Source organism: Streptomyces sp. NPDC101393 (assembly GCF_044767385.1).
Taxonomy (GTDB): domain Bacteria; phylum Actinomycetota; class Actinomycetes; order Streptomycetales; family Streptomycetaceae; genus Streptomyces.
Genome location: NZ_JBIWNU010000003.1, coordinates 580,932 through 696,274, shown reverse-complemented (window position 1 = coordinate 696,274; position 115,343 = coordinate 580,932). Strand labels below are relative to the sequence as shown.

At 72.5% G+C, this 115,343-nt stretch carries 91 protein-coding genes, 1 tRNA gene and 5 pseudogenes (2 of these 97 cut by a window edge); 49 read left to right on the top strand and 48 right to left on the bottom strand.

What is annotated here, in order from left to right; translation table 11 throughout:
- Positions 1–285, top strand: partial view of an MFS transporter gene (locus ACIRQ7_RS12890; RefSeq protein WP_404262135.1) — the end only. Its footprint begins 2,289 nt before the window's first position; only the last 285 of its 2,574 coding nucleotides appear in the window; the start codon falls outside the window, past its left edge; it ends in the stop codon at positions 283–285.
- A 106-nt stretch (positions 286–391) separates the two neighbouring features.
- Here ACIRQ7_RS12890 and ACIRQ7_RS12885 read toward each other — a convergent pair whose 3' ends face one another.
- The 4 genes and pseudogenes from ACIRQ7_RS12885 to ACIRQ7_RS12870 form a co-directional block, all read right to left on the bottom strand.
- On the bottom strand, positions 392–1,687 hold the full coding sequence (locus ACIRQ7_RS12885; RefSeq protein ID WP_404262134.1) for a phosphoribosyltransferase family protein: 1,296 nt from the start codon (positions 1,685–1,687) through the stop codon (positions 392–394).
- A 133-nt stretch (positions 1,688–1,820) separates the two neighbouring features.
- On the bottom strand, positions 1,821–2,522 hold the full coding sequence (locus ACIRQ7_RS12880; RefSeq protein ID WP_404262133.1) for a histone deacetylase: 702 nt from the start codon (positions 2,520–2,522) through the stop codon (positions 1,821–1,823).
- A 25-nt stretch (positions 2,523–2,547) separates the two neighbouring features.
- The gene (locus ACIRQ7_RS12875) at positions 2,548–2,667 is read right to left on the bottom strand and encodes a BBE domain-containing protein (protein ID WP_404262323.1); all 120 of its coding nucleotides are present in this window, start codon (positions 2,665–2,667) and stop codon (positions 2,548–2,550) included.
- Positions 2,668–2,680: 13 nt separating this feature from the next.
- A pseudogene (locus ACIRQ7_RS12870) lies at positions 2,681–2,953 on the bottom strand (FAD-binding protein); the annotation flags it as partial.
- A 484-nt stretch (positions 2,954–3,437) separates the two neighbouring features.
- Between ACIRQ7_RS12870 and ACIRQ7_RS12865 the strand changes: the two are divergent.
- From ACIRQ7_RS12865 to ACIRQ7_RS12850, 4 genes are all read left to right on the top strand, one after another.
- Positions 3,438–4,271: a M55 family metallopeptidase gene (locus tag ACIRQ7_RS12865; protein ID WP_404262132.1), complete on the top strand. Its 834-nt coding sequence runs from the start codon at positions 3,438–3,440 to the stop codon at positions 4,269–4,271.
- Positions 4,264–5,634 (top strand): M20/M25/M40 family metallo-hydrolase, encoded by a 1,371-nt coding sequence (locus ACIRQ7_RS12860; RefSeq protein WP_401467272.1) that lies wholly within the window; start codon positions 4,264–4,266, stop codon positions 5,632–5,634. Before ACIRQ7_RS12865 ends, ACIRQ7_RS12860 begins: the two co-directional genes overlap by 8 nt.
- 46 nt (positions 5,635–5,680) lie before the next feature.
- Complete coding sequence (locus ACIRQ7_RS12855) at positions 5,681–7,708, top strand: S9 family peptidase (RefSeq protein ID WP_404262130.1); 2,028 nt, start codon at positions 5,681–5,683, stop codon at positions 7,706–7,708.
- A 1,476-nt stretch (positions 7,709–9,184) separates the two neighbouring features.
- Positions 9,185–11,062, top strand: a complete 1,878-nt coding sequence (locus tag ACIRQ7_RS12850) for an alpha/beta fold hydrolase (RefSeq protein ID WP_404262128.1) — start codon at positions 9,185–9,187, stop codon at positions 11,060–11,062.
- Between the two features lie 107 nt (positions 11,063–11,169).
- Here ACIRQ7_RS12850 and ACIRQ7_RS12845 read toward each other — a convergent pair whose 3' ends face one another.
- Together ACIRQ7_RS12845 and ACIRQ7_RS12840 are read right to left on the bottom strand one after the other, a co-directional pair.
- Positions 11,170–11,364, bottom strand: coding sequence for a ferredoxin (locus ACIRQ7_RS12845; RefSeq protein WP_404262126.1), 195 nt, complete (start codon positions 11,362–11,364; stop codon positions 11,170–11,172).
- Between the two features lie 47 nt (positions 11,365–11,411).
- The gene (locus tag ACIRQ7_RS12840; RefSeq protein WP_404262124.1) at positions 11,412–12,599 is read right to left on the bottom strand and encodes a cytochrome P450; all 1,188 of its coding nucleotides are present in this window, start codon (positions 12,597–12,599) and stop codon (positions 11,412–11,414) included.
- A 269-nt stretch (positions 12,600–12,868) separates the two neighbouring features.
- On the opposite strand from ACIRQ7_RS12840, the gene ACIRQ7_RS12835 reads away from it, so the two are divergent.
- The 4 genes from ACIRQ7_RS12835 (at position 12,869) to ACIRQ7_RS12820 (ending at position 17,628) form a co-directional block, all read left to right on the top strand.
- Positions 12,869–14,296 (top strand): CoA transferase, encoded by a 1,428-nt coding sequence (locus tag ACIRQ7_RS12835; protein ID WP_404262122.1) that lies wholly within the window; start codon positions 12,869–12,871, stop codon positions 14,294–14,296.
- 99 nt (positions 14,297–14,395) lie between these two features.
- Entirely contained in the window at positions 14,396–14,950 is a 555-nt protein-coding gene (locus ACIRQ7_RS12830) for a GNAT family N-acetyltransferase (RefSeq protein ID WP_404262121.1), read from the top strand.
- 38 nt (positions 14,951–14,988) lie between these two features.
- Complete coding sequence (locus tag ACIRQ7_RS12825; protein ID WP_404262119.1) at positions 14,989–15,396, top strand: glyoxalase superfamily protein; 408 nt, start codon at positions 14,989–14,991, stop codon at positions 15,394–15,396.
- Between the two features lie 192 nt (positions 15,397–15,588).
- Positions 15,589–17,628: a DUF5107 domain-containing protein gene (locus ACIRQ7_RS12820; RefSeq protein ID WP_404262118.1), complete on the top strand. Its 2,040-nt coding sequence runs from the start codon at positions 15,589–15,591 to the stop codon at positions 17,626–17,628.
- 18 nt (positions 17,629–17,646) lie between these two features.
- Here ACIRQ7_RS12820 and ACIRQ7_RS12815 read toward each other — a convergent pair whose 3' ends face one another.
- Complete coding sequence (locus tag ACIRQ7_RS12815) at positions 17,647–18,975, bottom strand: aldehyde dehydrogenase family protein (RefSeq protein WP_404262116.1); 1,329 nt, start codon at positions 18,973–18,975, stop codon at positions 17,647–17,649.
- 63 nt (positions 18,976–19,038) lie between these two features.
- On the opposite strand from ACIRQ7_RS12815, the gene ACIRQ7_RS12810 reads away from it, so the two are divergent.
- Together ACIRQ7_RS12810 and ACIRQ7_RS12805 are read left to right on the top strand one after the other, a co-directional pair.
- Positions 19,039–19,707, top strand: a complete 669-nt coding sequence (locus tag ACIRQ7_RS12810) for a TetR/AcrR family transcriptional regulator (RefSeq protein WP_404262115.1) — start codon at positions 19,039–19,041, stop codon at positions 19,705–19,707.
- 99 nt (positions 19,708–19,806) lie between these two features.
- On the top strand, positions 19,807–20,730 hold the full coding sequence (locus ACIRQ7_RS12805; RefSeq protein WP_404262113.1) for an NADP-dependent oxidoreductase: 924 nt from the start codon (positions 19,807–19,809) through the stop codon (positions 20,728–20,730).
- Between the two features lie 49 nt (positions 20,731–20,779).
- Here the strand turns inward: ACIRQ7_RS12805 and ACIRQ7_RS12800 are convergent, their stop codons facing one another.
- The 5 genes from ACIRQ7_RS12800 to ACIRQ7_RS12780 form a co-directional block, all read right to left on the bottom strand.
- Complete coding sequence (locus ACIRQ7_RS12800; RefSeq protein ID WP_404262111.1) at positions 20,780–21,400, bottom strand: TIGR03086 family metal-binding protein; 621 nt, start codon at positions 21,398–21,400, stop codon at positions 20,780–20,782.
- On the bottom strand, positions 21,397–21,750 hold the full coding sequence (locus tag ACIRQ7_RS12795) for a VOC family protein (protein WP_401467236.1): 354 nt from the start codon (positions 21,748–21,750) through the stop codon (positions 21,397–21,399). Before ACIRQ7_RS12795 ends, ACIRQ7_RS12800 begins: the two co-directional genes overlap by 4 nt.
- An 84-nt stretch (positions 21,751–21,834) precedes the next feature.
- Positions 21,835–23,007, bottom strand: coding sequence for a CapA family protein (locus ACIRQ7_RS12790; RefSeq protein ID WP_404262110.1), 1,173 nt, complete (start codon positions 23,005–23,007; stop codon positions 21,835–21,837).
- A gap of 86 nt (positions 23,008–23,093) precedes the next feature.
- The gene (locus tag ACIRQ7_RS12785; protein ID WP_404262108.1) at positions 23,094–23,909 is read right to left on the bottom strand and encodes a class I SAM-dependent methyltransferase; all 816 of its coding nucleotides are present in this window, start codon (positions 23,907–23,909) and stop codon (positions 23,094–23,096) included.
- Between the two features lie 153 nt (positions 23,910–24,062).
- Positions 24,063–25,547 carry a bifunctional phosphatase PAP2/diacylglycerol kinase family protein gene (locus tag ACIRQ7_RS12780; protein ID WP_404262106.1) on the bottom strand — a complete coding sequence of 495 codons (1,485 nt, stop codon included), beginning with the start codon at positions 25,545–25,547 and terminating at the stop codon, positions 24,063–24,065.
- Between the two features lie 107 nt (positions 25,548–25,654).
- On the opposite strand from ACIRQ7_RS12780, the gene ACIRQ7_RS12775 reads away from it, so the two are divergent.
- Entirely contained in the window at positions 25,655–26,128 is a 474-nt protein-coding gene (locus ACIRQ7_RS12775; protein WP_404262104.1) for a GNAT family N-acetyltransferase, read from the top strand.
- 32 nt (positions 26,129–26,160) lie between these two features.
- Here ACIRQ7_RS12775 and ACIRQ7_RS12770 read toward each other — a convergent pair whose 3' ends face one another.
- Both ACIRQ7_RS12770 and ACIRQ7_RS12765 read right to left on the bottom strand, forming a co-directional pair.
- Positions 26,161–27,900: a DUF6297 family protein gene (locus ACIRQ7_RS12770; protein WP_404262102.1), complete on the bottom strand. Its 1,740-nt coding sequence runs from the start codon at positions 27,898–27,900 to the stop codon at positions 26,161–26,163.
- A complete protein-coding gene (locus tag ACIRQ7_RS12765) occupies positions 27,897–28,616 on the bottom strand; it encodes an ABC transporter ATP-binding protein (RefSeq protein WP_401467219.1) in 720 nt (239 codons plus the stop codon). The genes ACIRQ7_RS12770 and ACIRQ7_RS12765 overlap by 4 nt, the downstream gene beginning before the upstream one ends.
- 329 nt (positions 28,617–28,945) lie before the next feature.
- Here ACIRQ7_RS12765 and ACIRQ7_RS12760 point away from each other — a divergent pair, with 329 nt between their 5' ends.
- Complete coding sequence (locus tag ACIRQ7_RS12760; protein ID WP_404262100.1) at positions 28,946–30,160, top strand: aminotransferase class I/II-fold pyridoxal phosphate-dependent enzyme; 1,215 nt, start codon at positions 28,946–28,948, stop codon at positions 30,158–30,160.
- A gap of 472 nt (positions 30,161–30,632) precedes the next feature.
- On the top strand, positions 30,633–31,658 hold the full coding sequence (locus ACIRQ7_RS12755; protein WP_404262322.1) for an MBL fold metallo-hydrolase: 1,026 nt from the start codon (positions 30,633–30,635) through the stop codon (positions 31,656–31,658).
- Positions 31,659–31,782: 124 nt separating this feature from the next.
- Here the strand turns inward: ACIRQ7_RS12755 and ACIRQ7_RS12750 are convergent, their stop codons facing one another.
- On the bottom strand, positions 31,783–32,421 hold the full coding sequence (locus tag ACIRQ7_RS12750; RefSeq protein ID WP_404262098.1) for a DedA family protein: 639 nt from the start codon (positions 32,419–32,421) through the stop codon (positions 31,783–31,785).
- Positions 32,418–33,200 (bottom strand): MBL fold metallo-hydrolase, encoded by a 783-nt coding sequence (locus ACIRQ7_RS12745; RefSeq protein ID WP_404262097.1) that lies wholly within the window; start codon positions 33,198–33,200, stop codon positions 32,418–32,420. The genes ACIRQ7_RS12750 and ACIRQ7_RS12745 overlap by 4 nt, the downstream gene beginning before the upstream one ends.
- A gap of 262 nt (positions 33,201–33,462) precedes the next feature.
- On the opposite strand from ACIRQ7_RS12745, the gene ACIRQ7_RS12740 reads away from it, so the two are divergent.
- Both ACIRQ7_RS12740 and ACIRQ7_RS12735 read left to right on the top strand, forming a co-directional pair.
- Positions 33,463–35,574 (top strand): phage holin family protein, encoded by a 2,112-nt coding sequence (locus tag ACIRQ7_RS12740; RefSeq protein ID WP_404262096.1) that lies wholly within the window; start codon positions 33,463–33,465, stop codon positions 35,572–35,574.
- 86 nt (positions 35,575–35,660) lie between these two features.
- On the top strand, positions 35,661–37,154 hold the full coding sequence (locus ACIRQ7_RS12735) for an amino acid permease (protein ID WP_404262094.1): 1,494 nt from the start codon (positions 35,661–35,663) through the stop codon (positions 37,152–37,154).
- 150 nt (positions 37,155–37,304) lie between these two features.
- Here the strand turns inward: ACIRQ7_RS12735 and ACIRQ7_RS12730 are convergent, their stop codons facing one another.
- The 3 genes from ACIRQ7_RS12730 to ACIRQ7_RS12720 all read right to left on the bottom strand — a co-directional run bounded on the left by ACIRQ7_RS12730 (position 37,305) and on the right by ACIRQ7_RS12720 (position 40,425).
- Positions 37,305–38,399 (bottom strand): fatty acid desaturase family protein, encoded by a 1,095-nt coding sequence (locus ACIRQ7_RS12730; protein WP_404262092.1) that lies wholly within the window; start codon positions 38,397–38,399, stop codon positions 37,305–37,307.
- A gap of 195 nt (positions 38,400–38,594) precedes the next feature.
- A complete protein-coding gene (locus tag ACIRQ7_RS12725) occupies positions 38,595–39,443 on the bottom strand; it encodes a helix-turn-helix domain-containing protein (RefSeq protein ID WP_404262090.1) in 849 nt (282 codons plus the stop codon).
- A 52-nt stretch (positions 39,444–39,495) separates the two neighbouring features.
- Positions 39,496–40,425, bottom strand: coding sequence for a YihY/virulence factor BrkB family protein (locus tag ACIRQ7_RS12720; RefSeq protein ID WP_404262089.1), 930 nt, complete (start codon positions 40,423–40,425; stop codon positions 39,496–39,498).
- 597 nt (positions 40,426–41,022) lie between these two features.
- Here ACIRQ7_RS12720 and ACIRQ7_RS12715 point away from each other — a divergent pair.
- From ACIRQ7_RS12715 to ACIRQ7_RS12695, 5 genes are read left to right on the top strand one after another with little or no spacing between them, the layout of a single operon-like run.
- Positions 41,023–42,348 (top strand): NAD(P)/FAD-dependent oxidoreductase, encoded by a 1,326-nt coding sequence (locus ACIRQ7_RS12715; RefSeq protein WP_404262087.1) that lies wholly within the window; start codon positions 41,023–41,025, stop codon positions 42,346–42,348.
- Positions 42,345–43,106, top strand: coding sequence for a DUF1365 domain-containing protein (locus ACIRQ7_RS12710; protein ID WP_404262086.1), 762 nt, complete (start codon positions 42,345–42,347; stop codon positions 43,104–43,106). Before ACIRQ7_RS12715 ends, ACIRQ7_RS12710 begins: the two co-directional genes overlap by 4 nt.
- Complete coding sequence (locus ACIRQ7_RS12705) at positions 43,103–44,371, top strand: class I SAM-dependent methyltransferase (protein ID WP_404262084.1); 1,269 nt, start codon at positions 43,103–43,105, stop codon at positions 44,369–44,371. Before ACIRQ7_RS12710 ends, ACIRQ7_RS12705 begins: the two co-directional genes overlap by 4 nt.
- Positions 44,368–45,729: a class I SAM-dependent methyltransferase gene (locus tag ACIRQ7_RS12700; RefSeq protein WP_404262083.1), complete on the top strand. Its 1,362-nt coding sequence runs from the start codon at positions 44,368–44,370 to the stop codon at positions 45,727–45,729. Before ACIRQ7_RS12705 ends, ACIRQ7_RS12700 begins: the two co-directional genes overlap by 4 nt.
- Positions 45,726–46,547, top strand: coding sequence for a DUF1295 domain-containing protein (locus ACIRQ7_RS12695; protein WP_404262081.1), 822 nt, complete (start codon positions 45,726–45,728; stop codon positions 46,545–46,547). Before ACIRQ7_RS12700 ends, ACIRQ7_RS12695 begins: the two co-directional genes overlap by 4 nt.
- A 21-nt stretch (positions 46,548–46,568) precedes the next feature.
- On the opposite strand, the gene ACIRQ7_RS12690 is transcribed toward ACIRQ7_RS12695, so the two are convergent.
- From ACIRQ7_RS12690 to ACIRQ7_RS12675, 4 genes are all read right to left on the bottom strand, one after another.
- Complete coding sequence (locus ACIRQ7_RS12690) at positions 46,569–47,948, bottom strand: cryptochrome/photolyase family protein (protein ID WP_404262079.1); 1,380 nt, start codon at positions 47,946–47,948, stop codon at positions 46,569–46,571.
- Between the two features lie 78 nt (positions 47,949–48,026).
- The gene (locus ACIRQ7_RS12685) at positions 48,027–48,785 is read right to left on the bottom strand and encodes an anti-sigma factor domain-containing protein (protein WP_404262077.1); all 759 of its coding nucleotides are present in this window, start codon (positions 48,783–48,785) and stop codon (positions 48,027–48,029) included.
- Positions 48,782–49,366 carry a sigma-70 family RNA polymerase sigma factor gene (locus tag ACIRQ7_RS12680; protein ID WP_401467174.1) on the bottom strand — a complete coding sequence of 195 codons (585 nt, stop codon included), beginning with the start codon at positions 49,364–49,366 and terminating at the stop codon, positions 48,782–48,784. The genes ACIRQ7_RS12685 and ACIRQ7_RS12680 overlap by 4 nt, the downstream gene beginning before the upstream one ends.
- Before the next feature lie 162 nt (positions 49,367–49,528).
- The gene (locus ACIRQ7_RS12675; protein ID WP_404262074.1) at positions 49,529–50,611 is read right to left on the bottom strand and encodes a DUF1266 domain-containing protein; all 1,083 of its coding nucleotides are present in this window, start codon (positions 50,609–50,611) and stop codon (positions 49,529–49,531) included.
- Between the two features lie 104 nt (positions 50,612–50,715).
- On the opposite strand from ACIRQ7_RS12675, the gene ACIRQ7_RS12670 reads away from it, so the two are divergent.
- Positions 50,716–51,783: a methyltransferase gene (locus ACIRQ7_RS12670; protein ID WP_404262072.1), complete on the top strand. Its 1,068-nt coding sequence runs from the start codon at positions 50,716–50,718 to the stop codon at positions 51,781–51,783.
- A gap of 92 nt (positions 51,784–51,875) precedes the next feature.
- Here ACIRQ7_RS12670 and ACIRQ7_RS12665 read toward each other — a convergent pair whose 3' ends face one another.
- The 3 genes from ACIRQ7_RS12665 to ACIRQ7_RS12655 all read right to left on the bottom strand — a co-directional run bounded on the left by ACIRQ7_RS12665 (position 51,876) and on the right by ACIRQ7_RS12655 (position 55,870).
- Positions 51,876–52,715 (bottom strand): aldo/keto reductase, encoded by an 840-nt coding sequence (locus ACIRQ7_RS12665; RefSeq protein ID WP_404262071.1) that lies wholly within the window; start codon positions 52,713–52,715, stop codon positions 51,876–51,878.
- 212 nt (positions 52,716–52,927) lie between these two features.
- Entirely contained in the window at positions 52,928–54,754 is a 1,827-nt protein-coding gene (locus ACIRQ7_RS12660; protein WP_401467163.1) for an AMP-dependent synthetase/ligase, read from the bottom strand.
- A 252-nt stretch (positions 54,755–55,006) separates the two neighbouring features.
- Positions 55,007–55,870: a LysR substrate-binding domain-containing protein gene (locus ACIRQ7_RS12655; RefSeq protein WP_401467668.1), complete on the bottom strand. Its 864-nt coding sequence runs from the start codon at positions 55,868–55,870 to the stop codon at positions 55,007–55,009.
- A 207-nt stretch (positions 55,871–56,077) separates the two neighbouring features.
- On the opposite strand from ACIRQ7_RS12655, the gene ACIRQ7_RS12650 reads away from it, so the two are divergent.
- Positions 56,078–57,157, top strand: coding sequence for a bile acid:sodium symporter family protein (locus ACIRQ7_RS12650; protein WP_404262069.1), 1,080 nt, complete (start codon positions 56,078–56,080; stop codon positions 57,155–57,157).
- 304 nt (positions 57,158–57,461) lie between these two features.
- Here the strand turns inward: ACIRQ7_RS12650 and ACIRQ7_RS12645 are convergent, their stop codons facing one another.
- Together ACIRQ7_RS12645 and ACIRQ7_RS12640 are read right to left on the bottom strand one after the other, a co-directional pair.
- Positions 57,462–59,438: an exo-alpha-sialidase gene (locus ACIRQ7_RS12645; RefSeq protein WP_404262067.1), complete on the bottom strand. Its 1,977-nt coding sequence runs from the start codon at positions 59,436–59,438 to the stop codon at positions 57,462–57,464.
- A gap of 279 nt (positions 59,439–59,717) precedes the next feature.
- On the bottom strand, positions 59,718–60,659 hold the full coding sequence (locus tag ACIRQ7_RS12640; protein ID WP_404262065.1) for a zinc-binding alcohol dehydrogenase family protein: 942 nt from the start codon (positions 60,657–60,659) through the stop codon (positions 59,718–59,720).
- A gap of 115 nt (positions 60,660–60,774) precedes the next feature.
- On the opposite strand from ACIRQ7_RS12640, the gene ACIRQ7_RS12635 reads away from it, so the two are divergent.
- A complete protein-coding gene (locus tag ACIRQ7_RS12635; protein ID WP_403672660.1) occupies positions 60,775–61,221 on the top strand; it encodes a MarR family winged helix-turn-helix transcriptional regulator in 447 nt (148 codons plus the stop codon).
- A 116-nt stretch (positions 61,222–61,337) separates the two neighbouring features.
- Here ACIRQ7_RS12635 and fdhD read toward each other — a convergent pair whose 3' ends face one another.
- From fdhD to ACIRQ7_RS12610, 5 genes and pseudogenes are all read right to left on the bottom strand, one after another.
- The gene (gene fdhD / locus ACIRQ7_RS12630; protein WP_404262063.1) at positions 61,338–62,228 is read right to left on the bottom strand and encodes a formate dehydrogenase accessory sulfurtransferase FdhD; all 891 of its coding nucleotides are present in this window, start codon (positions 62,226–62,228) and stop codon (positions 61,338–61,340) included.
- Positions 62,229–62,259: 31 nt separating this feature from the next.
- Positions 62,260–62,940, bottom strand: a pseudogene (locus ACIRQ7_RS12625) (Fe-S-binding domain-containing protein); the annotation flags it as partial.
- Positions 62,935–63,186 (bottom strand): annotated as a pseudogene (locus ACIRQ7_RS12620) (molybdopterin-dependent oxidoreductase); the annotation flags it as partial. The pseudogenes ACIRQ7_RS12620 and ACIRQ7_RS12625, both read right to left, overlap by 6 nt.
- Positions 63,183–64,074 (bottom strand): annotated as a pseudogene (locus ACIRQ7_RS12615) (2-dehydropantoate 2-reductase). The pseudogenes ACIRQ7_RS12615 and ACIRQ7_RS12620, both read right to left, overlap by 4 nt.
- A gap of 153 nt (positions 64,075–64,227) precedes the next feature.
- The gene (locus ACIRQ7_RS12610; protein ID WP_404262061.1) at positions 64,228–65,517 is read right to left on the bottom strand and encodes an FAD-dependent monooxygenase; all 1,290 of its coding nucleotides are present in this window, start codon (positions 65,515–65,517) and stop codon (positions 64,228–64,230) included.
- A gap of 243 nt (positions 65,518–65,760) precedes the next feature.
- On the opposite strand from ACIRQ7_RS12610, the gene ACIRQ7_RS12605 reads away from it, so the two are divergent.
- From ACIRQ7_RS12605 to ACIRQ7_RS12520, 18 genes are all read left to right on the top strand, one after another.
- A complete protein-coding gene (locus ACIRQ7_RS12605) occupies positions 65,761–66,438 on the top strand; it encodes a GntR family transcriptional regulator (RefSeq protein WP_404262059.1) in 678 nt (225 codons plus the stop codon).
- Positions 66,439–66,688: 250 nt separating this feature from the next.
- A complete protein-coding gene (locus ACIRQ7_RS12600) occupies positions 66,689–67,870 on the top strand; it encodes an ROK family protein (protein ID WP_404262058.1) in 1,182 nt (393 codons plus the stop codon).
- Positions 67,871–68,164: 294 nt separating this feature from the next.
- Positions 68,165–69,757, top strand: a complete 1,593-nt coding sequence (locus ACIRQ7_RS12595) for a sugar ABC transporter ATP-binding protein (protein WP_404262057.1) — start codon at positions 68,165–68,167, stop codon at positions 69,755–69,757.
- A 70-nt stretch (positions 69,758–69,827) separates the two neighbouring features.
- Complete coding sequence (locus tag ACIRQ7_RS12590; protein ID WP_404262319.1) at positions 69,828–70,859, top strand: ABC transporter permease; 1,032 nt, start codon at positions 69,828–69,830, stop codon at positions 70,857–70,859.
- Positions 70,860–70,957: 98 nt separating this feature from the next.
- A complete protein-coding gene (locus ACIRQ7_RS12585; RefSeq protein WP_404262317.1) occupies positions 70,958–71,980 on the top strand; it encodes a substrate-binding domain-containing protein in 1,023 nt (340 codons plus the stop codon).
- Positions 71,981–72,066: 86 nt separating this feature from the next.
- The gene (locus ACIRQ7_RS12580; protein ID WP_404262055.1) at positions 72,067–73,242 is read left to right on the top strand and encodes a Gfo/Idh/MocA family protein; all 1,176 of its coding nucleotides are present in this window, start codon (positions 72,067–72,069) and stop codon (positions 73,240–73,242) included.
- A 61-nt stretch (positions 73,243–73,303) separates the two neighbouring features.
- Positions 73,304–74,317 carry a sugar phosphate isomerase/epimerase family protein gene (locus ACIRQ7_RS12575; protein WP_404262053.1) on the top strand — a complete coding sequence of 338 codons (1,014 nt, stop codon included), beginning with the start codon at positions 73,304–73,306 and terminating at the stop codon, positions 74,315–74,317.
- Positions 74,318–74,572: 255 nt separating this feature from the next.
- Positions 74,573–77,167: a PQQ-dependent sugar dehydrogenase gene (locus ACIRQ7_RS12570; protein WP_404262051.1), complete on the top strand. Its 2,595-nt coding sequence runs from the start codon at positions 74,573–74,575 to the stop codon at positions 77,165–77,167.
- 72 nt (positions 77,168–77,239) lie between these two features.
- A complete protein-coding gene (locus ACIRQ7_RS12565) occupies positions 77,240–78,604 on the top strand; it encodes a ThuA domain-containing protein (RefSeq protein ID WP_404262049.1) in 1,365 nt (454 codons plus the stop codon).
- A complete protein-coding gene (locus ACIRQ7_RS12560) occupies positions 78,601–79,827 on the top strand; it encodes an inositol-3-phosphate synthase (RefSeq protein WP_404262047.1) in 1,227 nt (408 codons plus the stop codon). The genes ACIRQ7_RS12565 and ACIRQ7_RS12560 overlap by 4 nt, the downstream gene beginning before the upstream one ends.
- Positions 79,828–80,258: 431 nt before the next feature.
- Entirely contained in the window at positions 80,259–81,278 is a 1,020-nt protein-coding gene (locus ACIRQ7_RS12555; RefSeq protein ID WP_404262315.1) for an SCO3242 family prenyltransferase, read from the top strand.
- Positions 81,275–82,186, top strand: a complete 912-nt coding sequence (locus tag ACIRQ7_RS12550) for a sugar phosphate isomerase/epimerase family protein (protein ID WP_404262046.1) — start codon at positions 81,275–81,277, stop codon at positions 82,184–82,186. The genes ACIRQ7_RS12555 and ACIRQ7_RS12550 overlap by 4 nt, the downstream gene beginning before the upstream one ends.
- Entirely contained in the window at positions 82,180–82,863 is a 684-nt protein-coding gene (locus tag ACIRQ7_RS12545; RefSeq protein WP_404262045.1) for an EboA domain-containing protein, read from the top strand. The genes ACIRQ7_RS12550 and ACIRQ7_RS12545 overlap by 7 nt, the downstream gene beginning before the upstream one ends.
- A 95-nt stretch (positions 82,864–82,958) precedes the next feature.
- Positions 82,959–83,810, top strand: a complete 852-nt coding sequence (locus ACIRQ7_RS12540; RefSeq protein ID WP_404262044.1) for a TatD family hydrolase — start codon at positions 82,959–82,961, stop codon at positions 83,808–83,810.
- Between the two features lie 15 nt (positions 83,811–83,825).
- Positions 83,826–85,049 carry a metabolite traffic protein EboE gene (gene eboE / locus ACIRQ7_RS12535; RefSeq protein ID WP_404262043.1) on the top strand — a complete coding sequence of 408 codons (1,224 nt, stop codon included), beginning with the start codon at positions 83,826–83,828 and terminating at the stop codon, positions 85,047–85,049.
- A 20-nt stretch (positions 85,050–85,069) separates the two neighbouring features.
- Complete coding sequence (locus ACIRQ7_RS12530; RefSeq protein ID WP_404262314.1) at positions 85,070–86,488, top strand: nucleotide pyrophosphatase/phosphodiesterase family protein; 1,419 nt, start codon at positions 85,070–85,072, stop codon at positions 86,486–86,488.
- Positions 86,489–86,528: 40 nt separating this feature from the next.
- On the top strand, positions 86,529–87,596 hold the full coding sequence (locus ACIRQ7_RS12525) for a sugar phosphate isomerase/epimerase family protein (RefSeq protein WP_404262312.1): 1,068 nt from the start codon (positions 86,529–86,531) through the stop codon (positions 87,594–87,596).
- Positions 87,597–87,808: 212 nt separating this feature from the next.
- Positions 87,809–88,177, top strand: coding sequence for a chorismate mutase (locus ACIRQ7_RS12520; RefSeq protein ID WP_401467097.1), 369 nt, complete (start codon positions 87,809–87,811; stop codon positions 88,175–88,177).
- 75 nt (positions 88,178–88,252) lie between these two features.
- On the opposite strand, the gene ACIRQ7_RS12515 is transcribed toward ACIRQ7_RS12520, so the two are convergent.
- The 4 genes from ACIRQ7_RS12515 to ACIRQ7_RS12500 form a co-directional block, all read right to left on the bottom strand.
- Positions 88,253–89,650 (bottom strand): OFA family MFS transporter, encoded by a 1,398-nt coding sequence (locus ACIRQ7_RS12515; RefSeq protein WP_404262041.1) that lies wholly within the window; start codon positions 89,648–89,650, stop codon positions 88,253–88,255.
- A gap of 73 nt (positions 89,651–89,723) precedes the next feature.
- Positions 89,724–91,856, bottom strand: coding sequence for an acetate--CoA ligase family protein (locus ACIRQ7_RS12510; protein ID WP_404262039.1), 2,133 nt, complete (start codon positions 91,854–91,856; stop codon positions 89,724–89,726).
- Entirely contained in the window at positions 91,856–93,103 is a 1,248-nt protein-coding gene (gene frc / locus ACIRQ7_RS12505) for a formyl-CoA transferase (RefSeq protein WP_404262037.1), read from the bottom strand. The genes ACIRQ7_RS12510 and frc overlap by 1 nt, the downstream gene beginning before the upstream one ends.
- Positions 93,104–93,120: 17 nt before the next feature.
- On the bottom strand, positions 93,121–94,803 hold the full coding sequence (locus ACIRQ7_RS12500; protein WP_404262035.1) for a thiamine pyrophosphate-binding protein: 1,683 nt from the start codon (positions 94,801–94,803) through the stop codon (positions 93,121–93,123).
- Between the two features lie 299 nt (positions 94,804–95,102).
- On the opposite strand from ACIRQ7_RS12500, the pseudogene ACIRQ7_RS12495 reads away from it, so the two are divergent.
- Together ACIRQ7_RS12495 and ACIRQ7_RS12490 are read left to right on the top strand one after the other, a co-directional pair.
- Positions 95,103–95,381 (top strand): annotated as a pseudogene (locus ACIRQ7_RS12495) (hypothetical protein); the annotation flags it as partial.
- A gap of 197 nt (positions 95,382–95,578) precedes the next feature.
- On the top strand, positions 95,579–97,165 hold the full coding sequence (locus tag ACIRQ7_RS12490) for an aldehyde dehydrogenase family protein (protein ID WP_404262033.1): 1,587 nt from the start codon (positions 95,579–95,581) through the stop codon (positions 97,163–97,165).
- A gap of 37 nt (positions 97,166–97,202) precedes the next feature.
- Here ACIRQ7_RS12490 and ACIRQ7_RS12485 read toward each other — a convergent pair whose 3' ends face one another.
- Entirely contained in the window at positions 97,203–98,537 is a 1,335-nt protein-coding gene (locus ACIRQ7_RS12485) for a DUF2254 domain-containing protein (RefSeq protein ID WP_404262031.1), read from the bottom strand.
- 105 nt (positions 98,538–98,642) lie between these two features.
- Here ACIRQ7_RS12485 and ACIRQ7_RS12480 point away from each other — a divergent pair.
- Positions 98,643–98,730: transfer RNA gene (locus tag ACIRQ7_RS12480), tRNA-Leu, on the top strand.
- A 50-nt stretch (positions 98,731–98,780) separates the two neighbouring features.
- Here the strand turns inward: ACIRQ7_RS12480 and ACIRQ7_RS12475 are convergent.
- Genes ACIRQ7_RS12475 through ACIRQ7_RS12465 form a run of 3 tightly spaced genes read right to left on the bottom strand, consistent with a single transcriptional unit; the run spans position 98,781 to position 103,435 of the window.
- Positions 98,781–100,367 (bottom strand): GMC family oxidoreductase, encoded by a 1,587-nt coding sequence (locus ACIRQ7_RS12475; protein WP_404262030.1) that lies wholly within the window; start codon positions 100,365–100,367, stop codon positions 98,781–98,783.
- Positions 100,368–100,382: 15 nt separating this feature from the next.
- Entirely contained in the window at positions 100,383–101,969 is a 1,587-nt protein-coding gene (locus ACIRQ7_RS12470; RefSeq protein WP_404262028.1) for an APC family permease, read from the bottom strand.
- Positions 101,966–103,435, bottom strand: coding sequence for an aldehyde dehydrogenase family protein (locus tag ACIRQ7_RS12465; protein ID WP_401467068.1), 1,470 nt, complete (start codon positions 103,433–103,435; stop codon positions 101,966–101,968). The genes ACIRQ7_RS12470 and ACIRQ7_RS12465 overlap by 4 nt, the downstream gene beginning before the upstream one ends.
- Positions 103,436–103,677: 242 nt before the next feature.
- Here ACIRQ7_RS12465 and ACIRQ7_RS12460 point away from each other — a divergent pair, with 242 nt between their 5' ends.
- Entirely contained in the window at positions 103,678–104,172 is a 495-nt protein-coding gene (locus ACIRQ7_RS12460) for a DUF6314 family protein (protein ID WP_404262026.1), read from the top strand.
- A 48-nt stretch (positions 104,173–104,220) separates the two neighbouring features.
- Here the strand turns inward: ACIRQ7_RS12460 and ACIRQ7_RS12455 are convergent, their stop codons facing one another.
- Positions 104,221–105,087, bottom strand: coding sequence for a class I SAM-dependent methyltransferase (locus tag ACIRQ7_RS12455; RefSeq protein WP_404262024.1), 867 nt, complete (start codon positions 105,085–105,087; stop codon positions 104,221–104,223).
- 130 nt (positions 105,088–105,217) lie between these two features.
- Positions 105,218–105,868, bottom strand: a complete 651-nt coding sequence (locus tag ACIRQ7_RS12450) for a TetR/AcrR family transcriptional regulator (protein ID WP_404262022.1) — start codon at positions 105,866–105,868, stop codon at positions 105,218–105,220.
- 70 nt (positions 105,869–105,938) lie between these two features.
- Between ACIRQ7_RS12450 and ACIRQ7_RS12445 the strand changes: the two genes are divergently transcribed.
- Positions 105,939–106,400 carry an SCP2 sterol-binding domain-containing protein gene (locus ACIRQ7_RS12445; RefSeq protein WP_404262021.1) on the top strand — a complete coding sequence of 154 codons (462 nt, stop codon included), beginning with the start codon at positions 105,939–105,941 and terminating at the stop codon, positions 106,398–106,400.
- 94 nt (positions 106,401–106,494) lie between these two features.
- Here ACIRQ7_RS12445 and ACIRQ7_RS12440 read toward each other — a convergent pair whose 3' ends face one another.
- The 4 genes from ACIRQ7_RS12440 to ACIRQ7_RS12425 all read right to left on the bottom strand — a co-directional run bounded on the left by ACIRQ7_RS12440 (position 106,495) and on the right by ACIRQ7_RS12425 (position 112,579).
- A complete protein-coding gene (locus tag ACIRQ7_RS12440) occupies positions 106,495–106,713 on the bottom strand; it encodes a hypothetical protein (protein WP_403672731.1) in 219 nt (72 codons plus the stop codon).
- Between the two features lie 279 nt (positions 106,714–106,992).
- Positions 106,993–107,676, bottom strand: coding sequence for an ABC transporter ATP-binding protein (locus ACIRQ7_RS12435; protein ID WP_404262020.1), 684 nt, complete (start codon positions 107,674–107,676; stop codon positions 106,993–106,995).
- Positions 107,677–107,864: 188 nt separating this feature from the next.
- Positions 107,865–110,072, bottom strand: coding sequence for an OmpL47-type beta-barrel domain-containing protein (locus tag ACIRQ7_RS12430; protein WP_404262019.1), 2,208 nt, complete (start codon positions 110,070–110,072; stop codon positions 107,865–107,867).
- Positions 110,069–112,579, bottom strand: coding sequence for a ThuA domain-containing protein (locus tag ACIRQ7_RS12425; protein ID WP_404262017.1), 2,511 nt, complete (start codon positions 112,577–112,579; stop codon positions 110,069–110,071). Before ACIRQ7_RS12425 ends, ACIRQ7_RS12430 begins: the two co-directional genes overlap by 4 nt.
- A gap of 239 nt (positions 112,580–112,818) precedes the next feature.
- Here ACIRQ7_RS12425 and ACIRQ7_RS12420 point away from each other — a divergent pair, with 239 nt between their 5' ends.
- Entirely contained in the window at positions 112,819–113,901 is a 1,083-nt protein-coding gene (locus ACIRQ7_RS12420; RefSeq protein ID WP_404262016.1) for a multicopper oxidase domain-containing protein, read from the top strand.
- Between the two features lie 204 nt (positions 113,902–114,105).
- Complete coding sequence (locus ACIRQ7_RS12415; RefSeq protein WP_404262015.1) at positions 114,106–114,921, top strand: SAM-dependent methyltransferase; 816 nt, start codon at positions 114,106–114,108, stop codon at positions 114,919–114,921.
- 77 nt (positions 114,922–114,998) lie between these two features.
- Here ACIRQ7_RS12415 and ACIRQ7_RS12410 read toward each other — a convergent pair whose 3' ends face one another.
- A protein-coding gene (locus ACIRQ7_RS12410; RefSeq protein WP_401467036.1) for a helix-turn-helix domain-containing protein crosses the window boundary here: on the bottom strand, positions 114,999–115,343 show its end. Its footprint extends 567 nt past the window's final position; the window shows 345 of its 912 coding nt (coding positions 568–912); its start codon lies beyond the right edge, outside the window — the gene reads right to left on this strand; the stop codon is at positions 114,999–115,001.

The window sequence follows — 115,343 nt, the reverse complement described above, 5'->3', positions numbered from 1 at the left end:
CGGCAGGACATCGAACTCGCGGGCGGCGCGGTACTGCGCGGCACCGTACGGGCCGGGGGCGGCCGCCCCGTCGAGGACGCGAGGGTCACCCTCCTGGACGCGGCGGGCAACGTCGTCGACACCGCGACGACCGGGCCCGACGGGCTGTTCCGCTTCGTGGATCTCTCGGCGGGGGAGTACACCGTGATCGCCGCCGGGTATCCGCCGGTGGCCACCGTCCTCCAGGTGGCCGGCGGCGGACGCACCGAACGCGACCTCCAACTGGGCCACGAGGACCGGGCGTAGCACCGGGGAGCAACCACCCACGGAGCGTGGACCGCCGGGTGACGGCAGCACGGACTTCCGTGGTGCGGGCAACCGGAGTGGCGCGAAGGCGGTGGCCCGCGCCGCGTCACCGGGCCGTCAGATGCCGGGTGAACCAGTCCCTGGCGAGGTCGGCGACCTCGTCCAGGGCGCCCGGCTCCTCGAAGAGATGGGTGGCCCCCTCGACGACCTCCAGCCGGCTCTCGCAGCGCAGTTGCGCCCGCGCCTGCCGGTTGAGGCCGAGCACCAGCGTGTCGTTGCCGCCCACGATCAACAGCGTCGGTGCCCGGACGTCCGCGAGCCCCGGCCCCGCCAGGTCGGGCCGGCCGCCGCGGGACACCACGGCGCCGACCTCGATGTCCGGGGAGGCGGCGGCCCGCAGCGCCGCGGCGGCGCCGGTGCTCGCGCCGAAGTAGCCGACCGTTGCGGACTCGCGGGTCCGCAGCCAGCGGGTGGCGTCCGCGAGCCGGCCGGCCAGCGTGGCGATGTCGAAGACGTTCGCCCGGTCGGCCTCCTCGGCGGGCGTCAGCAGATCGAACAGCAGGGTGCCCAGGCCCGCCCGGTTGAGCGCGGCAGCCACCGCCCGGTTGCGCGGGCTGTGCCGGCTGCTGCCCGATCCGTGGGCGAACATCACGACGGCGTCCGCGCCCTGGGGAACCGTGAGGTCCCCGGCCAGCCGGACCCCGCCCGCTGCCACCTCCACGGCCTCCTCGGCGGCGGGCGCCGGACCGGACCGGCGGGGCGTGGGACCGGCCGCCGCGCGTGCCAGGAGGGCGACCACGTCCGCGTCAGGTGTCTGTGAGAAATCGCGGTACCACTCGCCCACGGCAGAGAACGCGAGCGGCGTCGACAGGCACACCACGTCGTCCGCCACGCCGCGCAGCCGCTCCGCCGCGCTCGGCGGCGCCACCGGGACGGCCAGCACCACCCGGGCCGCGCCCAGTGCCCGTACCACCTCGCAGGCGGCGGCCGCCGTGGCGCCGGTCGCGATCCCGTCGTCCACCAGGACCGCCGTACGGCCTTCCAGGGACAGCCGCGGCCGGTCGGCGCGGAACCGGCGGGCCTGGCGGTCGAGCTCCGCTGTCTCGGCGCGCTCGACGGAGGCGATGTCGTCCTCGCCGACCCGGCCGCGGCGCACCACATCGTCGCTGATCACCCGCACGCCGCCCTCCCCGATGGCGCCGAACGCCAGCTCCGGTTGGTAGGGGACGCCGAGTTTGCGGACCACGATCACATCGAGGGGCGCGTCGAGGGCCTGCGCCACCTGGAAGGCCACCGGGACGCCGCCGCGGGGCAGGCCGAGGATGACGGGATCTTCGCGCGCGAGAGGGCGCAGCGCGTCAGCCAGCCGGGTGCCGGCATCGGCGCGGTCGGTGAACAGCACAGCGGTTCACACCCTCCCGGGGGAGACGGCAGCCACGTCCACAGCTACTTCGAAACAAACCCATCCAGGGGTGTTACGCAAGTCGGGAGGCGTCTGCGCCACGGCCGGGCAGGGCTGCCGGGAGGGCGCGCGGTCATCCGGACGGATCCTCGGTGAGCAGGGCCGCGATCGCGGCGGGCGGCCACTGCCCGGCGGCTCCCGGGCAGCTCGCCAGATACGTGGCCGCCTCCAGGGGGCTCCAGCCGTGGGCGGAGACGAGCCCCGCGACCAGGTGGCGCAGATAGGCGGGGGAGGGGGCGTTCACGGCCGCGTCGGCGAGGCCTCCGGGGGCGGTGAAGGTCACCACGGGGCAGCCGTCCAGCAGCCCCGCGTACACCAGGGTTTCGTACCTGCCCGGACCCAGCCGCTCCCGGCCGTGGCGGAGCAGCTGGGTCAGGTCGAGGTCCCGGCCCGGTTCCCGGTGTACTTCCTGGGCCGCGATGTCGGAGAACTGCGCGGCAGTCACCAGGTGGGCGAGGGCCGGGAGTTCGCCGTCGGCATCGGGGTCGAAGAAGGCGCTGCCGCCCGTCCACACCGGCGATTCGGCCGCGAAGTAGAGCCGGCCCGGCAGCAGCACCGGCGACGACCGCACGGGGGGCCGGGGGTCCCGGCAGCCGGGGTAGGTCCGCAGCGCGCCGGGCGGCCGGCCCCCTTCGAGGTAGTAGGCCAGCCGGTCGAGATGCATGTTGGAGCCGTATGCCGCGTACCAGAGGGGGCGGGCCGGGTCGCCCTGGTCTGCCGGCGGTTCGAGGGACTCCAGGGGCACAAGGGGGTGGAGGCGGCGGGGCGGGATCATGCCCCCATGGTGCAGCGCTCGTTCGTCACGGCGCGAGGTAGGAGTGGAAGACGTGGTGCGGGTCCCAGCGGGCCTTCAGCTCCTGGAGGCGGTCCCGGCCGGCGGGACGGTACGAGCGGCGGGCCCGTTCGGCGGCGGCTTCCAGGTCTGGAGTTCCAGCCGAGCCCGCCGCTGAGCAGGAAACCGCCCATCGCGACGGAGGGGCAGTGGCCCACCGGGAAGGCCAGATCGTGCGGGGCGAGGGCGGCGAGAAGGTCCCGCCCTGTGGTGGCGGGCCCCACCGTCGCCCTCGCCGTCGCGGGGTCGACGTCGCACCGCGCCATCCGGGAGAGGCCGATCAGCAGACCGCCGTCCGGCAGGGGCGCACCGGACCAGTTGTGGCCGCCGGAGCGGATCGCGCCGCGCAGCCCGTGCGCACGGGCGTACGTCATCGTGGGAGGTCAGGCCGAAGAGGATGCCGAGCAGCGGACGGCGGGGCGTCACGGCGGGGCGGCGCCCTGTGCGCGGCGGTGTCCCGCGTCCCGCGTTCCGGGAGCGCCATTTACCGGGCGCGGATCGACGCCGTGTATTTCCGCTGCGATGCTGCGATCTGAAAGACACTCGGCGTATCGGATTCAGTGAATCCTGTGAATCCCGTGAATCCACTGGATGCGAGGAATTCGGGAGGCCTATTTCGTCGCTGGTTCGCGCGCTGCCCTGCCGGTGCCGCTGTGACCGGGGCTGATCCGGTCAGGTGAGAGGCCGCGCCGGCGCGGCGGCCGACCGCCGGTGGACTGGACCTCCGGAGTTATCCACAGGCCTGGTCCGCGTGTTCGCCGACGCGTAACGTGACGAGGCATGAAGATCCTCGACCCGGCCGGGCGAGGGTGATGACCGTGTACGCCGCCCTCCCACCTGCGATAGGACTGGTGCCTGGTGAAGATCCTCATCTCCGCTGACATGGAGGGCGCCACAGGCGTCACCTGGCCCGCCGACGTACTGCCGGGGACGCCGCAGTGGGAGCGCTGCCGCCACATGTTCACCTCCGATGTCAATGCGGCGATCGCCGGGTTCTTCGACGGCGGAGCCGATGAGGTGCTCGTCAATGAAGCGCATTGGACGATGCGCAATCTGCTGCTGGAACAGCTCGACGAGCGCGCGGAGATGCTCACCGGCCGGCACAAATCCCTGAGCATGGTCGAGGGCGTCCAGCACGGCGACGTCGACGGAATTGCTTTCGTCGGCTATCACACCGGCGCCGGCACCAAAGGCGTCCTCGCCCACACCTATCTCGCCAACTCTCTCACCGGCGTCTGGGTCGACGGCGTCCGGGCGAGCGAGGGCTATCTCAACTCCCTTGTCGTCGCCGAATACGGCGTTCCGGTGGTGCTGGTCACCGGCGACGACCTCACCTGCGAGGACGCCCTGGGATACGCCCCCGAGGCCCCCAAGGCAGCGGTCAAGGACTACGTCTCGCGCTACGCCGCCATCTGCCGCCCCCCGGCCCGTACGGCGGCCGACATCCGGTCCGCCGCGCGCGCCGGAGTGCCCCTCGCGGTGCGCCACGAACCGGTCCGGGGCGGCCCCTTCCGCTTCGAGATGGAGTTCGACGCGGAGCATCTGGTGGGCGCGGCGACCTGCGTTCCCGGCGTGGAGCGCAGCGGAGAGCGCCGCGTCGCGTATACCGGTCAGGACATGTACGAAGCCATTCGGTGCTTCAAGGCGGTCACGACCGTCGTCTCGTCCGCCGTGGAGGAACAATATGGCTGACCCCGTATCCGCCGCCGCGTCCGATGCCCCCGCCGAGTCCGCCGGGCCGGTCGACGACCGGGCCCTGGACGAGGTGGTGCGGTTCACGTCCGACCTCATCCGCATCGACACCACCAACGCCGGTGACGGCGAGTGCCGCGAGCGCCCGGCGGCCGAGTACGTCGCCGAGCGGCTCGCCGAGGCCGGGCTCGAACCGACCCTGCTGGAGCGCAGCGAGGGGCGGACGAACGTGGTCGCCCGCATCGCGGGCACCGACCCCGGAGCCGACGCCCTGCTGGTGCACGGCCATCTGGACGTGGTGCCGGCCGAGCCCGCCGACTGGAGCGTGCACCCCTTCTCCGGTGAGGTCCGCGACGGCGTGGTCTGGGGCCGGGGCGCCATCGACATGAAGAACATGGACGCCATGGTGCTCGCCACCGTCCGGCGATGGGCGCGCAGCGGAGTGCGGCCGCGGCGCGACATCGTGCTGGCCTTCACCGCCGACGAAGAGGCCAGCGCCGACGACGGCTCCGGATTCCTCGCCGACCACCACCCGGAGCTTTTCGAGGGCTGCACCGAAGGCATCAGCGAATCCGGTGCGTTCACCTTCCACGCGGGCGGGGGGATGCCGCTGTATCCGATCGCTGCCGGCGAGCGCGGCACGGCCTGGCTGAAACTGACCGCCCACGGCCGGGCCGGGCACGGCTCGAAGGTCAACCACGACAACGCCGTCAGCCGCCTGGCCGCCGCGGTGGCCCGGATCGGCGCCCATGAATGGCCGGTCCGGCTCACCCCCACGGTGATCGCCGCCCTGCGCGAACTCGCCGCCCTGCACGGCATCGACGCGGACGTGGACGCCGCCGACTTCGACGTCGACGCGCTGCTCAGCAAGCTCGGCCCGTCCGCCAAGCTGGTCGAGCCGACCGTCCGCAACAGCGCCAACCCGACGATCCTGGAGGCCGGTTACAAGGTCAATGTGATCCCGGGGACGGCCGTCGCCTATGTCGACGGGCGAGTGGTGCCGGGCGGCGAGGCCGAGTTCCGTACGACGATGGACGCCCTCACCGGAACCGATGTGACCTGGGACTTCCACCACGGCGAGGTCGCCCTGCAGGCCCCGGTCGACTCCCCGACCTACGCCGTGATGCGGGCCGCGATCCAGCGTTTCGACCCGCACGGCCATGTCATCCCGTATTGCATGTCCGGCGGCACGGACGCCAAGCAGTTCTCCCGGCTGGGCATCGCCGGCTACGGCTTCTCACCGCTCAAACTCCCCGTGGGCTTCGACTATCAGGCGCTCTTCCACGGCGTCGACGAACGCGTGCCCGTCGAGGCACTGCACTTCGGTGTCCGCGTACTCGATCATTTCCTGCGACAGGCATGAGCAGGGCAGGCTCCTCGGGGCTGTCCAGCGAAGGAGGAACCCCAGCATGGTGACCACGGCGCCTTACGGAGCCTGGCCGTCCCCGATAGCCGCCAAGGACGTCGCCGCCCACGACGGACGTCCGGCATTCGTCGGCGTCGTCGGTGACGAGGTCTGGTGGACGGAGCCGCGGCCCGCCGAGGGCGGCCGAAGGGCCCTGATCCGCAGGCTGCCGGACGGCACCGAGCAGCCGTTGCTGCCCGCGCCCTGGAACGTCCGCAGCCGGGTGCTGGAATACGGCGGCCAGCCCTGGGCCGGCACGCTCACCGACCGCGGACCGCTGGTCGTCTTCAGCGACTTCGCCGACCAGCGGTTGTACGCATTCGAGCCGGACAGCGGCGAGGACCCACGCCCCCTCACCCCGCTGTCGCAGGCCGGCGGCGGACTGCGCTGGGTGGACCCGGTGCTGCGCCCCGAGCGGGGCGAGGTGTGGTGCGTCCTGGAGGAGTTCACCGGCGACCGGCCCACCGACGTCCGCCGGGTCGTCGCCGCCGTCCCGCTGGACGGATCGGGAGCCGAAAACCGTGCCGCGGTAAGGGAGTTGAGCGACGACCGGCATCGCTTCGTGACCGGTCCACGGCTCTCCCCGGACGGACGGCGCGCGGCCTGGATCGCCTGGGATCATCCGCGGATGCCGTGGGACGGCACCCTGGTGATGCTCGCCGACATCACCCCCGAGGGGGAGTTCGCGCACATCCGGCCGCTCGTTGGCGACCTCGGCCCCACCTCCCCGGACGGCGGCGCGACCGGGGAGTCCGTCGCGCAGATCGAATGGGCCGCGGACGGCGCGCTGCTCTTCGTCTCCGACCTCAGCGGCTGGTGGGAGGTGCAGCGCATCGATCCCGGAGCGGCGGCCGACGGCGTGGTGGCGAGCCGCGGTCTGTGCCCCGCCCGCCAGGAGGAGTTCGGCGGCCCGTTGTGGAACGTCGGGCAGCGCTGGTTCCTGCCGCTGGACAACGGCACCCTCGCGGTCATCCACGGCCGCGGCGTCAACACCCTGGGCATCCTCGACCCGGTCTCCGGCGAGCTGGTCGACTCGGCCGGACCGTGGACCGAGTGGGCGCCCACCCTGGCCGTGCAGGGCAGCCGCGTCATCGGCATCGCCGCCGGACCGCACAGCTCGTACGAGATCGTCGAACTGGACACCTGCACCGGACGCTCCCGGGTGATCGCCTCGCGGCACGTCGACGTGGTGGACCCGGCGTATCACCCGCAGCCGCAGATCCGGACGTTCAGCGGCCCCGGCGGGCGGGACGTCCATGCCCACATCTACCCGCCGCGCCACCCCGACCACATCGCCCCCGAGGGCGAGCTGCCGCCCTTCGTGGTCTGGGCCCACGGCGGCCCGACCAGCCACGCGCCGCTCGTCCTCGACCTGGAGATCGCCTACTTCACCTCCCGCGGCATCGGCGTCGCCGAGGTCAACTACGGCGGCTCGACGGGCTACGGCCGGGAGTACCGCGAACGGCTGCGCGGCCAGTGGGGCGTCGTGGACGTCGAGGACTGCGCGGCGGTCGCGCGCGCACTGGCCGACGAGGGCAGCGCCGACCTCTCCCGGCTGGCCATCCGAGGCGGCAGCGCCGGCGGCTGGACCACCGCCGCCTCGCTGACCTCCACGGATCTCTACGCCTGCGGCACGATCAGCTACCCGATCCTCGACCTGGTGGGCTGGGCGACCGATGAGACCCACGACTTCGAATCGCAGTATCTGGAGTCACTGGTCGGCCCGTTCGCCGAGGTGCCCGACCGCTACCGCGAGCGCTCGCCGCTGCACCGCGCGGACCGGATCACCGCACCGTTCCTGCTGCTGCAGGGCCTGGACGATGTCATCTGCCCGCCCGCGCAGTGCGACCGCTTCCTCGCCGAGGTCGCCGGCCGCGGCATACCGCACGCCTATCTGCCGTTCCCCGGCGAGGGCCACGGCTTCCGCCGCGCCGACACCATCATCCGCGCCGTAGAGGCCGAACTCTCCCTCTACGCCCAGACCTTCGGCATCACCCGCAACGACGTCCCGACCCTGGAACTGCGCCCCTGAGCACGGCCGTGGCCCTGGCCTAGCCCCGGCCCTAGACCTGGCTCTGGCTCTGGCTCTGGCTCTGGCCACGGTCCCCGCCTTGCGCCGACCGGTGTGGCTGCGGCTCGCCGGCCGGGTGGCCGGGTGGCCGGGTGGCGGTCGACGGCGTGACCGGCCGCGCCGGACCGGCTCGACCGCTGTCCGGACACGCCGCGCACCGGGGACTCTGACCTTGTCCTCACGCCCACGGCCGCGCGCACAGCTACGCCCGCGGCGGCCGCGCCACCTCGGGGCGGGGCGTGCCGGGGTGGGCTGCCCGCACCTTTGCGCCGGGTCCGGCAACGCCGCGCGCCGGGGAGTCTGACCTGGTCCTCACGGCACGGCCACGCGCACGGTCGCGCCCGTGGCGGCCGTGCCACCTCGGGCCGGGGCGCGCTGCCCGCACCCTGGCGCCGTCGCCCGTCGCCCGTCGCCCGTCGCCCGTCGCCCGTCGCCCGTCGCCCACCAGCGGTGCCGGGCGGGCCCAGGGGCGTCTTTTGGACCGGCATCTGGGGTGACTGCCGGGCCGTGCCGTCGACCGAGGTGCGCTTCACCGAGGCCAGCACCCCCGTACCCACCGAGGCCAACGCCTCCCGTACCCACCGAGGCCAACGCCTCCGGTGCCCACCGAGGCCAGCGCACCCCGTGCCCACCGCGGCCAGCACCCCCTGCCCACCGCCGTCAGTGCCCCGCACGCTCACGGAGGGGTGCCCCATGCCCCCGTGCCCTGCCGGAGTCCCCGTGCGCCCCGCCGCGGTTTCGCCATGCCCGGACTCTGCTCGGTACCGCGCTGCGGCGGCCCTGACGAAGCTCCAGCGACTCCAGCGACTCCAGCGACTCCGGCGGCTCCGGCGGCTCCCGCGACTCCAGCGACCCCCGGTGCCCTCCAGCCTCCGTAGCCTCGGTCGGCATCGCCGGTGTCCCGGTGTCGTCCTCGGGCTCCGGAGTGCGCCGCGGCCCGTACGAGCGGGCGCGCGAGGGGCCGGTGGGCCGTGGTGCGGGGTCGGCATGCCGGTGGTGCGGACCTCGTTTCGGCCACGGTGGGGCCGGAGTGCGCCGCGGCCCGTACGACCGGCGCGCGAGGGGCGGGTGGACCGCGGTACGGGGTCGGCCTGGACGGTGGTCACGGGCTTCGGTTTCGGCCACGCCGACAGCGCGCCGCCCGTCCCGCTCTCGCCGTCCCGCTATCGCCTCTCGTCGTCCCGCTGTCGCCGTCCCCGCGTCGCCGGCCGCCGCGTTCGGCCCGCTGACGAACCCAGCCCCCGGCGCGGAACGGAATCGCTGGAGCCCACTGGATCCCCGAAGTCACCGGATTGTATGACGATTCGTCAGGATCGTTGCGTGCCTGTGTGGTTGGCCTGTTCGGGTACTCCGAGGCGCCGGTGGGGTGCACTGGACTGACGTCCTAACAGCAACTCGCGTCAGGAGCGTTGACACGCCAGTTACTCGTGTCACAACATGAGCGCGCGTTACCGACTGGTCGGTACGACATGTCTTTGTGGAGGTCTTGTGCCCAGCGTGCCCCGAGCCGCGTCCCGCCCCGTGCTCCGCGCTTCCCTGGCCCTGTTGACAGGCACCGCGCTCGCGGCGCCCCTCACCCTGACGGCCCCCGCGGCCGCTGCCGCCGCCGATCCCTACACCGTCACCGCGCTGAAGATGACCGTACGGGCCGGCGACCGTGATTGCACCGTGGACGCGGACCTCTACCGCCCCGCCGGTGCCGACGCCGCACACCCGGCGCCCGCCGTGATGACCACCAACGGCTTCGGCGGCAGCAAGGCGGACGGCTCGACCGACACCACCGCCAAGGCCTTGGCGGCTCGCGGCTATGTCGCCCTGGCCTATTCCGGGCTGGGGTTCGGGAAGTCGGGCTGCGCGATCTCCCTCGACGACCCGAAGATCGACGGCCAGGCAGCGAGCCGGCTGGTCGACTTCCTCGCCGGAACGCGCAACGCGGACAACGGCACCCACGTCGACTACGTCACCAAGGACGGTGCGAACGACCCGCGTGTGGGCATGATCGGCGGCTCCTACGGCGGTGCGATCCAGATGGCGACCGCCGCCGTCGACCACCGGGTGGACGCGCTCGTCCCGCTCATCACCTGGAACGACCTCGCCTACTCCCTCGACCCGAACAACGCCGACCAGGAGCAGGGCGTCTCCGGGCCGGTTCCCGGGGCGTACAAGTACCAGTGGACGAACGGGTTCTTTCTGCTCGGTGAGGCGCAGGGGCTGCTCCACCCGAACATCGCCCGGCCCCGGGCCGGCGGCCCCGGCTGTCTGCACTTCGTCGCGCCGGCCTGTGACACCAAGCGGCTGCTGGATTCCGGCTCGTACCCGGCGGACAGCACCGCGAGGATGCAGGCCTACGCCCGCAGTGTCTCCCCGGTTTCGTATCTGAAGTCCGTCAAGGCGCCGACCCTGCTCGTCCAGGGGCAGGCCGACAGCCTCTTCAACCTCAACGAGGCCACCGCCACCTACCGGACGCTCGCCGCGCAGGGCACCGAAACCAAGATGATCTGGCAGTCCTGGGGCCACAGCGGCGGCATGAAGAACCCGGCCAAGGGCGAACTCGACCTCGCCAAGGGGAACTTGGATTCCAGCTACGTCGGGGAGCGGATCCTGGCGTGGTTCGACCGCTATCTGCACCGCGACACCGGCACCGACACCGGCCCCGCCTTCGCCTACTACCGGGACTGGGTGACCGAGGGGCCGACCTACGCCACCTCGCAGACGTTCCCCGCCGCCGGCAGCCAGCACCTCTACCTTTCGGGCGACGGGAATCTCGTCGACAACCGGGCGAAGGTGGCGCGCGGCAGCCGGGAGTACCGCAACGCGCTGGTGCCCACCAGCCATTCGGAGAGCTCGCTCGCCGGGCTGCTCGGCCTGAAGGACCCCGCGCCGTACGACATCAAGGGCACCTACCTCGACTGGACGTCCTCGCCGGTGGCGGGCGGGCCGGTGGATGTGGTGGGCGCGCCCAAGGTGACGCTGAAGGTGGCCTCGCCGAAGGCGGAGAAGGTGCAGAACTCCTCGGACGCCGCCGACAAGCTGTTGCTCTTCGCGAAGCTGTACGACGTCGCGCCGGACGGCAGCAAGACGCTGGTGCACCGGTTGGTGGCCCCGGCCCGGGTGCCTGATGTCTCCAAGAAGTTCACCGTGGAACTCCCGGGCATCGTGCACCGCTATGAGCCGGGGCACCGGTTGCGTTTCGTCATCGCCGCGAGCGACACCGCTTATGCGGGCAATCGCGGTATCAAGCCGGTGACGGTCACCAGCGCGCCCGAGGACACCGGTGTCCTCGAACTTCCCGTCACCCAGGGACGCATGCAGTAGCGGAATCAGTAGCGGAATAGGTAGCGGAATAGGTAGTGGTGGCAGGGGCAATGGGTGTAGCGGATGGGTGGATGTCGTAGGGGAAGGGCCAGGTCAGAGGGTCGGGGTCAGCTCTCGGTCACCTCGATGGCGCTTACGGGGCAGGCGCGGGCGGCCTCCCGCAGCAGCGGGTCGCCCGCGCCGTCCTCCCGGCCGGGAAGCAGCGCGCTGAAACCGTCGTCGTCCTGGGTGAAGACGCGCGGCGCGGTCAGTGCGCACTGGCCGGCGCCGATGCAGAGGTCCTTCTCGATCGTGATCCGCATGCCGGATCCCTTCCGTTCGTCGTGTCCTGTATCGCGCTCCCGCGGTGTCACCAGGCCAGCGGCAGCTCGATCATGCCCTGGAGCGTGTCACCCGGCTTGAACGGGATCTCGGCGGCCGGGACGGCGAGCCGCAGACCGGGAATCCTGGCGAAGAGCGAACGCAGCGCGATCTCCATCTCCGCACGGGCGAGGTTCTGCCCCAGGCACTGGTGAATGCCGAATCCGAACGCCACATGGTGGCGGGCGGAGCGGTCCAGATCCAGCTCGTCCGGCGCCGGATACGCCGTACCGTCCCGGTTGATGAGGGAGGTGGAGAACACCACGCCGTCGTCGGCCCGGATGGTCCGGCCGCCGATCTCGATGTCCTCCTTCGCGACCCGGAGCATGCCTTCGGCGATGGACAGGAACCGCAGCAGCTCCTCGACGGCGGCCGGCATCAGGCTTTCCTCGGCCCTCAACTGCGCCAGCTGGTCGGGGTGTTCGAGCAGTGCGAAGGTGCCGAGCGAGATCATGTTGGCGGTGGTCTCGTGCCCGGCGACCAGGAGGATCATGGCCATCCGGACCAGTTCCTCGCGCTCCAGGGAGCCGGCCCGCAGCTGGTCCGCGATCAGGTCGTCCAGCAGTCCGTCGCCACGGTCCTTCTCCTTGCGGGCGATCAGTTCCCCGAGATAGTCCTCCAGGTCGATGCGCGCCGTCTCCACCTCATCGGGGGTACGGGCGCGCAGGATGCGGCGGGAGCGCTCCTCGAAGAACTCGTGGTCGGCATACGGCACGCCGAGCAGCGCGCAGATCACCATCGAGGGGACCGGCAGCGCGAAGGCCGAGACCAGTTCGGTGGGCGGGCCCTGCGCCAGCATCCGGTCGAGGAGATCGTCGACGATCCGCTGGATCTGCGGCCGCATCGCGCCGATCCGTTTGACGCTGAAACTGGGGATCAGCATCCGGCGCTGGGTGTTGTGTTCCGGGTCGTCCACGCCGATCAGCGGCGCCTTGAGCCGCCGGATGGCCGCGAAGCGCTCGATCGGTATCGGGAACGCCGGGTTCTGCCGGTCGGAGGAGAGCCGCTGATCGCTGAGCAGTGCCCGTGCCTCGGCGTGGCCGGTCACCGCCCACACCTTCCGGCCGTCGTAGAAGGTGACGTGGGACAGCGGGCCGCTCTCGCGCAGCGGCTCGTAGGCGGTCGGCGGGTGGTAGGGACAGGAGCGGTCCTGCGGGAAGGAGATGGCTTCGGTCACGGATGTGCCTCCAAGACGGACGAGTGCTCGTAGCGCTGACGGGTGTGATGTCAACGCTGATGTGCGCCGACCTTCGGCGCGCCGATCTCCACTTCATGCCGGGTACACGGGGATCGTCTACGCGCAGTTCGGCCAACTTGCGTCATGTCGGGTCAAGTCCGGACGGTCCGCTTCCGTTCCAGTCGGCGCTCGGTGCACGGCGGACGGCCCCCGACACGGGCTTCCGGGGCCGTCGGCGCCCGGGTGGCACGCGGTGCCACACTGGTCACATGGGGCGACATCACCACGGAATCGGCGCTGACCTGGCCTGGGCCGCGCTCAAGGGCGACCCGGACCTCACCGGGCGGATCACCTACGCCGGGCCGCCCGGTCTGCTGCCGGCCCGGCTCCCGGTGATGTGCCTGGCCCGTTCGACGGTCGCGGTCTGCGCGCTGGCGGCGGCGGAGCTGGCCGCCGCGCGCGACGGCGGGCCGGTGCCCGCCGTACGGGTCGACGACGGTGCGGTCGCCACCGCCTTCGTCAGCGAGCGGCACCTGCGGGTCGACGGCCGGGCTCCCTCGTCGTTCGCGCCGCTCTCCCGCTTCTGGCGCACCGCCGACGGATGGGTGCGTACGCACGCCAACTACCCGCACCACCGCGCCCGGTTGCTGCGCGGACTGGGGCTCCCCGCGGACCGCGGTGCCCGCGAGGTCGCGGCGGAACTCGCCGGCCGCCGGGCCGAGGAGATCCAGGAGACCGTGTACTCCGCGGGCGGGCTGGCGGTCGCGGCCCGTACCCCCGAGGAGTGGGCCGCCCACAAACAGGGCGTCGCGGTGTCCGCCCATCCGCTGCTGATGCTGGACACCGTCGGCGCGGGCGCCCCGCCGCGCACGCTGCCCCCGGTGGCCGGCGGCCCCCTGCTCCCCGCCGCCGGACTGCGGGTGCTGGACCTCACCCGGGTGATCGCCGGGCCGGTCGCCACCCGGACGCTCGCGCTGCTCGGCGCGGACGTACTGCGCATCGACGCCCCGCGGCTGCCGGAGAGCCAGGACGCGCACAGCGACACCGGATTCGGCAAGCGGTCCGCGCTGCTCGACCTCGGCTCCCGAAGCGGCCGGGCCGCCTTCGACGAGCTGCTGGCCGCCGCGGACGTGGTGGTGACCGGCTACCGTCCGCACGCACTGGACCGCTTCGGGCTGGCCCCCGAGGCGCTGGCGGAACGCCGCCCAGGCCTGGTCGTCGCCCGGCTCTCGGCGTGGGGCGCGGACGGGCCCTGGGGTGGCCGGCGCGGGTTCGACAGCCTGGTACAGGTGGCCACCGGAATCGCCGCCGTCGAGGCGGACGCCGACGGAACGCCCGGCGCGCTGCCCGCCCAGGCCCTGGACCACGGCACGGGGTATCTGCTGGCCGCGGCGGTGCTGCGGGCACTGACCGAACAGTCGCGGACGGGTGGTTCGTTCCTGGCCACGCTCGCGCTGGCACACACCGCGCGCTGGCTGGTGCACGGCCTGCCCGGCGCGGCGGACGCCACGGGGGAGGCGTCCGCGGGGGAGCCGTACGACGCGGGGGCGTATGACGAGGAGGCCTTCCTGCGGGAGACCGGGAGCCCGCTGGGGCGGCTGCGCCACGCCCTTCCGCCGGTCGCCTTCGAGGGCGGCCCCGCCACCTGGTCGACGCCCCCGGGCCGTTGCGGCACCGACGCGCCGGTGTGGCGGTGACTGCCGGCACGACGCCCGTCCGGCCGGGACTGCCGTGGTGGTGATCGGCCCGGATGAATCTGTGTGGCCCGCCCCGGCCCCGCCTCGTACGATCTGCCGATGACGACCACCGACCGCTATCTGGCCCGCGGTCCGCGGGTGGGCATCCGGCCCTTCACCGCTGACGACCGCGAGGAGTTCACCGCACTGGCGCGGGAGAGCGCGCCGCTGCACCGCCCCTGGCTGTTCCCGCCGGATCAGGATGCCGCGTACGACAGCTATCTGGCCAGGCTCCAGGAACCGGTGCGCGAAGGCCTGTTGATCTGCGAGCACGACAGCGGCCGGATCGCGGGCTTCCTCACCGTCAACAACATCGTGCACGGGGCGTTCCGCTGCGGCGCGATCGGGTACGGAGCCTTCGCCCATGCGGCCGGCCGCGGGCTGATGGGCGAAGGGCTGCACCTCGTGCTGGGGTACGCCTTCGAGGGGCTGGGCCTGCACCGTCTGGAGGCCAATATCCAGCCCGCCAACGCCCACTCGATCGCGTTGGTCAAACGCGCCGGGTTCCGGCTGGAGGGGTTCTCCCCGGACTTCCTGCTCATCGCCGGCGCCTGGCGCGATCACGAGCGCTGGGCGATCACCAGCGAGATGGTGGCCACGGCACCGCGGGCGTGACCCGGGCCGTTGTCAGTGCCGCATGCTTGCATGGGCTCATGGCTGGCAACGCAATCCTCTTCCGCCGCACCGTCCCCGTCTTCCGGATCTTCGACGTGGCCAAGGCCCATGACTTCTACGTCGGCTATCTCGGCTGCACGGTCGACTGGGAGCACCGCTTCGAGCCAGGGATGCCGCTCTACACCCAGGTCTCGCGCGGCGGCCTCGTCCTGCACCTGTCCGAGCACCACGGCGACGCGACCCCCGGCTCGACGATCCACACCGAGACGGCCGGGGTGCGCGCGCTGCACGCCGAGCTGGCCGGCAAGGACTACCCCTACCTCCGACCCGGCCTGGAGCAGGACGAGACCGGCACCTCGGTCACCCTCACCGACCCGTTCGGCAACCGCCTGCGCTTCAACGAACCACCCGCCGAGGAGCGGCCGTCCACCGCGACGTCCGGATGACGTCCCGTCAGAGCCCGGTGCCGTGCCGACCGGCGCGGCGTCCCCGCCGGCCCGCTTCTTGAGCGCGTCTTTGCGCAACCCTGACCCCACCGTGCGGCAAGCAGCCCTGTTCAGCGCGGCGATGACCCTGTTCCATGGTCAACAGGGGGCCGCCGTAGCCGAGGTGGCCCGGTCCAACCATGCGAGGACGCCGTGGCCACGAGTGTGCGACGCACCACCCTGACCCTTCCCGCAGCCCCCATCGGCCCGGACAACCCGCTGCCCGCCCTGCGCACCGCCGACGACCCGCACCGCATCGAGATCCCCGCCGGTGCCGGCCTGCCCGGCGACATGGCGCGCCAGCTCGGCCACCACCCGCTGCGCTCGATCCTGCCCGCGCGGCGGCGCGACGGTTACGGCCGTGCCCGGCGTCCCACGGACATCGACGCGCTCGTCATCGAGAACGACCGGCTGCGCGCCACCGTCCTGCCCGGCCTCGGCGGCCGGGTGTACTCCCTGCACCACAAGCCCACCGACCGCGAACTGCTCTACCGCAACCCGGTCCTGCAGCCCGCCAACTTCGCGCTCAACGGCGCCTGGTTCTCCGGCGGCATCGAATGGAACATCGGCGCGACGGGCCACACCACTCTGGCCTGCGCCCCGCTGCATGCCGCCCGCGTCGCGGCACCGGACGGCGGCGAGATGCTCCGGCTGTGGGAATGGGAGCCGCTGCGGGACCTGCCGTTCCAGGTGGACCTGTGGCTGCCCGAGGGGTCCGACTTCCTCCACGTCGGCGTACGGATCCGTAATCCGCACCCGCACCCCGCGCCGGTCTACTGGTGGTCCAACACCGCCGTCCCCGAAGGCGCCGGGACCCGGGTCCTGGCCCCCGCCGACGAGGCCTGGCACTTCGGCTACGAGCGCACCCTGCGGCGCGTCCCGGTCCCCGGGTCCGACGGTGCCGACCGCACCTACCCGCTGCGCAGCGCCTACCCCGCCGACTACTTCTACGAGGTCCCCGACGGTGCCCGCCGCTGGGTCACCTCCCTCGACGAGGACGGCGCCGGCCTGGTGCAGACCTCCACCGACACGCTGCGCGGCCGCAAACTGTTCCTGTGGGGCGCGGAGCGGGCCGGGCGCCGCTGGCAGCAGTGGCTCACCGAGCCCGGCACCGGCGGCTACGCCGAGATCCAGGCCGGTCTCGCCCGCACCCAGCTGGAGCATGTGGCGCTCGACGGCGGAGCGGAGTTCGCCTGGCTGGAGGCGTACGGCCCGCTGGCCGCCGACCCGGCGACCGTGCACGGCGACGACTGGGGCGCGGCCCGCGACGAGGTCGCCGCCCGGCTCGAGGCGGCCCTGCCGCGTGCCGACGTCGACGCCGCGTACGCCGCCTGGCGGCCGTACGCCGACCACGACCCGAAGGAGTCCCTGGCCGACGGCTCAGGCTGGGGCGCGCTGGAGGGGGCACGGGCCGGATTCGACCTGCCCGGCACGCCGTTCGACGCGGCGGCCCTGGGCGCGGAGCAGCAGCCGTGGCTGGCCCTGCTGCGCACCGGGGACCTGCCGGCCGAGGTACCGCTGCCAGGACCGGCACCGGTCGCCCCCGCCTGGCGCGATCTGCTGGAGTCCGCACGGCCGGGCCCGTCCGCCGACTACCACCTCGGCCTCGCCCGGTGGCATGCCGGCGACCGCGCGCAGGCCGTCCGTTCCTGGGAACTCGCGCTCGGTCACGACGCGGGCCCGCTGCCGCTGTACTGCCTGGCCGTCGCCGAGTCGGAGGCCGGCGACACCCCGCGCGCCGCCGACCGCTTCGCCGAGGCGTTCGCCTGCGCGGCGCGCCGCGCCGCGGATCCCACCGCACCGGACCCGGCCACCGCCCGCGTGTGGCGGGCGGCGCTGCCCGCGCTGGCCCGGGAAGCGGTCCCGGCGCTGCTCGCGGACGGCCGGGTGGGCGAGGCCGCCGGGCTGCTGGCGCAGTTGGACGGGGACTCCTTGGCGGATGGCCGGTTCCGGCTGCTGAGTGCGCGGGTGCTGCTGGCCCAGGGGCAGCCGGCCGCGGCCCGCGAGATCTTCGACGCGGGAATCGAGATCGCCGATCTGCGGGAGGGCGACGAGGTGCTGAGCGACATTTGGTACGCCGTCGCCGAACGCCTCGTAGCGGGCGCGGGGCCGGTCACCGAGGACGTGCGGGCGAGGGCCAGGGCCGAGCACCCGCTGCCGGAGCGCTACGAGTTCCGGATGCGGCCGGTGTGAGGGCCCTCTGACGGCACCTCATGCCAGCGGCTTGTCCAGCACCGCCTTGCTGTGGCTGAAGGTGTCGATGGAGTACTCGCCGTGGTAGCGCCCCATCCCGCTCTCGCCGACCCCGCCGAACGGCAGGTCGGGCGCGGTGAGATGGGCGACCGGCAGCCCGAAGGTGAGCGCGCCGGAGGAGGTCTCGGTCAGCAGCCGGTGCTTGGTGTCGTCCGACGGGGTGAAGGCGTACAGCGCCAGCGGCTTGTCGCGCGCGTTGATGAACGCGATCGCCGCGTCCAGGTCGGGCACGGACACGATGGGCAGGATCGGGCCGAAGATCTCCTCCTGCATCACCGGGGCGTCGGGGGAGACCTCGGCGAGCACGGTCGGGGCCAGGTAGCGGGTCGCGCGGTCGTGCGTGCCGCCGACGACGGCGCGGCCGCTGTCCAGGAGGGCGGTCAGCCGGTCGAAGTGCCGTTCGTTGACGATCCGTCCGTACTCCTCGGTCACGGCCGGATCGCTCCCGTAGGCGGTGCGCACGGCCTCGGCGAGGTGCGGCTCGACGGCCTGTGCGGTGTCGCCGATGGCCAGGACGTAGTCGGGGGCGACGCAGGTCTGTCCGGCGTTGAGGAACTTGCCGGTGGCGATCCGCTGCGCGGCCGCTGCCAGGTCCGTGCCCAGGTCGAGCACGACAGGGCTCTTGCCGCCCAGCTCCAGGGTGACCGGCGTCAGGTGCCGGGCCGCGGCCGTCATCACGATCCGCCCGACCGTGCCGTTGCCGGTGTAGAAGATGTGGTCGAAGCGCTGCTCCAGAAGCGCCGTGGTCTCCGGGATCGCGCCCTCGACGACGGCCACCGCGTCCTGGTCCAGATACTGCGGCAGCAGCCGGGCGAGGGCGGCGGAGGTGGCGGGGGCCAGCTCGCTGGGCTTGACGACGGCGCAGTTGCCCGCGGCCAGCGCGCCGACCAGCGGCGCCAGCGCCAGCTGGAGGGGGTAGTTCCAGGGCGCGATCACCAGGACGACGCCGAGCGGTTCGCGGACGACATGGGCTTCGGCGGGGAGCAGCCGTTCGGGGAGGTCGGCCGGACGGGCCGCCAGCCAGGTGTCGAGGTGGGCCAGGGTGTGGTCGATCTCGTTGAGGGTGAAGCCGACCTCGGTGCGGTAGGCCTCCTTGGGGCCCTTGCCGAGATCCGTGCCGAGCGCGGCGGTCAGGTCGTCGCTGTGGTCGGTGAGCAGCGCGCGCAGGGCTTCGAGCTGACCGCGCCGCCAGGCGGTGGAGGTGGTGCGGTGGGTGGCGAAGTTGCTGCGGAGCCGGTCGACGACGGCGCCGGCGTCCTGGTTCGGGGTGGGGGTGTGAGAAGCCATGCTGCGAGCGTACACGAAACGAAAACATTCCGTTTCGTATTCGATCGCCGGTAGACTCCCGGTGTGGCCGAACCTACCGAGAGCAACGAGAGCGCCCCTGCGGCGCGCCGCACCGCCGGCCGGCCGCGCGACGCGGGCCGTGACCGGGCCCTGCTGGAGGCCACGGTCCAGGTGCTCCAGGAGAGCGGCTACGGCGGACTGACCACCGCGGCCGTCGCCAAGCGGGCCGGGGTGTCCACCGCGACGCTCTACCGGCGCTGGCGCTCCAAGGAAGACCTGGTCGTGGGCACCGCCGTCCGCTGGGCCGCCGACCTCGGCCCGCAGCCGGACACCGGCACACTCGAAGGCGATCTGGCCGCGCTGCTGCGGGACAAGGCCGAGACGCTGGAGGGACCGGGCGGCAGGCTGCTGCACGTCCTGATCGGCGAGGCCGCGCACAACGACACCCTGGCCCGCGTCCTGGACACCGCCATCATCCAGCCGGTCCGCGACCGCGCCGCCACCCTGGTGCGCCGGGCCGTGGCCCGCGGTGACATCCCGCCCCTGGACGACGCGCATGTCCTCGCCGACCTCGTCGTCGGCTCGATGGTCAGCCGCCTCTTCCTCACCCCCGGCGCGGCGCCCCCCGCCCCGGGGGACGGTGCCGCCCCCGCCGCGCCGTCGTCCGGCGAGGCGATGACCCGCGAACTCCTCCCGTTCCTGTTGCGCGCCCTCGGCGCTCGGACCGGCTGACGCCCGCCGAAGGGCTCGCGCAGGCCGTCGTCGTACTCCAATCGGTGCGGGTGCGCCGGGTGCGGAATGATCCCTTCCTCTCACGCGTTGTCAGCGACCATGAAGGCAATCAGCACCAGCCGCTACGGCGGCCCCGAGGTCCTGGAACACGGCGAGCAGCCCGACCCGAAGGTGGGACCCGACGCGGTCCTGCTCCGGGTGAAGGCAGCCGGCGTCAACCCCGTCGACTGGAAGATCGTCGCGGGCTATCTCGACCCGATGATGGACGCCCATTTCCCCCTCATCCCCGGCTGGGACGTATCCGGCGTGGTCGAGGCCGTCGGCGCGGACGCCACGGAATTCGCCGTGGGGGACGAGGTCATCGGCTACGTCCGCAAAGACTCGGTGCAGCACGGCACCTACGCGGAGAAGGTCGCCGCGCCCGTGCGGACCCTCGCCCGCAAGCCCGCCTCGCTCAACTGGCAGGAGGCCGCGGGCCTGCCGCTCGCCGGCCTGACCGCCTACCAGGCACTCAAGCGGGTCGGGGCGCAGCTGGGCGAGACGGTCCTGGTGCACGCCGCGGCGGGCGGTGTCGGATCGCTCGCCGTGCAGATCGCGGTGGCGCTCGGCGCCCATGTCATCGGCACGGCCAGCGAGCGCAACCACGACTTCCTGCGCTCCCTGGGCGCCGAGCCGGTGACCTACGGTGAGGGACTCGCCGACCGGGTGCGGGCGCTGGCCCCCGAAGGCGTGGACGTGGCCCTGGACTTCGTCGGTGACGGCGTGGTCGAGGTCTCCCAGCAGCTGCTCAAGGACCGCTCCCGGGTGGCGTCCATCGCCGACGGCGAGGTCACCGCGAAGGGCGGCCACATGGTGTGGGTGCGCCCCGACTCGGCCGATCTGACCACGCTCGGCGAGCTCGCGGACGCCGGAAAGCTCAGCGTCCCGGTCGAGGCGACGTTCCCGCTCGCCGAGGCGGCCGAGGCGTTCCGGCGCAGCATGCAGGGCCGGACCCGCGGCAAGATCGTGCTGGACGTGTCCTGACCCAGGGCCGCGCGGGCCGCCGGAGTCGGCGGCCCGCGGCGGCCGTTGGCTAGGCCGCGGCGCCGGGCCACCCGGGAGAGCGGCCGAGCAGCGCGAGGATCCGGTCGAGGACGGGGGCACGGTCCGCATGCTCCAGGGCAGGGGCGAACGCCGAACCGGCCTGCTCGCGGGGCGCTCCGCCGGGCACCGCCTCGGCGACGGTCAGCGCGCGGGCGAGGATCTCCTCGTCGAACTCCACCCGCTGCCCCAGGGAGACGGCGACATCCCAGGAGTGCACCACATAGTCGACGAAGTGGAAGCCCATCGAGGTCCGGGCGCCGAGCGCAATGCCGCCCGCGATCTCGGGAAGCCAGAACTTCCGCTCCGCCACGCCCTCTTCGTTGAACGCCGCCACGACATCCCGCGCCGACGCGGCGAATTCCGCGCCCGGATCCGCGACCACCGGCCGGTCGGCGAAGACCGAGGCATCGGTGCGCTCACCGCGCGCCACCGCGGCGAAACCGTGATTCTGGCCGGTCATATGGGCCAGCAGCTGCCCCAGATCCCAGGCGGCGCACGGGGTGCGCAGGCCCAGCTGATCCGGTCTCACCTGCTCGACGACCTTGATGGCGGTGTCCATCACGGAGCGGTGCGCCCCGAGGAAGCCGCTCATGTCCTTGCTGCCGCTCACGCGCCCTGCTTCCGGTCGACGTACTCGAAGATCGAACCGTCCGGGTGACGGGCGACCAGATTGCGGCCGATCGGGGTGTCCAGCGGGCCCGCGATGATGTCCGCGCCGACCGCCTTCAGATCGGCGACCGCCTCGTCCACGTCCTTGACCGCGAGGGTCGCGCCGATCTTCCGCAGCACCGACAGCTCCGCCTCGGGCCCGCTCATCAGGAAGAAGCACCCGACGGCCGCCACCGCGACGCCGCCGCGCTGGAACCGGATGGCCTCGGCGCCGGTCAGCCGTTCGTAGACGCCGATCGCGGCATCGAGATCACCGACGCACACCCGCAGTGAGGTACCCAGAATGTCCATACGGAGCAGCCTAGTTGGGTACCTCGGCGGTGCGCGATCCGTTCGCCGTGATCTCTCGCTTCCGCCGTGAGCAGCGGCTCCCGCTCATTCGGCCATCGTCAGACCGTCCTTCGCCGCGCCGCGGGACAGCACGGCGTCCCGGATGCTGTCGCGGGCCGTGGTGTACGCGGTGCGCCCGGCTCGCCGGACGGTCGCCGCGCCGAGGTTCACCACCCGGAATGCGTTCTGCACATCGGTGAGTTGCGGCAGGAACTCCGCCTTGCGCACGGGCCAGCGGCCACCCGGCCGGGACGGTGCGGCGAAGGTGAAGCGGGCCATGGAGCTCTGGTTGCCGCGCGGGTCCACCTGGTTCGGGGGGTGGTACATCGCGCCCGCGAGCTGATCGCCCATGCCGTGGACGACCCAGGTCCCGTTGACCTTCTCGTACGGCTGCGGGACATGCGCGTGGGTGCCCAGGATCAGGTCGATATCCGGGCGTCCCGCGGTGCGGGACGCGGTCAGCGCGCGGGCCAGGGTGCGCTGTTGCAGGTCGGGCTCGGTCTGCCATTCCGTGCCCCAGTGGAGGCTGACGACGACCACGTCGGCACCCGCCGCGCGGGCCGTCCGCGCGTCGGCGATGATCGTGTCCTCGTCGATCAGATTGACCGCCCAGGGCTGATCGTCGGGCGGCGGGATGTCGTTGGTGGCGTAGGTGTAGGAGAGCTGGGCGACCTTCGCGCGGCCGGCCTTCATCAGTGCGGGGCGGGACGCCTCGGCGGCGGAGCGGGCCGAGCCGGTGTGCCGCAGACGGACGGCGTCCATCGCCCCCAGGGTGCGCCGGATGCCGTCCGCGCCGCCGTCGAGGCTGTGGTTGGACGCGGTGGAGCAGGAGTCGTAGCCGGTGTCCTTGAGCGCGGCGGCGACCTGCGGCGGGGACTTGAACGCGGGGTATCCGGTGTAGGGACCGCCGTCCTTGCCGTAGACGGTCTCCATGTGGCAGATCGCCAGATCGGCGCCGGAGACCACCGGTTTGACACCGGCGAACATCGCGCGGAAGTCGTGCCCACGGCCGTGGGCGTCCCTGCGGGACTGCTCGATGACCGTGTCGTGCGGGAGGACGTCGCCGGTGGCCAGGAGGGTGAAGCCGCCGGCCGCCGCCGGGGTGGCGCGGGGCGTGGCGGAGGTGGCGGGGCGCGGGGGAGCGGCGGACTGCGGTGCTCCGCAGCCCGCCGCCAGGAGGGTCAGTGCCGCCAGAGCGGCCAGTCGCTGTCGGGTCACGACTCATCCCTACCGGGATAAATCAGATTATATGCTCAAAGGGGGCGTTCGTGACGGTCCCACAGGTCGTGGTGGGTGAGTCTCCGTCAGGCGCGGCACAGGATCTGGCCGTGCAGCATGGCGAACCAGCCGTCCTCGTCGGCGCCCCACTCGCGCCACGCCCGCGCGATCCGGTCCAGTCCCTCCGCCGTGGCGTGCCCGCCCTCCACCGCGATCTTCGCGTACGAGGAGGCGACGGTGCGGTCCGCCCACAGTTCACTCCACCAGGCCCGCTCCTGCGGGGTGCGGTAGCACCAGGTGTCGGCGCTCGCGGTGATGTCCTCGGGGGCGAAGCCCGCCTCGCGCGCCCAGGCGTGCAGCCGCCGTCCCGCGTCCGGCATGCCGCCGTTGGCGCGGGCCACCCGCTCGTACAGCGCCAGCCAGTCGGTCATCCCCTCGACCTCCGGATACCACGTCATGGTCGCGTAGTCCGCATCGCGGACGGCGACGATCCCGCCGGGCTTGGTGACCCGCCGCATCTCGCGCAGCGCCTGTACGGGGTCGCCCACGTGCTGCAGCACCTGATGGGCGTGCACCACGCAGAACGTGTCGTCCGGGTAGTCCAGTGCGTGGACATCCCCGACCGCGAAGTGGATGTTCCCGATCCCGCGGTCCGCGGCCGTGGCGCGGGCCTGCTCCAGCACCTCGGGGGCCCGCTCCAGCCCGGTGACCTGCCCGTCCGGCACCAGCGCGGACAGGTCGGCGGTGATGGTGCCGGGTCCGCAGCCGATGTCCAGCACCGTCATGTGCGGCAGCAGCGAATCCAGCAGGTATCCGGCCGAGTTGGCGGCGGTGCGCCAGGTGTGCGAGCGCAGTACGGACTCGTGGTGACCGTGGGTGTAGACGGCGGATTCCTGCGGCATGGCCGGCTCCTTCGCTGGCTGGGGAGCGCGGCGGGGGTGCGCTGCCGTACCTCCCGCCGCGCTCGGGGCGCCCGCGCTCGACCGCGCTGACGGACGCCCTACGGCGTGGTGATCACACCGTACGCCTCGATCTCGCATGATGAGAGTGGCATCTCAGGATTCGGGCAGCAGGCGATAGACCGTCAACGCCTCGTTCTTCTTCTCCAGCGTCAACTCGCCTGGGCTGGACGTCACTTCACCGTCGAAGGCGAGGTCCGTCCCCTCGGGGAGACCGCCGATCCGCAGCGTGCGCATCCGGGCCTCGCGCAGCACCGGAGTGTTGCGCGGGGCACCCATCAGGGCCGCGACGAGCAACCGGGTACGGGCCAGCCGTCCGCCGTGCACCACCCGGACATCGAGCACCCCGTCCGCCAGGTCGTGCCGGCGCACCGGAGCGAAGCCGAACCCCCGGTACTGGCAGTTGCCGACGAACAGCAGCCACACCGCACGCCGCTTGCCGTTGATCTCCACGGTCTGCGGCTCGGCCGTACGCAGCACCTCCCACGCCGCGAGCACCCCCGCCGGCCAGGCACCGATCCGGCCCGCCCACTGCTCCCGGATCCGCACCAGCTCCGGATACGAACCGATCGAGAAGGTGTTGAGGAAATAGCGCGCCTCGCGGTGCGGGGCGGACCGGAAACTCGCCAGGTCCACCGCGACCGCCTCGCCGCTCTCCACGGCGCGCGCCGCCTCCGCGTACGTCTCGATCCCCAGGTCGTACGCGAAGTGGTTGTGGGTGCCGCCCGGCAGCACCGCGAGCGGCAGCCCGTGCCGCACCGCGACCGTCGCCGCGGCGTTTATCGTGCCGTCACCGCCGAGCACCCCGAGCGCCCCGCCGTGTTGCTTGACCTGCTCGGCGGCCTCCTCCAGCGCCTTGTCCAGCGGCGGCGCGTCCGGTCCGCCGCACACCACCACCTGGGCCTGCGGCAGCACCCCGTGCACCTCCTGCGCACGGTCGGGCCGCACACCGGAGCGCTGCCCCGAGCCGTGATTCGCCACCACGACCAGGCCGCGCCCGCCGGGCAGCGCGGGCGCGTCGGCACGCGGCCTGGCGGGCGGCGCCAGCTGGGCCCTCGTCGGCGCGAAACCGCGCACCGCGAAGGCCGCGCCGGCTCCCAGCGCGGCCCCCGCGAGGACATCGCCCGGATAGTGCACCCCGGTGTAGATCCGCGAGAACGCCACCGAGGCGGCGACCGGCGCCAGCGCCAGCCCCCACCACTTGTTCTCGAACGCCACACCGGTCGCGAAGGCCACCGCCGAGGCCGCGTGCCCGGACGGGAAGGACGAGGTGAAGGGCTGGCGGTTGAGCTGCCGTATGACGGGAACCGCGTCCAGCAGCGGGCGCTCGCGCTGTACGGAGCGCTTGCCGAGGGTATTCACCGTCGCCGATGCCACCGCCAGGGAGGCCACACCGCGCAGCGCCGCCCGCCGGGCCGGGCGCCCGCCGATCGCGGCCGCGCCTGCCGCGACGCCGAACCACAGCAGGCCGTGGTTGGCGGAACGGGTCAGCCGGGGCAGCACCCGTTGGGCGCCCGGCCACTCGCGGGCGGCGATCCGGTCGAAGAGTCGCCGGTCGAGGTTGGTCAAGAGCGTTCGCATGCGCCACCTTGTACCCCACCAGCGGCGGAACAGGCCGCACCGGGTACGCGTACGGCGTCCTGCGGTCCCTTCTCGCGCGTTTTGGGGCGGCGTGATTCCCTTCCCTGATGATCCGGAGACGGCAAGCCACGGACCTCCCCGCCTGCGTCGCCCTCCTCGCCGAGGTCCACACCCACAGCGGCTATCCGCACCACTGGCCGGCCGACCCGGCGCGCTGGCTCGACCCCGAGGGCCTGACCGCCGCCTGGATCGCCGAGGCCGACGGCGTGATCGTCGGACACGCGGCGCTGTGCGGCAGCGAGGTCAGCCGGCTCTACGTCGGCCCCGCGGCCCGCGGACAGGGAACCGGCGGGCGGCTGCTGCGCCGGGTCGAACGGGAAGCGGCCGCGGCGGGCCTGCGCCCCGTACTCGACGTCAAGACCACCGACATCTCGGCGATCGCCCTCTACGAGCGGCTGGGCTGGACCCGCACCGGCAGCGAGCAGCAGGACTGGGGAGCGGGCGGGACGGTGTGGGTGCACCGCTACGAGGGGAGCGAGGGAGCGCAGGCAGGGCCGGGGCCCGGGAGCGCGCGGGACTGACCGGGGAGCGGTGGTGCGCCCGCTCCCGACGGTCAATGACTGCGCAGCTTGCCCGCCCGGCGCCGGGCCAGGGCCAGCAGCACCGCCGTCAGCAGCACGGACGTCAGCGCCACCGCCCCCAGCGGGCCGGCGGCCAGGCCGTGGCCGAGCGCCGTGCAGAGGGTGATGCCCAGCGCGGTGACCGGGATCAGCGGAGCCGTCACGTACCAGAGCAGGAAGACGAAGAACCCCGGGTCCCCGACGGGCGTGGGCACCCCGGTGAACAACAGGTCCGTGCGCACCGGACCGCGCACCGCGGCCAGCACCGCCGCCGCGGCGAACGGCACCGCGCACAACGGCATCAGCAGCAGCGCCCAGGGCGCACCCCGCACCGCGAACGGCACCGCCGCCAGCAGCGCGAGCACCACTCCCACCACGGCGGGCACGATCGCGTGCATCAGCATCAGGGTCGCGAAGCGGAACGGCGACCACGCCGAACGCCGCAGGTCATCCGCCTCCAGCCGGGCCGGTTCGGCCAGCGCGCCGACCGCCACATACCCCAGCAGCAGCGCCACGACCACGGCGGTCACCCGCGCCCCGCCGTCCGCCGAGGCGCCGAGGGCGGCCACCGCCGCGGCGACCGCCGTCCACAGCGCGGCCCTCCCCACCCGCCCCGGAGCGCGCAGCAGTGCCAGCGCATCGCGCCACACCACCACCAGATACTTGCTGCGCGGCATCGGCAGCCGCCGCGGCGGCCCGCCGGAGCCGTTGCCGAGGGCCTCGGCCACCGCCAGTTTCGCGGCCCGCAGCTCCACCGACCAGATCACCGAGGACACCGTCGCGGCGGTCGCCGCACGGGCCCGCAGCTGCGCATTCCGCACGGACGCCGCCGACCGGTGCGCGCCCACCACCGCGACGGCCGTGAGCAGCGCCAGCGCGACCAGGGCCGCCGCCCACCCGGGCGCCGAACCGCCCGCGGCGTCGACCACCGGTTGCGCCGCCCACCCCCAGGGCCCGGACCACAGCTCGATCTGCTCCAGCACCGGCAGCCGGTGCCCGCCCCAGGCCGCCGCCGTCTGCCCGGCGAGCGCCACCAGCAGCAGCACGCCGTACGGGGTCAGCGCCCGCACCCGGCGGGCGAGGGCCGGCCGGCTCTCCACCCGCATCGCCGACGCCACCGCCAGCAGCGGCAGACACACCCCCGCGGGCAGGCACGCGGCGAGGGCGCCGCCCAGCGGCGACAGGCCGGTGATCCGCAGCAGCAGCGCGCCCGCCACCGCGGCCAGGACCCCGGCGAGCACCCCGAGGCCGGCGGTCAGCCGAAACCACGGGCGCAGCACCCGGGCCCGGTCGACCGGCTGGCCGAGCAGCCACGCCGCGTCCGGGCCCGGCACGACGACCGGCCCGCGCCACAGCGCGTCACGCGCGGCGAGCAGGGCGAGGCCCAGTGCCAGGAAGACCAGGGCCGCGGGCAGGGCCGCTCCGATCGCCGCGGCCGTGTCGCCGTGCAGGGCGTCGTGCTGCAGATTCCTGGCGAAGCGGTAGACGAAGGTGGTGCCGTAGCCGGCGGCGATCAGGAGGACGGAGTAGACGACGACGGCCAGATCGCGGTGCCGTTGCCGGCGGTGGGCGCGGCGTTTGGTGCGCAGCCAGCGCAGCGTCTCGGGGGTGCGGTCGTCGTCCTCGACGGTCCAGCCGGGTTCGCTCTCCCCGGCGGCCGGGCGCGCGGCGTCGTCCGCCCCGCCCGGCGCGGACGGCCGCCCGTCGCCCCGCCCTGCTGCCCCGTCGTTCACCGGCGCTCGCCGAGCTGTGCCAGCACCGTGGCGGGCGGCCCGGTGGCGATGACCTCGCCGTCCTCCAGAGCGACCATCCGGTCGGCCACCGCCTCGGCGAGCTCGGCCTGGTGGGTGGCGAGCAGCACGGCGACACCGTCCTTCTTCTCGCCGATCAGCAGCTCGGCCAGCCTCAGCCGCGAGCCGGGGTCCAGACGCTGCTCCGGCTCATCGAGAATCAGCAGGTCGCGCGGGCGCACCAGGGCCGCGGCGAGCAGCAGCGACTGCATCTGCCCGGAGGAGAGCGAGGCGGGCAGCGCGCGGGCGTGGTCGGTGAGCCGCCGGTCGGCGAGGACCTGGTCGATCCAGGCGCCCGCATCGTCCACGGCGTGCGCCACGGTGACGAGTTCGAGGTGTTCGCGGACCGTCAGGTCCGGATAGCAGGCGACGGTGTCGCCGACCACGGCCACCCGGGCGCGTACCTCGGGATCGTCCTCGTCGATCTTCCGGCCGTCGAACAGGGCGGTACCGGTGGTCGGTTCGTCCCGGCCGCCGGCGATCCGCAGCAGGGTGGACTTGCCGGAGCCGTTGTGCCCGAAGAGCGCGGTGCAGGTGCCCGCCGCCACGTCCAGGTCGAGCGGGTGCAGGGCCTGCCGCTCGCCGTAGGTGCGGCTGATGCGTCGAAGCTGCAGCAGCGCGCGGCTGCCGCCGTCGCCGCTGCGGGTGAAGCCGGTCATCGGACCTCCGAGGCGCGGGGGACCCTCCCCCGCCACCAGTGTGCGCGTACGGCGGAGGCGGCCGCCCAGGGGGTCGGGCGGCAGTCGGCGGGCGTGGGCCCGGACGGGCGGCGGCCGCCGGACCGTACAGGGTCGTACGGATGAGCGAGCGGGCGTCCCGTAAGGCCCGGCCGTGCCCCGTGGCGGGGCTCCATGGGGAGGTGTGCCCACCCCTCCGCTGACGTGTCGCCCGCGGTCGCCACCCCCGCGATCTGCAAAGGTGGACAAAGCCGCCCGAATGGTGTGATGGACCCACCATCGACCTGGCGTCGTGGAGTGTGGAGGTACGTATGCAGCGGACCGCCCCGGATCCGCAGCGGGAGCCCGGCCCCGACCTGCCGGTGGGCCTGCCGGTCCTCCCCGACCTCGCCGCACACCTCTCCGCCGCCGCGGGCCGCAGCGCACCGGAGCCGACCGGCGGATCCCCGCGGCTGCGCACCGCGGCCTGTGGCTACTGGGAGCGCCGCGGCCTTGTCACCGCCCCGGACCAGGTGCTCGCCGCGCCGGGGGCCCCGGCCCTGCTCCTCGCGCTGTACGCCGCGGCCGGCGGCGCCGTGCTGCTGCCGCGCCCCTGCTCCGAGTGGTACGCGCCGCCCGCCCGGCTCCTGGGGCTGCCGGTCCACCTGGTGCCCGTACCCGCCGAATCCGGCGGCGCACCCGACCCGTTCGCCCTGCTGGAGACCGTCCGCCGGGCCCGGATACAGGGCGACACACCACGGGTCCTGGTCCTGTCCGTCGCCGACGACCCGACCGGCACCTGCCCGCCGCCCGAGCAGCTGCACGAGGTCTGCGAGGCGGCGGCGGAGGAGGGCCTGTGGGTGATCAGCGACGAATCGCGCCGCGATCTGCTGCACGATCCGCACGACACCGTGGTGCTCAGCCCCGCCGAGATGCGGCCGGACGAGGTCGTGGTGCTGACCGACCTGCGGGTGACCCTGGCGCCCGCCTCCTGGCCCGCGGCGCTCGCCCGCTTCCCGATGACCCCGCCCGGCGCCGCCCTGCGGTCCGCGGCCCTGGACGCGCTGACCGCCCTGCGCAGTCCGCTGGCCGGGCCGCTCGCCTGCGCCGTCATCCACGCACTCCGCGAAGGGGAGGCCGTACGTGAGCGGACGGCCACCGCCGCCCGGGTGCACGGCACCCTCTCGGCGGCGCTCTACCGGACCCTCACGGCCGCCGGCGCGGTCTGCCGCCCGCCGCGCTCCGGCGGCCATCTCTACGCCGATTTCGACCCGCTGCGCCGGCCCCTGAACGCCCACGGAATCACCGAATCCCTCGCGCTGGAGCGGGAGTTGGCGCCGTGGGCGGCACGCGGCGGACACCGCTTCGGCGACGACCCCGGTGCACTGCGGGTCCGGCTGGGCAGTGACGCGCTGCTCGGCGCGGACATGCGGTTGCGGCAACGGGTCCTGGACGCCACCGACCCCCTCGAACTCCCGCACCTCACCGAGGCGTTGACGTCCCTGTCACGCGCGCTGGCGACACTCACCGCGCGGGCGGACGGCTGACCGACCCACCGACTGCCCGGCCCGCCGCCAGATGCCGCCGCCCCGCCCCAAAACCACCTCCGCACCACCCCGGAATCAGCTCCGCACCACCTCCGCATCCGCCCGTGTCCCGCCCGCTTCCGCCCTGGTTCTGTCCACCGAATGGAGCCCCTCGATGACCGAACAGACCGAGCGCTCCCTCGCCGAGCCCTCCCGTACCGACCCTCTCCCGCAACCCGATCAGACCGGCGCCGCCGACGGCGGGCAGACCGGCGCCGCACCGGCCGCCGCCGCGGCCACGGACGGCACGACCGGGGCCGATACCGCCGCGGCCACGGGCGACGGCGCGAGCGGCGGTACCCGCAGTGGTCCGGCGGCCGGCGCGAGCGGCACCGCGGTGGACGTCGAACCCGAACCCGAGCCCGAACCGGACGCCCGCGCGCCGCGCCCCGCCGCCGGCCTCCGCGGCCCGCTCGCCGCCGACCGCACCCCGGTGAACACCGGCACCCCCGTCCTCCCGCACGCCACCCCGCCGCCGCTCGGCGAACCGCGGCCCCTGGGCGAGACACGTACCTGGCCGCGGGACTTCACCGACCGGCTGACCGCACCACTGCCCGGTGTCCGCGCGCTGGCCCGGATCGCCAGGGACGGCAAGCTGCGGCCGGCCCCCGAGGCGCTCCGCGAAATCCAGGAACTCCCCTTCGCCCCGGGCCCGATGCCCGCCACCGACCTGACAACCGTCGCCCTCACCTGGGCGGGACACGCCAGCTGGATCATCCGGATCGGCGGCCTGACGGTCCTGACCGACCCGGTGTGGTCCCGCAAGATCCTCGGCACGCCCGCCCGGGTCACCCCCGTGGGCGTCCGCTGGGAGGACCTGCCGGACATCGACGCCGTCGTCATCAGCCACAACCACTACGACCACCTGGACGCACCGACCCTCAAACGGCTGCCGCGCGAGACGCCGCTGCTGCTCCCCGCCGGACTGGCGCCCTGGGCCCGCCGACGCGGCTTCACCCAGGTCACCGACCTCGACTGGTGGGAGGCCGTCGAACTGCCCGCCCCCGGCGGCCCGGTGCGCTTCGACTTCGTACCGGCCCACCACTGGAGCAAGCGGACCCTGACCGACACCTGCCGTTCCCTGTGGGGCGGCTGGGTGCTGACCGCGCCCGACGGGCGGCGGGTCCACTTCGCGGGGGACACCGGCTACGGCCACTGGTTCGAGGAGATCGGCCGCCGCTACGTCGGCATCGACCTGGCGCTGCTGCCCATCGGCGCGTACGACCCGCGGTGGATGCTGCGGCCGGTGCACACCGATCCGGAGGAGGCCGTCCGGGCCTGCCGGGACCTCGGCGCCCGGGTCCTGGTCCCGATGCACTGGTCGACGTTCCTGCTCTCCGCCGAGGCGCCCATGGAACCGCTGCACCGCGTCCGCGCGGCCTGGGCTGCCGCCGGCCGCCCGCGGGACGACCTCTGGGACCTGCCGGTCGGCGCCTCGCGCGTCCTGGGGGAGGGGTGACGGAACGTCAGGGGCCGGCCGCGCCATGACGTCGTCCTGCCGGCGGGCCGGAGGGCCGGAGGTGCTGCGAGGTTGGAGGTGCTGCGAGGCCGGAGGGGCTGCGAGGGCTCGCCCCGGGCGCGCCCTACGCCTCGCCGTTGCCTTCCTCCGCCGACCTGACGCGCCGCCACAGGGCGGGCGCCAGGCTGATCACCAGGGTGAGACCGACCGCCGCCGCCACGCCCTGCCACGGCTCGGGGAAGAGCGTGCCGCCCAGCAGGCCGATCAACTGATACGTCGCCGCCCAGGCCAGGCACGCCGGGATGTCGCCACGGACGAACCGGCGCAGCGGCATCGCCGACAGCAGGCACGCCAGCATGATCGGGATGCGCCCGGCCGGCACCAGCCGCGACAGCACCAGCACCAGCACGCCGTGCGCCCGCAGTCGCTGCTGTGCCTGCTCCAGCCGCTCCGGTGCGGCGCGTGCCCGCAGCCGCTCCAGCCAGCGGGAACCGCCCCTGGAACGGACGCCGCGCCGGCCGAGCCAGTACAGCCCCACATCGCCCAGGAACGCCGCGAACGAGGCGACACCGAAGACGATCAGCAGCGAGAACGGCGAGGTGTGATGGAAGGCCACCACCGCGGCCGAGCTGACCACCGCACCCGTCGGCACCACCGGCACCAAGGACCCCAGCACCACCAGCAGGAACAGCGACGGATAGCCCACCGCCTGCTGGGTGGACTCCGGCGGCACACTGCGCACCAGCTCACCGAGCGCGCTCATCGCGCGACCACCGGCCGTACCGACTCGCCGTGCACCGGGCGGTACACCGTCACCTTCGGTGCCAGCAGTGCGGCCTGACGCGCGAACTCCTGGCCGGGGGCGTGGAATTCATGCGGCCGGACGGCGTCCATCCCGATCGGCCAATAGGTGCCGTAGTGCACGGGGACCGCGCTCCCCGGCGCCAGCCGGGCCGCGGCCTGGGCCGCCCGCCGCGCGTTGAGATGGCCGTGCCCGAGGAACGGGCCCCACCCGCCCACCGGGAGCAGCGCCACATCGCACGGCCCGACCTCGTCGGCCATCGCGTCGAACAGCCCGGTGTCACCCGCGAAATACGTCCGCGCGCAGCCTTCCACGACATAGCCGAGCGCCGGCACCCGGTGCGGCCCGTACGGCAGCCGCCGTCCGTCGTGCGCCGCGTGCACCGCCCGTACGGTCACCGGGCCGGCCGAGGTCCGCCCGCCGGGCGCCAGCTCGGTGACCCGCAGCGCACGTGCCACGACCACCCGCCGCAGCCCCGGCACCGCGGCCATCGCCCCGCGCGGCACCACCAGCCGGGTCCCGGGCGCAAGGCGGGCCAGCGAGGCGGGGTGCAGATGGTCGGCGTGCAGATGGGAGACCAGCACGAGATCGGCGTCCGCGGCCTGGGGCGGGGGCAGCGCGCCCCGCCTGCGCCGCAGATGTGCCAGCCGGCGCACGAACAACGGGTCGGTCAGCACCCGTACCCCGGAGTCCTCGACCGTCACGGTGGCATGCCCCCACCAGGTGACCTCCACCGACACCGATGACCTCCTGGCCCGCCTCGTCGTACCGTCCGGACCGCCGCCGGTCCCGGCCGCGGTCCGTGGCCTGATCGCTTGTCCCGATACTCCACCATCCGCCCGGAAAAGCGGTCGCCGGGGCTGCGGGAGCCGACGGGCCGGCGTGGGGAACGGCCCGGGAACATCCTTCGCACACCCGGGCACAAGGCGTCGACCAGCCTCTTTGTGACACGCTGGACGCGGCCCGCGCGCCAGGCGCGGCCGGAGCGTGAGGTGGGACGGCGTGCGGACCGCGCGGTGGAAGACCCTGAGCGGCGCCCTGCTGAGGGTGCTCGCCGTCTGGGTGGTGTCGAGCCTGACCCTGCTGGTGCTCGCCGCCCTGCTGCCCGACTTCCGGCTGCAGTCCGCGGGCGGTGACAGCATCACCCGTACCGCATTCACCGCCGCCCTCGGCGCCGGCGCGTTCGGCCTGCTCAGCGCCCTGGTGTGGCCGGTACTCGTCCGGGCCCTGCTGCTGGTGCCGGCGCTCGTGCTCGGCCTGCTGGTGTTCTTCCTCAACGGATCGCTGCTGCTGCTCGCCCTCGGCCTGATACCCGAGGGGCGCGGACAGGCCGCCCCGGAGACCGCCGTGATCGTCGCGGCCGTGATGTCCGCGACCTCCTCGGCCACCTCCGCCTTCCTCGCGGTACGCAACGACGAGGCCTACCACCGCCGACTGGTCCGGCTCGCCGGGCGCCGCGGCCGACGGGCCCGCGCCCACCGTCCTACCACCCCCGGCACCGTCTTCCTCCAGCTCGACGGCCTCGGCCACGACCTGCTGCGGGACGCCACCCGTGGCGACCGGCCGCTGATGGAGACCGTCGCCGGCTGGATCGCCGACGGCCACCACCTCACCCCCTGGCGCACCGACTGGTCCAGCCAGACCGGCGCCAGCCAGCTCGGCATCCTGCACGGCAGCAACGAGGACCTGCCCGCCTTCCGCTGGTACGAGAAGGAGACCCGCTCCCTCATCGTCAGCAACCGGCCCAGCAGCGCCGCCGAACTCCAGCGCCGCGCCATCGAGCGCACCGGCGACGGCGGACTGCTCGCCTACGACGGCGCCAGCCGCGGCAACCTCTTCAGCGGCGGCGCCGACCAGGTCGCCCTGGTCATGTCGGTGGCCGCCCGGCGCGGCAGGTACAACCGCTCCCGCGCCGGCTACTTCGCGTATTTCTCCGACCCCGGCAACGCCGCGCGCACCGCCGTCTCCTTCGTCGCCGAGGTCGTGCGCGAGATCGTCCAGTCGCTGCGCAGCCGCTTCCGGCAGGAGCTGCCGCGCGTCAAACGGGGCGGCCTCTACCCCGTCATCCGGGCCTTCGCGACCGTCGTCGAACGCGATGTGGTGGTCGCCGCCGTCGTCGGCGACATGCTCGCCGGCCGCACCGCGGTCTACGCCGACCTCGTCGCCTACGACGAGGTCGCCCACCACTCGGGACCCGCGCACCGCGACACGCACCAGGTGCTGCGCAGCCTCGACCGGTCCCTCGCGCTGATCGCCAAGGCCGCCGGACACGCCTCGCGCCCGTACCGCATCGTGCTGCTCTCCGACCACGGCCAGAGCCACGGCGTGACGTTCCTGGAGCGCTACGGTCTGAGCCTGGGCGATCTCGTCCGCGCCGGTTGCGGACTGCCGGTGCCGCGGCGGGCCGGGCGGACCCGCAGCGGCGCCGAGGCCAGGGAGGCGGCGCGCGCCGCACTGCACCGCCCGGAGGGAATCGAGGGCACCAGCTCCTCACATCCCGTCGTGCTGGCCTCCGGCAACCTGGGCCTGGTGTCCTTCCCCGACGTACCCGGCCGGATCACCCGCGAGGAACTCGACCGCAGACACCCCGCACTGCTCGGCACTCTCACCAACCACCCCGGCATCGGATTCCTGCTCATCCGCTCCGCGGAACACGGCGCCGTGGTCCTCGGACCGGCGGGCGCCGAACACCACCTCGACACCGGACGGATCGTCGGCACCGACCCGCTCGCCGCCTTCGGGGACGGCGCGGCCGAAGCGGTACGCCGCACCGACCGCTTCCCGCACACCGCCGACCTCATGATCAACTCTGCCCACGACCCGCTGACCGGCGCCGTGCACGCCTTCGAGGAGCAGATCGGCTCGCACGGCGGACTGGGCGGCGCGCAGAGCCACCCCTTCCTGCTGTGGCCCGCCGAACTGACCCCGCCGACCCCGGACGGCAGCCCGCTCACCGGCGCCGAGCAGGTGCACCGGGTGCTGCGCCGCTGGCTGCGGGAAGCCGAAGGACCGCAGCAGCCCATCGGACCGGCGGCGGACGAACTGCGGCGCGAGACCGGCCCGCCCGGAGGTTTTGCGCCGCGCGGGCCCGCCGCACAGGACAAAACCCGCTGATTTTGGTGCGGGGACGCCGGTCGCCGACGATATTCGTCGCCCGGCAATCCCGGGTGCGCAGCGTACGACGAGAGGCCCACCACGCCATGCACGACCGGCACACCCGCCGCTTCGGTCTGGGAACCGCCACCGCCCTCGTGATGGGCAACATCATCGGGGGTGGCATCTTCCTGCTGCCCGCCTCGGTGGCCCCGTTCGGCACCGTCAGCCTCGTCGCCTTCGGCGTGCTGACCGTCGGCGCCCTCGCCCTCGCCCTGGTCTTCGGGCGCCTCGCCCGGCGCCACCCGGACACCGGAGGCCCCTACGTCTACGCGCGCGAGGCGTTCGGCGACTTCGCCGGGTTCCTCTCCGCCTGGTCGTACTGGACCATGACCTGGGTCAGCAACGCGGCGCTCGCGGTCGCCGCCGTCGGCTACGTCCATGTCCTCTTCCCCGGCCATGACTCGGGCGGCGTCGATCTCGCGGTGGCGCTCGGCGCGCTGTGGCTGCCCGCCCTCGCCAACTTCGCGGGCACCCGTTACGTCGGCGCGGTCCAGCTCGTCTCCACGGTCCTGAAGTTCGTGCCGCTGCTGTTCATCGCCGTCGTCGGGCTGTTCTTCTTCGACCCGGACAACCTCGGCGGCTTCAACGAGACCGGCGGCAGCGCGGTCGGCGGCATGTCCGCGGCGGCCGCGATCCTGCTCTACAGCTATGTCGGTGTGGAGTCCGCGGCGATGAGCGCGGGCGAGGTGCGCGACCCGGAGCGGAACGTCGGCCGGGCCACCGTCCTCGGCACCCTCGGCGCCGCCGTCGTCTACCTCCTGGGCACCCTCGCCGTCTTCGGCACCGTCACGCACGACAAGCTGGTCGACTCCAAGGCGCCCTTCTCCGACGCGGTGAACGCGATGTTCGGCGGGCACTGGGGCGGCACCGTCATCGCCGGTGCCGCCGTCATCTCGATCGTCGGCGCGCTCAACGGCTGGACCCTGATGAGTGCCCAGTCGCCGTACGCCGCCGCCAAGGACGGGCTGTTCCCGGCCGCCTTCCTCACCAAGCGGCGCGGGGTGCCCACCTTCGGTGTGCTGGCCGCGGCGGTGCTGGCCAGCGCCCTGACGGTGATCAACTACCTGACCGGGGCGGGTGGCGTCTTCGAGATCCTGGTGCTGATCACCACCTTCTCGGCGACCGTCCCCTACCTCCTCGCCGCCGGCGCGCAGATCTACTTCCTGCTCACCGGCCGCCGCGACAAGGTCCGCCCGGCCCGCTTCGCCCGCGACCTGACGCTGGCCCTGGTCGCCTTCGGCTTCACCTTCTGGCTCGTCGCGGGCGCCGGCTACGCCGCGATCTACCAGGGCGTGCTGTTCCTCTTCGCCGGCATCCTCGTCTACGTGTGGATGGCGGCCCGGCGCACGGTGCGGGACGGTTCGGAGGGCGAACAGGACGCCGAGGATCTGGCTGCCGCTGACGCCGCCGACGCCGTCCCGGGCACGGCCACGGCAGCCCCCGACGCCGACGCCGACGCCGATGCCGACTCCGACCGCGTCGATGCCGAGCCTGCCGTCGACGCGCCGAAGGGAACGGCGCCGACCGCAGCGAAGTGAGCTGACCGGGGGCGCCGCAACCCGACGACGGCTGACGGCGGCTGCTCACGGCGGCCTCGGCACGCCACCGGCAGCCGCGGACCGCCCCGGCGGCCACCGATGTCACCGAACGGCAGTCCGTCACCGCTGCCCGTCGCCGCTGCCCGTCCGTCACCCCTCTCCGGCCGCCGCCCCGCGGCGCAGGGGTGCGCCGACCCGATGGAGATGGCGCAGCGCCTCCGCGTACGAACGGATCAGCCCGGTCTCGTGATACGGGACGCCGATCTCGGCGCAGTACGCGCGCACGATCACCTGGGCGTGCCGCAGGTGCGGGGTCGGCATGTTCGGGAAGAGGTGGTGCTCGATCTGGTAGTTGAGCCCGCCGAGGACGACATCGGTGACCGGGCCACCACGGACATTGCGTGAGGTCAGCACCTGGCGGCGCAGGAAGTCCGGCCGGTCGTCGCCGGTCAGGGTGGGCATGCCCTTGTGGTTGGGCGCGAACGTGGAGCCGAGGTAGAGGCCGAACACCGCCTGGTGGACGAAGAGGAAGACCAGCGCCTTTCCGGGCGGCAGGACCAGGAACAGCGCACCCAGATACGCCGCGACATGGGTCAGCAGCAGCGCCGCCTCGGTGCCCCGGCGCTTCATCCCCCTCGGCAGGAGCGCCCGGACGCTCGACACATGGAGGTTGAAGCCCTCCAGCGTGAGCAGCGGGAAGAACAGCTGCGCCTGATAGCGGCCCAGGACGCGGGGCAGTCCCTTCGCGGCCCGCGCCTGGTCCTGCGACCACACGAGGATGTCCGGCACGACATCCGGATCGAGCTCTTCGTGGTTGGGGTTGGCGTGGTGGCGGGTGTGCTTGTTCATCCACCAGCCGTACGACATCCCGATGCCGAGGTTGGCGAACAGCCGGCCGCCGATCTCACTGGGGCGGCGGGTGCGGAACACCTGTATATGCGCCAAGTCGTGGGCCACCAGGGCGATCTGCCCGAACACGAAGGCCAGGAACACGGCGGCCCCCAGCTGCCACCAGGTGTCGCCGAGCGCGAAGAACGCCGCCCAGCCACCGGCGAACGCCAGCGTCACGAGCGACAGCCGCACGGTGTAGTAGCCGGGCCGCCGCCGTTGCAGCCCCGCCGCCACGACGCGACGGGACAGCCGCGCGAAGTCGCTGCCGGAGGCCGTCGCGTCCGAGGCGGGTGAGGCGGCGGGGGAGGGGGCCGGCGCGGCGGGTGGAGAGGGGGACCGAAGGCTCGTCGTCATGCGGTCGAGTCTTCTTCCCCGGCCACGCCGCCGACAGCCTGCCGTCCCCCGAACCACCAGGGGGCCTCCCGGCTCGCCGATGGGGGGTTGGCTGCACCATGGCTCCCTCACCCTGGGTCACTCACCAGGAGCACCCCGCTGCTCTCTTGCGGCCTCTCGTGAGCTCTTGTGACCTCTTGGGACGCCTGGCGCCCGCTACCGCACCGCGTTCCACAACGCGGCGGCCGTTTCCGGGTCGGCGGGCAGGAAGGCTTCCACCGCCAGCTCGGAAACGGTCACATCCATCGGGGTGTTGAAGGTGGCGATCGTCGACAGGAACGACAGCACGGTCCCGCGATGCTCGATCATCATCGGCAGCGCGAAGGGGGCGGCGGAGTGCGCGGGGGAGTGGGCGGGGACGGCGCCAGGGGCCGCCGGGTCCCGGTCACCTCCGCTCCCGGGTACGGGGTAGCCGCTCACCTCGTCGTAGAGCGCGCGCAGCGGCGCGGACCGCAACAGCGCCAACTGCCGTTCCATCTGGGCGAGAAGATGGCCGCGCCACTCCGCGAAGTTGCGGATGCGCGGTGCCAGGCCCGCCGGATGCAGGGTGATCCGCATGCTGTTCAGGGGCGGTTGCAGCAGGGCCGGGTCGACGCCCTCCAGCAGCAGGGCGACGCCCCGGTTGGCCGCCCGCACGTCGTACCGGCCGTCCAGCACCAGCGCCGGGAACGGTTCGTAGCCGGTCAGCAGCTGCTCCATACCGGCCCGCAGCGCGTCCATCGACGGATCGTCCAGCGGCGTCTCCGGATATGCCGGCGCGTAACCGGCCGCGATCAGCAGGGCGTTGCGCTCCCGTACGGGGACGTCGAGGTGTTCGGCGAGCCGCAGCACCATCTCCTGGCTGGGCCGGGAGCGGCCGGTCTCGATGAAGCTGATGTGCCGGGCGGAGGAACCGGCCCGCAGCGCCAGCTCCAGCTGGCTCACCCGCCGCCGGTCCCGCCATTCCCGCAACAGCGCTCCCACACCCGTGGCCCTAGGCGGAAGCGGCGTGGCGGCAGTCGTCATGGGACGGACGGTAGCCGACCCGCGCCCCCGCACCGCGACGCGCGCCGCACCCTCAGTCCTCGGGAGTCTTCACCTCGCGGCCCGCGCGGAGCAGTTCCACGTTGAACTGGGCGCCGGACAGCAGCGACAGGTGGGAGAACCACAGCCAGATCAGGAACACCACCGGCCCGGCCAGCGAACCGTAGAGGCGGTTGAAGGTGCCGACGTACGAGGTGTAGGCCGCGAATCCCGCCGAGGACACCAGCCACAGCAGCACCGCGAGCACGCCGCCGGGCGCCGCCCGCCGCACCCCGCGGGACGTCGGCGGCCCCGAACGGAACAGCACCATCGCCAGCACGGCGGCCAGCAGGAGCAGCAGCGGCCACTTCAGCAGATTCCAGGTGGCCTCGCCCGCCTCGCCGAGACCGAGGCCCCGGCCGAGGGCGTTCGCGATCGGCCCGCTCACCAGCAGGGCCACCGCGCTGCTGATCAGCAGCGCCATGAGCAGCAGCGCCGTCACCAGGATGCGCGGTGCCTTCCGCCACGGCGGTCGGTCGTCCTTCGTGCGGTGCATGGCGTGCAGCGCCCGCCGGAACACCGCGAGATAGCTGCACGAGGACCACAACGCGCTGCCCAGCGCGCCCGCCATGACCACCCAGGCGGCGGTGCGCTGATGCGCCATGCCGATCAGTGCGCGGCGCACCGTTTCGCCGGATCCGGCCGGGGCGATCGACGCGAGGTGGTTGATGAGTTGCTCGGTGGCCGCGGGGTCGGCGAGGCCGATCAGCGACACCGTGACGATGAGGGACGGCAGCAGCGCCAGCACGGAGTAGTACGTCAGGCTCGCCGCCCAGTCCGTCACATCGTCGTTCCACACGGACAGCGGCGTACGGCGCAGAGCGGTGCGGCACTGGGCCAGGGTCGGCAGGGCCGTGTGCGCGGGCCGGGCGGCCGGTTCGGCGGTCTGCGAGGGGGCGGAGGGCGGAACGGCGTCAGCGGACACGGTGCTCTCCCTCCACCGCGACCCGCGGCCGTAGGCCGGCAGGCCTCCGGTGGGGGCCGCTGCTGCGCCGCGCCCCGGCCGGCGGCCCGTACGGGGCACCGCGGAGCGCGGCGGGTACAGCAGACGGGTCGGCGTCCGGCCGGACGCTCGGGCGGGCACCGGGGCGGTCCGGCCGGCCGCTGAGCCGGGTCCGTATCCCGTGCACCCCGCCCGGTGCCGGCAGTGTCCGGTCCGGCCCGCGGCGCCTCCCGCTCCCGCCCATGTCGTGCCCGTCCTCTCCGTAGTGGTGCCGTTGCGTTGCGTACGGGTCCGGGCGCGCCCCGTCCCGTACGCAGGGGTATGCATCATCTCCCGCCGCCGCGGACTTACTCCCGGCGGGAGGGATCCGGTGGGCCCGGGCGGTCCGGATGACCTGCCCGGGATCCCACCCGCGGGGCCGTCCCACGGATCCCGCCCGCCCCGCCGGCCCATGGACCGCACCCGCCGCCCCGTTTCCGGTCCGTCCCCCTCCCGACCAATCCGCCCGTCCCCCGGCTCCGAATAGCAGGTAAGGGCGGCGTGCGGAGCGTCGGCCACAGGTGCGAGGAGGGATCGGGGATGCGGCAGCGCAGCGTCGCGGTGATCGGCAGCGGAGTGGCGGGGCTGACGGCCGCCTACGCCCTGAGCACGGCGCGCGACGTCACGCTCTACGAGGCGGACGGCCGGCTCGGCGGGCACGCGCACACCCACGACGTGACCGGCGCCGACGGCCGGGTGACCTCCGTCGACAGCGGCTTCATCGTGCACAACCGCCGCACCTACCCCCACCTCCTGCGGCTCTTCGACGAACTGGACGTGCCGACGCAGGAATCCGAGATGAGCATGTCGGTGCGCTGCGAGGGCTGCGGACTGGAGTACGCGGGCGCCCGCGGCCTCACCGGACTCTTCGCCCGGCCGGGCAACGCGCTGCGCCCCCGCTACCTGCGGATGCTCACCGAGGTGGCCGCCTTCCACCGCGCTGCCCGCGCCCTGCTCGCCGCGAGCCCGGACGGCGCCGGCGACGATGCCGGACAGGACACCGGCGACGAGCGGCCGCATGACCTCACCCTCGGCGCATTCCTGCGCCGCGGCCGCTTCTCCGCCTATTTCACGGCGCACTTCATGACGCCCGTGGTCTCCGCCGTCTGGTCCTGCGCCCCGGACACCGCCCTGCACTACCCCGCCCGCTATCTGTTCCGCTTCCTCGACCACCACGGCATGCTCGGGGTCACCGGCTCCCCGACCTGGCGCACCGTCACCGGCGGCTCGCGCACCTACGTCGAGCGGGTCGCCAAGCAACTGCACGCGGTCCGCACCCACACCGCCGTACGGGCCGTGCGGCGGCAGGCGGCCGGCGACGGTGCCGGGGCGGCCGCGGAGATCACCGCCGAGGACGGCAGCACCGACCGTTACGACGCGGTCGTGCTGGCCGTCCACCCCGACCAGGCGCTCGCCATGCTGGCGGACCCGACCGACGCCGAACGCCAGGTCCTCGGCGCCTTCCGCTACTCGCGCAACCCCACGCTGCTGCACACCGACACCGCGCCGCTGCCCCGCAGCCGCGGCGCCGCCGCCTCCTGGAACTACCTGATGCCGTCCTGCGACACCCCCGCCGCCCAGGTGCGGGTCAGCTACGACATGAACCGGCTGATGCGCCTGGACACGGCCGAACGCCACGTCGTCACCCTGAACGGCGCCGACCGGATCGACCCCGACCGGGTGCTGGCCCGGATGGTCTACGAACACCCCGTCTTCACGCCCGAGTCGGTGGCCGCCCAGCGGCGCCTGCCCGGCCTCAACGGCCCGGTCACCGCGTACGCCGGCGCCTATCACGGCTGGGGCTTCCACGAGGACGGCTGCCGCTCCGGGGTGGCGGCGGCCGCCGCGCTGGGGGTGGACTGGTGAACGTCCGCGGCCGTACCCGCACCAGGGGGCTGCGCGATGCCGCGCTGTACGAGTGCGAGGTGGCGCATGTGCGCACCGCCCCCCTGCGGCACGCCTTCCGCCACCGCACCTACCTCTGGCTCATCGACCTCGACGACGTGCCCCGGCTGGCCTTCCCGCTCCGTCTGCTGGCCCGCTTCGACCCGCGCGACCACTTCGCCGGCACCGCCCCCACGCTGCGCGCCGGACTGACCCGCTGGCTGGCCGCGCAGGGCGTCGACCTCGACGGCGGCCGGGTGCGGATGCTCACCCACGCCCGCGTCCTGGGGTACGTCTTCAACCCGCTCACCCTCTACTGGTGCGACGACCGCGACGGCACCCCGCGCTGCGTGGTCGCCGAGGTGCACAACACCTACGGCGAGCGGCACTGCTATCTGCTGCGCCCCGGCGACGACGACACCGCCCGCGTCGCCAAGGACTTCTACGTCTCGCCGTTCTTCCCGGTGGACGGCCGCTACCGGATGCGCCTGCCCGAGCCCGCCGAACGGCTGCGGCTCACGGTCCATCTGGAACGGGCCGGAGGGCGGCCGTTCACGGCGACCGTGCACGGCGAGCGGCGCCCGGCCGCCCTCCGCGCACTGCTCGGCGCGGCCGCCCGCCACCCGTGGGCCACCGCCGTGGTCTCCGCCCGCATCCGCACCCAGGGCATCCGACTGTTCCTGCGCGGGCTGCCCGTGCAGCCGCGCCCCCGTCACCGACCCCAGGAGGGAATGGAGTGACTACGTCCGTCTCCCGTCAACCCGCCGTGTCCACCCCCGCCGTGGACCCCGGCACTTGGCCCGACGTGGCATCCGTGCCGCGCTGCTCGGCGCTGCGCGCGGCTGTCGCCGAACGGGTCGTCCGGCATGCCCTGATCCGGCTGCCGCTGACCGCCCGTCTCCCGTCCGGCGAGATACTCGGCGCCGGCGGTCCGCTGCTCGAACTCCGCGATCCCGGAGCCTTCTACCGCCGGATCGGCGCGGACGGTCTCATCGGATTCGGCGAGTCGTACATGGCCCGCGAATGGGAGGCCGAGGACCTGGTGGGGGTGCTGGCCGTACTGGCCGGGCACGCCGCCACGATGATCCCCGCACCGCTCCAGAGGCTGCGCGGTGCCTGGGCGCGCCGGCAGCCCGCGGAACGCCGCAACACCCCCGACGGCTCGCGCAGGAACATCGCGCACCACTACGACCTGTCCAACGATCTCTTCGGGCTCTTCCTCGACGACACCCTCAGCTACTCCTCGGCGATCTTCCCCGAACTCCCCGCCCGGCAGGGCGACATCGTCGCAGGCCAGCACCGCAAGATCGACCGGATGCTGGACCTCGCCGGCGTCGGCCCCGGCACCCGGCTGCTGGAGATCGGCACCGGCTGGGGCGAACTCGCCCTGCGGGCCGCCGGTCGCGGCGCGCACGTCGTCACGGTCACCCTCTCCGCGGAGCAGCGCGACCTCGCCGGGCAACGCATCCGCGAGGCGGGCCGCGAGGACGCCGTCACCGTCCGGCTGTGCGACTACCGGCAGGTCGAGGGCTCCTACGACGCCATCGTCAGCGTCGAGATGATCGAGGCCGTCGGCGCGGACCACTGGCCGCAGTACTTCACCACCCTGGAGCGGCTGCTGGCCCCCGGTGGGCGGGTCGCGCTCCAGGCGATCACCATGCCGCATGACCGGATGCTCGCCACCCGCCACACCTACACCTGGATCCAGAAGTACATCTTCCCGGGCGGCTTCCTGCCCTCCGTCACGGCGATCGAACAGTGCGCCGCGCGGCACACCGGGCTCCGCGTCACCGAACGCGCCGGATTCGGCGGGCACTACGCGGAAACCCTGCGGCTGTGGCGCGCACGCTGCACCGAACGCGGCGCGGAAATCGGCCGGTTGGGCTTCGACACCACCTTCCGCAGAATGTGGGACTTCTACCTCGCGTACTCCGAGGCCGGGTTCCGCGCCCGCTATCTCGACGTCCAGCAGATCCTGCTGACGGGGAACGAGGCCACCGCATGACCGCCGTCGCCGACCGCATCGTCCCGGTCGTACGCACCCTCCTCGGAGGCCGGCTGCCGGTGCGGCTGCGCGCCTGGGACGGCAGCGAGGCCGGGCCGCCCGACGGCCCGGTCGTCATTCTGCGCCACCGCCGCGCGCTGCGCCGGCTCCTCTGGCAGCCCGACGAACTCGGCCTGGCCCAGGCGTACATCAGCGGCGACCTGGACGTCGAGGGCGACCTCGGCACGGCACTGGGCGCCGCCTGGCGCGCACTGCGTGCGGACGGCGGACCGGCCGGCGGCGGCCCCGCCCGCATCGGCCCGTCCGACGCCCTCGGCGCGCTGGGCACCGCCCTCCGCCTCGGCGTCATCGGCCCCCGGCCGCCGGCTCCCGGGGAGCCCGCGCGGCTGGCCGGCGCCCTGCACTCCAAGAGCCGCGACCGCGCCGCCATCAGCCACCACTACGACCTGTCCAACGCCTTCTACGCGCTGCTTCTCGACCCGTCGATGGCCTACTCGTGCGCCTACTGGACCCAGGACGCCCGGCAGAACGGCCAGGCGGGGCAGAAGCCGGACTACGGCCTCGCCGACGCCCAGCGCGACAAGCTCGAACTGATCTGCCGCAAACTCGCCCTGCGGCCCGGCGCCCGCCTCCTGGACATCGGCTGCGGCTGGGGCTCCCTCAGCCTCTACGCCGCCGAACATCACGGCGCCCACGTCACCGCCGTCACTCTCGCCCGCGAGCAACGCGACCATGTACGCGAGCAGATCCAGGCCCGCAGCCTGACGGACCGCGTCACCGTCGAACTGCGCGACTACCGCGACCTGACGCAAGGCCCCGGCCAGGAACCGTACGACGCGGTCTCCACCATCGAGATGGGCGAACACGTCGGCGACGCCGAATACCCCGGCTTCGCCGCCACCCTGCACCGGATGCTGCGCCCGCGCGGCCGCGCCCTGGTGCAGCAGATGTCCCGCGGAGCCAACGCCCCCGGTGGCGGCGCGTTCATCGAGACCTACATCGCGCCCGACATGCACATGCGCCCCCTCGGGGAGACGATCGGCCTGCTCACCGGCGCCGGCCTGGAGGTGCGCTCCGCCGAATCGCTGCGCGAGCATTACGTACGGACCGTGGCCGCCTGGCACCGCACCCTTGAGGAGCGCTGGGACGACGTCGTCGCGATGGTGGGTCCGGCGACCGCCCGCGTATGGCGGCTCTATCTGGTCGGCGGGGCGCTGGCGTTCGCCGAACGCCGGATGGGCGTCGACCAGATCCTCGCCGTACGGCCCGGCGCCGACGGCGGCAGCGGGATGCCGGCCACCCCGCACGACTGGTACGCCACGGCAGGGACCGGCACGGCCGGAGGCGGCAGCCCGTGAACGGCTTCCTGTGGGACGGCTTCGCCGTCAACCTCGCCGTCGCGGCGGGCGCGGCGCTCACCGTCATGCTGGTCACCTTCGCCCTCGCGCTCGCGAAGGGCGTGCACCGCATCGTCGACGTGGCCTGGGGCGTCGGCTTCGCCGCCGTGGCGCTCGCCTCGTACGCGCTCTCCGGTGCGGCCGACGGCCCCGACCCGGCGCGCCGGGCACTGATCGCCGCACTCACGGTCGTCTGGGGCCTGCGGCTGGCCGCGCACATCGCCCGGCGCGGCCGCGGCCACGGCGAGGACCCGCGCTACGCACGGATGCTCGCCCGCGCCCCCGGCAGCCCCCGCTGGTACGCACTGCGCAAGGTCTACCTCCTCCAGGGCGCCCTGGTGTGGCTGGTCTCGCTGCCCGTCCAGGCGGCCTGCTACGTCACCGGCGCCCTCGGCCCGCTCGCGCTCGCCGGGGCGGCCCTCTGGCTGCTCGGCCTCAGCTTCGAAGCCGTCGGTGACCACCAGCTCGCCCGCTTCAAGGCCGACCCGGCGCACCGGGGCGCCCTCATGGACCGCGGGCTGTGGTCCTGGACCCGGCACCCCAACTACTTCGGTGACTTCTGTGTCTGGTGGGGGCTGTATCTGATCGCCGCCGAGCAGTGGCAGGCCGCCGCGGTCAGTGTCGTGGCGCCGCTCGTGATGTCCGCACTGCTGACCGTCGGCAGCGGTATGCGTCTGCTGGAGGCGCATATGGCCGACCGCCCGGGATTCGCCGCCTACCGGGCCCGCACGAGCGGCTTCTTCCCGCTGCCGCCGAAGAAGGACGCGGGGAAAGCGTAGGCGCCGGGCCCGTCGTGCGGATCAGGTCAGGCCGCGCGCCCGCCGGAAGCGTGCGAGCCCGTCCGTCAGTCCCACCAGCGGCTCCGGATAGTCGTACGCCGCCCGCTCGGCGGCGGGCAGCTTCCACGGCTGGTGCACCGCCGTCCCCGCCAGACCGGCCAGCTCCGGGACCCAGCGCCGTACGTAGTCGCCGCGCGGATCGAAGCGCCGGGCCTGGACGAGCGGATTCAGCACCCGGTTGGGCCGCGAGTCCGTCCCGGTGCCCGCCACCCACTGCCAGTTGAGCTGGTTGTTCGCCATATCGCCGTCCACCAGCATATCCAGGAAATGCCGCGCGCCCACCCGCCAGTCCACATACAGCGTCTTCGTCAGAAAGCTCGCCACCAGCATCCGCGCGCGGTTGTGCATCCAGCCCTCCTGCTGCAGCTGCCGCATCGCCGCGTCCACCACCGGATAGCCGGTACGGCCCGCCTTCCAGGCCGCGACCCCGGCAGTGTCCTGCCGCCAGTGGTCGTCCTTGGTGCGGTAGTCGGCCCCCGCCGCGTCCGGACGCGCGGCCAGCACCTGGTGATGGAAGTCCCGCCAGGCCAGCTGCCGCACGAACGCCTGGGCCCCGGCATCCGTACGGCCCGAGGCGCGATGCACGGTCTCCACCGGCGACAGGCACCCGAAGTGCAGATACGGCGACAGGCGCGAGGTGGCGTCGTCGGCCATGTCGTCGTGCCGGTCCTGGTAGTCGGCCATGCCCGACCGCTGCCAGGCCGCGAAGAGGCGGCGCCCCGCCCGCTCACCGCCCTCGGGCAGCGACGGCGACGGCTCGCCACCGGGAGCGAGCACCCCGGCCGACGGCACGTCCTCGGAAGCCACCTCCTGCGGCACCGGCACCGAGCGCGGCGCGGACCGCACCGCCCGCAGCCCCTCGGCCTGCCAGCGCCGGAAGTACGGGGTGAAGACCGCGAAGTGGTCCTTGCCGGTCCCCGACGGCACCACGGCGCCCGGCGGCACCGCCGTGATCACCGCGTCGTGCACCACCAGCGACCGGCCCGTCTCCGCCAGCGCCGCGCCCAACCGCCGCTCCCGGCCCAGCGCATAGCGGCTCACACCGCCCGCGAGATGCACCTCCCCGGCCCCCGCCTCGGCCGCCACCCGGCAGGTCTCGGCGACGACCTCTCCCGTACGGACCACCAGCCGGCCACCGCGCCCCCGCAGCGCGGCATCGAGATCGGCCAGCGCACCGGCCAGGAACGCCGCCCGGTTGGGGACCGCGAACCCGGCGTCCGCGACACCGGAGTCCACGACGAACAGGGGCACCACCCGCGCCGCCGACCGCAGCGCGGCCCGCAGCACCGGCTGGTCGTGCACCCGCAGATCGGAGGTGAACAGACAGACCGCCACGTCCATGCTTTTCCTTGCGCCGAGTGGAATGGAGTCACACCGAGTGGTACCGGGTCGGGCCGCGCCGCGGCGAGCGGCAACGCCTCACGCCGCGGAGAAATTCATCAGCGCGATCGGTGTCGTCGTGGGCTGTTTCGAGCCACCCGCCGGCTCCACCGTCACTCCCATCCCCGACGCCTTCCCGACGGGACCGTCCATCAGCACCGCCGCGTCCGACCGGTTCTGATCGAGCAGACCGGCGGGCCGCATCCTGCCGTTGTCGCTGAACCACAGCTGATAGACCTTGCCGTCCGCGGGCCGCGGCAGACCGGACGCCAGGAACGCGGCCCGGCCCTGACTGCGGGAGACCACCACCGTGCCGGTCGCGCCGCTCCCGACCTTGCCCGTCGTCGCCCTGGCATCGGGCGCGGCGAGCACCCGTGTGACCGCGTCGGCCTGCCGCGCGGCCTGCTGGGCCTGGGCGCGGGCGTCCTCCGCCTGGTCGTGCTGCCAGAGAGCGATCCCGCCGAACGCGGCGGCCGCAGCCAGACAGGCCGCCAGCACCATCCGCGGCAGCCGGCGCGCCCGGCCCACCGAGCCGCCACCCCGCCGGTCCCCGCGTGTCACCTTCGGCGGCTCCTGGCGCACCGTCGCGATCCGGCGCAGCACCTGCTGCCGCATCTCCGGCGGTGGCACCAGCGCGGTCGCGAGCCCCAACCGCTCGGCGGTGGCGGCCAGTTCCCGCACCTCCTGCGTGCAGGCCGTACAGGCCAGCAGGTGACGCTCGAACTCCCTGGCCTCTTCCCCGTGCAGCGCGTTGACGGCGTAGGCGCCCGTCAGCGTGTGCAGTTCGGCGGCGGTCATGCGCTCACCCCCAAGCAGTCGCGCAGCCGGATGAGTCCGTCGCGCAGTCGTGTCTTGACCGTTCCGAGCGGCACCGTCAGCAGCTCCGCCACCTCCCGGTAGGTCAGGCCCTTGTAATACGCCAACGTGACCGACTGGCGCTGCAATTCGGTGAGCGTCCGCATACAGCGCCGCACCTGCTCGCGCTCCAGCCGGGCCTCCACCTGCTCCGTCACCTCGTCGAACGCGGGAGTCTGGTCCAGCAGCGCCGCCCGCCGCTCACGGTCGGCGGCCGACTGCGCCGAACGCACCCGGTCCACCGCCCGGCGGTGGGCCAGGGTCAGCACCCAGTTGGTCGCCGACCCTCGCTCCGGCCGGAAGTGCGCCGCCGTGCGCCAGACCTCCACGAGTACCTCCTGAGCCACTTCCTCCGACTGCGCCGGATCCCGCAGCACCGACCGCACCAGGCCGAGGACAGGGCCCGCCACGGCGTCGTAGACCGGCCCGAAGGCCTCCTGATCGCCGCGGGCGACCCGGCCCAGCAGCTCCTCGAGATCGGGGCCGCGCTCTCCCGGGCTGCCGATCCGTACGGGTTCTCTCACCGGGCGGTCCTCCTGGATGCCGTGTGTGCCGAGTGTGCCCTGTGTCCGCACAGGCCTTCGTAATGATTCGGAGCCGACGGGCGGATGGATGGGTCGGCGGCCGCATTATTTCCCGGCAGATGAGGGGCGGCGGGACCGCGGGCGGCGCGCCGCCGCGTGCCGTCAGGCGAACGGCAGGCCGCGCCACGGCGAGGCGGGGTCCTGGGTGAGGACCCGGTGGATGTGCACCGCCTCCGCGTACGGCGGCCCGAACCAGCCATTGTCGAAGGCCAGCATGCGGCCCAGTGCGTAGCCGGCGGCGAACTCCTCCCATGAGGAGTACACCTCCTTGGCCCGCGCCCCGGCCCGCTGGACGGCCTGCTCGGCCTGCGGCGGCGCGCACAACCGGGCGCCCAGGCCCCAGCGGGCGAGGTTCACCGCATGGGCGAGGTCCAGCGCGAGGAGCGAGACCACCGCGCCGTCCGGGGGCAGCAGCCCGTCCGCGCGAAACCGCTCCTCGTAGCGGCCGACCAGCTCCGGCAGCTCGGGCGCCGGGTCCCCGGCGGGTGCCTTGTCGCTTCCGGTCGGTGTCTCTTCGCCCCCGGAGGCGGCGCGGGCGCGCAGCGCCGCCTCGGTCTCCGCCGGCACGAACTGACCGCCCAGCAGCTGGTCGAGCCGCTGCTGCCAGCTGGCGGGATCGAACACCGACCACTGCTCGCGCAGCGTCGCGGCGTCCGTGGCGTGGTCGAGGAAGGCGGTGCCCAGCTCGTTCCACGGCACGCTGTGGTGCACCGCGATCGGCGCACCGCACGCCAGGCCGTGCGCGGACGGCCCGTGCAGCGGGCCGCCGAAGTGCGTGCTGAGCAGGCCGCCCGGCCGCTCACCGAGCTGTGCGCCGATCCGCGTCCAGGCGGCGCGGTGCGCGGGTGAGGCGACCAGTTGGGCGGCACACGGGGTTCCCGGATTGACCGCGAGCTGCCATGTGTCGTTCGGCCAGTCCTGTGCCAGATCGTCGAGCGAGACCCGGTCGAAAAACTGCTGTGGCTGCCACGGCGGCAGGATGCCGCGAGTCAGGACGGGAATGCACTTACCGCCGGTCCTGGGGTCGTCGAAGACGGGCAGCGGGTCCTGGCCCTGCTGCGGCACCGCCAGATACAAATCCTCGCCGGCGATCGCCGTGACCTGTCCGTCCCAGTCGCCACGAGCCGCCGCTTCGTACAGCCGCCGTTCCGTCTCGGTCGGCGGAATCCATCCCGGAGTACTCACAAGCCCAGACCTTACGGTGCCCAAAGGGGCAGGTGGGATTCAGGGGGTTGCCGAACCGGCAAGGAAGATTGCCTGAGAACGACCCGTATCGGAGGCTCGACCCCATGAGCAATCACGATCACCGAGGACACGGGCAGACCACCACGCCCACCGCCCACGCGCCCGGGTCGGCGCCCGCCCGCGCAACAGGCCAGGGGCACCGGCACAGCCATGAGCACAGCCATGCGCAGAGCCATGAGCACGGCCACGACACCGGCCACCCCGACTGGGAGACCCTCGGCCCGCTCCTCGAACAGGGCGCCGAGGTCCAGACGCCGTTCTTCGAACAGGCCGCGGTGTGGCTGCGTGAACTGCTCGCCGACGCGGACACGGACACCGCCATCGGGCCCGGCCCCCACACCGCCACCGGCCCCGCCGTCGGTGCCGCGATGGCCGCCGGCCGGGTCCGCCGGGTGCTCGACATCGGCAGCGGCCCCGGCGTCACCACCTGCCTGCTGGCACAGGCATTCCCCGAAGCCGAGGTCGTCGCGGTCGACGCGACCGCCGCCCTCCTGGAGCGCACCCGCGTCCGCGCCGCCCGCCTGGGACTGGGCGACCGGATCCACACCCACCTCGCCGAACTCCCCGACGGACTCGACGCGCTCGGTGGCGCCGATCTCATCTGGTCCAGCAAGGCGCTGCACCACATCGGTGACCAGCGCGGCGCGGTGTCCGACCTCGCCGGCCATCTGCGGCCCGGCGGCCTGCTCGCCGTGTCCGAGGGCGGCCTCAATCCCCGCTTCCTGCCGCGCGACATCGGCATCGGCCGCCCGGGACTGCAGACCCGTCTCGACGCGTTGCTGGAGGAAGGGTTCACCGAGATGCGTGCCGCGCTGCCCGACGCCGTGACCGCCGTCGAGGACTGGCCCGCCTTCCTCGCCGACGCCGGTCTGCGCACCCCGCGCACCCGCAGCTTCCTGCTGGACCTGCCGGCCCCGCTGTCCGCCGCCGCGCGCGACTACGTCCTCGCCGGTCTCGCCCGCAGCCTCGACCGGTTCAGCGACCAGCTGGACCAGGACGACCTCACCACCCTCGCCCGCCTCACCGACCCCGATGACGCCGCCGGGATCAGCCGCCGCCCCGACGTGTTCCTGCTCTCGGCACAGACCGTCCACACCGCCCGCGCCCAGTAGCCGCCGCGATCCATCGGGGCCATGGGGCCGTGGGGCCGGGGACAGCACGACGCCGCCGCTCCGTCGAGGGAGCGGCGGCGTCGTGGGTGGGCTCAGATGTCGAAGGTGTCCGGGTCCGGGCCCAGGCGGGTGCCGTTGTTGAGGCCGGCGACCGCTGCCAGGTCGGAGTCGTCCAACGCGAAGTCGAAGACGTCGATGTTCGCGGCGATGCGCGAGGGGGTGACGGACTTCGGGATGACCACGTTGCCGGTCTGCAGATGCCAGCGCAGCACGATCTGGGCCGCGGTCTTGCCGTGCTTCTCGGCGAGCTTCGCGAGGGTCGGGTCCTCCAGGAGGCCCTTGCCCTGGCCGAGCGGGGACCACGCCTCGGTGGCGATGCCGTGCTCGGCGTGGAAGGCGCGGAGTTCGGGCTGCGCGAAATTCGGGTGCAGTTCGATCTGGTTGACCGCGGGCACGACCGACGTCTCGTCGAGGAGCCGGCGCAGGTGGGCGGGCTGGAAGTTCGAGACGCCGATGGCCTTGGCACGGCCGCTCTTGGCGATCGCCTCGAAGGTGCGCCAGATCGACAGGTAGTCGTCGCGCACGGCGCGCGGCCAGTGGATGAGGTAGAGGTCGACGTACTCCAGGCCGAGCTTGGTCAGGGAGCTGTCGAACTCGCGCAGGACGCTGTCGGGCGTCCACGTCTCATCCTTGCCGTTCCAGAGCTTGGTCGTGACGAACAGGTCGTCACGGGCGATGCCCGAAGCGGCGAGGGCCTTCCCCGTGCCCTCTTCATTGCCGTAGATCGCTGCGGTGTCGATGCTGCGGTAGCCCGCGTCCAGGGCGTGACCGACGGCGCTGAATGCCTCGTCGTCGGGGACCTGCCAGACGCCGAATCCGAGCTGCGGCATCGCGGTGCCGTTGTTGAGCGTGATGGAAGGGACCTTGCTCACGGGGGATTCGATCCTTACGTCGACTTTCGTGGTTCTCGTGTGTCAACGATCTTCCGCGCCCGTGCATTCCCGCACCTGGCGGTCGGATTCCGTGAGCCGGCGGGCGGTTGTCCTGTGCATGGGTGAAGAGAGGCGGGCGGGCCGGGGCGCAGCGCCCGGGTGGAAGCCCGTGCGCTGCGCGGGCGTGCCCCGGTCCGTCGTGTGCCCCGTCCTCAGGCCTGGTACAGCGCGTCCACCTCGACCGAGTACGCGCCCTCGATCGCCTTCCGCTTGAGCTTCAGGGACGGCGTCAGCAGCCCGTGCTCCTCGCTGAACTGGTTGGCCAGTATCCGGAATGTCCGGATCGACTCCGCCTGCGAGACCAAGGTGTTGGCGGCGACGACAGCCCGCCGGATCTCGGTCTCCAGGTCCGGGTCGCGCACCAGGTCCGTCGTCGGCATCTCCGGCTTGCCGCGCATGGTGAGCCAGTGCGCGACGGCCTCGGGGTCCAGCGTCACCAGCGCGGCGATGAACGGCCGGTCGTTGCCGACCACGATGCACTGCGCGACCAGCGGATGGGCCCGCACCCGCTCCTCCAGGCCCACCGGCGAGACGCTCTTGCCGCCGGAGGTGACCAGGATCTCCTTCTTCCGGCCGGTGATCGTCAGATAGCCGTCCTCGTCGAGGGCGCCCAGGTCACCGGTGGCGAACCAGCCGTCGTGCAGCACCGCGTCGGTCGACTTGGGGTCGTTGTGGTAGCCCTGGAAGACCTGCCCGCCGTACAGCCAGATCTCGCTGTCCTCCGCGATGTGCACCGTGGTGCCGGGCACCGGAGTGCCGACGGTGCCGAAGCGGGTCCGTTCGGGCGGGTTGGCGGTGGCGGCCGCGGTGCTCTCCGTCAGGCCGTAGCCCTCGAAGATCCGCACCCCGGCGCCGGCGAAGAACAGCCCGAGCCGGCGTTCCATCGCCGAGCCGCCGGACATCGCATGCCGCACACGGCCGCCCATGGCCGTACGGACCTTGCTGTAGACGAGCTTGTCGAAGATCTGATGCTGCATCCGCAGTGCGGCGCTGGGGCCGGAGCCGATGCCGAACGCCTTGTTCTCCTGCGCCTCGGCATACCGCACCGCGATGGCGACGGCCTTGTCGAACGGCCCCTCCTTGCCCTCCGTCTGCGCCTTCCGCCGGGACGCCGCGAAGACCTTCTCGAAGATGTACGGCACCGCGAGGATGAAGGTGGGCTGGAAGGACTGCAGGTCGGGCAGGAGCGCTCGGGCCGCCAGCTCGGGCTGGTGGCCCAGCTTGACCCGGCCGCGGATCGCGGCGACCTGCACCATCCGCCCGAAGACATGCGCGAGCGGCAGGAAGAGCAGGGTCGACGCCTCGTCGCCGGGCTTCGAGGTGAAGACCGTCTCGTAGCGCATGACCATGTTGTCGGCCTCGGCCATGAAATTGGCGTGCGTGATGACGCAGCCCTTGGGGCGGCCGGTGGTGCCCGAGGTGTAGATGATCGTCGCGGTGGCGTCGGGGGTGACGGCCATCCGGTGACGGTGCACGACATCGTCCTCGATATGCGCACCGGCGGCGGTCAGTTCGGCCACCGGGTCGGCGTCCAGCTGCCACAGCTTGCGCAGCTGCGGGAGCCGGTCGATGACCGAGCCGATGGTCATTGCGTGGTCCTCGTGCTCGACCAGGCACGCCGAGACGTCGGCGTTGTGCAGCATCCAGAAGACCTGCTCGGCCGACGACGTCGGATACAGCGGCACGGACTGCGCGCCGACGGACCACAGCGCGAAGTCGAACAGCGTCCACTCATAGCGGGTCCGCGACATGATGCCGACCCGGTCTCCGAACCGGACGCCTTGCGCGAGCAGGCCCTTGGCCAGCGCGATGACCTCGTCACGGAACTCGCCCGAGGTGATGTTCTGCCAGTTTCCCTCGTCGTCCTTACGCGCGAGGGCGACCCGTCCGGGGTCGGATTCGGCATGATCGTAGATGGCGTCCGCCAGCCCGCCGACCCGGGGCGCGGTCGCCAAAGGCGGGACGGTGAACTCGCGCAATGACCCAGCTCCTAGTGGTGCTCCTCACAGGGCCGCGACCGTACCCCAAGGCGACGATATGCGGGAGTGCCCTACCACGCTCTGGACCTGGTGGCACGGGAACTGGCCAAGTGGCGAAATCGGGCTACTTCGGAGAAGCGTGGACATGATCCGGCCTCTTGGGCGCCGAACGATCACGTTGCCGGGACCGTATCTGCACCAAATCTCTGCACTTCACCGCAGGCCGTCACGACGCCGCTCCGCGACCTGCCCTCATGGCAGGTGCAGCCGGTCGCCGCCCGCCAGGATCGCGTCCGCCAGCGCCTCCGCCGGACCCCGCGCCGGACCGCCTCGCTGCCCGTACAGCAGCACGAAGTCCACTCCGCCCAGCTCCGGCAGCCCGGCGCGGGACGGGATCCGCACCAGGCCCGGCGGGATCATTCCCAGGGTGTGTGCCATGACGCCCAGGCCGGCCCGGGTCGCGGCGATCAGGCCGTTCAGGCTGCCGCTGGTGCAGGCGATCCGCCATTCCCGGCCCTGACGCTCCAGCGCTTCCAGCGCGCGGGCACGGGTCACTGCGGGTGGCGGGAACACGACCAAAGGGATCGGACGCTGCGGGTCAAGGCGGAGCCTTTCGGTACCGATCCACACCAGTCGGTCCCGCCACACCAGCCGCCCGCGCGATTCCTCCGGCCGCCGCTTGGCCAGGACGAGATCCAGCCGGCCGGCCGCGAGCAGTTCGTGCAGCGTCCCCGACAGCTCGACGGTCAGCTCCAGATCGACCTCGGGATGCTCGCGCCGGAACCCTTCCAGCACCTCCGGCATCCGGGTCAGGACGAAGTCCTCCGAGGCGCCGAACCGCAGCCGGCCGCGCAGCCGGGTCCCGGTGAAGAAGCTCGCGGCCCGTTCGTTCGCCTCCATGATCGTGCGGGCGAAGCCGAGCATCGCCTCGCCGTCCTCGGTCAGCTCCACGGCATGGGTGTCGCGGGCGAACAGCCGCCGCTCGGCGGAGTCCTCCAGCTTGCGGATGTGCTGGCTCACGGTGGACTGCCGCAGTCCGAGGCGGTGCGCGGCCTGGGTGAAGCTCAGCGTCTGCGCGACGGTGAGAAAGGTCCGCAGCTGGGTGGGGTCGAACACGGTCACCTTCCGCACCTCGGCGGCCCGCCGCCTTGGTGACGGGCGCTGCGTCGCAGGGCATACCGGGAACGCATATCACGCAACGCAATAACAGTGACCACGGTAAGCGGGGTTCCCGATCGCCGCCACTACCGGCACTCTGGAGAGGGCACGTCCGGGCCCGTCCAGCCCGCCGCCCGAGAGCCGTCGAACGACCGAAGAGAGACCATGCACCGCCCTTTGCTCAAGCTGCCCTCCTGGCTGCCCGTGGACGGCTACATCCTGGCGCTGGTCGGCACGGTGGCCCTGGCCGCCCTGCTGCCCGCCCGCGGCCCGGCCGCCACCGTCGCGGGCGGCGCCTCCACCGCCGCCGTCGCCCTGCTCTTCTTCCTCTACGGCGCCCGGCTCTCCACCCGTGAGGCGCTCGACGGCCTGCGTCACTGGCGGCTCCATCTCACCGTCCTCGTCTGCACCTTCGTGGTCTTCCCGCTGCTGGGGCTGGCCGCCCGTCTGCTGGTTCCCACCGTCCTGCCGCCGTCCCTCTACACCGGACTGCTGTTCCTGTGCCTGGTGCCGTCCACGGTCCAGTCCTCGATCGCCTTCACGTCCATCGCCCGCGGCAATGTCGCGGCGGCGATCTGTGCGGGCTCGTTCTCCAGCATCGTCGGCATCGTGGTGACGCCATTGCTGGCGGCGCTCGTCCTCGGGAGCGGGGGTGGCGGCTTCTCCGCCGACTCCCTGCTGTCGATCGTCTGCCAGTTGCTTCTCCCGTTCGGCGCCGGGCAGTTGCTGCGCCGGTGGGTGGGCGACTTCATCGCCCGCCACAAGAGGGTCCTCGGATATGTGGACCGCGGCTCGATACTGCTCGTCGTCTACACCGCCTTCAGCGCCGGCATGGTCCAGGGCATCTGGCACCAGGTCTCACCGCTGCGCCTGCTGTGCCTGGTGGGTGTGGAGGCCGTCCTGTTGGCGACGATGCTCACCGGCACGTCGTACGGCTCGAAGAAGCTCGGCTTCGGCCGCGCGGACCGCATCGCCATCACCTTCGCCGGCTCCAAGAAGAGCCTCGCCGCCGGTCTGCCCATGGCCAGCGTGCTCTTCGGCGCCCAGGCGGGGCTCGCGGTGCTGCCGCTGATGCTGTTCCACCAGATGCAGTTGATGGTCTGCGCGGTCCTGGCCAAGCGCTACGCGAAGCGGCCGGATCCCGAAGCCACGGACGCCGGACACGGCGGAGCGGCGCCGGACCCGACGGGTGCGACCGGGCCCGGCGACGGGGTAAGCGCGCTGCCGAGCGGGGCGCGGCGCTAGACGGGGATGGCCGACCGGCCGCGGAACTCCTCGGCGGTAGCGGGGTGTCGTGGAACGCACCCTAGGACGGCTTGCGGATCGAGCGTCCGGGCCGGGCGTCGGACGACGCCCGGCCGTGCGCGTACGCGTGGCGCGCCCGCGCGGTCACCCGTTCCTCGCGGTCGCCCCTTCCCCGGTGCACGTCATCCCCGCCCCTTGGTTCGATTCGGGATACCTCGTTTCGGCGGGCGGGGGAGGTCAGCGGCGTCGGGCGGGCCGGCCGGGGGGTCTCGTCCCGCCCGACGTTTCCGTGGGGCGGCTGCCGTCAGTCGCCCCCGTGTACCCGGTCCAGTGGCAGGCGCAGGACGAGTGGGCCGGAGGGGGTGGCGTTGGTGGTGCGGATTCCGGTCAGTTCGGGGTCGGTCAACGCGCGTCGGTAGACGCGTACTTCGTCCAGGGCGCCGGTGAAGTGGGCGCGGCTGTCGAGCTGTTGGCCGAGGTGGACGCCGAAGACCGAGCCGCGGCTCACCGATCCGGGGACGTCCGGGGAGGACGCGGCGGGCCCGCCGTCGACGGTGAGCAGCAGCCGGCCGCCGGTGCGGCGCAGCGCGAGGTGGTGCCAGCCTCCGTCGTTGTACGCCTCGGTGGTCGCCACCTGTGCGGTGGCGGCCGGTGCGGTGCCGGCGACGGCGGTGAGGTGGGCGGTGATCCTGCCGTGGGCGGGGTCGGCGCTCACCGCGACCTGCGGGGATTTGCTGCCCATACCGCCCATCCACAGCAGCGGCTGGCTGCCGGTGGTGGCGACGTAGCGGAAGCGGAGCGTGGCGGTGAAGTCGTGGCTGCCCAGGGGGAGGGAGTCGCGGTAGGGGAGGCGTACGGCGTCATCCTTGCCGTCGAAGGCCACCGCACGGCCGAAGAGCGGGTCCTCGGTGGTGCGCGCGCCGCCCAGGACGAGGGCCGGGCGGGCGCCGCGGGCGTCGTCGCGGGTGGTCGGGTCCGGGGAGAGGCGCGGGCCGAGCCAGTCCTCGGTGAAGCGGGCCCAGCGGATCTCGTCGCGGGCGTCGGCCGCCCCGCCTTCGTAGAGCAGGCCGGTGACCTCCGGTGAGACGGCCACCAGGTCGGAGTAGCCGGCCCAGTCGGCGGAGACCCGGGCGCCCCGTTCGACGCCTTCCCAGGTGCGGCCCTCGTCGTAGGAGGAGCGGATGGTCATGGTCCGGCGCCGGTCGGGGTCGGCGGGCGCGGCGAACAGGGTGCGGCTGCGGCCGCCGGTGGCGCGGGAGGCGGGCAGCCGCAGTGCGGAGGCCTGCACCATCGGGGTGTAGAGGCCGGGGAGGGCGCGGAACGGCCGGGTGAACGACGCGCCGCCGTCGCGGCTGACCGCTTCGGTGCGGTGGCCCAGGTCCGTGCCGTCCTGTTCGCGGCCGTTGACGTAGACGGAGCCGTCGGAGCGTTCCAGCAGTGTCATCTCGGAGGGCTTCTGGCGGAAGGTGCCGTCGGCGGTGACCGGCCAGGTGTCCAGCGCGCCGACCCGCCAGGTGGTGCCGCCGTCGTCGCTGTGGATCAGTGCGGCGTGGTTGGCGGTGACCCGGCCGTTCGCATAGCTCTCGGCGTTGACGCCGAAGACCAGCCGGCCCGCGTGCCGGCCGCGGGTGAGCTGGATGCCGTGCACGGGCCCGGTCGCGTACCACGAATTCCACTGTGCGGGACGGATGGCCGGGGTCAGGTCCCGGGGCGCCGACCAGGTCGCGCCGTCGTCGTCGCTGTATTGGAGGTGGGGGGTGCGGTCGCAGGGGACGTCGCAGCCGAGGCCGTCGTCGCGGCCCTTGTTGTACGTCTCGGCGAGCACGATGCGGCCGGTGCGGCGGTCCACGAGGGGGGCCGGATTGCCGTGTGTATCGCCGTTGCCGTGGCTGACGACCTGGAGCGGTCCCCAGGTGCGGCCACCGTCGGTGGAGCGTTTGAGGACGAGGTCGATGTCGCCGGCGTCGCCGCAGTCGTGGGCCCGGCCCTCGGCGAACGCGAGGAGGGTGCCGTGGGCCGACCGCACCACGGCCGGGATACGGAAGCAGGCGTAGCCCTTGTCGCGGTCGGCCTTGAAGAGGATCTGCTGGTCGAAGCCGTCCGCCGGGGTGGCGGTCGTGGCGCTGGCGGTGGTGGCCGGAGCCGTGCCGGGCGCGGCCTGTGCGGGGGAGGACGGGAGCAGGGCGAGGGCTGCGGCGGTGAGCGCGGCGAGGCCTGCGGCGGCGCGGCGGTGCCGGGGTCTGCTGCGGGGGCTGCGGTGTGCGCGGAGAACTGACGTCATGGTCCGGCCTGCCCTTCGAGGCATTGGCGTCGGGTCATCAGGACATCCCACGTCCTATGTGTGCTGCGACGGAAGCTACTGCCGCGTGCGGACGGCGACAAGGAGCGTGCGTCACATCTCCGCGCCGGGGGCGGAATTCACTCGCCCGGCCCGCAGGCGGTGCGCCGGGCGGGGCGGGTGTGCGGAATGGGGCGGCAGCCCTCGGTCGATGCCCGACCGCCCGTCAGAAGCCGTCGGCCACCGGCCGGTCCGGCCCGTGGCGGGTCGCCGCGCCCGCCCTCACGGCCGGAGCACCACCTTGCCGAGGTTGGTCCGCGCCTCGATGATCTCGTGGGCCTTCGCGGCGTCGGCGAGCGGCAGTTCGGTGTGCACGGCGGCCCGCAGCCGCTCGGCCCCGGCCAGCTCCCACAGCTCCTCGCGGTGCCGTTCGTACAGCTCCCGCTGCACGGTGGAGAAGCGCCGCATCGTCAGCCCGGTGATGGTCTTCGCGCCGGCCAGCAGCTCGTATGCCGGGACGGTTCCGCCACCGGAGTTGAAGAAGATCAGCCGACCGCCGGGTGCGAGCGCGGCGAGGGCGCGCGGCAGCAGCTCGCCGCCGACCCCGTCCAGCACGATGTCGACCGGCTCGCCCCACGACTCCTGGTCGTACGTCACGACCTCGTCGGCCCCCAGCCCGTACAGGAACGGCGCCTTCGCCGCGGAGCTGACGGCCGCCACCACCCTAGAAACGCCCCGGAGCTTGGCCAGTTGGACGGCGAGGTGCCCGGTGCCGCCCGCCGCCCCGGTGATCAGCACCGACTCGGCGCCCTTCGGTGCGGCCGTGTCGAGCGCGGCCAGCGCCACCTGCCCGCCGCGCACCAGCGCGACCGCCTGCACCGCGCTCGCGCCGTCCGGAATGCGGCTCGCCAGGAAGGCGGGGGCGAGGGCGAGTTCGGTGTACGAGCCGGTCAGGGTGAGTGAGGTGACGCGGTCGCCGGCGGCGTAGCCGTGCACGTCCGCGCCGACCGCGACCACCTCGCCGGCGATCTCGCCGCCGGGTATGGCGGGCAGAGGGTCGCCGCCGCCGTTGCCGTCTCCGCGCACCCGCCGTACGGCCGGCAGCGTCACGCCGATCGCCGCCGTACGGACCAGCAGGTCGCCGGGGCCCGGCACGGGCGGTTCGGACTCCTCGACGCGCAGGACTTCCGGGCCGCCGTAGGTGTGGAATCGGACGCGGCGCATGGCCGGCACCTCCAAGGGTCCATTCGTTGGGAGCACCAACAATAACCAGGAAACCGTTGGGTGCGCCAATGGTTTTTCGTTGGGTGACCCCATGAAAGCCCGCTACCCTGGCACCATGCCCGACCACCTCCCCTACGCCCCCGGCAGCATCCGCACGCTCCCCAGCTGGCTGCTCGGCCGTGCCGCCGCCCGCGGCCACCGCCTCGTCGCCGACGCCCTCGCCGCCGAGGGCCTGCGGATGATGCACCACGCCGTGCTCTCGGCGGTCGCCGAACTCGGCCCGGTCTCCCAGGCGGAGCTGGGCCGGACGCTGGGCATCGACCCCAAGGACATGGTCGCGGTCGTGGGCGACCTCCAGCAGGAGGAGCTGGTCACCCGCACCCCCGACCCGGGGGACCGCCGGAAGAACGCCGTCGCGATCTCCGCGGCGGGCAAGCGGCGGCTGCGCCGAACGCAGCGGCTGGGCGACGAGGCCAACGCGGAGCTCACGGCGTCCCTGACGCCCGGCGAGCGGGAGCAGCTGATCGCGCTGCTCACCAAGATCGCGTCGCCGGGGGAGTGAAACGGCGCGCGCGGTAACGGGCGCGCTCTTCCGGGCAGCGGACCGGCCGGGACCGGCCGGCGCAGGGGGCGCACCCCGCCGGCCGGTCCGACGGCCCGTGTGGCGGGCGCGCGGCCTCAGCCCGTGGCGGCCGTGGCGCGCAGGGCGAGGCGGTGCTCGCCCGCGTACACGTTCATGGAGGTGCCGCGCAGGAACCCGACCAGGGTCAGGCCCGTCTCGGCGGCCAGATCGACGGCGAGCGAGGAGGGGGCCGAGACGGCGGCGAGCACGGGAATGCCCGCCATCACGGCCTTCTGCGCCAGCTCGAAGGACGCCCGCCCGGAGACCATCAGCACACAGTCGGACAGCGGCAGCAGCCCCTGTTGCAGCGCCCGCCCGATGATTTTGTCGACGGCGTTGTGGCGGCCGACGTCCTCGCGCAGGTCGAGCAGCTCGCCGTCGGTGGAGAACAGCCCGGCGGCGTGCAGGCCCCCGGTCCGGTCGAAGACGCGCTGGGCGGCCCGGAGCCGGTCGGGCAGGGCGGCCAGAGTCGCGGTGCTGATACGGACCGGGGTGTCGGGAGAGGTGTCCAGCGCCCAGCGCGCGGTGGTGCGGACGGCATCCAGGCTTGCCTTGCCGCACAGCCCGCAGGACGACGTCGTGTAGACGTTGCGCTCCAGGGTGATGTCCGGGACGGGCACCCCGTCCGCGAGCCGCACGTCGACGACGTTGTAGGTGTTGCTCCGTCCCCCGCTCTCGGCTTCGCTCGAGCGGGAGGTGCCCCCACCTGTCGCCCCCGCGCAGTAGACGATGTGCGCCAGCTCGTCGGCGCTCGCCAGGACCCCCTCGCTGACGAGGAAGCCCGCCGCCAGCGCGAAGTCGTCACCCGGCGTACGCATGGTGATCGCCAGCGGCTTGCCGCCCAGGCGGATCTCCATCGGCTCCTCGGTGACGAGGGTGTCCGGGCGGGTGCTCACCGCACCGTCGCGGATACGGATGACGCGGCGTCGCTCGGTGACCCGTCCCATGTCTGATCAGTCCCGTCCTTACCGGTCGCGCTCAGTCCCGGTTCTGTATGTGCTGGTAGCCGAAGCGGCCCTTGACGCAGAGGTTGCCGTGGGTCACCGGATTGTCGTGCGGTGAGGTGACCTTCACGATCTCATTCTCCTGCACGTGCAGGGTGAGGTTGCAGCCGGCGCCGCATTACGCGCACACCGTCGTGGTCTCGGTCTGCGCCGACTCGTCCCAGGTGCCCGCCTGCCGCATGCCGAACTCCGAGGCGAAGCTCAGGGCGCCGGTCGGGCGGACCTCGATGCAGTTGCCGCAGTAGACGCAGGCGGAGTCGGTCAGCGGGGCGTCGTGTTCGGTGGAGATCCGGGCGTCGAAACCGCGGCCCGCCACGGCGATGGCGAAGGTGTTCTGCCACTGGTCTCCGCAGGCGTCGACGCACTTGTAGCACAGGATGCACTTGTCGTAGTCGCGGACGTAGAGATCATTGTCGATCCTGGGTTCCTCGTTCATCCGGGCCGCCCGCGTCCCGAAGCGGCCGGGCTCGGCGCCGTACTCCTTGATCCACTCCGCGGCCCGCGGGGTGGTCGACAGATCCACCGACGAGGCCAGCGGCTCCAGCACCACTGTGCGGCTGTGCCGGGCCCGCTCGGTGCCGGTGCGCACCTCCATCTCCGGCTCGGCGCGCCGTGAGCAGGCCGGCGCCAGGGTGCGGGCACCCTCGACCTCCACATTGTTGGTGCCGGTCACCACCCGGGTGAACTTCTGCGCCACGTAGTTCATTTCGTTGGTGGCGCGGGCGCAGGAGAGCATCCCGAAGGCGTCCGGTCCGTGCGCCGTGACGGCGCGGTCGAAGCCGCCTGCCGCGCGGTCCAGCACCTCGTCCCAACTCGCGCGTACGAGCTGCCCGTTGGCATCCCGGACCAGCGGGTGGGTCAGACGCGGATACTTCTTGGGCTGCCGTTCCTGCTTCTTCACGGGGTGCTCCCGGCGGAGGTGGTGGCGAGGAGACCGGCGAGCGCGTGCACGGCGCGCAGCGTCGGTACGGGGGTGCCGGGGAGGTCGGCCAGTTCGACGACGGCCGCCAGCAGCACATCGAGTTCGAGCGGCTTGCCCTTCTCCAGGTCCTGGAGGGTGGAGGTCTTGTGGTCGCCGACCCGTTCCGCGCCCGCGATCCGGCGTTCCACGGAGATGGCAGGCCGGCATCCGACGGCGGCGGCGACCCGCAGCGTTTCGTGCATCATCGACTCGACCAGCTCACGGGTGTCGCGATGGCGGCAGATCTGCGCCATCGTCGCGCGGGCCGGCGCGCTGATCGGGTTGAAGGAGATGCTGCCCAGCAGCCTGATCCAGATGTCGTCGCGCAGGGCCGGCTCGACCGGGCCTTGAGCCCGCCGGCCACCATCACCGCGCTGAAGTCGAGGGCGCGCCGGGAGAGCGACCCGTCGGGCTCGCCCAGGGAGAAGCGGGTGCCCTCCAAGTGGCGGACGACGCCGGGGGACTGGATCTCGGTCGCGGCATGGACGACGCAGCCGATGGCACGCTCCGGCGGCAGCACCTCGCTGACGGAGCCGCCGGGGTCCACGCTCTCCAGGCGCCGGGACGCGTACGGGCCCGGCAGGCCGTGGAAGTACCACCAGGGGATGCCGTTCTGGGCGGCGATCACGGCGGTGCGTGCGTGCAGTCGTCGGTGGCCGCGGCCCTGGCCGTGAAGTCACCGCGGTGGCTGCGTACGCGGACGCCGTGCTGCCGGATGGCGGCCAGGTGGGGGCCGCGCGCGATGAGATGCACCTCGGCGCCCGCGCGGTGCCGGGCGGCCCCGACGTATGCGCCGATGGCGCCGGCGCCGACTACTGCGACTTTCACCGGAGGAACTCCGATCGGTTGAGGGACCGAGCGAGAGAGGAAGTCGACAGAATATTGTCTACAGTATTCGCTTATGCTGGGCAAGGGAGTTGACGGAAATGACGGGAGGGTGCCGGAGCCGGGCGGAGCGCGGGTGGCGTTCGGTCCGGGGTGTCAGCTCTGCAGCGCGCGGCCGCCGAACGCGCCCGAGCCGTCGGCGGCGGACCACAGGGACTCCACCCCGGTCTGGTCCAACGCCCCCCAGTCGGGCGTCTCCTGGACCAGCGGGCGGCCGAGTCGCCGGCCCAGTTCGACCATCGTCCGGCCGGTCGCACCGCGCTCGGCGCCGTACGCGTCCAGCGCGCCGGGCCGCTCCGCCGCGGCGAGAAGCGCCGCCTCCAGCGCGGCGGCGTCCTGCAGCGCCTTGACCGCGCCGGCGCCGGTGTGCGGACGGGCGACGGTGGCCGCGTCTCCGGCCAGCACCAGCCGTCCGGAGGTGTAGCGCGGCGCGGTGAAGTCGTACATCGGCTGGATGAACACCTCCTGAGGTGGCGTCAGCCGGATCAGTCCGCCCCAGTAGGGCGGCAGGAGCGCCTCGGTGACATGGCGGAGGTGGGAGTGCAGGGCATCGGTCAGGGTGCCGGGCGGCAGGCTGGTCGGGGTGTCGAGCCGCAGACCGGCATCGGCGGGCGGGGCGGTGTAGAGCACCCAGTTGGCGCGGTGGCCGCCCCGGCCGTCCGGGATGCGGTAGAGGATGACGTGGCCGCCCGGGAAGACCGCGTAGATGCAGTCCTCCTCGGCCCACGGCTCCGGCGGAAGGCCGGGCGGATCGAGGGCGGCCAGGCGCTCGGCGGGTACGGCGCCGCGCCAGGCGAGATATCCGGCATAGCGGGGCCGGACCTCGGGGAATGCGGCTTCGCGGACCACCGAGCGGTATCCGTCGGCGCCGATGACCAGGTCGAAGCGGTCGATCGTGGAAGGGGTGCCGCCCGCCTCGTCGGCTGCGCCGCTGCTGGGGCCGTCACCCAGGTGCAGGGCGGCGCCGTTGGCGGTGGCGCGGACCTCGCGGACCGGGGTGCCGGTCCGGAAGTCGGTCGTGGCGGGCAGCCGGCGGCGCAGCTCTTGCCAGAGCGGTCCCCAGCAGTACGAGCGGAAAGGAAAGGGGAGGGCGGCGATCTGGCGGCCCAGCGGAGCGGCGCCCTCCCTGACGTACCAGCGGCGGGTGGTCAGCTGGACCCACGGCATCGCCGCGTCCATGTACCCGGCGGCCGTCAGCTCGGCGTAGCGGGAGTTGTGCACGGCGAGCCCGACCCCGCGGTCCGCGAGGTGTGCGCCGGCGCGCTCGAATACGGTGATCCGGCCCGCGCCGGCCCGGTGTGCGGCGAGCGCCGTGGCGCAGCCGGCGATGCTGCCGCCCACCACCGCGATATCGGCGCCCACGACCGGAATGCTGTCCGTGCGCATACGGCCCGTCCCCCCTGCTTTTCCGTTGTCCCCATGGGTCCCCGGTCGTGCCGAAGGTCGGTCGGCGCGCCGCAATCGGGCACATTCTCGCAGGAGTTGGGCCCTGACGGCGGTAGGCCCGTGACACAGATCACCAGGTCATCCTGCGCGGCATGAGGTGCGCTCGGTAGACTGTAGACGATAACCAATTGCCGCCACCGATTGTCCGGAACTCCAGATACGCGTCCACAGAGGGGGACCTCGATGCTGTCCACAGGGCTACCGCAGGGAGCCGTGCCGAAGCTCGAACGACCCGGCCCGCTGCGCGAGCGCGTCTACGAAGCGCTGCTCGAACTCATCACCACCCGTGCACTCCGGCCCGGCCAGCATCTGGTCGAGAGCGAACTCGCCGGCCATCTGGGGGTCTCCCGGCAGCCGGTGCGCGAGGCGCTGCAGCGGCTCAACACCGACGGCTGGGTCGATCTGCGCCCTGCGCAGGGCGCGTTCGTGCACGAGCCGACGGAGGAGGAGGCGGACCAGCTGCTGACGGTCCGTACGCTGCTGGAGGCGGAGGCCGCCCGGCTCGCCGCGGCGAACGCCGGCTCGTCCGGGATCGCGGAGCTCGAGGAGCTGTGCGCCGAAGGGGAGCGTGCCGTGCGGGACGACGAGGTGGATGTCGCGGTGGCGACCAACGCCGCGTTCCACGCCAAGGTCATGGAGCTGGCGGGCAATGAGGTGCTGGCCGAGCTGGCCGGGCAGGTCGGGCGGCGGGTGCGCTGGTATTACACGCCGGTGGCGCGTCAGCGCGGCAAGCAGTCGTGGATCGAGCACCGCGAGCTGATCTCGGCGATCGCTGATCGGGACGAGGCGCGCGCCACCTCCGTCATGCGGGCGCACACCGAGCACACCCGCCGGACGTACCACGAGCGGGAGGGTGCCTGACGGGGCGGCGGTGTTCCGGGTGGCTGCTCCCTGCCCTCCCGGCGCCCACTTCCCCTCTTCCCGGCTTCCGCCTCCGCCCGGCCCTTTGTCCTGAGACAGGAGAAAGTCGGTACGGATTCTGTCCGTAGTTCTTCCCACCCCGGACAAGCGCTGCTACGTTCCCCTCGAAAGAACGGTGTTGACGCGCAAGCGTCACCCACAACACCGGTCGGTCGATGCCGAGTACGGCTGGAGGGGCGGCGTGAGGCGAATGACTGCCAGGCCCGCGAACGCGCATCAGGCGCGGATCCTCGGCCTGTTGCGCGACGGCGGGCCCAACTCCCGCGCCCAGCTGGGTGACCAGGTCGATCTCTCCCGCTCGAAACTCGCGGTGGAGGTCGACCGGCTGCTGGAGACCGGACTCGTGGTCGCCGACGGACTCGCCGCCTCGCGCGGCGGCCGCCGCTCCCACAACATCCGGCTCGCCCCCAGCCTGCGCTTCCTCGGCGTGGACATCGGCGCCACCTCGGTCGATGTGGCCGTCACCAATGCCGAGCTGGAAGTGCTCGGCCATCTGACCCAGGCCATGGACGTACGCGAGGGACCGGTCGCGGTCTTCGAGCAAGTCCTGGCGCTGGCAGCAAAGTTGAGGGCGAGTGGGGTCGCGGAGGGGTTCGACGGCGCCGGTATCGGTGTCCCGGGCCCGGTCCGCTTCCCCGAAGGCGTGCCGGTCGCGCCGCCGATCATGCCCGGCTGGGACGGCTTCCCGGTCCGCGAGGCGCTCAGCCAGGAACTGGGCTGCCCGGTCATGGTCGACAACGACGTGAACCTGATGGCGATGGGGGAGCAGCACGCGGGCGTCGCCCGCACCTCGCAGGACTTCCTCTTCGTCAAGATCGGTACCGGTATCGGCTGCGGCATCGTCGTCGGCGGCGAGGTCTACCGCGGGACGACGGGCAGCGCCGGTGACATCGGCCATATCCAGGTCGAGCCGGACGGCCGCCCCTGCGCCTGCGGCAACCGCGGGTGCCTGGAGGCCTACTTCGGCGGCGCCGCGCTCGCCCGCGACGCGGCGGACGCGGCACGGGAGGGCGTCTCGCCCGAACTCGCCGCACGGTTCGAGGCGGCCGGTGCGCTCGCCGCCTCCGATGTCGCCGCAGCGGCCGCCTCCGGCGACGCCACCGCACTGGAGCTGATCCGGGCCGGCGGCACCCGCACCGGCCAGGTCATCGCCGGGCTGGTGAGCTTCTTCAACCCCGGGCTGGTGGTGATCGGCGGCGGGGTGACCGGCCTCGGCCACACCCTGCTCGCCGCCATCCGCACCCAGGTCTACCGCCAGTCGCTGCCCCTGGCGACCGGCAACCTCCCCATTGTGCTGGGGGAGTTGGGGCAGGCGGCCGGGGTGACCGGCGCGGCCCGCCTGATCAGCGACCATCTGTTCTCGCCGGCCTGATCCGCACCAGCGCACGCGCAACACCGCACAGCACGCGCAACACCGCACGGCACGCGTAACACCGCACGCGTAACACCGCACCGCACCCGCAGCACCGCACCCGTACGCAGCACGGCACCGCGCACCGCCTCGCACCACGCACCGAGCCGCACCCGCACCGAGCCGTACGCCTCAACGCACCGCGCGCCACGCACCGAGCCGCTTGAGCCCCGCCACCACCCCCGTACCGCCCTGCCCTGCCGTTTTGCGCCCCGCCCTGCCCGCTCACCGGCGTCACTGCCGAGGAGGCCCGCCATGGCACCAGAGCACCGCCCGGAGTCGCCCGCCGGCCCCGCCACCGCCCCGTCCGCCCCCCTGCTCACCATGCGGGGCATCACCAAGTCCTTCCCCGGCGTCCGCGCGCTGGACGGCGTCGACCTGGACGTCGCCGCGGGGGAGGTGCACTGCCTCCTCGGACAGAACGGCGCCGGGAAGTCCACCCTGATCAAGGTGCTGGCCGGCGCCCACCAGCCCGACGGCGGCGAGATCCGCTGGCAGGGCGGCCCGGTCACCCTCAAGTCGCCGATCGCCGCCATGCGCCGCGGTATCGCCACCATCTACCAGGAACTCGACCTGGTGGAACACCTCTCCGTGGCCGAGAACGTCTTCCTCGGCCACGAGGTCTCCACCGGTGGATTCGTCCACTCCCGCGCGGCCCGGGAGCGTACCGCCGCGCTGCTCGCCCGCCTCGGCCACCCGGAGATCGACCCCGGCGCGCTCGTCGGCACCCTGTCCGCCGCCGGAGCGCAGATCGTGTCGATGGCCCGCGCGCTCTCCCACGACGTCCGGCTGATCGTGATGGACGAACCGTCCGCCGCGCTCGACCCCGACGAGGTCGACAACCTCTTCCGGATCGTCGCCGATCTGACCGCCGACGGTGTGGCGGTCGTCTACATCTCGCACCGGCTGGAGGAGATCCGCCGTATCGGTGACCGGGTCACCGTCCTCAAGGACGGGCGGGCCGCGGCCCGCGGCCTGGATGCCCGGGACACCCCCACCCGCGACCTCGTCGCCCTGATGACCGGCCGGAACGTCGCCTACGTCTTCCCCCGCCGCCCCGCGCGCGTGCCCCCCGTCCACGCCCCCGTGCTGGCCGTCGAAGGGCTCGCCCGCGAAGGGGAGTTCGCCCCTCTCGACTTCGCCGTGCACCCCGGCGAGATCCTCGGCCTCGCCGGGCTCGTCGGATCCGGCCGTTCGGAGATCCTGGAGACGGTCTTCGGCGCCCGGCGTCCCACCGCCGGGCGGGTGTTCGTCGGCGGACGGCCGCTGCGGCCCGGCAGCGTCCCCGCCGCCGTCCGCGCGGGGATCGGACTCGCTCCCGAGGAACGGAAATCGCAGGCGTTGCTGCTGCTGGAATCCGTCAACCGCAATGTCTCCGTCTCCTGTCTGGCCCGCTTCGCCCGCGCGGGCTGGCTGGACCGCGCCGCCGAGAAGGCCGCGACCCGGTCCGCCACCCGGGACCTCAGCCTGCGGCCCGATGACGTGGACCGGCCGGTGCGCACCCTCTCCGGCGGCAACCAGCAAAAGGCCGTACTGGCCCGCTGGCTGCTGCGCGGCTGCCGGGTGCTGCTGCTGGACGAGCCGACCCGCGGGGTCGACGTCGGTGCCCGCGCCGAGCTGTACGCGGTGATCCGGCGGCTGGCCGACGACGGCGTGGCCGTACTGATGGTCTCCAGCGAGGTCCCCGAGGTGCTGGGGCTCGCCGACCGGGTGCTCGTGCTGCGCGAGGGCCGGGTGGTCCATGAGGGCGCGGCCCTCTCGCTGGACGAACACCGGGTGCTGGACCTGGTCATGGCGGGCGGCGGGCCGACGGCACGCCGGCGGCCCGGGAGCGTGAAGACCTCATGACGCCACGTCAACGGAGCGCATCGCCCGATGTGCGGAATGCGCCGACACCGCGAGGAGACCGACCGTGAGCATCTCGAAAGGGAAAGCCCCCCTCGCACCCGCCGCCGGCCCGCCCGCGCCCGCCGGACATCCGCAGCACGCCGCCGGCTCCCCGGGCGGCGGACTCCGCGCCCGGATCGACCTGCGCAACCTGTCGCTGGTCGTGGTGCTGGCCGCCCTGATCGTGGTCGGTGCGGTCACCAAACCCGAGCAGTTCCTCAGCGTCCAGAATCTCCAACTGGTGCTCACCCAGGCGTCCGTGATCGGTGTGGTCACCGTCGGCGTCACCTTCGTCATCATCGGCGGCGGCATCGACCTCTCGGTCGGCGCGATGGTCGCCCTGTCCACCGTCTGGGCGACGACGCTGGCCACCCAGGAATACGGCCTGGCAGGCATCCTCTTCTGTGCCCTGATCGTCGGCCTGGCCTGCGGACTCGTCAACGGGCTGCTGATCGCCTTCGGCAGCATGGTGCCGTTCATCGCGACCCTCGCCATGCTCGCCTCCGCGCGCGGCCTGGCCCTGCAGATCAGTGAGGGCCGCACCCAGATCGTCAGCGTCGAACCGGTCCTGGAACTGGGCCAGCGTGACGCCTACGTGCTCGGCATCCCGCCGATCGTGCTGGTCTTCGCCGCCGTGACCGTCATCGGCTGGCTGGTGCTGGGCCGCACCACCTTCGGCCGCCGCACCGTCGCCGTCGGCGGCAACCCGGAGGCCGCCCGGCTCGCCGGCATCGACGTCCGGCGCCAGCGCCTGCTGCTCTACCTGCTGTCCGGACTGTGCTGCGGAATCGCCGCGTTCCTGCTCATCGTGCTCACCGGCTCCGGCCAGAACACCAACGGCAACCTCTACGAACTCGACGCCATCGCCGCCGCGATCATCGGCGGAACCCTGCTGAGCGGCGGTCGCGGCACCATCACCGGCTCCGTGCTCGGCGTCCTCGTCTTCACCACCATCACCAACCTGTTCGCGCTGAACAACCTGGAGACCGCAGTCCAGCAGATCGCCAAGGGCGCGATCATCGTCGCCGCCGTACTGGTCCAGAGGAAGGGTCGCACGTCATGACGGAACGTACGGAGCACTCGGAGCGCAGGCAGCACACGGAGCCCGGCCGGCCACCGGAGCAGACGCCGGGCGGCGGGTCGCGCACCAGCCGCAGGGGCATGCTCTTCGGCGCGGCGGCCGTGTCCGCCGGCGCCTTCCTCACCGCCTGTACGAGCAACGAGAGCAACGCCGAGGCGGCGGGAAGCGGCAAGGAACAGCAGGCCGGCGGCATCGACGACAAGCCCGGCAAGCACGTCACCATCGGCTTCGCCGGACCCCAGGCCGACCACGGCTGGCTGAACGCCATCAACGTCAACGCCAAGTCCCGGGCCCGGCGTTACCAGGACGTCACCCTCGAAATCACCGAGGGGTCCAACGACACCGCCCAGCAGATCGGCCAGATCGAGACCCTGATCAACAAGAAGGTCGATGTGCTGGTGATCCTGCCGGCCGACGGCAAGGCCCTCACCCAGGTCGGCCTGAAGGCCATGCGGGCCGGTATCCCCGTCGTCAACCTCGACCGGGTCTTCGCCTCCCCGCAGGCCTACCGCTGCTGGATCGGCGGCGACAACTACGGCATGGGCCTGAACGCCGGCCACTACATCGGCGAGCAGCTCAAGGACAAGAAGAACGCCAAGGTCGTCGAACTGGCCGGGATCGACAATCTGGAGCTCACCCGGCAGCGCACCAAGGGCTTCGACGACGCGCTGAAGAACTACCCCAACATCGAGAAGATCGGGCGGCAGGCCGCCGAATTCACCGTCGAGTCCGGACAGTCGAAGATGGCGGGCCTGCTCCAGGCCCACCCCTCCTTCGACGCCCTGTGGAACCACGACGACGACCAGGGCGTGGGCGCCGAACGCGCCATCAAGCAGGCCGGCCGCGACGGCTTCCTGATGGTCGGCGGCGCCGGGTCCCGCAACGTCATGGAGACCATCAAGGCCGGCGGCTCGGTCCTGTCGGCCACCGTCCTCTACCCGCCCACGATGTCCGCATCGGCCATCGACCTCGCCCGCGCGCTCGCCCAGGGCAAGGGCATCGGCGGCATGGCCGAGCTGGAGATCCCGGCCTCGCTGACCCTCTACTCCGCCGTCGTCACCAAGGACAACGTCGACGACTACCTCCCCACCGGCTTCCGCTGACCGGCCGCGCGCCGTCCCACGGCCGTCCACCGGGCGGCCGCGCGGCGGCCGGGCGACCTCCCCACCGTCGACAGTCGAGGTGATTCATGGATGACCACGCGCAGGACCCCGCTCCGGCCCCCGCACTCGGCGTGGGCATGATCGGATACGCCTTCATGGGCGCCGCCCACTCCCAGGGCTGGCGTACCGCGGGACGCGTCTTCGACCTGCCGCTGCGCCCGGCGATGAACGCCGTGTGCGGCCGCGACCGGGCCTCCGTACGGGCCGCCGCCGGCAAACTCGGCTGGGCCGCCGCCGAAACCGACTGGCGCCGGCTGATCGCCCGCGACGACGTCCAGCTCGTCGACATCTGCACCCCCGGCGACAGCCACGCCGAGATCGCCATCGCCGCGCTGGAAGCCGGCAAACACGTGCTGTGCGAGAAGCCGCTCGCCAACTCGGTCGCCGAGGCGGAGGCCATGACGGCCGCCGCCGAGGCCGCCCGCAGCCGCGGGCAGATCGCCATGGTCGGCTTCAACTACCGCCGCACGCCCGCCCTCGCGCTGGCCCGGCAGATGGTGGCGGCCGGCCGGATCGGTGCCCTGCGGCACGTGCGGGCGACGTATCTGCAGGACTGGCTGGTCGATCCGGCGGCGCCGATGGGGTGGCGGCTGCAGCGGGAGCACGCCGGGTCCGGGGCGCTCGGCGACCTCGGCGCGCACATCGTCGACCTCGCGCAGCATCTGGCGGGGGAGCAGCTGGCGGGCGTCTCGGCCGTCACCGAGACCTTCGTCGCCGAGCGGCCGCTGCCGGGCGGCGGCCTGGGGCGGGTCACCGTGGACGACGCCGCGCTGTTCACCGGGCGCTTCGCCTCCGGCGCGCTGGCCTCCTTCGAGACCAGCCGGGTCGCGGCCGGCCGGAAGAACTCGCTGCGCATCGAACTCAACGGCGAGCGGGGTTCGTTGGCCTTCGACCTGGAACGCCTCAACGAACTGTCCTTCCACGACCAGACCGAACCGGCCGACGCCGCCGGCTTCCGCCGCATCCTCGTCACCGAGCCCGGCCACCCCTACCTGAAGGCCTGGTGGCCGCCGGGCCACGGCCTGGGCTACGAGCACACCTTCGTCCACCAGGCCCGCGACCTGGTGCACGCCATCGCCACCGGAGTGCCGCCGCGGCCGTCCTTCGCGGACGGGCTGCAGGTGCAGCGGGTGCTGGCCGCGGTGGAGGACAGCGCGTCGAAGAACTGCGCGCTCACCTCGGTGGTGCCGGTGCCGGTCTGACGCACACCGGGTGCCCGACGCGAGCGCAGCGCTCCCCGACCCCGTACTCAAGGAGGCTCGTATGCCCAGACCGTTCACGCTCTTCACCGGACAGTGGGCCGATCTGCCACTGGAAGAGGTCTGCCGCCTCGCCCGTGACTTCGGCTACGAAGGACTCGAACTCGCCTGCTGGGGTGACCACTTCGAGGTCGACCGGGCGCTGAACGAGCCCGGCTACCTCGAAGGGCGGCACCAGCTGCTGGACAAGTACGGGCTCACCTGCTGGGCGCTCTCCAACCACCTGGTGGGCCAGGCGGTGTGCGACGCGATCATCGACGAGCGGCACCGGGCGATCCTGCCCGCCCGGATCTGGGGCGACGGCGAGGCGGAGGGGGTGCGGCAGCGGGCGGCGGCCGAGATCGCCGACACGGCACGGGCCGCGGCCGCTTTCGGCGTACGCACCGTCATCGGCTTCACCGGGTCGGCGATCTGGCATCTGGTCGCGATGTTCCCGCCGGTGCCGCCCGGCATGATCGAACGCGGCTACCAGGACTTCGCCGACCGCTGGAACCCGATTCTGGACGTCTTCGACGCGCAGGGTGTGCGGTTCGCCCACGAGGTGCATCCCGGCGAGATCGCCTACGACTACTGGACCACCCACCGCGCCCTGGAGGCGGTCGGGCACCGCCCCGCCTTCGGCCTCAACTTCGACCCCAGCCACTTCGTCTGGCAGGACCTCGACCCGGTCGGCTTCCTCTACGACTTCCGCGACCGTATCTACCACGTCGACTGCAAGGAGGCCCGGCGGCGGCTCGACGGCCGTAACGGGCGCCTCGGTTCGCACCTGCCGTGGGGCGACCCGCGACGGGGCTGGGACTTCGTCTCCGCCGGGCACGGGGACGTCCCCTGGGAGGACGTGTTCCGGATGCTGCGCTCGATCGGCTACGACGGCCCGGTGTCGGTGGAGTGGGAGGACGCCGGGATGGACCGCCTGCAGGGCGCCCCCGAGGCGCTGGCCCGCCTGCGCGCCTTCGACTTCGAGCCGCCCACGGCCTCCTTCGACGCGGCCTTCGGCGGGCCGGACCGGGACGGCTGAGCGTACGGCGCGGGGCCGGACGGCCGATCGTACGGCGCCGAGGGCGGGGCGGCCGGGCCCACGCGGGGCAGGACGTCCGGCCCCGCGTCCCGCCCCGCGAGCGGCCCGCGTCCGTCCCGGACCCGCGCCTTTGTCCTGTGTCAGGAAAAAGGTGACCGCAATTGCCGCGCGAAGGCTTTCCGGATCGGACGAACGCGGCTACGGTCCCAGCCAATAGCGGCAGATATGTCGTGAGCATGTCAGTGCAGGAACCCCATGGCGGCGCACCCCGCCGAAGGCACAGCGCGACGCCCGCGAGCAGCGCGGCGAGCACAGCAGCGAGCAACACAGCGAACTCCCCCCACCGACAACCCGTACGGGAGGCACCGCGTGTACCGCAAACGGCACCGACCGATCAGGCTCCGCCCCGCCCTCGCGCTCTTCGCGAGCGGACTGCTGGCCGCCGGATCGCTCACCCTGAGCGCCGCCAGCGCCGGGGCGGCCCCGACCCACCCGGCGCACGACACCGCCGCGAAACCGGCCGCGGCCGAGGACTTCCAGCAGGTCACCCTCGCCAAGGGGGAGGCGGAGATGGGCGAGCCGATGACCCTCGCCGTGCTGCCCGACCGCTCCGTGCTGCACACCGCACGCGACGGCACACTCCGGCTGACCGGCGCCGACGGGGACACCGCCGTCGCCGGGAAGATCCCGGTCTACTCGCACGACGAAGAGGGCCTCCAGGGCGTCGGCGTCGACCCCGGTTTCACCGAGAACCGCTTCATCTACCTTTACTACGCACCCGAGCTGGACACCCCGGCAGGCGACGCGCCGGAGACGGGGACCGCCGAGGACTTCAAGAAGTTCGACGGCGTCAACCGGCTCTCCCGCTTCGTCCTGAAGGAGGACGGGACGCTGGACACCGCCAGCGAGCACAAGATCCTCGAAGTCCCCACCTCCCGCGGCATCTGCTGCCACGTCGGCGGCGACATCGACTTCGACGCGCAGGGCAACCTCTACCTCTCCACCGGCGACGACTCCAACCCGTTCGCCTCCGACGGCTACACCCCGATCGACGAACGCGCCGACCGCAACCCGGCGTTCGACGCCCGTCGCAGCGCCGGCAACAGCAACGACCTGCGCGGCAAGATCCTGCGGATCAAGGTCGCCGCCGACGGCTCGTACACCGTCCCCGACGGCAACCTTTTCCCGGCCGGAACGGACAAGACCCGACCCGAGATCTACGCGATGGGCTTCCGCAACCCCTTCCGGATGAGCGTCGACAAGCCCACCGGCATCGTCTACGTCGGCGACTACGGCCCGGACGCCGGCGCCGCGGACCCCGAGCGCGGCCCCGCCGGGCAGGTCGAGTTCGCCCGGGTCACCAAGCCGGGCAACTTCGGCTGGCCGTACTGCACCGGTGACAACGATGCCTACCGCGACTACGACTTCGCCACCAAGACGTCCGGCGACGCCTTCGACTGCGCGGCCCCCAAGAACACCTCCGCGCACAACACCGGCCTCACCGACCTGCCGGCCGCGCAGCCCGCCTGGATTCCGTACGACGGCGGTTCGGTACCCGAATTCGGCACCGGATCCGAATCCCCCATGGCCGGGCCCGTCTACCACTATGACGCCGCGTCCGACTCCAAGGTGAAGTTCCCCGAGTCCTTCGACAACAACTTCTTCGCCGGTGAGTTCGGCCGCGCCTGGATCAAGCGCATCGACAAGGGCGACGACGGCACCGTGAAGTCCATCAACGCCTTCCCCTGGACCGGCACCCAGGTCATGGACATGTCCTTCGGCCCCGACGGCGCCCTCTATGTCCTCGACTACGGCACCGGCTACTTCAACGGCGACGAGAACTCCGCCCTCTACCGCATCGAGAACGCCACCGAAGGCCACTCACCGGTCGCCGACGCCAAGGTCGACAAGACCTCCGGACAGGCGCCGCTGGCCGCGAAGTTCACCGCCTCCGCCACCGACGCCGACGGCGGCGACCTCAGCTACGCCTGGGACTTCGGTGACGGCACCAAGGCCACCGAACAGAACCCCTCCCACACCTACGACAAGAACGGCACCTACACCGCCACCGTCACCGCCAAGGACGCAACCGGCCGCACCGGATCCGCGAGCGTGCACCTCACCGTCGGCAACACCGCACCCGAGGTGAAGCTCGAACTCCCCGGTGAAGGGCAGCTGTTCACCTTCGGCGACAAGGTGCCCTTCAAGGTGACCGTCACCGACCCCGAGGACGGCACCATCGACTGCGCCAAGGTCAAGGTCACCCACATCCTCGGCCACGACAGCCACGGCCACCCCGTCACCTCGGCCAACGGCTGCGAAGGCACCCTGCAGACCATGGCGGACGGTGAACACGACCCCAACGCCAACATCTTCGGGGTCTTCGACGCCGAATACACCGACCAGGGCGCCAATGGCCAGCCCGCCCTGACCACGCACGACCAGAACATCGTGCAGCCCAAGCACCGCCAGGCCGAGCACTTCACCTCCTCCGAAGGCGTCAAGGCCATCGCCCACACCCCCGCCCACGGCGGCAAGACGGTCGGCGACATCCACAACGGCGACTGGATCGGCTTCACGCCGTACATCGTCGGCAACGCCACGAAGATCACCGCGCGGATCGCCTCCGCAGGCACCGGCGGCACCCTTGAGGTCCGCACCGGCTCCGCCGACGGCAAGCTCCTGGGCACCGCGAAGGTCCCGGCGACCGGCGGCTGGGAAACCTACGCCGACGTCAGTGCCGACCTCACCGGACCACCGGCCGGCACCACCACGCTCTACCTCGTCTTCAAGGGCAGCGGCAGCGAAGCCCTCTACGACCTGGACGACTTCACCTTCACCACCGGCTGACAGCCGCCGCCCGGGGGTACGGGCCGGCCCGCAGCGGCCGGCCCGTACCCCCGCCCGGAGGAAGGACACCTCATGCACCCCTCCGCACGTCTGGGCGTCACCGCCGCGGCGGCCACAGCCCTCCTCGCCACGATGGCGCTGCCCGGCGCCGCCGCCCCGCACCGGGCGGAGAACCGTGTCCTGGTCTTCTCCAAGACCGCCGGCTTCCGCCACGACTCCATCCCCGACGGCATCGCCGCCGTCAAGGACCTCGGCGCACAGCACGGATTCGCCGTCGACGCCACCGAGGACGCCGGCACCTTCAACGACACCGACCTCGCCCGCTACGACGCCGTCATCTTCCTCTCCACCACCGGCGATGTCCTCGACGGCGCGCAGCAGACCGCCTTCGAGCGCTACATCTCCGACGGCGGCGGCTACGTCGGTGTGCACGCCGCAGCCGACACCGAATACGACTGGCCCTTCTACGGCGGCCTGGCCGGCGCCTACTTCGACTCGCACCCCGCCATCCAGCCCGCCACCGTACGCGTCGAGGACCGCGCCCACCCGGCCACCGCCCACCTCGGCGCCGCCTGGGACCGCACCGACGAGTGGTACAACTACCGCTCCAACCCGCGCGAGCGGGCGCACGTCCTCGCCGCCCTCGACGAGTCCACCTACACCGGCGGCACCATGAACGGCGACCACCCGCTCGCCTGGTGCCAGGAATACCAAGGCGGCCGTGCCTTCTACACCGGCGCCGGACACACGAAGGAATCCTTCGCCGACCCCGCCTTCCGCACCCACCTGCTCGGCGGCATCCGCTACGCCACCGGCGAGGCTCAGGCCGACTGCCGCCCCGAACAGGGCTACCGGCCGCTCTTCGACGGCACCTCGACCGACGGCTGGAAACAGGCGGGCCCCGGCTCCTTCACCCTCAACGACGGCACCCTGACCTCCACCGGCGGCATGGGCCTCCTCTGGTATGAAGCGCAGGAGCTCGGCTCGTACTCCCTCAAGCTCGACTGGAAGATGACCGGCGACGACAACTCCGGTGTCTTCGTGGGCTTCCCGGCCTCCGACGACCCCTGGTCGGCCGTCGACAAGGGCTACGAGATCCAGATCGACGCCAGCGACGCCGCCGATCGCACCACCGGCTCCGTCTACACCTTCCAGGCCGCCGACCTCCCCGCCCGGGACGCCGCACTCAACCCGCCGGGCGCATGGAACACCTACGAGATCCGGGTCGAGGGCGAGCACCTCCAGCTCTGGCTCAACGGCCGCAAGATCAACGACTTCACCAACACCGACCCCGCGCGCAGCCTGCGGCAGGGCCATATCGGCATCCAGAACCACGGGGCCGACGACGAGGTGGCGTTCCGCAACGTCCGCGTCAAGGAACTGCCGGACGCCCCGTCGGGCGGCGCGGGCGCCGAGAGGAAGGGTGGCAAGCGATGACGGACGGGCCGCGGGAGACGAGAGACGAGGCGAGGGGCGAGATGCCGGGGCGGGACGGCGGCGGCCCCCAAGGCACCGGCCGCACCGGGGTGTGGCTGATCGGCGCGCGGGGTTCCGTCGCCACCACCGTGGTCGCCGGGTGGGCCGCCCTGACCGCGGGACTGCACCCGCCCACCGGCATGGTCACCGAGTCCGCCCCCTTCACCGACCCACCCGTCCCGTCCCTGCCACCGCTCAGCTCCCTCGTCTTCGGCGGCCACGACACCGCCGCCTGCCCGCTGCCCAAACGGGCCGAGGAACTCGCCGCGGGCGGCGTCCTGCCCTACGGGCTGCCGCGCGCCGTGCACGCCGAACTCGCCACGGCCGACGCCGCGATCCGCCCCGGCGGCCCCCAGCACGGCGACACCCGCGACGACGCCGAACTCGTCGCCGCGTTCGCCGCCGATCTGCGTGCCTTCCGCCGCGAGCACGGCCTCGACCGCACCGTCGTCATCAACGTCGCCTCCACCGAACCGGCCCCCGCCCACCCGCCGGGCGCCGCCGGCCCGGAGCCGTACACCGACCGACTCCCGGCCAGCTCCCTGTACGCGCACGCCGCCCTGCGGGCCGGCTGCCCCTACCTCAACTTCACCCCCTCCGCCGGCCTGCACCACCCCCTCCTCCAGGAGATGGCACGCTCCAGCGGACTGCCCTACGCCGGCCGGGACGGCAAGACCGGCCAGACCCTGCTGCGCTCCGTACTCGCCCCGATGTTCGCCCAGCGGGCGCTCACCGTCCGCGCCTGGTCCGGCAGCAACCTGCTCGGCGGCGGCGACGGCGCGGCGCTGACCGACCCGGGCGCCGCGGCAGCCAAGAACGCGGGGAAGGCGCGCGTCCTGGCCGACACCCTCGGCGAACTCCCGCCCGGCGAGGTGCACATCGACAATGTGCCGGCCCTCGGCGACTGGAAGACGGCCTGGGACCACATCGCCTTCGACGGGTTCCTCGGCAACCGGATGGTCCTGCAGACCATCTGGCAGGGCTGCGACTCGGCCCTCGCCGCTCCCCTCGTCCTCGACCTGGCCCGACTGCTGGCCGCCGCACACACCGTGGGTCTGTCCGGTCCGCAACCGGCCCTCGGCTTCTTCTTCAAGGACCCCGACGGCGGCCCGTCCGCGCTCGCCGAGCAGTACGCGGCCCTGACCGACTACGCCGACCTGCTGCGGGCTCGGGGGCAGGCATGAACCGACCCGGAAAGGTGGGGGAGGGGCCTTCGCTGGGTAAGGGAGGGAAGGGCGCGCCCGAGCACGGGGGCACAGGAGCGGGCGGCCCGCAGGCACGGCCTGCCGAGAGCGGCCCGGTGGCGGGATCTGTGGGGGATCCCGTCGCCGGGCATCCGGCCGCCACCGGGCGGAGGGATGCTTCTGGGCAGAGGAATGTCCCTGGGCAGAGTGATGCCTCGGGGCACAGGCGCGCCGCCGGCCGGGTGGACGTCACTGATCAGGTGGACGCCACGGGCCCCGCGAGCGACGTCGGGGGTGCGAGTGGCACCGGGCACCCGAGCGCTGCTGAGCACCCGGGCGGCACCGGGCGTGCGGATGTCGTTCTTCCCCTGCCCCTGCCCCTGCCCCTGCCCCTGACCGAGACCGAGACCGAGGCCGGACCGCCGGGCGCTGTGGGCGCCGTGGGCGGGACGGGCCGGGCGTGGGCCGAACTCCTGCGCGTCTCCGCCCTCTTCACGGTCCCTGGCGACCTGCTCGCCGGCGCCGCGGCCGGCGGCCACCGCCCCGGTCGCCGCACCCTCCTCGCCGCCTGCTCGTCCCTGTGCCTCTACGAGGCAGGGATGGCGCTCAACGACTGGGCGGACCGCGCCGTCGACGCCGTCGAACGCCCCGGCCGCCCCCTTCCGTCCGGCCGTATCGCACCGGCGGCCGCCCTGGCCGCGGCCGGCGGCCTGACCGTCGCCGGAATCGCCCTCGCCGCCGCGGCAGGGCGCCCCGCCCTGCTCACCGGCACCGCCCTGGCGGCGACCGTCTGGGCCTACGACCTGCACCTCAAGAACACCCCGGCAGGCCCGGCCGCCATGGCCTGCGCCCGCGCCCTGGACCTGCTCCAGGGAGCCGTCGCGGGCGGTCCGCGTCGGATGGTGAGCGGGGCGAGCGGCGGGGCGAGGCCCGCCGGGCCGGCCACGGCCGGGCGTCCGGCTGGTGCCGCACGGCACTCGGCCGCGCGCTCCGCCCGCGCCGCGCTGCCCTCGGCGGCTCTGCTCGGTGCGCACACGCTGGCCGTGACGACGGTGTCGCGCCGCGAGGCGCAGGGGAGTTCGTCCGCGCTGCCGCTGGGCGGGCTCGCCGCGGTGGCCGCCGTCGCCGCTTCCGCCGCCGGCACCGCCGTGCGGCGCGGCGGCACCTCACAGGGCCCCCGTACCGGCACAGGCGCAGCCTCCGATGCGGGTACCGGGGCGACCGCCGTGCTCCTCGCCGGCTACGCCGCCACCGCCGCGCGCCCGCTCCTGCACGCCGTCCTCAACCCCTCGCCGTACTTCCTCCAGCGCGCCGTCGGCGGCGGTATCCGCGCCATGATCCCGCTGCAGGCGGCACTCGCGGCCCGCGCCGGTGCGCCCCGTACCGGGCTGGCCCTGCTCGCGATGGTCCCGGTCGCCCGCCGCCTGTCCCGGAAGGTCAGCCCGACATGACCGCTACGACGCCGCTGCGGCTGGCCTACGGAACCAACGGCCTCACCGACCTCCGCCTCACCGATGCCCTCGCCCTCCTCGCCGACCTCGGCTATGACGGCGTCTCGCTGACCCTCGACCACATGCACCTCGACCCGCTCGCCCCCGACCTCGCCGCCCGTACCGCCGAAGTGGCGCGGCGAACGGCGGAGTTGGGGCTCGCCGTGGCCGTCGAGACCGGCGCCCGCTACGTACTGGACCCGCGCCGCAAACACGGCCCCACTCTCCTCGACCCCGCCCCTGAGGCCCGTGCCGTCCGTACCGACCTGCTGCGCACCGCCGTGCGCGTGGCCGCCGACCTGGGCGCGACCGCCGTCCACTGCTTCAGCGGCACCCCACCGGACGGCACACCCGAGGACCTCGCCTGGAAGCGCCTCACCGAGGCGCTCACCCCCGTCCTCGAAACCGCCGGCGACGCGGGCCTCCCGCTCGCCATCGAACCCGAGCCCGGCCACCTCCTCTGCGACCTGGCGGGGTTCCACTATCTCCGGGCGGCCCTGGGAGGACCGGACCCCGAAGTCCTCGGGCTGACCCTGGACATCGGCCACTGCCAGTGCCTGGAGCCCGACCCGCCCGCCGTATGCGTACGGGCGGCGGCTCCCTGGATACGGCACGTCCAGATCGAGGACATGCGACGCGGCGTCCATGAGCATCTGCCGTTCGGCACCGGCGAGATCGACTTCCCGCCGGTCCTCGCGGCGCTGAGGGACGTCGGCTATGCGGGCCTGGTGGGCGTCGAACTGCCGCGTCACTCCCACGCCGGGCCCCAACTCGCCGCATCCTCCCTGGACTTCCTCCGGGCAGCCGGAGCCGGCGGGGAGAGCACGCGGCCCCCCGCCGCCGGCCCTGCGGGAGGCGGATCGTGGTGACGGCCCCCGACGAACGGCTCACCCGGCTGCACACGGCGCTCCTCGACCGCCTGGACGCCCCCGCCCGCACCTGGCTCACCGAGTCGCTCGACGACGCGCGCGCCCACGGCCTGCGCACCGCCGCGCCCGAGGGGCCTACGGCCCCGCTCCCCACCTGGGAACTACGGTTCGCGGCGGCGGGCCGGCACTGCACCCGCCGTGAACCGCCGCACACCGCGGACCCGGAGGCGGCCGAGGCGGCCCGCGTCCTCCTGTTGCACGCCGCCCGCGCCGACGCCCGCACCGTCACCCGGCTCTACGGGCACGGCACCGCGGCCGAGCGCCGCGCGGTGCTCGGCGCGCTGCCCTACCTCACGCTGGACGCGCAGGCCCGGCCCCTCGTCGAGGACGCGCTGCGGACCCACGACACCCGGCTGGTCGCCGCCGCCGTCGGGCCGTACGCCGCGCGCCATCTCGACCAGCACGCCTGGCGGCACGCCGTCCTGAAGTGCCTGTTCACGGACGTACCGGTGGCGGCCGTGGCGGAGCTGGCGCGGCGGGCGGCGGGCGATGCCGAACTCAGCCGGATGCTCCGCGCCTACGCACGTGAGCGCTCCGCCGCCGGGCGCCCCGTCCCCGACGACCTCCACCGGGTCCTGGACCTCACCCGGTCCTCGCCGCCCGGCTCTCCCCCCTGACCGCCGCCGCACCCGCCGTCCCTGCCCGACCCCCGTCCTCCGGCTGATCGCGCAGCCCGCCCGATCCCCGTTCCCGGCACCTGCGAGGAGTCCCGATGCGCATCTTCGACCCGCACATCCACATGACCTCCCGCACCACCGACGACTACGAGGCCATGCACGCCGCAGGCGTCCGGGCCGTCGTCGAACCTTCCTTCTGGCTGGGCCAGCCCCGTACCTCGCCCGCCAGCTTCTTCGACTACTTCGACAGCCTCCTCGGCTGGGAGCCCTTCCGCGCCGCCCAGCACGGCATCACCCACCACTGCACGCTGGCCCTCAACCCCAAGGAGGCCAACGACCCGCGCTGCACCCCCGTCCTCGACGCCCTGCCCCGCTACCTCGTCAAGGACTCCGTCGTCGCCGTCGGCGAGATCGGCTACGACTCGATGACCCCCGCCGAGGACACCGCCCTCGCCGCCCAGCTCCAACTCGCCGCCGACCACGGGCTCCCGGCCCTCGTCCACACCCCGCACCGCGACAAGGCCGCCGGCCTGCGACGCACCCTCGACGTGCTCCGGGAATCCGCCCTCACCCCCGAGCGCGTCGTCCTCGACCACCTCAATGAGACAACGGTGGGGGAGGCCGCCGACAGCGGCTGCTGGCTGGGCTTCTCCGTCTATCCCGACACCAAGATGGACCCCGAGCGGATGGTGCGGATCCTGCGGCTGCACGGCACCGACCGCGTCATGGTCAACTCCGCGGCGGACTGGGGCCACAGCGATCCGCTCAAGACCCGGCAGGTCGGCGAGGCGATGCTCGCGGCCGGCTTCGGCGACGACGCCGTCGACAAGGTGCTGTGGCGCAACCCCGTCGCCTTCTACGCCCAGAGCGGCCGCCTGGACCTCGGTCCCACGCCACCGCCGGGCGCCCTGCACGAGGGCAACTCCATTCTCCGCGGCGGGGAATGAGGGAGGAGAGCCGCCATGCGCTTCCGCCACCCCGACGGGTCCACCGTCCACCTCGCCTACTGCACCAACGTCCACCCCGCCGAGACCCTCGACGGCGTCCTCGCCCAGCTCCGCGACCACTGCGAGCCGGTCCGCCGGCGCCTCGGCCGCGACCGGCTCGGCATCGGCCTCTGGCTCGCCAGGGACGCCGCCCGCGCCCTGACCGCCGACCCCGCGGCGCTGCGCCGGCTGCGCGCCGAACTCGACACCCGAGGCCTGGAAGTCGTCACCCTCAACGGCTTCCCGTATCAGGGATTCGGCGACCAGCACGTCAAGTACCGCGTCTACCGCCCCGATTGGACGGAGCCGGACCGGCTGGAGCACACCACCGACCTGGCGCGGCTGCTGACCTCGCTGCTCCCCGACGACGCGGCCGAGGGCACCATCTCGACCCTGCCGCTCGCCTGGCGCACCGACTTCGATCCGGCCCGCCCCGCCCGCGACCGGCACGACACCGCCCTCGAAGCGCTGCGCACCCTCACCACCCGGCTGGACGCCCTGGAGGACCTCACCGGCCGCTCCATCCGGGTCGGCCTGGAGCCCGAGCCGGGCTGCACCGTCGAGACCACCGCCGACGCCATCGGCCCGCTCACCGCCCTGGGCCGGAGCGCCGCCGGCCCGGCCCGCCACCGCACCGGCCCCCGCATCGGCATCTGCGTCGACACCTGCCACCTCGCCACCTCCTTCGAGGAACCACGCGACGCGCTGGCCGCGCTGCGGCGCGCCGAGGTGTCCATCGTCAAGTCGCAGCTCTCCGCCGCGCTGCACGCCGAGCACCCCGAACGTGCCGACGTCCGCGCCGCGCTGGGGGCGTTCGCCGAGCCCCGCTTCCTCCACCAGACCCGCACCCGCACCCCGCAGGGCGCACTACGGGCCACCGACGACCTCGACGAGGCGCTCGCCGGCGAGGGCGGGCTGCCCACCACCGCCCCCTGGCGGTCCCACTTCCATGTGCCGCTGCACGCCCCGCCCGAGCCGCCGCTCACCTCCACCCTGCCGGTCCTCAAGGACACCCTCGCGCTGCTGGTCGGCGGGCCGGCCGCGCGTACGCATCACCTGGAGGTCGAGACGTACACCTGGCAGGCGCTGCCGGCCGCGCTGCGCCCGCGCACCCGAGGCCGGCTGATCGACGGTATCGCCGCCGAACTCGGCCTGGCCCGCGACATGTTGACCGACCTCGGCCTCAAGGAGCTGCCGTGACCGCCACGCCCACCGGGCCCCTGGAGAGCGGGTACACCGACGACGCGACCGAACGGCCCGGCCCCGCCACGCCCCGGCTCCTCGTCCTGGACGTCGTCGGACTCACCCCCCGCCTCCTCGCGCACATGCCGCACCTGTCCGCCCTCGCCGAGGCCGGCGCGTACCGCCCGCTGCGGACCGTGCTGCCCGCCGTCACCTGCAGCGTCCAGTCCACGTTCCTCACCGGCTCGACGCCCGCCGCGCACGGCATCGTCGGCAACGGCTGGTACTTCCGCGACCTCGGCGAGGTCCACCTCTGGCGCCAGCACAACGCCCTCGTCGGCGGCGACAAGATCTGGGACGCCGCGCGCCGGGCCCGCCCCGGCTACACCGTCGCCAACGTCTGCTGGTGGTACGCGATGGGCGCGGACACCGACTGGACCGTCACCCCCCGCCCCGTCTACTACGCCGACGGCCGCAAGGAACCCGACTGCTACACCAGGCCCCCGGACCTGCACGACGAACTGACGGAGCTGCTCGGCACCTTCCCCCTCTTCACCTACTGGGGCCCGACCGCCGCCCTCGCCTCCTCGCAGTGGATCACCGACGCCACCCGTCACCTGCACCGCACCCGCCGCCCCGACCTCACCCTCGCCTACCTCCCGCACCTGGACTACGACCTCCAGCGCCACGGCCCCGACGACCCGCGCGCCCACGCCGCCGCCACCGCGCTCGACGCCGTCCTCGCCCCGCTCCTCGACGACGCCCGCGCGGCGGGCACCACGGTCGTCGCGCTCTCCGAATACGGCATCACGCCCGTGCGCCGCCCCGTGGACATCAACCGCGCGCTCCGCAGGGCCGGGCTCCTGGAGGTGCACACCCAGGACGGCATGGAGTACCTCGACCCGACCACCTCCCGCGCCTTCGCCGTCGCCGACCACCAGATCGCACACGTCTACGTGCGCCGCCCGGAGGACGTCGCGGCCACCCGGGAGGCGCTCGCCGGCATACCGGGAATCGCTCAGCTCCTCGACGACGAGGGCAAGAAGGAGTACGGCATCGACCACCCCCGCGCCGGGGAGCTGGTCGCCCTCGCCGACCGCGACGCGTGGTTCACGTACTACTACTGGCTCGACGACGCCCGCGCCCCCGACTTCGCCCGGCTCGTCGAGATCCACCGCAAACCGGGCTACGACCCCGCGGAACTCTTCATGGACCCGCGCGACCCCTACGTACGGCTGCGCGCCGCGACCGCGCTGGCCCGCAAGAAGACCGGGATGCGCTACCGGATGGCCGTCGTCCCGCTCGACCCCGAACCGGTCCGCGGCAGCCACGGACTGCTGCCCGCCGACCCCGCCGACGGCCCGGTCGTCATCTGCTCGCAGCCCGGCACCCTGCCGGACGCCCCCGCCGCCACCGACATCAAGCCGCTGCTGCTGCGCCTCGCCCACCTCGGCTGACCGCCCACCGCCCCCTCAACAGGAGCCCACCGTGACCCCCATGACCCGCCTGACCCGCGACGACGACCGCACCGGAGACCTCGCCCGCAAGCTCGCCCGCCGCAGATTCCTCGGCGTCGCCGCCGGCACCACGGCCGCCGCGCTGATCGGCGCCACCGGGGCGACCACGGCGTCCGCCGCCCCGGCGCCGCGCACCGCCGCGCACGGCCGCCGCCGGCTGCTGCCGCCCGGCCGGCTCGGCATCCAGCTCTACACCCTCCGCGACCAGACCAGCGCCCTCGGCTTCGCCCGGGTCTTCGAGGAACTCGCCCGCTACCACTACGACGAGGTCGAATTCGCCGGCTACACCCAGGACGCCACCGGCCCCATCAGCCTCGCGCAGCTGAAGCGCCTGCTGCGGGACAACGGCCTGCGCGGTGTCGGCAGCCACGTCGGATACGCCTCCACCGACCCCAAGGCGTACACCTTCGCCACCAACCTCACCCAGGTACTGGACGACGCCGAGGCCCTCGGGCTGCCGTACGTCGGGACGCCGTCCAGCCCCAACCGCTACGGCGACACCGTCGACGCCTGGAAGCGCGCCGCCGAGGAGTTCAACACCTACGGCGCCGCCGCCAAGGCCCGCGGCCTGCGCTTCTACCAGCACAACCACGCCGAGGAGTTCTCCTTCGCCACCGACGACCCGAGCGTCCGCCTCTACGACGTCCTGCTCGCCGAGACCGACCCCGACCTGGTCTTCCTCGAAATGGACATCTACTGGGCCTATGTCGCCCAGTACCGCTTCTCGAAGCGGCCCGACGGCACCCCGGCCCCCTTCGAGCCCCTCGACTACGTCCTGAAGGACCCGCACCGCTACCCGCTCTTCCACGTCAAGGACGGCGAACACGACAACGCCGCCCAGGACGGCTATCGCATGGTCGACGTCGGCGACGGCGACATCGACTACGGGCGCTTCCTCGCGACGGTGAACAGGCGCAAGGGCCACGGCCACCGCGACCACCACTGGATCGTGGAACGCGATGACGCCGTCGACCCGGCCGCCAACCCCGCGGGCTCCCTGTCCACCGCCGCCCGCTCCGCCGATCACCTCCGCCACCTGCGCGGATAGCGCGCGAAGGGGCAGGGAGCCCGGGTGGTGCGCCGTACGGGCGGTGGATCATGGCGGTTCTCCGCGGGTCTCCCGGACCGGATCGCGCGAACGGGTCCGATCCGCGAGACCAGCCCCGTGCCGTCCTCCGCCGCCGGGTAATGTGCAGGCGATCACGCAGCACCCGGCCACGGGTGACGCACCCGCACCCGACCACGAATGGCGAGACGCACATGAGCGAAGGGACAGCACCGGCGGTCGGCGAAGCGGCCTCCGTCGCCGACCAGGCGGCCCGGGAGCAGCTGCTCTATCTGCGCGGCAGCATCGACAACCTCGACGCCGCCCTGGTGCACCTGCTCGCCGAGCGCTTCAAGTGCACCCAGCAGGTCGGCGAGCTCAAGGCCCGGCACAGCCTCCCGCCCGCCGACCCGGCACGCGAGGCCGCCCAGATCGAGCGCCTGCGGACGCTGGCCGCCGACGCCCGCCTGGACCCGGCCTTCGCCGAGAAGTTCCTGAACTTCATCATCGGCGAGGTGGTCCGCCACCACCGCGCGATCGCCGACCGTTCCCAGGACGAGCCCGGCGGGCCCGCCGCCGGCTGACCGCCGGGAAGCGCGTCGAGGGGGCGGTGCCAGGAGGGCACCGCCCCCTCGACGCGCTCGCCGGCCGCGGCCGCCTCAGATCATTTCCCGGCTGATCGGCTGCGGGTTGGGCACGACCTTGCGCACCCTGGTACGTCCCGGCTGGTGCAGCAGCAGGGCGAAACAGGCCGCCACCATGGAGATTCCGCCGGCGAGTGCGTAGGCGCCGTTGTATCCCCAGGCGTCGACGACCATCGCTCCCATACCGCCGCCGAACAGACCGCTGACGAGTTTGCCGCTGTAGACGAGCCCGTAATTCGTGGCGTTGTAGTTCTCGCCGAAATAGTCCGGGGTCAGCGCCGCGAACATCGGGTAGAAAGCGCCACCGCCGAAGCCCGAGAGGAACGCGAAGAACAGGAACAGCCATTCGCTGTGGATGTCGCCCGCCCAGATCACCCCGAACTGCGCGAGGCCCAGCACCACGATCACGAAGACCAGGGTCAGTTTCCGTCCCCACAGGTCCGAGAGCCAGCCGACCACCGCGCGGCCGACGCCGTTGACGACGGACATGACGCCCATCGACGACGCCGCGACCAGTGGGCCGAATCCGACCTCCTTGGCGAAGTCCACCTGGAAGGAGATGCCGAATATCGAGACGCCGGCGGTCATGACCACCGTGATCCACATCAGTGGGAGCATGCCGGTCCGGATGGCTTCCCGCGGAGTGAACTGCTTGACCGCCGGCGGGTTCTTGGCGAGGCTCGCCGCGCTCTTCTTGTTGCCGGCGAAGCTCAGGGGGTCGATGTCGGCCGGCCACCAGTTCTTCGGCGGGTCCTTGAAGAACCAGGCGCAGACCGCCACGACCAGCAGTACGTAGACGCCGATGAGGTCCAGCACCTCGTCGAAATTGCCGGTGTCGAAGGCGTAGTTGAAGATGAAGATGAAGGGCAGCGCGCCGTAGGCGAAGCCGCCGTTGACGAATCCGGTCTTCGCCCCACGCCGCTCGGGGAACCACTTGCCGACCATGTTGATGCAGGTGGCGTAGATGAGGCCGGAGCCGAGGCCGCCGATGACACCGAAGCCGCAGATCGCCAGGAACACATTGTCCAGATGCGCCAGGGCGAGGAACCCGAGAAAGCAGAGGGCGGCGCCGAGGAACATGGCCCGCCGGGCGGTCAGTATTCCCCGCTCCCGCATCCAGCCCGCGGGAAAGGCGATACCGGCCTGGAAGAAGACCCAGACGCTCAGGATCCAGAAGGTGTTGCTCTGCGTCCAGCCGTGCGCCGCGGAAAGGGTGTCCTCCGCCGAACCGTAGGCGTATTCGGACACGCTGATGGCCATCATCGCGACCCACGGCAGATACACCATCAACTTGCGGGAATGGCCCAGGATATCGCGGTCGGTCTCACCGATCCGATAGACACGGCCCTTGCTGTCCGTGACGTCCCGGAAGGCGGTCCCACCGGCCGCGGCCCGTTCGTTCGCTGTGCTCATGTCGTCCCCTTGGAATCGAAAGAACCCGGTCAGCGCCCCCTGTCCGATCTCTTCGTGCTCCAGGAGAGCGGGGTCAGGTCAGCAGCCCCGCGGCCCGTGCCCAGCGGTATTTCGCACCGAGCGCCGCCACCGGCTTCTCGGTCGTGTAGGGGTGGGCGACGACGCCGTGCGCGAAGAGATACGCGGCGGCCTCCTCGACCTCGGTGTCACCGGCCAGCGACGCCACCACCGGCTTCTCGATCCCGCGCGCCCGGAACTCCTCGACGACACGCACCGTCAGCTTCGCGAAGACCATCGGCGGGGTGACGATCGTGTGCCAGTAGCCGAGCACCAGCGCATGGATCCGCGGATCCTCCATGCCCAGCCGGATCGTGGCCTCGTAGGTGGACGGCGGCTCGCCACCCGTGATGTCCACCGGGTTGCCGGCCGCCCCGAAGGGCGGGATGAAGCGCCGGAAGGCGGCGTCCAGGTCCTTGGGGATCTCCATCAGCCGCAACCCGTTGTCGACGAGTGCGTCGGAGAGCAGCACGCCCGAGCCGCCCGCGCCCGTGATGATGACGATGTTGTCGCCCCGGGGGGTGGGCAGCACGGGCAGCGCCCGTGCGTACTCCAGCATGTCGTTGAGGCCCGGCGCCCGGATCACCCCGGCCTGCCGCAGGATGTCGTCATAGACGGCGTCGTCACCGGCCAGTGCGCCGGTGTGCGAGCCCGCCGCCTTGGCGCCCGCACTGGTGCGCCCGGCCTTGAGGACCACGATGGGCTTCTTGCGGACCGTCTCCCGGGCCGCCTCGACGAACGCCCGCCCGTCCTTGAGGTCCTCCAGGTGCATCGCGATGCACTCGGTGTGGTCGTCCTCGCCGAAGTACGTGAGCAGATCGTCCTCGTCCACGTCCGACTTGTTGCCGAGCCCGACGATCGCCGACACCCCGGTCCGCGTCGTCCGGGCGAAGCCCAGGATCGCCATCCCGATACCGCCGGACTGCGAGGTCAGCGCCACCGGGCCCCGGACGTCGTACGGCGTGCAGAACGTCGCGCACAGGTCCTGCCAGGGGGAGTAGTAGCCGTAGATGTTCGGCCCCAGCAGCCGGATGCCGTACTCCTCGCCGAGGGCCACGATCCGTTCCTGCAAGGCGTGTTCACCGGTCTCGGCGAAGCCGGAGGGGATGAGGACGGCGTTCGGGATGCCTTTGCGGCCGGCCTCCTCCAGTGCGGCGGGCACGAACGGCGCGGGAATGGCGAAGACCGCCACATCGACCGCTCCCGGCACCTCCCCCACCGTCTTGTACGCCTTGCGCCCGAGAATGTCATCGGCCTTGGGGTTCACCGGATGGATTTCTCCCGGGAAGCCGCCGTCGATGAGATTGCGCATCACCGAATTGCCGATCTTCCCCGGCTCGTTGGAGGCGCCGATGACCGCCACCGACCGCGGCTCCATCAGCCGCCGCATCGCGGTGAGGATCTCCTCGCGGGAGTACCTGCGGCGCGCCGGGGCGATGCCGTCCGACAGCAGGACGCGCACATCCGCCGCCATCACCCCGTCCGCCGAGGCGACCACCGGATTGAGGTCCACCTCCGCGATCTCCGGGAAATCTGCGGCCAGTTGAGAGGTCCGGACGATGAGGTCGGTGAGCGCCGCGCGGTCCGCCGGCGGAGCGCCGCGCACCCCGCGCAGCACCTCCGCCGCCCGGATGCCGTCCAGCATGGACCGCGCGTCGTCGGCGGTGGCGGGCGCCAGCCGGAAGGTGACGTCCTTGAGGACCTCGACCAGCACCCCGCCGAGCCCGAACGCCACGATCTTCCCGAACGTCGGGTCGGTGACCGAGCCGACGATCACTTCCTGCCCCTCGGGCACCATCTGCTGCACCTGAACACCGGTGATCCGTGCCGCCGGGGCGTACGCCTTCGCGTTCTGCACGATCGCCGTGAACGCGCCCCGCACCTCGGCCGCCGACCCCAGGCCGATCCGCACCCCGCCGGCATCCGTCTTGTGCAGGATGTCCGGCGAGGCGATCTTCAGCGCCACCGGGAAGCCGATCCGGTCGGCGAGCGAGACCGCGTCGTCCGCGCACTCGGCCAACCCCTCGGCCGGGGTCGGGATGCCGTACGCGTCCGCGACGAGCTGTCCCTCGGACGCGGTGAGTGCCGTCCGCCCCTCCGCCCTGGCCGCCGCCAACACAGCCCGTACGGAAGCTTTCTGTTCCTCCATCAGATGACTCCGTTCGACTTGAGCAGCCGCAGTTCCTCGGCGCCGAGCCCCAGCTCGCCGATGTAGACCTCTTCGTTGTGCTCACCCAGCAGCGGCGAACGGTTCACGTCGACGGGGGAGTCGGACAGCTTCAGCGGCGATCCGACGGTGGTGAAGGTGCCGCGCTCGGGATGCTCGACCTCGACCACCATCTCGTTGGCGGCCAGCGACGCGTCCTCGACGATCTCCTTCGTCGACAGGATCGGCCCGCAGGGGATGTTGTGCGCGTTCAGCCGCTCCAGCACCTCCCACTTGGGCAGCGTGCTGCTCCACTCCTCGATCAGCTGGAACATCTTCGACAGCTTCGGCAGCCGGGCCTGAGGCGTCGCCCACTCCGGATCGGCGGCCAGTTCGGGCCGGCCGATCAGCGCGGTCAGTGGCGCCCAGCCCACCGGCTGCACGATCACATACACATAGTCGTTGGGGCCGCCCGGAGCGCAGGAGACCGCCCAGCCGGGCTGCCCGCCGCCGCTCGCGTTCCCGCTGCGCGGCACCTCGTCCCCGAAGTCCTCGTTCGGATACTCCGCCAACGGCCCGTGTGCCAGCCTCTGCTGGTCCCGCAGCTTGACCCGGCACAGGTTCAGCACCGCATGCTGCATCGCGACATTAACCCGCTGCCCGCGGCCGGTGTGCTCGCGTTGGTAGAGCGCCGCCAGGATCCCGGCCACGCAGTGCACCCCGGTGCCCGAGTCGCCGATCTGTGCGCCCGTCGCCAGCGGCGGCCCGTCCGCGAAGCCGGTCGTCGACATCGACCCGCCCATCGCCTGCGCCACCACCTCGTACGCCTTGAAGTTGGTGTAGGGGCCGTCGCCGAAGCCCTTGATGGAGGCGTAGACGATCCGCGGATTGATCTTTTGGATGCGGTCCCAGGTGAAGCCCATCCGGTCCACCGCGCCGGGGCCGAAGTTCTCCACCAGGACATCGCTGCGCCGGATCAGCTCGGTCAGCAGCTCCTTGCCGCGCTCGGTCTTGGTGTTGAGGGTGATGCTGCGCTTGTTGCAGTTGAGCATCGTGAAGTAGAGGGAGTCGACGTCCGGGAGGTCGCGCAGCTGCTTGCGCGTGATGTCACCGGTGGTCGCCTCCAGCTTGATGACGTCCGCGCCGAGCCAGGCGAGCAGCTGGGTGGCGGACGGACCGGACTGGACGTGCGTCATGTCGAGGACGCGGACGTCGCTCAGCGCCTTCGTGTCCTGGCGAGCCCTGCTCATCTCCGGCTCCTTCACCGTCACTTGTACATGGTCTGGTTCATGGTTCCGGGGGCGTAGGCGTCCGGGTCGACCCAGACGTTGATCAGCGAGGGCTTGCCCGATTCACGGGCCCGCTGCAGCGCCGGACGGATCTGCGCGGGGTCGCGCACCTCCTCGCCGTGGCCGCCGAGCAGCTGCGCGAACTTGTCGTACGGCACGTCCCCGAGGGTGTTGCCGACCCGCTCCCGGGCGTCGCCGTACTTCGCCTTCTGGCCGTAACGGATCTGATTCATCGAGGAGTTGTTGCCGACGATCCCGACGAACGGCAGATCGAAGCGCACCAGCGTCTCGAAGTCCCAGCCGGTCAGTGAGAACGCGCCGTCACCGAAGAGCGCGACCACTTCCTTGTCCGGGCGGGCCTTCTTGGCGGCCATCACGAACGGCACGCCGACGCCGAGGGTGCCCAGCGGCCCCGGATCCATCCAGTGGCCGGGCGACTTGGGCTGCACCACCTGCCCGGAGAAGGTGACGATGTCGCCGCCGTCCCCGATGTAGATCGAATCCTCGGTCAGGAAGTCGTTGATCTCGCTGACGAGCCGGTAGGGGTGGATGGGATCGGCGTCCGAGCGCAGGTGCGGCAGCCGCTTCTCGATCGCCGTCCGCTCCGCCGTCCGCAGCTCCTCCAGCCACTCCTTGCGCCGCGCGGAGGTGTCGTTCAGCTGCCCGGACGCGGCCTGGGTGACGGCGGCGAGCACCAGCCCCGCGTCGCCCACGATCCCCAGGTCGATGTCCCGGTTCTTGCCGACGGTGCGGTAGTCCAGGTCGATCTGGACGACGGTCGCGGCGGGGGAGAGGCGCTTGCCGTAGCCCATCCGGAAGTCGAAGGGGGTGCCGACGATGACGATCAGGTCGGCGTTCGAGAAGGCGTAGCGCCGGGAGAGCTGGAAGTGGTGCGGATCGCCGGGCGGCAGCGTGCCGCGGCCGGCGCCGTTCATGTACGCGGGGACGTTCAGGGTCCGTACGAGCTCGGTCGCCGCGTCCGTGGCCCGGGTCGTCCAGACCTGACTGCCCAGCAGGATCGCCGGCTTCTCGGCGCGTACCAGCAGATCGGCGAGCCGCTGCACGGCCTCCGGGTCGCCGCCCGAGCGGGTGGAGGCGCGGTAGCGGCCCGCCTGCGGTATCCGGGCCGTAGCGCGCGGCACCTTGGCGTCCAGGACGTCGCGCGGGATCTCCAGGAAGGAGGGGCCGGGCGCGCCGTGGTAGCACTCGCGGAACGCCATCGAGACCATGTCGGCGGCGCGCGCGGTGTCCGGGACGGTCGCGGCGAATTTGGTGATCGGCGCCATCATGTCGACGTGCGGCAGGTCCTGCAGGGACCCCATCTTGTGCTGGGTGTGCGCCCCTTGACCTCCTATCAGCAGCATCGGGGACTCGGCGCGGAAGGCGTTGGCGACGCCGGTGACCGCGTCGGTGGTGCCGGGGCCCGCGGTGACCACGGCGCAGCCGGGTTTGCCGGTGATCCGGGCGTGGCCGTCCGCGGCGTGCGCGGCGACCTGTTCGTGGCGGACGTCGACGACGTCGATGCCCTCGTCGACGCAGCCGTCATAGATGTCGATGATGTGGCCGCCGCAGAGCGTGTAGATGACGTCCACACCCTCCGCCTTGAGCGCCTTGGCGACCAAGTGCCCGCCGGAGATGAGGTCCTGGGCGTCCTCGGGCATGGTGCATCGCTTCCCTTCACGGGGGGATCGACCGGGATTCCGGCAGATTGCATACAGTCGACGAATACTGTATGAACCTGTTATCCCTCATCGAATCGCCGATGTCCAGAGGGGCGTCAGGCGATCGAGCCAAAGAGCGGGCATGGACCTGTTCGAGCATCAAGCAAGGGAACTCCCCGACCCCTACGGCGTGTTGGTGCCGGACGCCGAAATCGCCGACACCCCCGCAGCGGCCCGCGCCGCAGCCGTCCGCTCGGCGGCCGGGTGGTCGTCAAGGCCCGGGTCACGACCGGCGGCCGGGCAAGGCGGGCGGCGTCAGGGTCGCCGCCGGCCCCGCGGCCGCCGAACTGACGGCACGCCAGATCCTCGGTATGGACAAGCCCGTCGTCGCCTCTATCGCCGGCTTCACCGCCCCCGAAGGCCGGACCATGGGCCACGCCGTTGCCCTCGTCTCCGGCGCGTCCGGCACCGCGCGGGCCGAGAAGGACGCCCTGGAAGCGGCGGGCGTACGCGTCGGACGCACCCCTACCGAGACCGCGCACCTCGTCCTCGCACAGATGGCCCCCGCCCGGCCCTGACCGGATCCGGCCCCACGCCCGCCCCTCCCGGGTGGTCGCGGCGCCCCCGCCGAGTGACACTCGCCATACCTGCCGCCGGACCATCCCGCAGCACCACCACGGACCACTACCGTCCGGTAACACACGGCTCCCGCCGGGAGCCGCACAGCGCCACCACCCTGCCCACTCCGGCCGTGCACCGAGAGCGGAGACGAACGATGGCCACCACCTCCCGCCCGACCCCCGACCCGCAGCCCCGCACCCCTGCCCCGCCCCTCCTCCTCAAACCCGGTACGTCCTGGCAGGACGCCTGGCAGCGCTGCCTCACCGCTGCCCCCGAGGCCTTCCGCGACGATCACGTACTCAACCTCTGGGCCGGCGGCTGGCAGCCGGACGGCGACCCGCTGCCCGCCACCAGCCCGGTCGACGGCACCCGTATCGCCGGGCCGCCCCGCCTCGACGCGGACGCGGCGCTGCACGCCGTACGCGCCTCCCTCGACCAGCACCGCGCCTGGCGGCACGTCCCGCTCGCCGAACGCAAGGCACGCGTCGGTGCCACCCTCGACGCGCTCACCGAACACCGCGAGCTGCTCGCCCTGCTGCTCGTCTGGGAGATCGGCAAGTCCTGGAAGCTCGCCCAGGCCGACGTCGACCGCGCCATCGACGGCGTCCGCTGGTACGTGTCCGAGATCGACCGGATGCTCGCCGACCGCACACCGCTGCCCGGCCCGGTCAGCAACATCGCCAGCTGGAACTACCCGATGTCGGTCCTCATCCACGCGATGCTCGTCCAGGCGCTCGCCGGCAACGCCGTGATCGCCAAGACCCCCACCGACGGCGGACTGTCCTGCCTCACCCTCGCCTGCGCCCTCGCGGTCCGTGAAGGAGTCCCGGCCACCCTGGTCAGCGGCAGCGGCCGGGAGCTCTCGCCCTCCCTCGTCCGCTCACCCGAGATCGGCTGCGTCTCCTTCGTCGGCGGCCGGGACACCGGCGCCCGCGTCGCCACCGCCGTCGCCGACCTGGGCAAACGCCATATCCTCGAACAGGAGGGCCTCAACACCTGGGGCATCTGGAACCACAGCGACTGGGAGTCCCTCACCCCCCTGCTGCGCAAGACCTTCGACTACGCCAAGCAGCGCTGCACCGCCTACCCCCGCTTCGTCGTGCAGCGTGCCGCGTTCGCCGACTTCCTGACCGCCTACCTCCCGGCCGTACGCAGCATCCGCTTCGGCCACCCGCTGGCCGTCGCCGACCCCGCCGACCCGCTGCCCGCGCTCGACTTCGGACCGCTGATCAACGCCGCCAAGGCCAAGGAGCTCGACGACCTCACCACCGAGGCGATCTCCCGGGGCGCGGTCCCCCTGCACCGCGGCAGCCTCGCCGACGGCCTGTTCCTGCCCTCCCAGGACACCTCGGCATATCTGCCGCCCACCACCCTGCTCGCCCCGCCCTCGTCCTCCCCCCTCCACCACGCCGAGCCCTTCGGCCCCGTCGACACCATCGTGCTCGTGGACACCGAGGCCGAACTCCTCGCCGCCATGAACGCCAGCAACGGCGCCCTGGTCGCCACCCTGTCCACCGACGACAAGGACACCTACGAACGCCTCGCCCCGCAGATCCGCGCCTTCAAGGTCGGCCACGGGAAGCCCCGCTCGCGCGGCGACCGCGACGAGCTCTTCGGCGGCTTCGGCAACTCCTGGAGCGGCGCCTTCGTCGGCGGTGAACTCCTCGTCCGCGCCGTCACCGAGGGCCCGGACGGCGAACGCCTCCCCGGCAACTTCCCCGACTACCACCTGATGCCGTAGGTCAGTGCACCCAGGGCGCGTTCGCGGCGTCGCCCCGCTACCCGATCCCCTGACGGTCGGGAGAGGTCGCGAACCGCCGCTCGTCCGCGCTCGGCGCCGTACGCTCCACCGCCTGGAGCAGGAGCGTACGGTGCCGCAGCAGCGGCGCCCGACGTTCCGCCGGCACGATCAGCAGCAGATCGTCGATCCCGGCGAACAGCCGCCGCGTCACCTGCGGGGCGTGCACCGCGCACCCCCGGATCTCGGCCAGTGCCAGATCCACCAGATCCGTCCACCCGGGGACGTTCTGTACCAGCCGCACCACCCCTCGGCGGTCCCGGTAGCGCACCTCCCCGAGCGGCCGGCCCGCGAACGACGCCAGCAACTGCACGATCCGGTCCAGGCACTGCACGGCCGTGGTCGGATCGTTCACCGCGGGGGACAGCGCCCGCAGCGCGATGTCCGACAGCTGCCGCAACCCGAGCCCCAGGTCCTGGTGAAAGGTGCGCTCCACACCCACCGACACCGTGTACCCGGGGGTGAACCGCCGCGGCGCCGCACCTCCGTGCACCGCCAGCACCGGCGTCCCCGGCACCAGGAAATCCCCGATCCGTGGGATCAGCCGCAGCACGACACCCTTCCGCCGCGCGAGGCGCACCAGCCGCGCGGCATGGATGTCCAGCAGCACCCCCGCATGCCCCTGATGCCCGATCCGGCTTGTTTCCGGGGGGAGCGGCACGCTGTCCGCGGAGCCCACGGGCAGCCGCACCAGCATCCCGAGCGACTCCTGAGCGATCCGGTCCACCACCGGCCCCACCTGCATCAATCGCAGGGTCGACGACACATAGCCGATGAACAGCAGCAGGCTGAGCCCCACCAGCAGCATCGTCGCGATGCTCTGCACCACCGGCACCGACTCGACCCGCCGTGCGTTGCGCTCGCTCTCGTACGACGTCAGCACCAGCAGCGAGAACAGGAACGTGGCCAGGAACACCGTGAGCGTGAGCTTGCTGATCCGGCTCCGGATGAAGATCCGCACCACCCGCGGCGTGAGCTGGCCACTCGCCATCTGCACCGCGACCAGCGAGATGCTGAAGACCACACCGATGAAGGTCATCATCGCCGAGCTGATCGTCGTCACGATCGTCTTGGCGTCGTTCACGACCGAGATCAGCCCGCGGAGCAGCTCGTAGCGACCTTCCCGCTGCAGATGCTCGACCAGCGCCATGTCGAGCGCGGACGATGCCCACCACAGCAGTACGGAGCAGACCAGCCCCGCCGTCGGCGCGAACCAGAAGGTGTCCCGCAGGTGCTCACGCAGCGGCGACAGCGCCCGTGGCCTGCGGGAGCTGTGGGGCTGTCGCCATGACGAGACATGTCCTTCATTGCCCATAAATGGAGGTTATGTGGCGCCCGGATACGCAGGTGAAAGGCACTCCGAAACCTTGGTATTGTTGTCCATGTCGTCGCGGGTAACGCCCCGCGAAGAGCACACCTGGTCCGGGTGGCGGAATGGCAGACGCGCTAGCTTGAGGTGCTAGTGCCCTTTATCGGGCGTGGGGGTTCAAGTCCCCCCTCGGACACCAGCAGACCCCACTTCACGTGGGGTTTTCTGCATTTCCGGGGCCTTCTCGCCTCACGTCCCGTTCGCCGCCTTCACCATGTCCGCGCACTTTTCGCCGATCATCATCGTGGTGATGCAGGGGTTCACGGCCGGCAGGAACGGCATCACCGAGCCGTCCGCGACGCGCAGGCCGGTGACGCCCTTGACGCGGAGCTGGGGGTCCAGGGGGGTGGCCGGGTCGTTCGGGGGGCCCATCTGGACGGTGCAGGCCGGGTGGTAGACGGTGTTGTGCGTGGCGCGGATGTAGTCGAGGAGTTCGGCGTCGGAGCGGGCGCCCGGCCCGGGGGCGAGTTCGGTCCCCGCCCAGTCGGCCATGGGGGCCTGGGAGATGATCTCGCGGGCGAGGCGCAGACCGTAGGTCATCACGCGGACGTCGTGCTCGTGGGTGAAGTAGCGCGGGTCGACCTTGGGCTTGTCGCGGAAGTCGCGGGTGCGCAGGCGGACGGTGCCCAGCGAGCGGGCGCGGGTGACGTTCGGGGTGAGGCAGAAGGCGTTCTCAGAGGTGGGGTAGCCGCGGCGGTAGGTGTTCATGTCGAACGGCACCGAACCGTAGTGGAACATCAAGTCCGGGCGGTCCAGGCCGGGTTCGGTGCCGGTGAAGATGCCGATCTCCCACCACTGCGTGGACGAGGTGACCATCGGCTGCTTGGCGTCCCACATGATGACGCCCTCGGGGTGGTCCTGGAGGTTGGAGCCGACGCCGGGGGAGTCGACGAGCGGCTCGATGCCGTTGTCGCGAAGGTGGGCGGCCGGGCCGATGCCGGAGAGCATCAGCAGCTTGGGGGAGTCGATGGCGCCACAGGAGAGGATGACCTCGCGGCGGGCGTTGACCGTGCGGGTGTGGATGAGGTCCGGGGCGAGAAGGTCGACGCCGGTGCAGTGCCGGTCGGCGGTGAAGCGCAGCCGTTTGGCCTGCACCCCGGTGCGGACCTCCAGGTTGGGGCGCTTGCCGAGGATCGGGTGCAGATAGGAGACCGACGCGGACGAACGGGTCCCGTCCGGGCGGCAGTTGATCTGGAACCAGTGCGCGCCGCGCACGACCGTGGTGCCCGTGTTGAAGGGGGTGGTGGGGATGCCGGCCGCCGCGCAGGCCTCCAGGAGGGCGACACCGCACGGGTCGTTGGGCGGGACGCTGCGCAGGGTCACCGGGCCGCTGCGGCCGTGGTGGTCGCCGGGTGCGTCGTTGGTCTCCAGGCGCTTGTAGAGCGGGAAGCAGTCCGCCGCGCTCCAGCCCGTGCAGCCCAGCGCGCCCCATTCGTCGAGGTCCTCGGCCGGTGCCCAGAAGGCGATGCAGGAGTTGTGCGAGGAGCAGCCGCCCAGCATCTTGGCGCGGGCGTGCCGCATGAAGCTGTTGCCGTTCTCCTGGGGCTCGATGGGATAGTCCCAGTCGTAGCCGGATTCCAGCAGTGCCATCCACTGGTCGAGGCGGAGCACATGGGGGTCGCCGACGTCGGACGGGCCGGCCTCCAGCAGGCAGACGGTGACGGAGGGGTCCTCGGACAGCCGGGCCGCCACCACCGAGCCGGCGGTACCGCCGCCGACCACCACATAGTCGAACTCGTCCGCCGAAGTCTCGTCCGCGGGGGCCTCTTGGGGCATGGTGCCGTCTCCAGATCAGGGAGTGGGGGTGGTGGGGTCGAAGGGCTCGTCGACGGCATGGCTTGCCAGTACGCCGGTCTTCTTGCGCTGCACGAACCAGTAGTAGGCGAAGCCGCCGCCCGCGACGACGCCGATGAACACGAAGGCGCCCCAGCGCAGATACCAGTGCTGCGGGCCGGTCGCGTTGTAGACCTGGGCGCGCGGCCAGGCGAGGTTCAGGGACATGGCGGCGCCCCAGAGCACGGCCAGGATGTTGACCGGGAGACCGAACTTCCCGAGGGAGAACTTCCCCTCGGCGGGCGTCCACCGGCCACGCAGCCGCCGGTAGAGCATCGGACCCGTGACCGCCAGATAGGCCAGGTAGATCATGATGATCGCGATGCTGGTGATCACCGAGAAGATCTGCGGCTGGTTCACGTTGAGCACCAGGATGGCGATGGCCACCAGCCCGATGACGACCGCCGGCAGTACCGGGGTCTGGAAGCGCGGGCTGACCTTGGCGAGCAGCGAGGCGGCGGGCAGGTTGTTGTCCCGGGCCATCGCGAACGCCAGCCGGATGCCTGCGGTGTGCACGGCCAGTTCGCACACGGTGATCGCGATGACCACACACCACAGCACGATCTGGCCGATGGTCGAGCCCAGCGTGGACAGCACCACGTACTGCAGGCCGTCCACCGACAGCTGCTTGGCCTGGAGGTCAGGGACCGCCAGCAGCGCGAACATCAGGATGAGTCCGCCGATGAGGAAGGACGCGATCAGGGCGCGCAGGATGGCGCGCGGCGCGTTGCGGCCGGGGTCCTTGGACTCCTCGCCGAGCGAAGAGGCCGTATCGAAGCCGTACATGACGTACGCCGAGGCGAGCGAGGCGGTCAGGAAGGCACCGAAGTAGCCGAGGCTGTCACCGGCGCCCAGCCCGTTGGTCTCCAGGAGGGCGCTGGGGCCGCGGGTGGTGTGCGCGGCGAGCAGGATGATCAGGATGATGGCGGCGAGCAGTTCGATGGCGACGCCGGCCGAGTTGATCCGTGCCATCAGCTTCACGCCGAAGGCGTTGACCAGGGTCGTGAAGGCGATGAGGACGGTGCCCAGCAGGACGGCGTTGGCCGCCGCATCGGTCTTGCCGGTGCCGTCGCCGATGAACTGGAACCACGACGAGATCTGCGGCAGCGTCACCTGGTAGGCCAGCGCCACCGCCGACAGCGAGACCATGGTCGCGGTGAGCATCATCCAGCCGCCGAGCCAGCCGATGTGCGGTCCGCCCAGCTGCTTGGCCCAGTTGTAGATGGACCCGGCCACCGGATAGCGCGCCGCCAGCTCGCAGAAGCACAGGGCCACCATCAGCTGCCCGACGAACACCATCGGCCAGGACCACCAGTAGGCGGGCCCGCCGAAGCTGACGCCGAAGTAGAAGAGCTGGAAGGTGCCGGTGAGGATCGAGATGTAGCTGATCCCCGCGGCGAAGGTGTGGAAGTTGCCCAGGGTGCGCTTGAGTTCCGGCTTGTAGCCGAACTCGGTCAGCGAATCGTCGTCATGCGTACCGTCGGCGCGTGTGCCGGGCCGGACATGCGGTTTCGAGGACTCGGGATCGGAACCGGAAGCGCTCACTCGAACCACCTCTGCGGTCGCGGCGCGGTGTTGCGCCAGACGTGCTTGGCCTCCTGGTACTCCGCGAGCCCGGCCGGCCCCAGCTCGCGTCCCACCCCCGACTGCTTCATGCCGCCCCATTCGGCCTGCGGCACGTAGGGGTGGAAGTCGTTGATCCATACGGTGCCCGCGCGCATCCGGGAGGCGACCCGGTGGGCGCGCTCGCTGTCCTGCGTCCACACCGCGCCGGCCAGGCCGTACACGGTGTCGTTGGCGAGCGAGACCGCCTCGTCCTCGTCGCGGAACCGCTCGACCGTCAGCACCGGCCCGAAGGATTCATCGCGGACGACGGACATGTCCGGGGTGCACTCGTCCAGCACCGTCGGCAGGTAGTAGAAGCCGTCCGCCAGCGCCGGGTCGTCGGGCGGGGAGCCGCCGCAGAGCAGTACCGCGCCCTCGTCGAGCCCCGCCGCCACATACGCCTCGACCTTCGCGCGGTGCGCTGCCGAGATCAGCGGGCCGCTGCGGGCATGCTCGTCGAAGGGTCCGCCGAGCCGGATCCGCTGCGCCCGCGAGACCACCTCGTCGACGAACCTGTCGTGCAGCTCGTCCTGGACCAACAGCCGGGCGCCGGCCGAGCAGACCTGCCCGGCGTGCAGGAAGACCGCCATCAGCGCGTAGTCGACGGCGGTGTCGAAATCGGCGTCGGCGAAGACGATGTTCGGGTTCTTGCCGCCCAGTTCCAGGGCGATCTTCTTCACCGTCGGGGCGGCCGCGGCCATGATGCGCCGTCCCGTGAGCAGCCCGCCGGTGAACGACACCATGTCGACCCGGGGGTCCTCGGTGAGCGGCGCGCCCACCTCGGGACCGGTGCCCAGCACCAGGTTGGCGGCGCCGTCGGGCACCCCGGCCTCGGCGAGCAGCCGCATCAGGATGATGGCGGTGTGCGGGGTCAGTTCGCTGGGCTTGAGGATGAAGGTGTTGCCGGTCACGAGGGCCGGGGCGACCTTCCAGGCGGTCTGCAGCAGCGGATAGTTCCACGGGGTGATCAGCGAGCAGACGCCGACCGGCTCGTGCCGGACGGTGCTGTCCGTCTCCGCGCTGCCGGTGTCCACGACCCGGTCGGTGCCGCCCGCCGCGCCCAGGTTGCCGAAGTAGCGGAAGCAGTTGGCGATGTCGTCCATGTCGTATTCGCTCTCGACCAGCCGCTTCCCGGTATCCAGGGATTCGGCTCTGGCCAGCGCGTCCTTGTCCCGCTCCAGCAGCTCGGCGACGCGCAGCACCACCCGGCCGCGTTCGGCCGCCGGGGTCCGGGGCCACGGCCCGTCGTCGAAGGCCGCGCGGGCCGCGGCGATGGCGGCCGCCGCGTCCTTGGGCCCGCCTTCGTCGACGGTCGCGACCAGCGTGCCGTCCGCGGGGCAGCGGATTTCACGCACCTGCCCGTCGGCCGCTGCGGTCCACTGACCGCCGATGAACAGCTCCGGCATGGTGGTGCCTCCGGTCTCGGTCTCGTACGAGGTGGCTACGGCGGGCGCGGCGCCCTGGCCGGAGCACGGCCGGCGGCGCGCCGGGGGTGGCCCGGCCGTTGCGGACCTCTGTGACGATCTCTGCACCGAGAGTAGGACGGGTTCCGCGGGTCCGCACGGCACGAAGGGCCGGGAGGATGCAAGGCCCCCGGCGGCCGGGGGCCGCCCGGGGGGCTTTCGCGCGGCCCGGGACAATGGGAGGCATGCGCACCGAGCCCGCCGAGCCCCCCGAGACGGCTGAGCCCTCCGGCCCCGGCCTCCGCCCGTACCCGGTCGCCGATGCCGCGGCGTATCTGGTCGGCCGGTGGAGCGTCCTGCGCTCCGTGCACGACCTGCGGGGCGGCGGCGAGGGGAGCTTCCGCGGCACCGCCGAATTCCGGTACGAGCCGGCCGGCGGGGCGCTGCTGCACGTCGAGGACGGCGAGCTGACCTGGGGCGGGGCGACGCATCCGGCCGGTCGCACGCTGCGGCTGCGGCCCCGGCCGGACGGCACCGCCGAGGTGGAGTTCGCCGACGGCCGGCCGTTCCACGTCCTCGATCTGCGGACCGGCCGGTGGACCGCCGTCCACCCCTGCGCCGCGGACCGCTACGAGGGTGTCTTCACGGTCGTCGGAGCGGACGCATGGCACCTGGAATGGCGGGTCGGCGGACCGGAGAAGGACCAGTTGCTGCGTTCGGTCCACCGGCGGCTGGGGTGAGGGCCGTGCGGGGTGTGGTGCGTGGGATCCCGGGCAGGGCCCACCGGCTCAGGCCTTCACCGCCCGCAGCGCGTACAGCATCGGAATGATCGGCTCCGCCGGCGGCAGCCGCCACCAGCCGTTGTCGGACGGCACCATGGAGTCGAACCGCTTCCAGGGCAGCAGCTCGGTCTCGCGCAGCAGTTGGACACCCATCCCGGCGCCGACGACAGCCGAGACCACCTCGCCGATGCCGTGCCGCCACTCGTAGCTGATCGTCGCGCCCCGCACGGGCGGGCCGTCGGTGTAGGTGCTGGTCGTATCGCTCCGGAGCGGGCCGCGCCCCGCCAGATAGTCGTGGTGCAGGGTGAGCTGCTGCCGGTCCGGGCTCGGCGTCGGTCCCAGGGCGTCGAGCAGCGGATGGAACTCCACCAGATACAGCGTCCCGCCCGGCCGCAGCAGCGCGCTGACGATGCCCGCCCAGGCGGTCAGATCCGGCAGGTAGCACAGGGCGCCCTTGCCGGTGTAGATCACATCGAATTGCCGGCCGCCGAGCGCCTCGGCGGCGTCATGGACGTCCGCCCGTACGAACTCCATGTCCCGTCCGGCCGTCCGGGCGAGCCGGCGCGCCTCGGTGACGGCCGCCGCCGAGAAGTCCAGCCCCACGGTGTGCGCGGCGCCCCGGTCGGCGAACGCGGCCGTCTCGGTGCCGAGGTGGCACTGCAGATGCAGCACATCCCGCCCCGTCAGATCGCCGAGGTCCTCCCACTCGAACGGCGCGAACCAGTCCTCCGCGGTGCGCGAACCGTCCAGGCCGTAGAACTCGCTGGCCACATGGACGGGCGTACGGGCGTCCCAGTTGGCCTGGTTGGCCCGCACCATCTCGGCGGTGCCGGGCGGCACCCCCGTCGGCGGCTCACTCTGCTGTGTGGTCATCCACCTCTTCTACCGGCCCGGCGGCCGCCCTCACCAGCTCCGCCGGAACGGTGGCCGAAAGGCGACGAAGCCGACGGCCGGCGCGCGGCGCTCAGGCTCCGCCCTCGCGCCGACGGCCGGCGCGCGGCGCTCAGGCTCCGCCCTCGCCCGGTGTCCAGACCTCGCCGTCGAGGACATTGCGCATCCCGACCCAGACCATGTTCATCAGCCGCAGGGTGATCCGCTCCGGGGACTCGCCGGGGTGCTCTTCCATCCAGTCGGTGAGCGCGTCGGCGGCGCCGACGAGGGCGTGCGCCACGAAGTCGGCCTCCTCGTCGCCCGGCCGGGTCGTCCCGGAGCTCTCCGCGATGCCGACCCGGGCCAGTCCGGCGACCTGCGCCATCACGGCGCGCCGGGCCTGTGCCACCTCCTGAGCGATCGCCGGGCTCAGCTCGGACGCCTGACGGTGCAGCACCACCCAGCTGCCGCGGTGTTCGGTGACGAAGGTGAAGAAGGCGAGCAGCCCGGCCCGCAGGCGCAGTTCGGGGGAGTGCGCCTCGCCCGCGGCCTCCTGGAAGGCAGCCACCAGCCGGCCGGCCTCACGGCGCAGGCAGGCGAGGAACAGGCCTTCTTTGGAGTCCAGGTAGAGGTAGACCATGGGTTTGGAGATCCCGGCCAGCTCGGCGATCTCATCCACCGAAGCGGCGTGGTAGCCGCGTTTGGCGAAGATCTGGATCCCGGCGTCGATGATCTGCTGTTCCCGGACGGGGCGGGGGACGCGTCGCCTGCGTGTGTCACTCATCCTTGCCAGCTTACCTACCCAGGCGTAATCTTACTCATTAGTAAGTTTACTGCATAGTAAGGAGAGGGTCGTGGCTGAAGATGCCCGCGCCCAGGTGGCCGAACTCGACTTCGCGCGCGTCACCCCCGAGGAGTTCGCGAAGATCGTCAAAGGGCTGACCCGCCGGCAGATCGCCGAGATCGCCGAGGGCGAGCTGCGCACCCGCGTGCTCACAGAGGTCTTCGGCCGGATGGGCCGGCAGTTCCGGCCGGACGCCGCCGGTTCGGTGCGCGCCCTGATCCGCTGGAAGATCACCGGCGAGTCCGAGGTGGTCTACGAAACGACCCTCGACGACGGCACCTGCACGGTCCGCGAAGGACGTACGGAGGCCGAGCCGCGGCTGACCCTGATCATGGACGACGCCGCGTTCCTCAAGCTCGTCTCCGGCAACGGCAACCCCGTGACGATGTTCCTCACCCGCAAGCTGAAGGCCGTCGGCGACCTCTCTCTCGCCTCGGGGCTGAACCGCTACTTCGACATCCCCAAGGCCTGAGGGAGGCTGACGGCATGCAGGCGTCCGGGCGATCTCCGGGCGGCACATCCGCTGACGGCGCGCCGCGCGACCCGGCCGGGCGGAGCGGCGCCGGCTACCGCGGCGGCAGCTCGCCGGCCACCGCTTCGAGCCGGGTCAGCTCCGCCGGATCCAGGCCCGCCGCCGCGGCCACCTCCTGGAGGGCGCCGCCGCGGCGTACGGCCAGTACCGCTTCCATCTCCATATCGGCCCGTGCCGCGTCCGCCGCCGACTGAGCGTCGCGGAGTCGGTGCACGGCGAGTTCCAGCGGGGCCAGGCTGTTCGAAGCGTCCATTGTGCGGATCCTGCCACCCTTGGCGGCACGCGCGAAACCGGCAGGTGTAAAGCGCGGCGTGCGTGGTAGGCGCTCGGAAGCAACGCTCCGCTCCGCAACGGCAGGCGTTCGGGTGACTGCCGAGGCGGAGGTGGGACGGGCCTGGTGTTGCTCCCTGACCGGGGCCGGCCCGTCCCACAGGAGCGTGCCCGGCGTCGGGTGTCGCCGGGGGACATGGAACGGGCCGCCGTCTCCGAGTGGCGGGGTGGCGGCCCGTACCCCCTCGGGGAGCGAGCCGGATCAGTCGGCGCAGCGGGCGACCGCCGCCAGCGTCCCCTCGCGCATCGTCGCCAGCCGGGGTGCCCGCCGCGCGAGGTCGTCGTCCTCGGTGGCCACGACACAGGTCAGCCGGCGTTCGCTCCACAGCTCCTCGAAGAGATCGGCGATTCCCTCGCGCTCGGCCGGGGCCAGACCTGCCGTCGGCCGGTCGGCCAGCAGGACGGTGGGCCGTTTCACCAGTGCCTGCGCGAGCGCCACCCGCGCGCGCATGCCGGGGGTCAACTCATCTGCGAGGCGGTCGCGTTGGCTGCCCGCGCCGGTCTTCTCCAGGGCCTCGCCGGCCAGTTCCCAGCGGTCCGCGGGCCGCAGGCGCAGCGGGGCGAGGGCGCTCGCCACGATCTGCCGGGTGGAGAGGCCCGGCGGAAGGCCGCCGTCCGGCGGGACCGTACCGATCGATTCGGCGCGGATCCGGGCGAGCCGGGATTCGGTGACCGTTGCCAGGTCCGTGCCGTCGAGGGAGACGCTGCCGCGGGTGGGCCGCTCCAGACCGCCGAGGATCCGCAGCAGCGTCGACGTGCCCGCGCCCGTCGGCCCCTGGATCACCAGGGTCTCACCGTCGCCGACGAAGAGCCCGACATCGTCCAGTGCCCGTACCAGGCCCTGACCGTTGCGGTAGCTCTTGGTGACGCCGGTCAGCTGGTACACGGTGAGATCTCCTCGCAGGGCGGGTGGTGAATCCGGCGGACCGGACTGAGGTGACCCTAGGGACACGGTGTGACCGGGTGATAAGCGCGGGGTGAGAGACCGATGAGAATCGCCGCGGCCCGGTCTGCCCGGGTGGTACGGGGCAGACCGGGCCGCGGCACGGTGGGTGCGGTGTCCGATGCCGGTGGTCACAGCTCCTGGATGCGGATGTTGCGGTACGAGACCACATCCGTCTCGCTGTGGACCTGGAGGCCGAGATAGCCGGAGGCGTAGCGGCGGCCGTCGGTGCCGGGGTCGTCGTCGCGCGGCGGGTTGAAGACCTGGCCGCCGGTGTTGTCGAACTCGTTGAGCAGGGCGCCGTTGCGGTAGATCGCATAGTGCTGGTCGACGACGCGGATCTCGTAGTCGTTCCAGGTGCCCTTGGGCGTGACCCCGGCGCCGCCGAGGCCGACGCGGTCGAAGCCGTAGACGGAACCGGTCTTGTACATGTCGCCGTCGGGACGGTCCAGGATCTGGATCTCGTGCCCGTACTTGATGGCGACCCACTCGGGGCGGGACTCCTCGGGGTGGTCGTGGACGTTCGGGAAGCGGACGAAGACCCCGCTGTTGGCGTTGCCGGTGCCGGGTGCGTCGTCGCGGAACTGGAGCTTGAGGGAGAAGTTGTCGTAGGTGCGCCCGGGGTACCACAGCATGCCCATGCCCGGCACGGTGGAGCTGCTGGTCATGGTGCCGTCCGCGCCGAGCCCGAAGGCGCCGCCGCCGACCTGCTGCCACCGGTCGAAGGACTTCTGCGTCCCGTCGAAGAGGTCGCGGTAGCCGGTGTGCTGCCCGGGGGTGCCGATGCCGGACTGCCGGGCGGCCTTGTTGAGGGCCTTGTACTCGCGGTTGTCGACGACCCCTGCCGTGAGCAGACCGTCGGCGACACCGCGCACGTGCTTGAGGAAGAGGGCCTGCGACGACCAGTCCTTCTCGTCCTCGATCAGCTCGTTGATGGCGCACCGGTTGGGGGTGATGCGGTTGGGGATGCCGGTGTTGACGCTGCCGATGATGACGGTGAGCCGCTCGTCCCACTCGGCGCAGTGGGGCGCCGGCACCCCGCCGCCCTCGGCGACGGTGAAGGAGACGGTACGGGCCTCAGCGGTGTTTCCGGCCTTGTCGGTGGCCCGGTGCGCGACGGTGTGCCGGCCGGTCCGGTCCACGACGACGGGCGCGGTGTAGGCCAGGTAGGGGCCGCCGTCCAGGGCGTACTCGGTCTTCGCGACGCCGGAGCCGTCGTCGGTGGCGGTGACGTTCACCGTCGCCCGGTTGACGTACGCGCCGTCGGAGTTCTTGTCGCCGGTGACCTTCGCCGCGGTCTCGGGAGGTGTGGTGTCCTCGGCGGGCGGGGCGACGACGGTGAAGTCGGCGGTCTTCTCGGGTGCGGCGTTGCCCGCCTTGTCGGTGGCGCGGTAGCGGAGCGTGTGCGCACCGGCGTCGTGGACCATGACGGGTGTCGTGTACGGCTGGTAGGCGGCGTCGTCGAGGGCGTACTCGATGGTGTTGACGCCGGAGCCGGTGTCGGATGCCGACACGGTCGCCGTGGCACTGCCGATGTACGCGCCGTCCGCGTCCTGTTGGCCGTCGAGCTTCACGGAGGTCTCGGGCGGGGTGGTGTCGTCCGTGGGGGGCGCGGCGACGGTGAAGCCGGCGGTCTTCTCGGGTGCGGCGTTGCCCGCCTTGTCGGTGGCGCGGTAGCGGAGCGTGTGCGCGCCGACCTTGTCGATCACGACCGGCGCCGTGTACGGCTGGTAGGCGGCATCGTCGAGCGCGTACTCGACGGTGTCCACCCCCGAGCCGTCGTCCGTGGCCGTCACGGTGGCGGTGGCGCTGCCGATGTAGGCGCCGTCGGCGTTCTGCTGTCCGTCGAGTTTCGCCGAGGTCTTCGGGGGAGCGGTGTCGGAACCGCCGCCGTCCGTGACGACGAGGACGCCCTGCATGCCCTCGTGGCCCGGAATGGTGCAGTGGTAGCGGTACTTGCCCGGTGTGAGGGTGACCTCGGCGGTGTGCTTGCCGCCCTCGGCGTCACCGGGGTTGGCGAGGATGTTGAGGGTGACGTCCTGGTTGTAGTCGGGGTTCGAGGTGTCGAAGGTCAGGGTGTGCGGCATCCCCATGGTGTTGCCGGTGGCCGTGCTGTTCTCGAAGACGAGGGTGGCCTTGCCGGCCACCGCCGTGGCGGGGGCGGAGGCGTACTTCGTGATGTCGTCGCCCGCGGTCCAGGTGAGGGTCTGCTCGGCCTCCCGCGGGCCCGGCTGCCCGTACGCCGTCGCCGACGCCGGCCCGAGGAACAGCAGCAGGCAGGCCAGCAGGGCCGTCCAGGCTCTCCGGTGGATCGGCGCTGTCCGGGATCTTGGCATCATCGGGCCGCCTTCCGGGCGAGTTGGCTCGGCACGGGAGTGGGCGCCCCGCCGGTGTACGTGACGCGCCACAGCGCGGACTTGGCGTCCGAGGTGAAGAAGCCGCGCCCGTAGTCCAGGACGTAGAGCGCGCCGTCCGGCCCGAAGGTCCAGCCCATCAGATTGCGGATGCCGTCGGCGCCCACCGGGATGATCTTGTCCAGGCTCTCCGCGTGGGCCGGCAGCCCACCGCTGCCCGCGGTCTTCGGGTCCATCACGACCGCGTGCCGGGGCTGGTCGCCGTCGTAGAAGTCACCGACGAACCACTTGCCGTCCCAGTAGGCCGGCCACTTGTCCTTGCTCGCACTGTCCGCGTCGTAGCGGTAGACCGGGCCGTCCATCGCGGCCTGCCCGCCGCCCTTGAGCCAGGGGAGCAGCAGCTTCTGCTCGGAGAGCTGGTAGCTGGGGACGCCGTTGGCGTCACGGGGGAAGTCGGCGCCGCCGCCCTGCGGGGAGTACCAGATGTTGTTGGCCTCGGCGGGCGGGATGTTGACCAGACCGTCGTTGTTGGGTGACTCGTTCTTCAGGTGGTCGCAGTCGTACCAGCCCAGCGGCTTGGTGGGGTCGGGCAGATTGCGGTCCCGGTAGGGCTGCTTGTTGCCCATGCAGAACGGCCAGCCGCGGTTGGACGGATGGGTGATCGCCGCGAAGGTGTCGTACTTCGCCGGGCCCCAGGTGGGGGACGGCTCGGTGGCGTCCGGACCGACCCAGCCCGCGTAGAGGGTGTCGGTCTTCTTGTCGACGGAGATCCGGGACGGGTTGCGTACGCCCATCACATAGATCTCGCCGCGGGTCTTGCCGCCGCCCTCGTCGGTCTCCTTGCCGGTGAAGAGATTGCCCTCGGGCAGCGAGTAGGTGCCGTCCTGCTCGGGGTGGATGCGCAGGATCTTGCCGTTGAGGTTGTGGGTGTTGCCCGCGGTGCGGCGGGCGTCGGCGAACGAGACGCCCTTGTAGGCGGGCTCCGGGTTGTTTCCGGAGTAACCGTCGCTGAACTGAGAGGAGTTGTTGTCGCCGGTGGCGATGTAGAGGTTGTTCTTGGAGTCCCAGGCCATTCCGCCGCCCGCGTGGCAGCAACTGTGGATCTGCACGGGCCACTTGAGCAGAACCTTCTCGGATGACAGGTCCAGCTTGTCGGTCGCCGGGTCGATGGTGAACCGGGAGACCCGGCGCTCGGCCATCTGCGTATCGCGGTTGATCTGCGAGTGCGGCGTGTAGTGGAGGTAGATCCAGCCGTTGGAGAGGAAGCCCGGGTCGAGTTCGATGCCGAGCAGCCCCTCCTCGTTCTTGACGAGTTCGTCGCCGCCGCCCTTGTTGCCGAAGACGGTCACCGAGCCGGCGGCCGTGACCTTCTTGGTTTTCGGGTCCCAGATGTGAACGGTGCCCTCGCCCTTGCCGACGTTCGGGTCGCTCCAGTCGGTGACGACGGGGGCCGCGCCGTCGCCGCCGCCGCGGCCGATGTAGAAGACCCGGCCGTCCTTGGCGGTCACCAGGCCGTGCGGTTCGCCGATCTGGTCGGACATGCCCGGCTTGTTGGGTGAGGTGACCCGCTCGGCGGTGTAGTTGGTGGTGATGGTGGCCTGGCAGTCGGCGCGCGCGAGCCGGGTGGTCCACATCAGGGCCCCGCGCAGATGGGCGCGGAAGTCCGCCTCCTGGAAGCTGTCGGCGGTGCCGCCCATGCCGGTGTAGAAGGAGCGGCCGCCGTCGTAGTCATGGCACCAGGACATCGGGTGGTCCCAGCCGTTGGCACCGTCGCCGGGCCGGTAGGTGTTCTCCCGGACGCGCGCGACGGTGTGCACCGAACCGCTGGGATTCTCCGCCCAGTTGATCCACTGATCGGGGCGCTTCCACTGCACCGGCAGGTCCTTGGTGGCCGGATTGGCGCGATCGCCGACCTCGACGGTGGCCCGCTGCGCGCCGGTGGGGCTCTGTGCGGCGGGACGGGCGCCGATCAGGCCGGTGAACCACTCCGAATACGGCTCCGCGCGGGCCGCGTCATGGATGCCGAGGAAGCCGCCGCCGGCCTCCATGTAGGCCTCCAGGCCGGCTTCCTGGTCGGGGTCGAGGATGTCGCCGCCGCCGGTGAGGAACACGACGGCGTTGAACGTGCCCAGCCGGGGCTTGGTGAAGACCGCCGGGTCGGCGGTGGCCTCGACGCTGAAGTGCTCACCGGCGGGGCCCTGTTGGCCGAGCTTCTCGATGGCCGCGATGCCCGCGTCCACGGTCGGGGGTTCCTCGCCGGCCGAGGCGTGGAACACCAGGACGCGGACATTGTCGCTCCCCGGTGGTGAGGGCAGGTTCAACGTGGTGGCGGACCGCTCCGGTGCGGTCCCGGCCAGTGCGGGAGTGCCGCCGAGCAGCGCGGCGGTGACGGCTGCCGCGGTCAGCCCCGCCGCCCATCCGTAGCGCTCTCTCGGTCTGCGTGTGCTCAACCCTCGTATTTCTGAGGGTTTTTGACGCGGTGTGCGCCGCATGGTCCACCCACCCCTCTCCGGTCACAGGAACAGCCGATGAAGCTAGACCTCTTTCGGCGGCTCGCCAAGAGCTATGACCGCAAGGCAACAAACTTTGTCCTTGCTGTGGATAAACGAAGATCGTGGGGCTACCGTCCCAGAGGGATCAATTCCCGCCACTTCTCCCGCACTTGCTCCTGTGCCCTCTTCCGCCCCTTGTCCCTCTCCCCCCGCGCCACAGACCCGCCGATGGGAGCACGATGACCGAGGCAGCCGACCGCACCAGTCCGCCCGCCCTGCCCAGACGCCTCTTCAACCGCCGCTTCCTGGCGGGCGGCGCGGCCGTCGCCGCGCTCGGCCCGACCGCCGCGGCCGCCGCACCCGCCAATCCGGTGGCGGACACCGGCGGCAGCAGGGCGGTGGCGGCCGGCGAGGTGAAGCGGATCAAGCTCTATGCCGAGAAGCTGGCCGACGGCCAGAGGGGGTACGGGCTGGAGAAGGGCAAGGCCACCGTCCCGGGCCCGCTCATCGAACTCGTCGAAGGCGACACCCTGCACATCGAGTTCGAGAACACCATGGACGTCGAGGCGAGCCTGCATGTGCACGGCCTGGACTACGACGTGGCCAACGACGGCACCAAGATGAACCACAGCTCCGTCGAGCCGGGCGGCACCCGCACGTACACCTGGCGCACGCACGCGCCGGGCAGGCGCAAGGACGGCAGCTGGCGCCCCGGCAGCGCGGGCTACTGGCACTACCACGACCACGCGGTCGGCACCGAGCACGGCACCGGCGGCATCCGCGCCGGTATGTACGGCCCCGTGGTGGTGCGCCGGGCCGGCGACCCGCTCCCCGACAAGCAGTTCACCATCGTCTTCAACGACATGACGATCAACAACCTGCCGAAGGGGCCGGACTTCAAGGCCACCGTGGGGGAGCGGATCGAGATCATCATGATCACCCACGGCGAGTACTACCACACCTTCCATGTGCACGGTCATCGCTGGGCGGACAACCGCACCGGGCTGCTGACGGGCCCGGACGACCCCAGCCGGGTCATCGACAACAAGATCACCGGCCCGGCCGACTCGTTCGGCTTCCAGATCGTCGCCGGCGAGGGGGTGGGGGCCGGGGCCTGGATGTACCACTGCCATGTCCAGAGCCATTCCGATATGGGCATGGCCGGCCTCCTCCTGATCGCCAAACCCGACGGCACCATTCCCGGCCATGACGACCATGGCGGCCACGCGAGCCACACCAGTCACAGCGCGCCCGCCGACCCCGAGAGCCACAGCGGGAAAAGCAGCCACAACGGCCCACCCGAACACGACATGGCCGGATGAACACCCCCTGTTCGACGACGCATTGGAGGACGCGAGGGCGCACTCGAACAGCAACTCACCACCTTGCACAACGTGCTGTGCCCGCGGCCTGCAACAACCGCCATTTGGTGGGTATGTTGGAGCCTGCACCGGCGCGGTCGGCCGTGATGGCACGGTCGTCCGTCGCTCCATGGCGGTGGGTGTCGAACGACGGGAAAGTGTGGAATGAGCCAGGAAACACAACCGCAGTCCAGCGCCGTCGATGTCAGCGTCCCGAGTGTGGCGCGGATGTACGACTACTACCTCGGCGGCAAGGACAACTACGCCGTTGACCGCGAGGCCTGCGAAGAACTCAACAAAGTCGTGCCCAGCACCCAGGTGCTGGCGATCAACAACCGGCGCTTCCTGCAGCGCGTGGTCCGGTGGCTGGCCCGTGAACACGGCATCCGGCAGTTCATCGACCACGGATCAGGCCTGCCGACCCAGGACAACGTCCACCAGGTCGCGCAGCAGATCGATCCGCAGTCCCGTGTGGTCTACGTCGACAACGACCCCATCGTGCTGGCGCACGGCCGGGCGCTGCTGGAGGAGAACGTCAACACCGCGGTCATCCAGGCCGATATGCGGGACACCGACGGCATCTTCAGCAGCCCCGAGGTCGAGCGCCTGATCGACTTCGAGCAGCCGGTCGCGGCCCTCTTCGTCTCCGTGCTGCACTGCATCACGGATGCCGACGACCCGGCCGGCCTGATAAAGCAGGTCGCCGACCGGCTCGCCCCGGGCAGCTTCCTGGTGGTCTGCCAGCTGATAAGTGAGGACGCGGCAACCCGCGATTTCGTCACCGAATTCATGCGCGTCAGCACCCAGGGCCAGTGGGGCCGGGTGCGGCAGGCACACGAGCTGGAGCAGTTCCTGGAGGGGCTGGAGATCCTGGAGCCCGGCCTGGTGGAGGTCTCCACCTGGATGCCGGACTCCGACGTCGGCCCCAAGCAACTCACCAAGGAATGGATCGAGTTCGGCGGAGTAGCCCGCAAGGCGTAGTCGGCGAGGCACAGCGAAGTGGGGCGGGACCCGATCGGGTCCCGCCCCACTTCCCGCTTGTCCTGCGCTCCGGCCGGTCAGCTCTCCTGCTGCTTGAGCAGGCGCTCCAGTATGGCCTGCGACTCGCGAGGCGATTCGGCCTGCGCGCTGAGCCGGTCCATCACCGCGAGGTAGTGGTCCACATCATCGCGCTTGTCCAGATAGAGCGCGCTGGTCAGCTGCTCCAGATAGACGATGTCGGGCAGATCCGGCTCCTGGAACCGCAGGATCGTGATCGGACCGCCCGCCGCGGCGAGACCACCGAGGCTGAACGGCGCGATCTGCAGCGTGACATTGGGCAGCTCCGCCGTCGCCAGCAGATGCCGCAGCTGATCGGCCATCACTTCCGGGCCGCCGGGTGAACGCCGCAGCGAGGCCTCGTC

Bases quoted from the DNA above. Each gene is read 5' to 3' on its own strand.
- ACIRQ7_RS12550 (WP_404262046.1), top strand. From the start codon at position 81,275: ATGACCGCTACGACGCCGCTGCGGCTGGCCTACGGAACCAACGGCCTC.
- ACIRQ7_RS12570 (WP_404262051.1), top strand. From the start codon at position 74,573: ATGGCGGCGCACCCCGCCGAAGGCACAGCGCGACGCCCGCGAGCAGCG.
- fdhD (WP_404262063.1), bottom strand. From the start codon at position 62,228: ATGGGACGGGTCACCGAGCGACGCCGCGTCATCCGTATCCGCGACGGT.
- ACIRQ7_RS12610 (WP_404262061.1), bottom strand. From the start codon at position 65,517: ATGCGCACGGACAGCATTCCGGTCGTGGGCGCCGATATCGCGGTGGTG.
- ACIRQ7_RS12520 (WP_401467097.1), top strand. From the start codon at position 87,809: ATGAGCGAAGGGACAGCACCGGCGGTCGGCGAAGCGGCCTCCGTCGCC.
- ACIRQ7_RS12715 (WP_404262087.1), top strand. From the start codon at position 41,023: ATGCGGCAGCGCAGCGTCGCGGTGATCGGCAGCGGAGTGGCGGGGCTG.
- ACIRQ7_RS12475 (WP_404262030.1), bottom strand. From the start codon at position 100,367: ATGCCCCAAGAGGCCCCCGCGGACGAGACTTCGGCGGACGAGTTCGAC.
- ACIRQ7_RS12730 (WP_404262092.1), bottom strand. From the start codon at position 38,399: ATGACGACGAGCCTTCGGTCCCCCTCTCCACCCGCCGCGCCGGCCCCC.
- ACIRQ7_RS12490 (WP_404262033.1), top strand. From the start codon at position 95,579: ATGGCCACCACCTCCCGCCCGACCCCCGACCCGCAGCCCCGCACCCCT.
- ACIRQ7_RS12560 (WP_404262047.1), top strand. From the start codon at position 78,601: ATGACGGACGGGCCGCGGGAGACGAGAGACGAGGCGAGGGGCGAGATG.
- ACIRQ7_RS12540 (WP_404262044.1), top strand. From the start codon at position 82,959: ATGCGCATCTTCGACCCGCACATCCACATGACCTCCCGCACCACCGAC.
- ACIRQ7_RS12830 (WP_404262121.1), top strand. From the start codon at position 14,396: ATGACGACCACCGACCGCTATCTGGCCCGCGGTCCGCGGGTGGGCATC.
- ACIRQ7_RS12825 (WP_404262119.1), top strand. From the start codon at position 14,989: ATGGCTGGCAACGCAATCCTCTTCCGCCGCACCGTCCCCGTCTTCCGG.
- ACIRQ7_RS12595 (WP_404262057.1), top strand. From the start codon at position 68,165: ATGGCACCAGAGCACCGCCCGGAGTCGCCCGCCGGCCCCGCCACCGCC.
- ACIRQ7_RS12600 (WP_404262058.1), top strand. From the start codon at position 66,689: ATGACTGCCAGGCCCGCGAACGCGCATCAGGCGCGGATCCTCGGCCTG.
- ACIRQ7_RS12440 (WP_403672731.1), bottom strand. From the start codon at position 106,713: ATGGACGCTTCGAACAGCCTGGCCCCGCTGGAACTCGCCGTGCACCGA.
- ACIRQ7_RS12565 (WP_404262049.1), top strand. From the start codon at position 77,240: ATGCACCCCTCCGCACGTCTGGGCGTCACCGCCGCGGCGGCCACAGCC.
- ACIRQ7_RS12430 (WP_404262019.1), bottom strand. From the start codon at position 110,072: ATGATGCCAAGATCCCGGACAGCGCCGATCCACCGGAGAGCCTGGACG.
- ACIRQ7_RS12850 (WP_404262128.1), top strand. From the start codon at position 9,185: ATGAGCGCGCGTTACCGACTGGTCGGTACGACATGTCTTTGTGGAGGT.
- ACIRQ7_RS12760 (WP_404262100.1), top strand. From the start codon at position 28,946: ATGCAGCGGACCGCCCCGGATCCGCAGCGGGAGCCCGGCCCCGACCTG.
- ACIRQ7_RS12420 (WP_404262016.1), top strand. From the start codon at position 112,819: ATGACCGAGGCAGCCGACCGCACCAGTCCGCCCGCCCTGCCCAGACGC.
- ACIRQ7_RS12685 (WP_404262077.1), bottom strand. From the start codon at position 48,785: ATGACCGCCGCCGAACTGCACACGCTGACGGGCGCCTACGCCGTCAAC.
- ACIRQ7_RS12785 (WP_404262108.1), bottom strand. From the start codon at position 23,909: ATGCCGCAGGAATCCGCCGTCTACACCCACGGTCACCACGAGTCCGTA.
- frc (WP_404262037.1), bottom strand. From the start codon at position 93,103: ATGAGCAGGGCTCGCCAGGACACGAAGGCGCTGAGCGACGTCCGCGTC.
- ACIRQ7_RS12880 (WP_404262133.1), bottom strand. From the start codon at position 2,522: ATGATCCCGCCCCGCCGCCTCCACCCCCTTGTGCCCCTGGAGTCCCTC.
- ACIRQ7_RS12725 (WP_404262090.1), bottom strand. From the start codon at position 39,443: ATGACGACTGCCGCCACGCCGCTTCCGCCTAGGGCCACGGGTGTGGGA.
- ACIRQ7_RS12735 (WP_404262094.1), top strand. From the start codon at position 35,661: ATGCACGACCGGCACACCCGCCGCTTCGGTCTGGGAACCGCCACCGCC.
- ACIRQ7_RS12795 (WP_401467236.1), bottom strand. From the start codon at position 21,750: ATGGACATTCTGGGTACCTCACTGCGGGTGTGCGTCGGTGATCTCGAT.
- ACIRQ7_RS12670 (WP_404262072.1), top strand. From the start codon at position 50,716: ATGAGCAATCACGATCACCGAGGACACGGGCAGACCACCACGCCCACC.
- ACIRQ7_RS12700 (WP_404262083.1), top strand. From the start codon at position 44,368: ATGACCGCCGTCGCCGACCGCATCGTCCCGGTCGTACGCACCCTCCTC.
- ACIRQ7_RS12860 (WP_401467272.1), top strand. From the start codon at position 4,264: ATGGCTGACCCCGTATCCGCCGCCGCGTCCGATGCCCCCGCCGAGTCC.
- ACIRQ7_RS12765 (WP_401467219.1), bottom strand. From the start codon at position 28,616: ATGACCGGCTTCACCCGCAGCGGCGACGGCGGCAGCCGCGCGCTGCTG.
- eboE (WP_404262043.1), top strand. From the start codon at position 83,826: ATGCGCTTCCGCCACCCCGACGGGTCCACCGTCCACCTCGCCTACTGC.
- ACIRQ7_RS12805 (WP_404262113.1), top strand. From the start codon at position 19,807: ATGAAGGCAATCAGCACCAGCCGCTACGGCGGCCCCGAGGTCCTGGAA.
- ACIRQ7_RS12415 (WP_404262015.1), top strand. From the start codon at position 114,106: ATGAGCCAGGAAACACAACCGCAGTCCAGCGCCGTCGATGTCAGCGTC.
- ACIRQ7_RS12775 (WP_404262104.1), top strand. From the start codon at position 25,655: ATGATCCGGAGACGGCAAGCCACGGACCTCCCCGCCTGCGTCGCCCTC.
- ACIRQ7_RS12510 (WP_404262039.1), bottom strand. From the start codon at position 91,856: ATGGAGGAACAGAAAGCTTCCGTACGGGCTGTGTTGGCGGCGGCCAGG.
- ACIRQ7_RS12585 (WP_404262317.1), top strand. From the start codon at position 70,958: ATGCTCTTCGGCGCGGCGGCCGTGTCCGCCGGCGCCTTCCTCACCGCC.
- ACIRQ7_RS12500 (WP_404262035.1), bottom strand. From the start codon at position 94,803: ATGCCCGAGGACGCCCAGGACCTCATCTCCGGCGGGCACTTGGTCGCC.
- ACIRQ7_RS12635 (WP_403672660.1), top strand. From the start codon at position 60,775: ATGCCCGACCACCTCCCCTACGCCCCCGGCAGCATCCGCACGCTCCCC.
- ACIRQ7_RS12455 (WP_404262024.1), bottom strand. From the start codon at position 105,087: ATGACCACACAGCAGAGTGAGCCGCCGACGGGGGTGCCGCCCGGCACC.
- ACIRQ7_RS12780 (WP_404262106.1), bottom strand. From the start codon at position 25,547: ATGCGAACGCTCTTGACCAACCTCGACCGGCGACTCTTCGACCGGATC.
- ACIRQ7_RS12650 (WP_404262069.1), top strand. From the start codon at position 56,078: ATGCACCGCCCTTTGCTCAAGCTGCCCTCCTGGCTGCCCGTGGACGGC.
- ACIRQ7_RS12845 (WP_404262126.1), bottom strand. From the start codon at position 11,364: ATGCGGATCACGATCGAGAAGGACCTCTGCATCGGCGCCGGCCAGTGC.
- ACIRQ7_RS12855 (WP_404262130.1), top strand. From the start codon at position 5,681: ATGGTGACCACGGCGCCTTACGGAGCCTGGCCGTCCCCGATAGCCGCC.
- ACIRQ7_RS12645 (WP_404262067.1), bottom strand. From the start codon at position 59,438: ATGACGTCAGTTCTCCGCGCACACCGCAGCCCCCGCAGCAGACCCCGG.
- ACIRQ7_RS12525 (WP_404262312.1), top strand. From the start codon at position 86,529: ATGACCCGCCTGACCCGCGACGACGACCGCACCGGAGACCTCGCCCGC.
- ACIRQ7_RS12690 (WP_404262079.1), bottom strand. From the start codon at position 47,948: ATGGACGTGGCGGTCTGTCTGTTCACCTCCGATCTGCGGGTGCACGAC.
- ACIRQ7_RS12575 (WP_404262053.1), top strand. From the start codon at position 73,304: ATGCCCAGACCGTTCACGCTCTTCACCGGACAGTGGGCCGATCTGCCA.
- ACIRQ7_RS12460 (WP_404262026.1), top strand. From the start codon at position 103,678: ATGCGCACCGAGCCCGCCGAGCCCCCCGAGACGGCTGAGCCCTCCGGC.
- ACIRQ7_RS12580 (WP_404262055.1), top strand. From the start codon at position 72,067: ATGGATGACCACGCGCAGGACCCCGCTCCGGCCCCCGCACTCGGCGTG.
- ACIRQ7_RS12640 (WP_404262065.1), bottom strand. From the start codon at position 60,659: ATGCGCCGCGTCCGATTCCACACCTACGGCGGCCCGGAAGTCCTGCGC.
- ACIRQ7_RS12450 (WP_404262022.1), bottom strand. From the start codon at position 105,868: ATGAGTGACACACGCAGGCGACGCGTCCCCCGCCCCGTCCGGGAACAG.
- ACIRQ7_RS12835 (WP_404262122.1), top strand. From the start codon at position 12,869: ATGGGGCGACATCACCACGGAATCGGCGCTGACCTGGCCTGGGCCGCG.
- ACIRQ7_RS12815 (WP_404262116.1), bottom strand. From the start codon at position 18,975: ATGGCTTCTCACACCCCCACCCCGAACCAGGACGCCGGCGCCGTCGTC.
- ACIRQ7_RS12605 (WP_404262059.1), top strand. From the start codon at position 65,761: ATGCTGTCCACAGGGCTACCGCAGGGAGCCGTGCCGAAGCTCGAACGA.
- ACIRQ7_RS12485 (WP_404262031.1), bottom strand. From the start codon at position 98,537: ATGGGCAATGAAGGACATGTCTCGTCATGGCGACAGCCCCACAGCTCC.
- ACIRQ7_RS12515 (WP_404262041.1), bottom strand. From the start codon at position 89,650: ATGAGCACAGCGAACGAACGGGCCGCGGCCGGTGGGACCGCCTTCCGG.
- ACIRQ7_RS12750 (WP_404262098.1), bottom strand. From the start codon at position 32,421: ATGAGCGCGCTCGGTGAGCTGGTGCGCAGTGTGCCGCCGGAGTCCACC.
- ACIRQ7_RS12425 (WP_404262017.1), bottom strand. From the start codon at position 112,579: ATGCGGCGCACACCGCGTCAAAAACCCTCAGAAATACGAGGGTTGAGC.
- ACIRQ7_RS12465 (WP_401467068.1), bottom strand. From the start codon at position 103,435: ATGCCGGAGCTGTTCATCGGCGGTCAGTGGACCGCAGCGGCCGACGGG.